Below are 114,118 nucleotides of genomic sequence, written 5' to 3'. Positions count from 1 at the left end.
CGCGCGGGCCCGTCCGACCCCCTCGCAGGTGAAAGAGGGCCTGCTCAGGTGGGCGGAACAAGGGGTTCATCCACCGATCGCGCGCAGGGCTCCGCCGGTCAGCGCAGCCCTCTCGCGGGGGTCCGCGACATGCTCCAGACCGAAGCCGAACAGCACCGTGTCGCGCGTCGTGACGGCCGCCGCGGACGGCACCGGCACCGCCTTTGCATCACGCTGCGTGACGACCGCGGGGGTGTAGGAGCCGGCCGCGGCACTGCGGAACTGCGGGAAGGTCTCCGGCGGCAGCTGCTCGGACAGCGGGCTGAAGGCACCGGCCCAGGCGAGCGGTCCGAGGTGCGCCGTGGTGCCCGCGAGCTCACCCGCACCGGTGAAACGGCCTGGCCGGGCCTGCGCGGTGTGCGAGCCGGCCCCCAGGTAGAAGCGGGCGAAGTCGTCGCTCTCCACACCGGCGACCCGGGTGCTGCTGCCCGCCCGGACGCCCGCGGTGATCAGCTTGCCGCCCTCGTTGAGGAAGTCGCGCACGGCCAGCAGGGTGGCCCCGTCGGGGCGGCCGGTGGCGTACCACAGGACGGTGTCGTAGTGGCCGAGGACGCCCAGCGCGGGCGGCGCGCCCTGGGTGGCGACGTCCCACACGGCCGCCTCGCGTCCGTTGTCGGCGAGCGCCTTCACGTACGTGGCGGTGTTGCGGGCCGCGGAGGTGCCGCCCTCGTCGGCGACGACCAGGGTGTCGGCGCGCGGCGCGGTGCGGGCCACGGTGAAGGTGAAGGGCTCGGCGGCCGCGGACCCGCCCTTGTGGGTACGGCCGGTGAACCACACGGTGACCTTCGCGCCCGGACGGGCGCCCTCGACGGTGGCGCGGTACTCGTCGAAGCGGATGTTGTCCTCACCACCGTAGCGGTCGCCGCCGTTCCAGGCGCGCAGCGGGGCGCTGCGCACGGGGCCGCCGTCGACGCGGTAGTTCAGGCGCGTGTCGGTCAGGCTCTTGCGGGCGGTGACGGCGACGGTCTGCCGGCCGTCGTGGGCGTAGGACGTGGTGAAGGCGTGCGGGGTGAAGTCGGGGGCGGCCAGGCCGACCGGGGAGGAGGGCCGGTCGGGGTGGGTGGCGCTCTCGGCGACGGCGAGGGCGAAGGGGAGGTTCTTGGTGAACTCCCGCTGGATCAGCTTCTCGTCGTCGGGGAAGTTGAACACCGACGGGCAGTCCTTGGGGTTCCAGCGGCCGGTGGTGTCGGCCTTCGAGGCGGTCGCGCAGGTCGACATCTCGGGGGTGAACATCATCGTGCCGTTGACGTTCGCCGCGTGGCCGTCGGCCTCGCCGTTGGTGGTGTAGAGCTCGGAGGACAGCTGCGGGTGGTATCCGGGGATCGCGGAGTTCCCCGGGGTGCCGGCCAGGGCCCGGTAGGCGACGTCGTCGGGGGTGGGGGTGGCCTCCTGCCAGCCGACGCCGTAGAGCAGCAGTTCGGCCGCGGAGTGGTAGTTGACGGCGTAGACGAAGTCGTGGCGCTTTTCGAAGGCGTCCAGTGCGCGGGTCTCGGGCTCGGAGGCCGGGGCCGGGCCCCGGTAGGTCTCGGAGGCCGGGCGCGGGGAGGAACCGTCGTTGTCGTAGCCCCACTTGTAAGGGAAGTTGCGGTTGAGGTCGACGCCGTCGCCGGGGGCGATCTTCCCGTCGCCGTCGTTGTCGCGCAGGTTCTTGCGCCACAGGCGGGTGGCGGGACCCTGGAAGGTGTAGTCGTAGCCGTCGGGGTTGGCGGACAGCAGGAACCACAGTTCGGTGCGATCGACGATGCGGGTGACGCGGGCGTCCTTGCCGTAGCGGTCGAGGACGTGGTGCAGCAGCCGCCGGTTGGTCTCCGGGGTGATCCACTCCCGGGCGTGCTGGTTGGACATGTACAGCACGGCGGGCCGGGCGCCGTCGGGGGTGCGGCCGGCGTCCTTGGAGACCTTGACGGCGAGGATGTCCTGGCCGCGCACCGTCCTGCCGATGCTGACGACCTTGGTGAGGGCCGGGTGGGCGCGGGCGGTGTCCCGGATCTCCTGCTGCAGGCCGTTCTTCCCGCTGTACGGGCGGAAGACGCCGTCCCCTTGCGCCGTCAGGCGCTTGCGGGCGGCGTCGGAGGTGCGCTTCTCCTTGACGCCGATGCCCTGCTGCCTCAGCTCGCGGGCCTGGGACGGGGTGAGGTAGAGCTCGACGGCCTTCGTCCCCCCGTCGGGGACGCGCTCGCCCAGCTCGTGGCCGTCGACGCCGGCGCGCAGCAGCAGCGGGACCTGTGCGGCGGTGACGTCGGCGGTCCACACCGCCAGGTTCCCGGCCGGGGTCTCGGCGGCCGCGCCGGGTGCGGCGCTGCGGGCGTGGGCCGAGGGTGTTGCCGTGAGGCCGCCGAATAACAGCGCGGCCACGGTGACGACCGTTCCGGTCGTGCGTCTCATGTGCCCCCCTTGTCGTTGTGGGCCACTGGGATTCGGGGGTCAGGCTCTTGGCGGTCTCATGATCATGTCAACGACGCCTTTTGCGCCCCTCCCCCGGTCCTCCGCGCACAACGCGACGCCCCCGTCACCACGGGGGTGACGGGGGCGCCCTACGGCGGTGCGATCAGCCGACCATGCCCTCGGCCATCTCCTCGGTCAGCTCGGCCAGGTTCGACTCGGTGCCGGGGATGCCCAGGTCCTGGGCGCGCTTGTCGGCCATGGCCAGCAGGCGGCGGATGCGGCCGGCGACGGCGTCCTTGGTCAGCGGCGGGTCGGCCAGGGCGCCCAGCTCCTCCAGGGAGGCCTGCTTGTGCTCCATGCGCAGCCGGCCCGCGGCGGCGAGGTGCTCGGGCACCTCCTCGCCGAGGATCTCCAGCGCACGCTGCACCCGGGCGCCCGCGGCCACGGCGGCCCGGGCCGAGCGGCGCAGGTTGGCGTCGTCGAAGTTGGCCAGGCGGTTGGCGGTCGCCCGCACCTCGCGGCGCATCCGCCGCTCCTCCCAGGCCAGCACCGACTCGTGCGCACCCAGGCGCGTCAGCAGGGCGCCGATCGCGTCACCGTCCCGGACGACGACACGGTCCACCCCGCGCACCTCGCGGGCCTTCGCGGCGATCTGCAGTCTGCGGGCCGCGCCGACCAGCGCCAGGGCCGCCTCCGGCCCGGGGCAGGTGACCTCCAGCGAGGAGGAGCGGCCCGGCTCGGTCAGCGAGCCGTGGGCCAGGAAGGCACCCCGCCAGGCCGCCTCCGCGTCGCAGGTGGCGCCGGAGACGACCTGCGGCGGCAGCCCGCGGATCGGCCGGCCGCGGCCGTCGACCAGGCCGGTCTGGCGGGCCAGCTGGTCACCGCCCGCCACCACCCGCACCACGTACCGGCTGCCCCGCCTCAGGCCGCCGGGTGCCATCACCACCAGGTCGGAGGAGTGCCCGAAGATCTCCAGGATGTCCTTGCGCAGCCGCCGGGCCGCGATCCCGGTGTCCAGCTCCGCCTCGATCACGATGCGGCCGCTGACCAGGTGCAGGCCGCCGGCGAAGCGCAGGATCGCCGAGACCTCCGCTTTCCGGCAGCAGGTGCGGGTGACGGGGAGCCGGGAGATCTCGTCCTTCACCGCAGCCGTCATCGCCATGGGCCGATCCTTCCATGCATCCGAAAAATACGGTCGTACGCGGCGGCCAACAGCTCCGGGTCGTGCGTCTGGCAGCTGTCGGGCGAGGCGACCGGCGCCAGCTCGACCGCAGCCCCGAGCCGCTTGGCGGCCTCGCCGAGGCTGTCCCGATCGGGCACGGCGGCCTCGTCGGCCAGCACCACGTCCAGGGCGAGTTTAGGGGCGTGTCGGGCCAAAACCTCCAAATGACGCTGCGGGGAGAAGCCATCGGTTTCGCCGGGTTGCGGCGCGAGGTTCAGCGAGAGCACCCGCCGGGCCCGGGTCTCCTGCAGCGCCTGCAGCAGCTCGGGCACCAGCAGGTGCGGGATCACCGAGGAGAACCAGGAGCCGGGACCGAGCACCACCCAGTCGGCGTCCAGCACGGCCTCCACCGCCTCCGGCACGGCCGGCGGGTCCTCCGGGACCAGGTGCACCGACTGCACCTCGCCCGGGGTCAGCGCCACGGTGGCCTGCCCGCACACGGTGGTGACCGCGTCGGGATCGGCCGGGTCGTGGCCGCGCACCAGCGCCTGCAGCTCCAGCGGGACGGCGGACATCGGCAGCACCCGGCCGTGCGCGCCCAGCAGCTTGCCGACCAGGTCCAGCGCCTGCACGTGGTCGCCCAGCTGCTCCCACAGGGCCACGATGAGCAGGTTGCCCACGGCGTGGCCGTGCAGCTCGCCCTCGCTGACGAAGCGGTGCTGGATCACCCGGGCCCAGGTCTGGCCCCAGTCGTCGTCCCCGCACAGGGCCGCCAGGGCCTTGCGCAGGTCGCCGGGGGGCAGCACGCCGAGCTCGTCGCGCAGCCGGCCGCTGGAGCCGCCGTCGTCGGCGACGGTCACCACAGCCGTCAGGTCGCCGGTGATGCGCCGCAGCGCGGCCAGCGAGGCCGACAGCCCGTGGCCGCCGCCCAGGGCGACGACCTTGGGCTGCGCGCCGCGGACGGGCCGGCGGTGGGCCCGCTGCCCGTCGCCGCGCGGCCGGCCCGCCACCAGGCGGCCGACGCGGCGCATGCGGAAGCTGCGTCCGGTCACTCGCGCCCCATGTCCCGGTGCACGACGACGGTCTCCACGCCCTCGGAGACCAGGCGGTGGGCGAGCTTCTCGGACATGGCGACCGAGCGGTGCTTGCCGCCGGTGCAGCCGACCGCGATGGTCACGTACCGCTTGCCCTCGCGGCGGTAGCCGGCGGCGATGAGCTGCAGCAGCTCGGTGTAGCGGTCGAGGAACTCCTTGGCGCCGGGCTGGTTGAAGACGTAGCCCGAGACCTCCTCGTTCAGGCCGGTGAAGGGCCGCAGCTCCGGGACCCAGTGCGGGTTGGGCAGGAAGCGGCAGTCGACGACGAGGTCGGCGTCGACGGGCAGACCGTACTTGTAGCCGAAGGACATGACGGTGGCCCGCAGCTCCGGCTCCTCCTCGCCCGCGAACTGGGCGTCCATCTTCGCCCGCAGCTCGTGGACGTTGAGGCTGGAGGTGTCGATGACCAGGTCGGCGTCCCCGCGCAGCTCGCGCAGCAGGTCGCGCTCGGCGGCGATGCCGTCGACGATGCGGCCCGAGCCCTGCAGCGGGTGCGGGCGGCGCACCGACTCGAAGCGGCGCACCAGGGCGTCGTCGGACGCCTCCAGGAAGATCACCCGCCGCTTGACCTTCTTGGCCGCCAGGTCCGCCAGCGACTCCCGCAGGTTGTCGAAGAAGCCGCGGCCGCGCACGTCCACGACCACGGCGATGCGCGCCACGTTGCCCTGGGAGCGGGCGCCGAGGTCCACCATGGTGGGGATCAGGGCGGGGGGCAGGTTGTCCACGACGAACCAGCCCAGGTCCTCCAGACACTTGGCGGCGGTGCTGCGGCCCGCCCCCGACATGCCGGAGATGATCACCAGCTCGGGGATGCCCGTCGTCTCCGCGGCCGTGTCCGCCGTCGTGCCCGTACTCACCGTTGCTCCGTCCCGCTCTGTTGCGTTCATGCTGCCTTCCCCCGTGTCCGCGGACGGCGCCCCCGCGCCGTCTCCTCTTCCATACTGCTGCTTCTCCGGGCTCCGGGCCCGGAGGGCAGGAGGTCCATCATTCCTCCGCGTCGTCGATGATCTCGCCGGTCGCCGTGTTGACGGCGGGTGCGGCGGGCGCCGCCGCGGCGAGCGTCGCGACGATGGTCTCGGCCGTCTTGCGGCCGATGCCCGGCGCCTCGCAGATCTGCTCGACCGTCGCGGCGCGCAGCCGCTTGAGGGAACCGAAGTGCTTCAGCAGTGCCTGCTTGCGGGTGCTGCCCAGGCCCGGCACCGCATCCAGGGGCCCGGCCTTCATGCTCTTGCCGCGCTTGCTGCGCTGGTAGGAGATCGCGAAACGGTGCGCCTCGTCGCGCACGCGCTGCAGCAGGTACAGCCCCTCGCTGGTGCGCGGCAGGACGACCGGGTCGTCCTCGCCGGGCAACCAGACCTCCTCCAGGCGCTTGGCCAGGCCGCAGACGGCCACATCGGTGACGCCGAGCTCCTCCAGCGCCCGGTGCGCCGCCATGACCTGCGGCTTGCCTCCGTCGACCACGACCAGCTGCGGCGGGTAGGCGAAGCGCTTGGGCCTGCCCTCGTCCGTCTCCGCCGGGACCTCGCCGTCGCCCTCCTCCGTCCACTCCCCCGTCTTCAGCTTCTCCTGCAGATAGCGACGGAAGCGCCGGGAGACGACCTCGTGCATGGACCGGACGTCGTCCTGGCCCTCGAAGGTTCTGATCTGGAAGCGGCGGTACTCGCTCTTGCGCGCCAGGCCGTCCTCGAAGACGACCATGGACGCCACCACGTCCTGCCCCTGCAGGTGGGAGATGTCGAAGCACTCGATGCGCAGGGGCGCGGAGTCCAGGGCGAGCGCCTCGGCGATCTCCTCCAGGGCCCGCGAGCGGGTGGTCAGGTCGGAGGCGCGCCTGGTCTTGTGCAGCACCAGCGCCTGCTGGGCGTTGCGCTGGACCGTGGCCATCAGGTCCTTCTTGTCGCCGCGCTGCGGGATGCGCAGGTCGACCCGGGAGCCGCGGCGCTCGCCCAGCCACTGGACGACCGGTTCGAGCGGGTCGGGCAGGGCGGGGACGAGGACCTCCTTGGGCACGGCGTCGCCGCTCTCCTCGCCGTACAGCTGCTGCAGGGCGTGCTCGACGAGACCGGCGGTGTCGACGGCCTCGACCTTGTCGGTGACCCAGCCGCGCTGGCCGCGCACGCGCCCACCGCGGACGTGGAAGATCTGCACGGCCGCTTCGAGCTCGTCCTCGGCGACCGCGATCAGGTCGGCGTCGGTGGCGTCGGCCAGGACGACGGCGTTCTTCTCCATGGCGCGCTTGAGCGCCTCTATGTCGTCGCGGAGCCTTGCCGCCCTCTCGTACTCCATGTCCTCGGCGGCATCGTGCATCTGCCGTTCCAAACGGCGGATGTACGCACCGGTACGGCCGGCCATGAAGTCGCAGAACTCCTCGGCCAGTTCGCGGTGCTCCTCGGGGCTGACACGGCCGACGCACGGAGCGGAGCACTTGCCGATGTAGCCGAGCAGGCAGGGGCGGCCGATCTGGTGGGAGCGCTTGAAGACGCCCGCGGAGCAGGTGCGGACGGGGAAGACCCGCAGCATCAGGTCGACGGTCTCGCGGATGGCCCAGGCGTGGGCGTAGGGGCCGAAGTAGCGCACGCCCTTCTTCTTGGGTCCGCGCATGACCTGGACCCGGGGGAACTCCTCGTTCAACGTGACGGCGAGCGAGGGATAGCTCTTGTCGTCGCGGTACTTCACGTTGAAGCGCGGGTCGTACTCCTTGATCCAGGAGTACTCCAGCTGGAGCGCCTCGACCTCGGTGGAGACCACCGTCCACTCCACGGAGGCCGCCGTGGTGACCATGGTGCGGGTGCGCGGGTGCAGGCCGGCGAGGTCCTGGAAGTACGACGAGAGGCGCTGGCGCAGGCTCTTCGCCTTCCCGACGTAGATCACCCGGCCGTGCTCGTCGCGGAACCTGTAGACCCCGGGCGAGTCGGGGATCTGTCCCGGCTTGGGTCGGTAGCTGCTGGGGTCGGCCATGCCACAACCCTACTTGCGGGCAGTGACAATCCGGGGCCCGGTCGGCCGCGGCGGCGGGGGACGGGTTCCGGCCCCGGCGGCCGGTGCCGCCGGGGCCGGAGGGCGACCGGAGCGGAACGTGGGGGGTGCTCCCGCCCGGCCCGCACGGCCGGGCGGGAGTCCGTCTCCGGTCAGCGGCGCCGCAGTCGCCCGCGGGCCGCCAGCGCGGCGAGTCCCAGGGCGGCGGCAGCACCCGCCCCGCCGGCCAGTACGGCCGGCGCCGGGGACCCTTGATCCTGCTGCGCCGCCGCCGTGGCCGGCCCGGCGGCGCCCGGTGCGGCGGCCTGCCCGCCGCCGGCCAGTCCGCGCCGGTCGTAGGCCGAGCCGGGCAGCTGGTCGCCGTACGCCCGGTGGACGCGGGCGCGGTAGGCGTCGACGGTGGTGCCGCGGGCGCCGATCGCGTGCTCGGCGTCCGGATCGAGCGGCAGGACGCGGTCGCCGCGCTGGACGTACCAGGCGTCGATCTGCGGTTCGCGGAAGACCGTGCCGCCCGCGAGCCTGCGCGCGCCCTCGGCGGCGTAGCGCGTCTCGTCGTCGCCGGTGGCGATGTTGACGACCTTCCAGCTGCCGCTCTTCCCGTTCATGTCCTTGGCGGTGAGGTCGGCCGGGACCGTCCACACCGACGCCTTGCGTCCGTCGGCCGAGACGGCCGCGCTCGCGAGGAACTCCAGCCGGGCGAGGGGCGCACCCTCCTTGCCCGCCACGAAGTCGGGCGACAACGTGTAGACGGGCACGGTCGCGCCGTCGATCCGGGGCTGCGCGTCCTGCCGGGCGGCGGTCCCGCGGCCTGCGCCGCGGGCTCCGTCGTGGGCACCGGAGTGGGCTCCGTCGCCGGCGAAGAAGCGCGCGAGCGTCTCCAGCGTCGCGGGGGCCTCGGCCGCCCGGTGGGCGGCGGTGACCGAGTCCGCGGGCGGTGCGAGGGGGGCGGCCGGTGCCGGGGCGGCGTGGGCGAGGGGCGCGAGGCCCAGTACCACGGCGGTCAGGGCGCCGGCGGCGGCCGTACGGGCCGCGGTGCGTGCGGTGGTGCGTGCGGTGGGGTGCGGCATCGCCCTCACGCTCCGATCCGGTAGAGCGAGTGGGTCCAGGAGAAGCGTTCGTTCCCGCTGCCGTCACCGCCGACGTACCAGCTGTGCGAGGCCCAGTTGTAGCGGGTGTTGGACGGCCACGGGTCGCCCCAGTAGACCAGGCTTTGGGCCTCGTCGTAGCCGTACAGGACGTGCATGTGGCCGCCGCCGGAGCTCCATTGGATGCGCGTTTCCACGGGCCGGCCTGCGTTGATCTCGCCCTGCACGGTCGAGTAGCGCAGCCAGCCGTTCACGTACAGGCCCTCGTTGATGCCCGCCCAGGCCAGGGCGTTCTGGACATTGCCCAGTGTCGCCTGGTTGTTGGGGCAGGTGGTGCCCTGTGAGCGGTTGAAGGCGGCGTTGCAGAACTGGTTCTGGCTGTAGGTGCGGCCGAACCAGGTGGCGATGGTGTTGCCGGAGGCCGCCCAGCACCAGTTGCTCTTCTCTTGTGCCTGCATGGTGATGTCGAGCTTTTTGGCCGCCGTCAGATCGGACCGGTCGCCGGTGGCCGCGCTCGCCGTGGTGGGGACGGCGAGCAGGACGGCGGCGACGAGCACGGCGAGGGAGAACCGTCTGCCGCGGGGGCGGGACTTCCTTGGAGTTGCCGATGCCGAAGCACGGGACATCTTCGCGTTCCTCCCGTGTTGGGGGGTGGGGTGGAGGAGCGCGTCCGGACGCGTGTGAGGAGCATCGGATGTTGTCGCGGACCGGTCAACCAGTTTCAATACGGCCTGAGGGCACGGTGTGAACGGTTCGACGGGAAAGTGAACGACCTGCGCCCCACCAAATGGTCCGTACCAATCCGACCAGGGCGGCAGCCCCCACCGATCGTGAATGTTCACATCGCGCCGGGGGCTTCCCAGGGGGACGAAGGAGCACGGCGATGGCACGCAGCACCCCCCGCGCCGACGGGACCGACCTGGAGCGGGCGCTGCGGACGGGCCCCTTCCATCTCGCCCTGCGCACCGCCCTGTCGGCCCGCGGCCTGGCCCTGCACCGGGTGCAGCACCGGCTCGCCCAGCGCGGGGTCAAGGTGGGCGTGACCAGCCTGAGCTACTGGCAGCAGGGCCTGCGCCGGCCCCGGCGCCCGGAGTCCCTGCGGGCCGTGCGGATGCTGGAGGAGGTCCTCGACCTGCCCGCCCATGCGCTGACCCGGCTGCTCGCCGAGCCCGCCGCCGCACGACCGGTCGCCGGCCGGCCCGCCACGCGCTCCTACCGCGCGCTGGTGGAGGAGGCCCGGGCCGTCGAACGGCTGCTGGCCGACCTGGAGGCCCCGCAGGACGGCGGCCTGCACACCGTCTGCCACCTCGAACGCGTCCGCATCGGGCCGGACCGCGTCCTGCACGGCCGCGACTCGCACCACGTGGTGCGGGCACACCGCGACGGCGTCGACCGCTACCTCGCCATCCACCACGGCGACCCGGGCTGCGACCCGGCCCGCGTGGTGGTGCGCGCCGAGGAGAACTGCAGGGTGGGCCGGGTGCGCTGGCACGCCGCCTCCGGCGTGCTCGTCGCCGAGCTCCTCTTCGACGCCCGGCTGCGCGCCGGGGACACCTACGTCTTCGGCTACGGCTTCGACGACGCGACGGGCGGCACGAGCCGGGAGTACGTGCGCGGCTTCAGCTTCGCCGGCGGGCAGTACGTCCTGCAGGTGCGCTTCGACGACGCGGCCCTGCCGGTGCGCTGCCGCCGCTTCCAGCAGGCCGGGGCCGGCGCCCCGCGCTGCGGCCAGCAGGAGCTGACGCTGTCGGGACGGCACCACGGAGTGCACCTGGTGGAGCAGGTGGTGCGCCCGGGGATCGTGGGGATCTCCTGGGACTGGTCGTAGGGCTTCTCCGGCGGATCTTCGTCACGCGCCACCACGGCGCCCCGTCAGGGGCGCGGGACGTTGTAAATCTGCGGCTGCCGCCGCGTGGGCGCGACAAGCCACCACGCGCCCGCAGACAGGGTGCTGTGCTTCGCCCGGGCCTCGGTGGCTTCGTCGGCTGCGGGCCGTCGGTGGCTGATCGCGCAGTTCCCCGCGCCCCTACGGGGCACTGCCTGATCCGCCGGGCACGCCCTGGCGCCTTCGGCGCCTTCGCGCCGTCGGCCTCAGGCCGCGGGGCCCGCCACGAGCCGGCCGCCCTCGGCCTTCACCGGGCACTCGGGCAGGGGCGCACCGGCCGGGCCGGCGAGCACCTTGCCGGTGGCGGCGTCGAACGCGCTGCCGTGGCAGGGGCAGCTGATCCGCCCCTTCTCGACCTTGTCGACGACGCAGCCGGCATGGGTGCACACCGCGCTGAACGCCTTGTACTGCCCCTCGCTGGGCTGCGAGACGACGAGCTTGTGGTCCCGGTAGAGCCGGGCACCGCCCACCGGCACCTCACTGGCCGCGCCCAGCTCGACCGGGGCGGTGGGCAGGGCGGCGCCCCGGCCGTCCGCCGACCCGCAGGCGGCGGCACAGAACCCGGCGACACCGGCGAGGGCCGCTCCGCGCAGCACGGTACGGCGAGCGGGGGAGGTCATGGGGACTCCAACGGGGAGGCGCGGTGGAACGCAGTGACAATAACCGACGTCCGTCTCCGTCCCGGAGGCACGGCCCCCGGGACGGAGAACACCGGCTACCGCCGCGCAGCGGCCCGCTTCGCGGTCCTGCGCCGCGGCGCCGGCGCGTCGCTGACGCGTTCGCCGAGCATGTCCCGCAGGAACTTGCCCGTGTGGCTCGCCGGCACCGCCGCGACCTCCTCCGGCGTGCCCTCGGCGACGACGAGGCCACCGCCGGAGCCGCCCTCGGGCCCCATGTCGACGACCCAGTCGGCGGTCTTGATCACGTCGAGGTTGTGCTCGATGACGATGACCGTGTTGCCCTTGTCGACCAGCCCGGACAGCACGGAGATCAGCTTGCTGATGTCCTCGAAGTGCAGACCGGTGGTCGGCTCGTCCAGGACGTACACCGTCCGTCCGGTCGAGCGCTTCTGCAGCTCGCTGGCGAGCTTGACGCGCTGGGCCTCGCCGCCGGAGAGCGTCGGCGCGGACTGGCCGAGCCGGACGTACCCGAGGCCGACCTCGTTGAGCGTGCGCAGGTGACGGGCGATGGTGGGCACCGCCTCGAAGAACTCCAGCGCCTCGTCGATGGGCATGTCCAGCACCTCGGCGATGGACTTGCCCTTGTAGTGCACTTCCAGCGTCTCGCGGTTGTAGCGCGCACCGTGGCAGACCTCGCACGGCACATAGACGTCGGGCAGGAAGTTCATCTCGATCTTGATGGTGCCGTCGCCCGCGCAGTTCTCGCAGCGGCCGCCCTTGACGTTGAAGGAGAAGCGACCGGGCAGGTAGCCGCGGACCTTGGCCTCCATCGTCTCCGCGAACAGCTTGCGGATGTGGTCGAAGACGCCGGTGTACGTGGCCGGGTTGGAGCGCGGCGTGCGGCCGATGGGCGACTGGTCGACGTGGACGACCTTGTCGACCAGGTCGTCGCCCTCCACGCGCGTGTGCCGGCCGGGCACCGCGCGGGCGGCGTTCAGCTCGCGCGCCAGGTGGGTGTACAGGATGTCGTTGACCAGCGTCGACTTGCCCGAACCCGACACGCCGGTGACGGCGGTGAGCACGCCGAGCGGGAAGGAGACGTCGATGTCGCGCAGGTTGTTCTCGCGGGCGCCACGTACGGTCAGCTTCCGCTGGGGGTCGACGGGGCGGCGCACGTCCGGCAGGGGGATGGACCGCTTGCCGGACAGGTACTGCCCGGTCATGGACGCCTCGGTCTTCAGCAGCTCCTTCAGCGGGCCGCTGTGCACGACCTTGCCACCGTGCTCGCCGGCGCCGGGGCCGATGTCCACGACCCAGTCGGCGACCTTGATGGTGTCCTCGTCGTGCTCGACGACGATGAGGGTGTTGCCCATGTCGCGCAGCCGCACCAGGGTCTCGATCAGGCGGTGGTTGTCGCGCTGGTGCAGACCGATGGAGGGCTCGTCCAGCACGTACAGCACGCCGACCAGGCCGGAGCCGATCTGGGTGGCGAGGCGGATGCGCTGGGCCTCGCCGCCGGAGAGGGTGCCGGCGGCGCGGTTGAGCGAGAGGTAGTCCAGGCCGACGTCGACGAGGAAGCGCAGGCGCTCGTTGACCTCCTTGAGCACCCGCTCGGCGATCTTCTTCTCGCGGCCGGTGAGCTTCATGCCGGACAGGAAGTCGGCGCACTCGCTGATGGACATCGCGGAGACCTCCGCGATGGAGCGGCCCTGCACGGTGACGGCGAGGACGATCGGCTTGAGGCGGGTGCCCTCGCAGGTGGGGCAGGGCACCTCGCGCATGTAGCCCTCGAAGCGCTCGCGGCTGGAGTCGGACTCCGCCTCGGAGTGGCGCCGCTTGACGAAGGGCACCGCGCCCTCGAAGGCCGTGGTGTACGCCCGCTCGCGCCCGTAGCGGTTGCGGTAGCGCACCTCGATCTGGGTGCGGTGGCCGTTGAGCAGGGCCTTCTTGGCCCGCACCGGCAGCCCCGACCAGGGGATGTCGGTGCGGAAGCCCAGCGCGTCGGCGAGGGCGCCGACCAGGCGGGTGAAGTAGTCCTTGGTGTGACCGTGCGACCAGGGGCTGATGGCGCCCTCGTCGAGGGACTTGTCCGGGTCGGGGACGACGAGCTCGGGGTCGACCTCCATGCGGCTGCCGATGCCGGTGCAGTCGGGGCAGGCGCCGAAGGGCGAGTTGAAGGAGAAGGAGCGCGGCTCCAGCTCCTCGAACGACAGGTCGTCGTACGGGCAGTACAGATGCTCCGAGAACATCCGCTCGCGCTCGGGGTCGTCCTCGGGCAGGTCGACGAAGTCGAGGACGACCATGCCGCCGGACAGGCCGAGCGCGGTCTCGACCGAGTCGGTCAGCCGGCGCTTGGCACTGTCCTTGACGGTCAGGCGGTCGACGACCACCTCGATGGTGTGCTTCTCCTGCTTCTTGAGCTTGGGCGGGTCGGTGAGCTGGACGGTCTGCCCGTCCACGCGCGCCCGGCTGTAGCCCTTGGTCTGCAGGTCGGCGAAGAGGTCGACGAACTCGCCCTTGCGCTCGCGCACCAGCGGCGAGAGCACCTGGAAGCGGCTGCCCTCGGGCAGCTCCAGCACCTTGTCGACGATGGCCTGCGGCGACTGCCGGGAGATCGGGCGGGCGCACTCGGGACAGTGCGGCTTGCCGATCCGGGCGAAGAGCAGGCGGAGGTAGTCGTAGACCTCGGTGATCGTGCCGACCGTCGAGCGCGGGTTGCGCGAGGTCGACTTCTGGTCGATCGACACGGCCGGGGACAGGCCCTCGATGAAGTCCACATCGGGCTTGTCCATCTGCCCGAGGAACTGCCGTGCGTAGGAGGAGAGCGACTCGACGTAGCGACGCTGCCCCTCGGCGAAGATCGTGTCGAACGCGAGGGAGGACTTGCCCGACCCCGAGAGCCCCGTGAAGACGATCAGGGAGTCGCGCGGGAGGTCGAGCGAGACGTTCTTGAGATTGTGCTCGCGAGCGCCACGGACGATGAGACGGTCAGCCACGCCGGTCGGCACCTTTCTTGAGAGTCGGCTCTGAAGAGCTGCAGAGGGTGGGCCGCACCCCCGATGCCACGCCCCCGATCCAGAGTACGGGGGGCCTGTGACAACGAGGGGGCCGCGCGGATGTCGTGCGGATGTCGTAAAGCGATGCCACCCCCGAGCGTATAGCACGCACATTCGATTTACGGGCGCGAGCCGATCCCTTCACCCGAAGGAGTGGCGGGAGCTAGGGTCGGCCCATGATTGATCATGTGCAGGACCTCGCTTCCCTGCGCGAGGCGACCGAGCGACTGGTATCCGCACTCGACGGCCTGGACGATCACGACGGCTCGGTCGTCACCGCGCCGTCCCGGCTGCCCGGCTGGAGCCGCGGGCATGTCCTGGCCCACCTGGCCCGCAACGCCGACGCCCTGGTCAACGTGCTCGAAGGCCGTCCGATGTACCCCAGTGCGCAGGCCCGCGAGGCCGACATCGAGCGCGGCGCCCCGCGCCCGCTCGCGGAGCAGCTGACCGACCTGCGCGAGAGCGCGGAGCACTTCTTCGCGGCCGCCGCCGCGCCGGCGGACTGGACGCGCACGGTCGAGCTGCGGGGCGGCGTCACCGACGTGGCCGCCCGTGTCCCCTTCCGCCGCCTGGTCGAGGTGGAGCTGCACCACGTCGACCTCGGCATCGGCTACGAGCTGGAGGACCTGCCCGCCGGCTTCACCGCGAACGAGATCGGCTTCCTCGCCGAGCGCTTCACCGGCAACCCCGACGTCCCCGCGCTGCGGCTGGAGGCGACCGGCGGCGGCCGGTGGAGCAGCGGCCGCGCCGAGGGCGATCCCCTGACGGTCACCGGCTCCGCCGCCGACCTGCTGGGCTGGCTGGCGGGCCGGCGCGACGGCGCGGGGCTGGAAGCAGGTGGCGTCAAGCTGCCCGTACTTCCCTCGCTATAGGGTGACTTCCATGACGTACACCGGAGTGGTAGAGGTCGGCGGACCCGCGGACGTGCACGAGTTGACCGATCTGATGATCTCCAAGGTCGCGGTCGGCCCGATGAACAACAACGCCTATCTGCTGCGGTGCCGCGCGACGGACGAGCAGCTGCTCATCGACGCCGCCGCCGAGCCGCACACCCTCCTCACCCTGATCGGTGACAGCGGCATCGCCTCGGTGGTCACCACCCACCGGCACCAGGACCACTGGGGCGCCCTGCAGGAGGTCGTGGAGGCCACCGGCGCCCGTACGTACGCCGGCCGTCACGACGCCGAGGGCATCCCGGTCGCCATTGACGTGCCGGTCGAGGACGGCGAGACCATCCGGGTCGGCCGCGTGGAACTGACGGCCCGCCACCTGGTCGGCCACACGCCGGGCAGCATCGCGCTGATCTACGACGACCCGCACGGCCACCCGCACGTCTTCACCGGCGACTGCCTCTTCCCGGGCGGCGTGGGCAACACCCACGACGACCCGGAGGCCTTCGCCAGCCTGCTCGGCGACGTGGAGACCAAGCTCTTCGGGCAGCTCCCGGACGAGACCTGGGTCTACCCCGGCCACGGCAACGACACCACGCTGGGCGCCGAGCGCCCGCACCTCGCGGAGTGGCGCGAGCGCGGCTGGTAGCAGCCGGCACAGGGGGAGCGCGTCGCCCGCCCAACAGGCGGACGACGCGATTCCGGTGCGCCCCCGGCAACGCTCCCCCGCGCCCCGTTTCCCGGGCGGCCCGGGGAAGTTGGGCAGTACATGAACCGGGACCCTTCACCGGCCATGCTCCGCCTCGCGGCGGCGTCCATGGCCGGCACCGCCATTGAGTTCTACGACTTCTTCACCTACGGAACCGCCGCCGCCCTCGTCCTGGGCCGGCTGTTCTTCCCCACCGCCTCCCCCCTCATGGGCACCCTCGCCGCCTTCGGCACCTTCGGCATCGGCTTCCTCGCCCGCCCCCTGGGCTCGATGCTCTTCGGGCACATCGGGGACCGGCTCGGCCGCCGCCCGGTCCTGATCTCCTCACTGCTGCTGACCGGCGCCGCCACCGTCGCCGTCGGCCTGCTGCCCACCTACCGCGACATCGGTCCCGCCGCCCCGCTGCTGCTGGTGGCCCTGCGCTTCCTGCAGGGCCTGGGGCTCGGTGGGGAATGGGGCGGCGCGATGCTCATCACCGCCGAGCACGCCCCTGCACACCGGCGCGCGCTGTGGTCCAGCTTCCCCCAGACCGGCCCGACCGTCGGCTTCCTGCTCGCCAACGGCATCGCCCTGGCCCTGTCGGTCACCCTCGACCAGGCGCAGTTCCTCGGCTGGGGCTGGCGCGTGCCGTTCTGGGTGGCCGGGCTGCTGGCGGCGGCCGGGCTGCTGCTGCGCAGCCGCTTGGAGGAGACCCCCGACTTCCGGGCGCTGGCCGCCGGCGAGGCCCGGGCGTCCCTGCCGCTGGCCGAGGTCGTGCGCAACCACTGGCGGCTGGTGCTGCTGACGGCCGGTGCGCTGTCCTTCGGCTACGCCGTCTTCTACACCGTCACCACCTGGTCCCTGGCCTACGGCAGCGAGCGCCTGGGGGTGGACCGCACCGTCCTGCTCGTCTGCATCATGGTCGCGGTCACCGCCTCGGGCATGGCCACCCCGCTGGTGGCGCTGGCCGCCGACCGCCTCGGCCGCCGGCCGCTGTGCCTGGCCGGCTGCGTGGCCGTGGCGCTGTGGATGTTCCCCCTGGTCGGCCTGCTGCACACCGGCCGGCCGGCCCTGATGCTGCTGGGCTTCGTCGTCGCCATGCTGGCCTTCGTCATCACCTTCGGCGTCGTCGGCGCCTACCTGCCGGAGCTGTACGAGGCCCGGGTGCGCTGCACGGGAGCCGCCGTCGGCTACAACCTGGCCGGCGTGCTGGGCGGGGCGGTCACCCCGCTCGTGGCCACCGCGGCGGCCCGGAGCGACGGCACGCCCTGGGGCGTGGCCGTCTACCTCACCGGCATGGCGCTGCTCAGCCTCGGCTGCTTCCTGCTGCTGCCCGAGACCCGGCCGGTGGTCGCCCGCCGGCCGGCCGTCGACCCCGCGCCGGCGTGAGTCAGCCGCGCGAGCCGGCCGGCACCGCCTCGGCCCGCTCCTTGCGGGCCGAGGCGCGCAGGGAGGTGACGGTGGTGACGACGAGCACGGCGCAGATGACGCCGAGCGAGACGGCGGTGCTGATCTCCGGGACCGCCGCACCGCCCTCGTGCAGCGCGTGCAGCACGAGCTTGACGCCGATGAAGCCGAGGATCACCGACAGGCCGTAGGACAGGTGCACCAGCTTCTGCAGCAGGCCGCCTATCAGGAAGTACAGCTGCCGCAGACCCATGAGTGCGAAGGCGTTGGCGGTGAAGACGATGTACGGGTCCTGGGTGAGGCCGAAGATCGCCGGTATGGAGTCCAGCGCGAAGAGCACGTCCGTCGTGCCGATCGCCAGCATCACGATCAGCATCGGCGTCATCAGCCGCTTGCCGTTCTCGACGACGAACAGCCGCGTGCCGTGGTAGCGGTCGGTGGAGGGGAAGCGGCGCTCGACCAGCTTCAGGAAGCGGTTCTCCTCGAACTCCTCCTCCTCCTGCTCGCCCGACCGGGCCTCCTGGATCAGCTTCCACGCCGTCCACACGAGGAAGGCGCCGAAGATGTAGAAGATCCACGAGAAGTTGGCGATGACGGCCGCGCCCGCGCCGATGAAGCCGGCCCGCAGCACCAGGGCTATGAGCACGCCGACCATCAGCACCCGCTGCTGGTAGATCGAGGGCACCGCGAACTTCGACATGATCAGCACGAAGACGAAGAGGTTGTCGACGCTCAGCGACTTCTCGGTGATGAAGCCGGCGAAGAACTCGCCGGCCGGCTGCCCACCCCCGAAGACGAGCAGGCCGAGCCCGAAGAGCCCGGCCAGGACCACCCAGACCACCGTCCAGGTGCCGGCCTCCTTCAAGGAGACCTCGTGCGGCTTGCGGCCTCCGATGAAGAAGTCGGCGGCGACGAGGGCACACAGACCGAGCACGGTCAGCACCCACAGCGTCAAGGTGACGTCCACTGTTCCTCCGGTGTGTCGTACGGGCGTACGGCAACTCCGAGAACAGTACAGGAAACCCCAAAGGAAAGTAAAGAGAAACCCAAAAGACCAGGTCGGGGCGTCAGATGCCGTACGCCCGGCGCGACTGGCCCACCTTCCGCAGCACGTCGCGGACCACGTCGCTGCCCGGCGGTACCACCGGCGGCTCGTACGTCCAGGCGTGCCCCACCCACGGGTCGGCCAGGTGGTCGTCCGGCACCGGGGTGAGCCTCAGCAGGGACCGCCACAGCGGATCGAGCACCGGCCCGTACGCCCGCGCGTCGTCCCGGTCGGCGACCAGCACCACGTGCACGCCCACCGACGGGCCCTCGTCCACCAGGTACCGCAGCTGGGTGACGGCCCGGTCGTCGAAACCGTGCGGGAAGTCGTTGACCAGCAGCACCTGCTCCCCGGTGTCGACGTCGTCGGGCAGCGAATCCAGCGCGCGGTTGCGCACGGCCATCTGCACCAGGTCGACGCGGCGCGTCAGCCGCTCCAGCGTCCCGCTCACACCCCGCGCCCCGGCCGCCGGCGCCTCGCGCAGCGCCCCCGACTCCAGCAGCGGGGCCAGCGCCGTACCGGCCGCGCCCGCCGGGTCGATGACGTGCAGCGCGCAGTCGCCGACGGGATGGACGGCCAGCAGCCGCACCGCGAGGTTCACCGCGCAGGCCGCGGCGGAGGCGCGCAGCTCCGCCGGGTCCCACAGGCCCGCCCCGGGGCCGCCGGCGGGCCGGCCGGCGTCCACCCACAGGCCCCGTTCCAGCGGCAGCCGCACCAGCAGCGGGATGCGCAGGTCCGTGCGTTCGGGCAGGTGGACGTCACCCAGCCGCAGCGCCAGCGGCCGCTCCAGCGGCACCTGGTAGCCCTGCCAGACGGGGTGGTCCCAGCGGGCGCACGACGGCGGCAGGGCGTGCTCGACGACCTCGGCCTCCTCGGCGAGCTGGGCGAGGTCCCGGTCGAGGACGGCCCTCGCCTGCTCGACCAGCTGCCGGTGCCGGTCGCGGGCCTCCTGCCGCGCCGCGTCGGCCGCCGGCCCGACCCGGGTGGCCGGATCCGTCAGCACCTGGTCCAGCTCCCGGTCCAGGCGCGACTCGGCGAAGTCGACCGCGCTGCGGTAGGCCGCGACGGCCCGGGCCAGGTCCTCGAACATGCCCCGGACCTGGTTGTAGAGCCGCTCGTCCATCGACCACCCGGTGGCGTCCCCGGCGACGGGACCGCTGCGCTCGGCGTGGCCGCCCTCGGGCACCGTCCCGGGCGGCAGTGCGGCGGACGGCGCGGCGGACGACGTTCCCGCCGTGGCGGCGGCCGCGGCGGACGTGCCGCGGCGACCCGGGTGCCGGTAACTGATGGGTCCCGAGGAAGCGCCCGAGGCGCCCTCGGCCGCTGCCTCGCGGCTGGTCGGGACGGTTGCAGCCGCCCCGTCACCGGCCGGCGCGGGGCCGGCCGCCTCCCGGACGGCGGGGCCGTCGGCCGCCCCCGCCGCGTCGGCCGCGGGCCCGGACGGCACGGCGGCCGTCGTCGCCTCCCGCTCACCCGCCGCGGACGGCACCGCCGCCGCGGCCTCCGCGGCCTCGGAGGGTCCCGCCAGCGCCCGCTCCGCGGCCGCCGCGGCCTCGGCGGCCCCGGGCAGGCCGTGGTCGCGCAGGAGGGCCGCCAGGCCCTCCGCGTAGCCCTGGCCCACCGCGCGCACCTTCCAGGCGCCCTGTCTGCGGTAGAGCTCCACGGCGACGACCGCCGTCTCGGCGTCCAGGCCGGTGACGGTGTAGCCGGCGATCTCCTCGCCGCCCTCGGTGGCGACGGCGACGTACGGCGCGGCCAGTGCGCCGAAGCGCGTGGGCCCGGCCGTCCGCGGGACGAGGGCCAGCAGCACGCCCAGCCGGTGCGCGGCCGCCGGGACGGCGTCCAGGTCGACCGTCAGCACGTGCTCGGCCGCGGCACGGCCGGGCACCTCGGCGCCGGGCAGGCGGGGCGATCCCGGGTGGGCGACCCACTCGGGGCCGGGCACCGTGCCGTCCTCGCCGGTGAGGGCCGCCGCGGCCATCACCGGGTGACCCGCCGAGATGCGGACCTGCAGTCGGCTCCCGGTCAGCGGGTGGTTCTGGCCCCGCACCAGCTCGGCCGTCATCGCCGCTCGTCCCCCTTGCGCGCCCGGCGCGCCTCGTCGTGCTTGCTTTCGTGCCCATGCCCGGGTCTGCGCCCGTGCATGATCGCGCCCATTGTGCGACGGGCCCGGCGGATGGCGCTCCGCCGGGCCCGGGTGCTTCTCGCCGTGCCGGCCCCGCGCCGCGGGGCCGGCCGGGGTGTCACAGGACGGCCTGGATCTCCGCGAGCAGGTCCTGGAAGGTGCGGCCGTTGGCCGGGGTGCCGATGGCGGTCATCTGCCAGCCGTTGCCGACCCGGTGGACCTTGGCCATGATCTGCGCCGTGTACGGGCCGCCGCCGTCGAGGGTGTAGCGGGCCAGCTCCTGGCCGGTGGTCTCGTCGACCAGCCGGCAGAAGGCGTTCTGGACCTCGGAGAAGGTCTGGCCGGTGAAGGAGTTCACCGTGAAGACGATCTGGTTGACGTGCACGGGGACGCGCTGCAGGTCGACGAGGATGGACTCGTCGTCGCCGCCCTGGCCCGCGCCGCCGACGAGGTTGTCGCCGGTGTGGCGCACCGAGCCGTCCTTGCTGACCAGCTGCTGGAAGAAGGCCACGTCGACCGGCTGCTTGTCGGCGAAGAGCACCGCCGAGGCGTCGAGGTCGATCTCGTTCGTCCGCCTACCGAACAGGCCACGGCGGGGGGCCGCCTGCCAGCCCAGCCCCATCCGCACCGCGGTCAGGGTGCCCCCGTCGGCCTTCTGCAGGCTGATGCCCTGGCCCTTGGACAAGTTGACCGTCACGCGCAGTCCCTCTCTCGTTCGTTCTTTCCCCCGTGACCGCACGTCCGCGCGGTCCTCGTGAACGACCCTACGCACAACCGGGGAGTGCTCCGACACCCCCCAGTGGGTTTGTGGCGGTCTTGCAACACGCGCCCGTGACGCGGGCCGGCCGCTCAGGCGATCCCGGCCTCCCGCATCTGCCGCAGCTCCTTCTTCAACTCGCCCACCTCGTCGCGCAGTCGTGCCGCGACCTCGAACTGCAGCTCCGCCGCCGCGGCCCGCATGCGGTCGGTCAGCTCCTCGATGGTCTGCGCGAGTTCGGCGGCGGGCCGGTCGGTGAGCACCTCCGCCTTGTCCTTGGCGCCGGCCTTCGCGGCGGCCTTGGCCCTGCCCTTGGCGGGGGTCGGGGCCTTGCCCTTGCCCTTGCCCGCGGGCGCCTGGCGGTAGCCGGTGTTCAGCAGCTCCTCGGTGTCGAGCTCCTCGCGCGCGAGGGTCGCCACGATGTCGCCGATCTTCTTGCGCAGCGGCTGCGGGTCGATGCCGTTGGCCTTGTTGTACGCGACCTGCTTCTCGCGGCGGCGGTTGGTCTCGTCGATGGCCTTCTCCATCGCCGGCGTGACCTTGTCCGCGTACATGTGCACCTGGCCCGAGACGTTGCGCGCCGCGCGGCCGATGGTCTGGATCAGGGAGGTGCCCGAGCGCAGGAAGCCCTCCTTGTCGGCGTCCAGGATGGCCACCAGCGACACCTCGGGCAGGTCGAGGCCCTCGCGCAGCAGGTTGATGCCGACGAGCACGTCGAACTCGCCGGCGCGCAGCTCGCGCAGCAGCTCGACCCGGCGCAGCGTGTCGACGTCGCTGTGCAGGTAGCGCACGGCGATGCCCAGCTCCAGGAAGTAGTCGGTGAGGTCCTCGGCCATCTTCTTGGTCAAGGTGGTCACCAGGACGCGCTCGTCGCGCTCGGTGCGCTTGCGGATCTCGTGAACCAGGTCGTCGATCTGGCCCTCGGTGGGCTTGACCACGACCTCCGGGTCGACCAGACCGGTGGGGCGGATGATCTGCTCCACGAACCCGTCGCCGCGCGAGAGCTCGTACGGCCCGGGGGTGGCCGACAGGTAGACTGTCTGCCCGATGCGCTCGGTGAACTCCTCCCACTTCAGTGGGCGGTTGTCCATCGCCGACGGCAGCCGGAAGCCGTGCTCGACGAGGGTGCGCTTGCGGGAGGCGTCGCCCTCGTACATGGCACCGATCTGCGGCACGGTGACGTGCGACTCGTCGATGACGAGGAGGAAGTCCTCGGGGAAGTAGTCGAGGAGGGTGTTCGGCGGGGAGCCCGGCTCCCGGTCGTCCATGTGCAGCGAGTAGTTCTCGATGCCGGAGCAGGAGCCGACCTGGCGCATCATCTCGATGTCGTAGGTGGTGCGCATGCGCAGCCGCTGGGCCTCCAGCAGCTTGCCCTGCTTCTCCAGCTGGGCCAGGCGTGCCTCCAGCTCCGCCTCGATGCCGGAGATCGCCTTCTCCATGCGCTCGGGGCCCGCGATGTAGTGGCTGGCGGGGAAGACGTACAGCTCCTGGTCGTCGGAGATGACCTCGCCGGTGAGCGGGTGCAGGGTCGACAGGGCCTCGATCTCGTCGCCGAACATCTCGATGCGGACGGCGAGCTCCTCGTAGACCGGGAAGATCTCGATGGTGTCGCCGCGCACCCGGAAGGTGCCGCGGGTGAAGGCGAGGTCGTTGCGCGTGTACTGGATCTCCACGAACCGCCGCAGCAGCTGGTCGCGGTCGATCTCCTGGCCGACCTTGAGCGGCACCATGCGGTCGACGTACTCCTGGGGCGTGCCCAGGCCGTAGATGCAGGACACCGACGCCACCACCACGACGTCGCGCCGGGTGAGCAGGGAATTCGTCGCGGAGTGCCGCAGCCGCTCGACCTCCTCGTTGATCGAGGAGTCCTTCTCGATGTAGGTGTCCGACTGCGGGACGTACGCCTCGGGCTGGTAGTAGTCGTAGTACGAGACGAAGTACTCGACGGCGTTGTTGGGCAGCAGCTCGCGGAACTCGTTGGCGAGCTGGGCCGCGAGCGTCTTGTTCGGTGCCATCACGAGCGTCGGCCGCTGCAGCTTCTCGATCATCCACGCCGTGGTCGCCGACTTGCCGGTGCCGGTCGCGCCGAGCAGGACGACGTCCTTCTCGCCGGCGCGGATGCGCCGCTCCAGCTCCGCGATGGCCGCCGGCTGGTCACCGCTGGGGCGGTAGGGGCTGACGACCTCGAAAGGCGCCACCTTGCGTTCGATCTGGGATACGGGCCGCATGAGACCACCGTACGGCCCACCACTGACAACGTGCTCGTCTCCCTCGCGCGGCCCGCCCCGCCACGGCCGTTCCCCGGCGAACACAGGGCGAAGAGACGGCAAAGGGTCACCGTTCCGGGGTGCCGGGACGGTCGCGATCACGTAGGTGTTGCGTGTACGACTTTCCGTGCACCCCGTACGACGTTCCGTACACGACCCCGGGTGCGTCACCGCCGCGCCCGGCCCGGACGCCGCAAGGAGCCCCCATGCGCATCCGTCCCCTCGCCGCCGTGACCGGCACGCTCGTCGGCCTGTCCCTCGCCGCGCTCGCCCCCGCCGCGACCTCCGCGGCCCCGGCCCCGGGCGCCGCCGGGCGCGCCCCGCTCCCCGTCGCCATCGGCCACCGCGGCGTACCGTCCGAGGCGCCCGAGAACACCCTGGCCTCCATCGACAGAGCCGCCGAACTGGGCACCGAGTGGGTGGAGAACGACGTCCAGCGCACCAAGGACGGCGCCCTGATCGTCCTGCACGACACCACCCTGGCCCGGACCACCGACGTCGAACAGCGCTACCCGGGGCGCGCTCCGTGGAAGGTCGCCGATTTCACGCTCGCCGAGATCGGCACGCTGGACGCCGGCAGCTGGTACGACCGCCGCTTCGCCGGCGAACGGGTGCCCACCCTCGCCGCCTACCTGCGGCGGGTCGACCACAACCGGCAGAAGCTGCTGCTGGAGGTCAAGGCCCCCGAGCTCTACCCGGGCATCGAACGGCAACTGACGAGCGAGCTGGACCGCGCGGGCTGGCTGGACGGCGACCACGTCGCCGACCGGCTCGTCGTCCAGAGCTTCAATGCGGCGTCCCTGAAGACGCTGCACGCGCTGCGACCCGACATCAAGAAGGGCTTCCTCGGTGCTCCCCAGGCCCCCGAGCTGCGCTCCTACGCCGCCTTCGCCGACCAGATCAACCCCGACCACGCCAAGGTCACCGCGGAGTGGGTACGAGCCGTGCACGCCCTGAAGGGCCCGCACGGGCGCCCGCTGGAGGTCTGCGCCTGGACCGTGGACGACGGCGACGACGCCGTCGCCCTCGCACGCCTGGGCGTGGACGGCATCATCAGCAACGCCGCCCACACGATCGCCGACGCCCTCGCCGACGAGGCGGACGACCCCTCGTTCCTGGCGGACCCGGCCACCTGAGCCGACACCCCCGGCCCTGCGGCGGGATCCTGGAACCGGGATCCCCGAGCCGGGAACCTGGAGTACGGGAGGTGACGCGCATGCGCAGCGGCAACGAACCCGTCACGGCGCGCAGCCCGCTGCGGCTGCGCCTGGGGCTGGCCGCCTTCGGGCTGGTGTGCACGGCGGCCGGTACCGCCGCCTTCGCGCTGGCCGGGCGAGTGGGCTGGGCGGTGGCCTGCGCGGTGGTGGCCGCGGTCAGCGTGGTGGACATCTGTGTGATCGTGCGGCACATCCGGCAGGGCCCGCACTACCAGCCGGGTCCGGACGTTCCGCCCTACGAACCGCCGCCCCGTTCCGGCGGCCCGTAAGGGGTGCCGCCCCCGGCGAGGTAGCGGCGGGCCTGCTCGGCGTGGGCTTCGCGCTCCTGCTCCGGCAGGCGTTCCCAGGCGGCCCTTGCCTGGACGAACCGCTCCATCAGGGCATCGGCGTACGCGCCGACCTGCAGGGCCTCGCGCAGCCCCGTACGGCCGGCGAGCACCTCGCGGGCCATCTCCTGCAGGACGTCGCCGGCACCGCCCGTCGCGAGCTGCCTGAGCGCGTCGTGGACCACGCGGGCGCGTGCCTTGTCGCGTCCGGGGGTGACGAACTCCTCCGGGGTGACGTCGCCTTCGGCCATGGTTGCCCCTGTTCTCCCGTGCGCCGTGTTCTCCCGTGCGCCGTCAGACCGCCGGGTGGTCGTATCCCGTGCGCGGCAGCGGGAAGGTGCCCAGCCGTGCCGCGATCTCACCGCCCGATCTGCCGATCACCGCGCAGCTGGTGTTCATGACCACTTGTGCGGCGTTGACCAGTGCGGTGATGCGCTCCCACTCCTTCAGCGCGACCCGGGCCTCGGCGGCCCCGAGCGCGTAGCCCATCGCGGCGCCCCAGCCGGTCCATCCCGAGACCGTGCCGACGGCTGCCGCGAGGGCGCCGGTGATCAGCGCGTCCATCAGCAGGGACAGGCCCTCGCCGACGGCCTGGCCGGTGGCGCAGACCGAGCGGGAGATGACGAGGTACTCCTCGCCCACGGCGTGCAGTTCGTCGCGGATCCCTTCGAGGTGGGTGCGCAGGACGGTGAAGTAGGTGCGCGCGGCATCGGCCGCGTTGCCCTCCCACACGCTCTCGCTGCCCGCGGTGCCGGAGCCGATGTTGCGGGCGAGGGCGTCGGTGGCCCGGGCGAGGTTGTGCCAGGTCTCGGCGCAGCGGGCGAAACTCTCCCAGTCCCCGGCCAGGTGCGCCTCCAGCCATTCGACGGGGTCCTCGCCGAGCACGAGTTCGGCGAGTTTGACGAGCCAGCCCGTGGGGCTGAGCACATCACCCACGGCGTTGACGGCGTGGAGCGGGTCGACGAACCCGGCGGGCTTGTGCGGCGGCGTCAGCGGGGCCGTGGGGGATGCGACGTCGTGGAAGCTCATCGGGCCGTCAGCGCCGTGCCGTGGCGTAGGAGGCGTCCATGTCGGCGGCGACGCCCGCGTCGGTCCGGCGGTAGTACGCGGCCGCGGCGTGCAGTTCCCGCGCGGATTCGCGCAGGACGACCTCCAGCCGCTGCAGCGCGCCGTGGACGGTGCCGCGCACGGTCTCGTGCCCTCCGGCGGCAATCGACAGCAGTCCGCCCTGGGGGCCGGTCAGGTGGCCGAACCGCGAGAGGTACTGCAGCATCGCGCCGGTGTCCTCCGCACCCCGCTGCACCTGCCCCGCGAACTCCGCCAGCTGCTGCGCGTCCACCTTCAGTCGCACGGACTCCCCCTCACTCATGGCACCACGCAGGCCAGCAGGAAGCACACCACCGCACCGGCGCCGCCCAGGCGCAGCAGCCAGATGACGGGGGCGGCCAGGACGGTCCCCCGCAGCCGCTCGCGGGCGGCGGTGCGCCGGCCGGAGTCCTTGGGGCTGAATCCGACCGCGGTCACCACGACGCCGTACGTGGCGATCAGCAGCAGGAGGAAGAAGAAGAACAGCCAGCCCCAGCAGGACCGCAGGCTCACGGGCGCGTAGCGGGCGTCGTCGCGGTAGACCTTGACGCGTTCGCCGGGCACGTACGAGCCGTTCAGCGCGGCGTCGACGCGGGCGGGTCCGCCGTCGGAGGGGTGGAAGACGCCCTCGCAGACGTTCTGCTCGTCACCGGAGTGCCCGGTGTGCTCGACGTGGCAGTGGCGGACCGTCAGCATGCCCTGGTGCTCGGCGTATCCGGCGGCCCACCAGGCGTTGGTGAGGGCGCCGTCCATGAGGTAGATCCCCAGCAGGACGACGCACACGCCGCCGAGGCGCGCCTTGAGGGTGCGCGCGGGCGGGGGCGCGAAGGGACCGGCCCCCAGCAGTTCCGGCGTGGCCATGGGCACTCCCCTCGAAGAACCGGCCGGTGGGCCGCTGTTGCCGTGCGAGGGGCGTCACGTTACCGAGGGGGAAGGGACGCGCACGGGCGCCACGACGGGCGCTGGGCCGCCCGTGGCGCTCGTCCGAGGCCGCCGGGATGCTTGTACGACAAGGCCTCGGCGGGGTGGGTCGGTGCCCGGCGGGTCACGGCGAGCACCACCCGATAGGACGAACCGATCAATCCTCGGTGCCGTGTGCGGCCTGCTCCCGCAACTGCTCCCACAGGGCCCGCACCTGGGGTTCGAGCGCGTCGAGAGGACCGTCGTTGGTGAGGACGACGTCGGCCACGGCCAGCCGCTGTGCGCGGGTGGCCTGGGCGGCCATGCGGGCGCGGGCCTCGTCGGGGGTCATGCCGCGCAGCCGCACCAGGCGCTCCAGCCGGGTGTCGGTGCTCGCGTCGACGACCACCACCAGGTCGTACAGCGGGGCCAGCCCGTTCTCGGCGAGCAGCGGCACGTCGTGGACGACGACGGCGTCCGGCCCGGCGGCGGCTTCGAGTTCGGCGGAGCGGGCCCTGACGAGGGGGTGCACGATCGCGTTCAGGGCGGCGAGCCGGTCGGGGTCGTTGAAGACGACGGCGCCGAGCCGGGGCCGGTCGAGGGCGCCCTCGGGGGTCAGGACGCCGGGGCCGAACTCGGCGGCGACGGCCGCCAGTCCGGGCGTCCCCGGCTCCACCACCTCCCGGGCGATCCTGTCGGAGTCGACGATCACCGCTCCGTACGCGGCGAGGAGCCGCGAGACCTCGCTCTTGCCGGCACCGATTCCGCCCGTCAGGCCCACTTTCAGCATGGGCCCACGCTATCGGGCGGGCGGTCAGTGGCCGCTGTCGCCCTCCCTGTCGGCCAGGAAGCGCTCGAACTCGGCGCCGATCTCCTCGGCGGAGGGCAGCTCGGCGGGTTCGGCGACGAGGTTGCCGCGGGTCTCGGCGCCGGCCACGGCGTCGTACTGGTGCTCAAGGCCGCGCACCAGGGAGACCAGCTCCTCGTCGCCCCGGGCGAGCTGGTGCTCGATCTCCTCCTGCGTGCGGTGGGCCGCGCTGCGCAGGGCGTGCGCGATGCCGGGCAGGACGAGCCCGGTGGCGGCCGTGACGGCCTCCAGCACGGTCAGCGCCGCGTCGGGGTAGGCGGAGCGGGCGACGTAGTGCGGCACGTGGGCGGCGACCCCGAGGACGTCGTGGCCGGCCTGGGCCAGCCGGTACTCCACGAGCGCCTCCGCGCTGCCGGGCACCTGGGCCTCGTCGAAGTAGCTGCGGTGGCCGGGCGTCAGGTCGGTGCGGTTGCCGTGCGGCGTGATGCCGACGGGGCGGGTGTGGGGGACGCCCATGGGGATGCCGTGGAAGTTGACGGCCAGGCGCACCCGCAGCCGCTCGACGATCTCGCGGACGGCGACGGCGAAGCGCTCCCACTCCACGTCCGGCTCGGGCCCGGCGAGCAGCAGGAACGGGGCGCCGGTGGCGTCCTGCACCAGGTGCAGTTCGAGCCGGGGCGTCTCGTACTCCGTCCAGCGGTCGCGCCGGAAGGTCAGCAGCGGGCGCCGGGCGCGGTAGTCGATGAGCCGGTCGTGGTCGAAGCGGGCGACGACCTGGTGCGGCAGGCCGTCGAGGAGGTGCCTGACGATCAGGTCACCGGTCTCCCCCGCGTCGATGTACCCGTCGAAGTGGTAGAGCATGACCAGACCGGCCGAGTCCTGGGCAAGGGCCAGGTCGGCCACGGCGAGCCCCTTGGGCTCCCATTCGTACAAACCCTGCGGATCCAACACAGTGACCGTTCCTCCTCATGTTCCGTACGGGGGAACGCATTTGACGACCCGGGGCATTCCCGGGCGGCCGCACAGGAGGGTTACGGATATGAGTAAGGCCCGCTCTCCAAGGAGAGCGGGCCTTACATCAGTCAGCTGCGGTCAGCTGCCTGCGGTGTCGAGCCTCAGCTCTGGCCGCCGGCGAGCTTCTCGCGGAGGGCGGCCAGCGCCTCGTCCGACGCCAGGGCACCGGAGGTGTCGGCCGACTCGGAGGAGTACGAGCCACCGGCCGGAGCGGCCTGGGCAGCGGCCTGGTCGCCGGCGGCGGCAGCCTCGGCGTCCGCCTCGCGGGACTTGATGACCTGCTGCTGGTGCTGCTCGAAGCGGGCCTGCGCCTCGGCGTACTGGCGCTCCCACTCCTCGCGCTGCTTCTCGTAGCCCGGCAGCCAGTCGTTGGCCTCGGGGTCGAAGCCCTCGGGGTAGATGTAGTTGCCCTGGTCGTCGTAGGACGCGGCCATGCCGTACAGGGTCGGGTCGAACTCGACCACGGACGGGTCGGCACCGAAGGACTCGTTGGCCTGCTTCAGCGAGAGGCTGATGCGACGGCGCTCGAGGTCGATGTCGATGACCTTGACGAAGATCTCGTCGTTGACCTGGACGACCTGCTCCGGGATCTCCACGTGGCGCTCGGCCAGCTCGGAGATGTGGACCAGGCCCTCGATGCCCTCGTCGACGCGGACGAACGCACCGAACGGAACGAGCTTGGTGACCTTACCCGGGACGACCTGACCGATCTGGTGGGTCCGGGCGAACTGCTGCCACGGGTCCTCCTGGGTCGCCTTGAGCGACAGGGAGACGCGCTCGCGGTCCATGTCGACGTCCAGGACCTCGACCGTGACCTCCTGGCCGACCTCGACAACCTCGGACGGGTGGTCGATGTGCTTCCAGGACAGCTCGGAGACGTGGACGAGACCGTCGACGCCACCCAGGTCCACGAAGGCACCGAAGTTGACGATGGAGGAGACGACGCCGGAGCGCACCTGACCCTTCTGCAGGGTGGTGAGGAAGGTCTGGCGGACCTCGCTCTGGGTCTGCTCCAGCCAGGCGCGGCGGGACAGGACCACGTTGTTGCGGTTCTTGTCCAGCTCGATGATCTTGGCCTCGAGCTCCTTGCCCACGTAGGGCTGGAGGTCGCGGACGCGACGCATCTCGACCAGGGAGGCCGGCAGGAAGCCACGGAGGCCGATGTCGAGGATGAGACCACCCTTGACGACCTCGATGACGGTACCGGTGACGATGCCGTCCTCTTCCTTGATCTTCTCGATGGTGCCCCAGGCACGCTCGTACTGGGCGCGCTTCTTCGAGAGGATCAGGCGGCCTTCCTTGTCCTCCTTCTGGAGAACCAGGGCCTCGATCTCGTCGCCGACCTTGACGACCTCGTTCGGGTCGACGTCGTGCTTGATCGAGAGCTCGCGCGAGGGAATGACACCCTCGGTCTTGTAACCGATGTCGAGCAGGACCTCGTCCCGGTCGACCTTCACGATGACGCCGTCGACGATGTCGCCGTCGTTGAAGTACTTGATCGTCTCGTCGATCGCGGCGAGGAAGGCTTCCTCGTTACCGATGTCGTTGACCGCAACCTGCGGAGTGGTGGCGGTGGTCTCGGTGCTGCTCGTCATGTGGGAAAGGGCTCCGGTACGGACATTGAAGTCGTAGGTACTGCTACGCCGAGAGCCCGTATCGCACTGCCGAAGCCGGACAGCTTTGGGAGGCGCACTCTCCGCAAAGAGCCCGAAGACCACCGGGAGCGCCTCGGAAAACCGAGGGGACATACAACAAGTGCGAGCGCGACCTGCTCCGTCTGAGGCGCGCAGGCCCGCAGCGCAACTTGTAGCATACGGGGGCAGCCGGACACGGTCAATGCGCGAAGGCGCCCACCCGGGATGAAACATCGTAAATCCGGCACAACTCGGGTTGTGCGAGGCCACGAGGGCCCCCCGGGACACGGGAACGCACCGCGCGCCGACTCCCTACCACCCCGTAGCGTCACGTTCGGGCACGAGCCTGCAAAGATCGAGCCGAGTACGACCATCCAGGGCAGGACCACCGCAGAGCATGCACAGCGACACAGCCGAGGCCGGGGACGCGACCACCGACATGATCCAAGAGTACGAGCCCGAGGCGACGCGCCGGGAGACGGGCGAGACCGAGAGCAGCCGGGCCAGCCGCGGCTGGTGGGACCGCAACGCCGACGAGTACCAGAGCGAGCACGGCGGCTTCCTGGGCGACGACCGCTTCGTGTGGGGCCCCGAGGGCCTGGACGAGGCCGACGCCCGCCTGCTCGGCCCCGCCGGCTCCCTCGCGGGCCGCGACGTGCTGGAGATCGGCGCCGGCGCCGCCCAGTGCTCGCGCTGGCTGGCCGCCGAGGGCGCCCGGCCCGTCGCCCTGGACCTCTCCCACCGCCAGCTCCAGCACGCCCTGGGCATCGGTGCGGACTTCCCGCTCGTCGAGGCCGACGCCGGCGCCCTGCCGTTCGCCGACGCCTCCTTCGACCTGGCCTGCTCCGCCTACGGGGCCGTGCCCTTCGTCGCCGACCCGGCGCGGGTCATGCGCGAGGTGCACCGCGTGCTGCGGCCCGGCGGACGCTGGGTCTTCAGCGTCACCCACCCCATCCGCTGGGCCTTCCCCGACGAGCCCGGGCCCGAGGGGCTGTCCGTGTCCGCCTCCTACTTCGACCGCACGCCCTACGTCGAACAGGACGAGGAGGGCCGGGCCGTCTACGTCGAGCACCACCGCACCCTCGGCGACCGGGTCCGCGACGTCGTCACCTCCGGCTTCCGTCTGCTGGACCTGGTCGAGCCGGAGTGGCCCGCCTGGAACCAGCAGGAGTGGGGCGGCTGGTCCCCGCTGCGCGGACACCTGATCCCCGGCACCGCCGTCTTCGTCTGCGCCCGCGACTGACCCGATGCGCGACGCCCTCCTGGACCTGCCCGTCCGCAGTGCCCTGCCGGCCCTGACGCGCGCCCTGGACGAGCACGGCACGGCCGTGCTGTGCGCGCCGCCCGGCACCGGCAAGACCACCCTCGTACCGCTGGTGCTCGCCGGCCTGGTGCCGGGCGGCGCGGCGCCGCGGCGCGTCGTCGTCGCCGAGCCCCGCCGCATCGCCGCCCGGGCCGCCGCCCGGCGCATGGCCTGGCTGCTGGGCGAGCCGGTGGGCGGGCGGATCGGCTTCACCGTCCGCGGCGAGCGGCGGGCCGGGCCCGCCACCGTCGTCGAGGTCGTCACCACCGGTGTGCTCCTGCAGCGCCTGCAGCGCGACCCCGAGCTCGCCGGCGCCGACGTCGTCGTCCTCGACGAATGCCACGAGCGGCACCTGGACGCGGACACCGCCGCCGCCTTCCTGCTGGACGTCCGGGCCGCCCTGCGCCCGGAACTGCGCCTGGTCGCGGCATCGGCCACCACCGACGCCGAGGGCTGGGCCCGGCTGCTGGGCGGCGCGCCCGTCGTCGAGGCGCATTCCATCACCCATCCGGTGGACGTCGTCTGGGCACCGCCGGAGCGGCCGGTGCGCCCGCCGCACGGCCTGCGGGTGGACCCGGTGCTGCTGGAGCACGTCGCCGACGTGGTGCGCCGCGCCCTGCGCGAGCGCACCGGCGACGTCCTGTGCTTCCTGCCGGGCGTCGGTGAGATCGGCCGCGTGGCCGGTCTGCTCGGCGGCCCGCGAGAGCTGGGCGCGGAGGTCCTCCAGGTCCACGGGCGGGCCCCGGCGGCGGTCCAGGACGCCGTCCTGGCCGGCGGCAGCGGCCCGCGCCGGGTGGTGCTGGCGACCGCGGTCGCCGAGTCGAGCCTGACGGTGCCGGGCGTGCGGGTCGTGGTGGACGCGGGGCTGGCCCGCGAGCCGCGCACGGACCACGCGCGGGGCCTGAGCGCCCTGACGACCGTACGGGCGTCCCGGGCGGCCGGCCGGCAGCGCGCGGGACGGGCGGGGCGCGAGGCGCCGGGCACGGTCTACCGCTGCTGGGCGGAGGCCGACGAGGGCCGGCTGCCGGCTTTCCCGCCGGCGGAGATCACGGTGGCCGACCTGACGGCGTTCGCGCTGCAGACGGCGTGCTGGGGCGACCCCGACGCGAGCGGCCTGGCCCTGCTCGACCCCCCACCGGCCGGCGCACTGGCCGCCGCGCGCGCCGTACTGCAGGCCACGGGCGCCGTGGACGAGGCGGGGCGCCCCACCGAACGCGGCCGGCGCATGGCGCGCCTGGGCGTGCACCCCCGCCTCGCGCGCGCCCTCCTGGACGGCGCCCGGGAGGTGGGCGCACGCCGCGCGGCGGAGGTGGTGGCGCTGCTGAGCGAGGAACCGCCCCGCGCGTACGGCGACGACCTCGCCGCGGCCTGGCGCACGGCGCGCCGCGCCACCGACGCCTACGCCACGCGCTGGCGCGCCGAGGCCGGCCGCCTGGAGAAGGCCCTGGCCGCGGTCACCGCCCCCGGCGAGCCGGCGACCGGCGCCCCGGAGCAGGGGCACTCCCCCACCGACGACGTCGTCGCCGGGCTCGTGGCCGCGCTCGCCTACCCCGAGCGGGTGGCGCACGCGCGCGGCGGCGGGTCGTACCTGATGGCCTCCGGCACCCGGGCCGAGCTCGGCGAGGGCTCCCGGCTGCGCAGTGCGCCGTGGCTCGCGGTGGCCGTCGCGGACCGGCCCGTCGCAGCCGCCTCCGCCCGGGTGCGGCTCGGCGCCGTGATCGACGAGGAGACGGCCCGTGCCGCCGCGGGGGCGCTGTTCCGCGAGGGCGAGGAGGTGCACTGGTCGCCCGAGCGGGGCGACGTGGTGGCGCGCCGCGTCGCGCGCCTGGGCGCCGTGGAGCTGGCCTCGGCCGCGCTGACCGCGCCGGACGCGGCCCTGGTACGGGCGGCGCTGCTGGAGGGGCTGCGCCGGGAGGGCCCGGGGCTGCTGCGCTGGAGCGCGGAGGGGACGGGACTGTGGCAGCGGCTGGCGTTCCTGCACCGGGTGCTGGGCGAGCCGTGGCCCGACGTGTCGGACGCGGCGCTGCTCGCGCGCGCCGAGGAATGGCTCGGCCCGGAGCTGGACCGGGCGCGCAGGCGCGCGGACCTGGAGCGGGTGGACGCCGGTGCGGCGCTGGAGCGGCTGCTGCCGTGGGCGGACGGGCAGGCCGTGCGCCTGGCCAAGCTGGCGCCGGAGCGCCTGGAGGTGCCCAGCGGCTCGCGGATCAGGGTCGACTACAGCGGTGAGCAGCCCGTGCTGGCCGTGAAGCTGCAGGAGATGTTCGGGCTGCAGGAGACGCCGCGGGTGGCGGACGGGCGGGTGCCGGTGCTCGTGCACCTGCTCTCGCCGGCGGGCCGGCCGGCGGCCGTCACGGCGGATCTGGCGTCGTTCTGGCGGGAGGGCTACCGGTCGGTGCGGGCCGAGCTGCGCGGCCGCTACCCCCGGCATCCGTGGCCGGAGGACCCGGCCGGAGCCCCGGCGACCCGCCGCACCAACGCGCGTCGCGCGTAGCGCGGCGCCCCGCAAAGGGCGCTGCGCCCCCTGGGGCGTGTCCGGCGGACTTCGTCCCGCGCCACCACGGCGCCCCGTAGGGGCGCGGGGCGGTGTCGATATGCGGCTGCGCCGCGTGGGCGCGATCAGCCGGCGACGGCCCGCAGCCGACACACCACCCCGGGATCCGGGCAATCTGCAGGCACGTCGTGGCTTGTCGCGCCCACGCGGCGGCAGCCGCAGATGGGTACTGCCCCGCGCCCCTACGGGGCACTGCACGATCCGTCGGACACACCTGGCCGTCGGTGGCCGGTCGCGCCCACGCGGCGGCAGCCGCAGATCGACACCGTCCCGCGCCCCTACCGGGCGCTGCGCGCCCTACGGCAGGTACCGCTCGACGGCGGCCGCTCCCTTCTCCTCGATCAGGCGCTTGGCCGCCTCGACGCGTTCGGGCGTCACGTCGTGCCCGGAGGCCATGACCAGGTCCTCCGGGTCGAAGGGGCGTTCTCCGCCGGTGTACAGCCGGCTCGGCCGGGACGTCGTGGACGTCTCCTCGGGGGTCTCCTTCACGGCGGGCCTCCTCTGCTCGGCGCCCCCTCGCCGGGGGTCGCCCGTTCGGGTTTCCTTCCATCGTGTGCCCTGTGTGTCGCGTGTGCACGCCGGTCACGCGCCTCCAGCACGAGCGAGGCGGTCAGCAGGGCTGCGGCCAGGGCGGCGAAGGTCCACGGGAGGTAGGTGGTCAGCAGCAGCACCAGCTGCCGCTGGGAGGCGACCAGGGTGACGGTGTGGTCGAGGTAGTCGGGCCGCATCGTCACGTGCCCGGCGAAGGCGGTGATGGGCTCCTTGCCCGGCTGTCCGGTCCAGCGCAGCTCCTCGCGGTGGTCCTCCTCGCCGTTGACGGGCGCGCCGGTGACGGGGTCGACCCAGAACATGCGCCGGGTGGTGTACCAGCGCTCCAGTCCCAGTTGCCGGACGGTGTCGGGGCTGATATCGAGCGGCAGCTTCCGCGGCAGCGGCACCTGGGTCCAGGGGACGGTCTGCTCGAAGAAGTAGACCTCCAGGCCGTGGAAGGTGCGGGTGCCGCGGTAGTGGATGGGTGCGGAGGTGCGGGTCATGAGGTCGAAGTAGCGGTAGTCGCGTTTCTCGACGCCGAAGGGCCACTTGAACTCGATGCCGTCGCGCCGTACCGGGGTGCCGTCGACATGCTCGCCGCCGGCGTGGACCGGCTGCTGGGTGTGGGCGTCGAAGACGTAGCGCTCGGGGATGCTGGAGACCACGGCGCCGTCGGGGCCGGCGGCGTGGGAGAGGGTGTCCCAGACGACGACGTCGCGGCCGGTGGCGTCCTTGATCCGCCGGGCCTCCTCGGCGTTGCCCTTGAGGGTCTGGGTGATGGTGACGCGGGAGACCTGCCGGGGGCGCAGGGTGCCGTAGTCGACGAGGGTGGCGTCCTTGGCCTCCATGACGATGCTCTGGTAGCGGCCGGTGGGGACCTCGGCGAGCCGGGGGTAGGCGTAGTACCGCAGCAGGGGCGCGAGGGCGGCGAAGAAGGCGGCGAGGCCGAGCAGGACCAGGCTCGCGGTGCGGCGCACGGCCGGCCTCCCCGCTCAGGGGTGGGCGGGTGCGGAGGTGAGCAGGGGCTCGGGCGAGGTGCCGCTGTCGGGCGGGCCGACGGCGGTGACGGCGAGGACGAGGGCGAGGGCGGCGGCCGCTCCCGCGGCCGCCGCGGCCAGTGCGCGCATGTGTCGGCCTCCCAGCAGGCACCTGACGAGGCGTCAGGTAGTGGGGCAGGGTAGCAACGCACACCGCGGATGAGAACCACGCTGCGAACGGCTGCGGCCTCCGTCCCCCCGGTAGGACCGGGAGGACGGAGGCCGCAGCGGGCATCACCACGGCACTCCGTCCGTGGGCGCGTCGCGGCTCGGTGCGCCCACGCGGCGGCAGCCGCACATCGGCAGTGCCCCGCCCCCTTGACGGGCCGGACACGCCCTGGCCCCTTGCAAGAGACTGCGCACCGCCTCAGTGCGCGGCGGACTCCCAGTCCTTGCCGACGCCCACCGACACGTCGAGCGGGGCGCTCAGGGCGACCGCGCCGGCCATCTCGCGGCGGACCAGCTCCTCGACCTTCTCCCGCTCGCCGGGGGCGATCTCCAGCACGATTTCGTCGTGCACCTGCAGCAGCATCCGGGAGGCGAGCTTCTCGGCCTCCAGGGCCTCGGCCACCCGCAGCATCGCGATCTTGACGATGTCGGCGGCGGTGCCCTGGATCGGCGCGTTCAGCGCCATCCGCTCGGCCATCTCGCGGCGCTGACGGTTGTCGCTGTTGAGGTCGGGCAGGTAGCGGCGGCGACCGAGCATGGTCTCGGTGTAGCCGGTGGCCCGCGCCTCCTCGACCACGCGCTGCAGGTAGTCGCGGACCCCGCCGAAGCGCTCGAAGAAGGTGTCCATCAGGCGACGGGCCTCGTCCGCCGCGATGTTCAGCTGCTGCGAGAGCCCGAACGCCGACAGACCGTACGCCAGGCCGTAGGACATGGCCTTGATCTTGCGGCGCATCTCCGGGTCGACCTCGCTCTTGGCGACGCCGAAGACCTGCGAGGCCACCGTGGTGTGCAGGTCCTCGCCGGAGGTGAACGCCTCGATCAGGCCCTCGTCCTCCGACAGGTGCGCCATCACGCGCAGCTCGATCTGGCTGTAGTCGGCGGTCATCAGCGACTCGAAGCCCTCGCCGACGACGAAGCCGCGCCGGATGGCCCGGCCCTCGTCGGTGCGCACCGGGATGTTCTGCAGGTTCGGGTCGGTGGAGGAGAGCCGGCCGGTGGCCGCCACCGTCTGGTTGAAGGTGGTGTGGATGCGGCCGTCGGGGGCGATGGCCTTGATCAGGCCCTCGACCGTGGAGCGCAGCTTGGACTGCTCCCGGTGCCGCAGCATGATCACCGGCAGTTCGTTGGTGGTCTGCGCCGCCAGCCAGGCCAGCGCGTCGGCGTCCGTGGTGTAGCCGGTCTTGGTCTTCTTCGTCTTCGGCAGGCCCAGCTCGCCGAAGAGGACCTCCTGCAGCTGCTTGGGCGAGCCCAGGTTGAACTCGCGCCCGGCGGCCTCGTGGGCCTCGCGCACCGCCTGCTGCACCGCGGCGGCGAACTGCTGCTCCATGCGCTCCAGCCAGGCGCGGTCGGCGGCGATGCCGGCCCGCTCCATGCCCGAGAGCACCGCGCTGGTCGGCAGCTCCACGTCGGTCAGCAGACCGGCGGCGCCCACCTCCGCGACCCGCCCGGCGAACGCCTCGCCCAGATCCAGCACCGTACGGGCGCGGCCCATCAGCGCCTCGGCCTCGGCCTGCTCGTCCGCGCCGAAGGCCAGCTGGCCGTCGCCGGCGGCGGCCGAGGCCAGCTCGCGGCCCAGGTACTCCACCGACAGGGTGTCCAGGGCGAAGGAGCGCCGGCCCGGCTTGACCAGGTACGCGGCCAGGGCGGTGTCCATGGTCACGCCCTCGACGGGCCAGCCGTGCTCGGCGAAGACCCGCATCACGGACTTGGCGTCGTGCATCACCTTCGGCCGCGCCCCGTCGGAGATCCAGGCGGCGAACGCCCGCTCGTCGGACTCGTCCAGCTCGGCCGGGTCGAACCACGCCGCCGGGCCCGCGGCGGTCGCCAGCGCGACCTCCACGGCGCGGCCGGACCCTTGCGCCCAGGCGTCGGTGACGGCCACGCCCAGCGGCCCGGTGCCGTGCTCGGCCAGCCAGGGGGCCACGTCGCCGGTGGCCAGCACCACGCCCTCGACCTCGGCGCCCGCCTCGGGGGCGGCCTCCTCGACCGACTCCGCGCCCGGGTCGGCGGCCAGCAGGCGGTCGCGCAGGCCGGGGTTGCGGATCTCCAGCCGCTCCAGGAACGTCGCCAGCGCGAGCCGGTCGTAGGCCTGGCGCGCCAGGTCGTCGGGGTGGGTGGCGAGCTCCACGTCGCGGACCATCTCGGTCAGGCGGCGGTTGAGCTTGACCGCCTCCAGGTGGTCGCGCAGGTTCTGCCCGGCCTTGCCCTTGACCTCCTCGACGCGCTCCACCAGCTCCGCGAAGGAACCGAACTGGTTGATCCACTTGGCGGCCGTCTTCTCGCCGACGCCGGGGATGCCGGGGAGGTTGTCCGACGGGTCGCCGCGCAGCGCCGCGAAGTCGGGGTACTGCCGGGGGGTCAGGCCGTACTTCTCCTGCACCTTCTCGGGCGTGAAGCGGGTGAGCTCCGAGACGCCCTTGGTGGGGTAGAGCACGGTGACGGCGTCGGTCACCAGCTGGAAGGAGTCCCGGTCGCCGGTGACGATCGCGACCTCGTAGCCCTCCTTCTCCGCCTCGGTGGCCAGCGTGGCGATCACGTCGTCGGCCTCGAAGCCGTCGACGGCGAACCGCGGCACGTTCATCGCGTCCAGCAGCTCACCGATCAGGGCGACCTGGCCCTTGAAGTCGTCCGGGGTCTTCGACCGCGTCGCCTTGTACTCCGGGAACTCCTCCGAGCGCCACGTCTTGCGCGAGACGTCGAAGGCCACCGCGAAGTGCGTGGGCTGCTCGTCACGCAGCGTGTTGGCGAGCATCGACGCGAAGCCGTACACCGCGTTCGTCGTCTGCCCGGCCGAGGTCGTGAAGTTCTCCGCGGGCAGCGCGAAGAACGCCCGGTACGCCATGGAGTGCCCGTCCATCAACAGCAGACGGCGCCGGCCTCCCTCCCCTGCCCCGGTTCCGGTCGTTTCGTTCGCTTCGTCCGCTTTGGGTGCGGTATTCGCTGCCTTTGCTGCCACGCACCCGATCCTGCCACGACCCACTGACAAACCCGACCGCCGAACCGACCGCGCCCACCACCGGCGTCACCCTCCCCGAGCCGCGCCCCACCCCCGTGACAGGATCGGCGCCGACGGGTACGAACCCCCGTACCCACCGAGCCGCTCAAGGGGGAGCGAGATGGCAGGCAAACCACCCACAGGCGATCCCGTACAGGACGCCCCCGAGGTCACCGCACCACAGCACGCCGCCGCCGGACTGCCCGCCATCGCCCACACCCTGCGCGTGGCCACCGACCAGATGGGCCTGCGCCGCACCGCCCTGACCCTCCTCAAGGTCAACCAGAAGGACGGCTTCGACTGCCCCGGCTGCGCCTGGCCCGAACCCGACAAGCGCCACGCCGCCGAATTCTGCGAGAACGGCGCCAAGGCCGTCGCCGAGGAAGCCACCCTGCGCCGCGTCGCACCCGCCTTCTTCGCCGCCCACCCCGTCGCCGAGCTCGCCACCCGCAGCGGCTACTGGCTCGGCCAGCAGGGCCGCCTCACCCACCCCATGTACCTCGCCGAGGGCGCCACCCACTACGAACCCGTCACATGGGAGCGCGCCTTCGACATCATCGCCGAGGAACTGGCCCCCCTCGACTCCCCCGACGAAGCCGTCTTCTACACCTCCGGGCGCACCAGCAACGAAGCCGCCTTCCTCTACCAGCTCTTCGCCCGCGAATACGGCACCAACAACCTGCCCGACTGCTCCAACATGTGTCACGAGTCCTCCGGCTCCGCACTGAGCGAGACCATCGGCATCGGCAAGGGCAGCGTCCTCCTCGACGATCTCCACCGGGCCGACCTGATCATCGTCGCCGGGCAGAACCCCGGCACCAACCACCCGCGCATGCTCAGCGCCCTGGAGACGGCCAAGCGCGGCGGCACCAAAATCATCACCGTCAACCCGCTGCCCGAAGCCGGCCTCGAACGGTTCAACAACCCCCAGAACGCCCGCGGCCTCGCCGGCCGCGGCACCCCCCTGACCGACCTCTTCCTGCAGATCCGCCTCGGCGGCGACCAGGCCCTCTTCCGCATGCTGGGCAAGCTCCTCCTCGACACTGAAGGCGCCCTCGACACCGCCTTCATCGAGGAGCACACCCACGGCTTCCAGGAGTACGCCGACGCCGCCCGCACCACCGACTGGGAGGAGACCCTCGCCGCCACCGGCCTGCGCCGCGAGGAGATCGAGCGCGCTCTGCGCATGATCCTCGCCTCCCGCCGCACCATCGTCTGCTGGGCCATGGGCCTGACCCAGCACAAGCACGCCGTCAACACCATCAAGGAAGTCGTCAACCTCCTGCTGCTGCGCGGCGACATCGGCCGCCCCGGCGCCGGCGTGTGCCCCGTGCGCGGCCACAGCAACGTCCAGGGCGACCGCACCATGGGCATCTTCGAACGCCCCGCCCCCGCCTTCCTCGACGCCCTGGAGAAGGAGTTCGGCTTCGCCCCGCCCCGCCACCACGGCCTCGACGTCGTCCGCGCCATCCGCGCCCTGCGCGACGGCGACGCAAAGGTCTTCTTCGCCATGGGCGGCAACTTCGTCGCCGCCACCCCCGACACCGACGTCACCGAGGCCGCGATCCGCCGCGCCCGCCTGACCGTGCACGTCTCCACCAAGCTCAACCGCTCGCACGTCATCACCGGCGCCCGCGCCCTGATCCTGCCCACCCTCGGCCGCACCGAGCGCGACCGGCAGGCCGGCGGCGAACAGTTCGTCACCGTCGAGGACTCCATGGGCATGGTCCACGCCTCCCGCGGCCGCCTCGCCCCCGCCAGCGAGCACCTGCTGTCGGAGCCGGCCATCGTCTGCCGGCTCGCCCGCCGCGTCCTGGGCCCCGCCAGCAGCACGCCCTGGGAGGAGTTCGAGAAGGACTACGCCACGATCCGCGACCGCATCGCCCGCGTGATCCCCGGCTTCGAGGACTTCAACACCCGCGTCGCCCGCCCCGGCGGCTTCACCCTGCCCCACGCGCCGCGCGACGCCCGCCGCTTCCCCACCGCCACCGGCAAGGCCAACTTCAGCGCCACCCCCGTCGAGCACCCCCACCTGCCCGAGGGCCGGCTGCTGCTGCAGACCCTGCGCTCGCACGACCAGTACAACACCACCATCTACGGCCTCGACGACCGCTACCGCGGCATCAAGAACGGCCGCCGCGTCGTCCTGCTGCACCCCGACGACGCCCGCGCCCACGGCCTGGCCGACGGCGCGTACGCCGACCTCGTCAGCGAGTGGACCGACGGCACCGAGCGCCGCGCACCCGGCTTCCGCGTCGTGCACTACCCCACCGCACGCGGCTGCGCGGCCGCCTACTACCCCGAGACCAACGTCCTGGTGCCGCTGGACCACACCGCCGACACCAGCAACACCCCGGCCAGCAAGTCCGTCGTCATCAGGCTCGAACCGGCAGCCGCAGCCGCAGGCACCGAGGGCAGTTGACGGCCGGACGGTCCGGCTGAAAAAACGTTCACATCACAATGACCACGGGCGATCGGAGCCGCAGCGCATGGGCGAGCACAGCAAGACCACGTTCCCGCAGGAGATCGTCGACCAGTGGGCCGACAGCGGGCTCGACCTCGGCGCCCTGTTCTCCGCGGGCCACCTCGGGGAGCGCATGAGCATCACCGTCGTGGAGGCGTCCCCCGAGCGCGTCGTGGGCACCATGCCGGTCGAGGGCAACACCCAGCCCTACGGCCTGCTGCACGGCGGCGCCTCCGCCGTACTCGCCGAGACCCTCGGCTCCGTCGGCGCCATGCTCCACGGCGGCCCCGGCCGCATCGCGGTGGGCGTCGACCTCAACTGCACCCACCACCGCGGGGTGCGCTCCGGCCTGGTCACCGGCGTCGCCACCCCCGTCCACCGCGGCCGGACCACGGCCACGTACGAGATCGTCGTCACCGACGAGCAGGACAAGCGCGTGTGCTCCGCCCGCCTCACCTGCCTCCTGCGCGACGCCCCGGGCGCCTGACGCCCACCCCCTCCCCCGACGGCCGGCCGCAGCACCCGCGGCCGGCCGTTCGCATGCGCCCCGCACTCCGCCCCAGGTCGCCGCACACCCACATGGAATGTGATCTTCGTCATAACAAGAGAGTCACATCGCCGTCGCCACCCTGCCCCCCGCGCTCCCCCAGCCCTTAAAGTCACGGCGCACCACACCCCGCCGGGCTGCCCGACCCAGCACCGCGCACCGCCGTCCCGCCCGGCGAGCGACACGGCACCTCAGCAGAGGCCGCCGCGCCAGGGAAAGGACTCACCGTGCGACACCGTTCCCTCCTCGCCCTCACCACCGCACTGACCACCGGCGCCCTCCTGTTGACCGCCTGCGGCTCCCGCGACAGCGGCAACAGCGGCAGCGGCGACGACGGCGGCGGCGGCAAGAGCACCGTCACCATCGGCATCACCGTCCCGCTGACCGGCTCGCTCTCCCCCTTCGGCCAGGGCATCAAGAACTCCGTCGACCTCGCCGTCAAAACCGCCAACAAGAACAACGAGGTCAAGGGCGTCACCTTCGCCATCACCGCCCTCGACGACCAGGCCCTGCCCGGCACCGGACAACAGAACGCCGCCAAACTCGCCGCCGACAAGAACGTCATCGGCGTCGTCGGCCCCGTCAACTCCGGCGTCGCCCAGTCCATGCAGGACGTCCTCGCCAAGGCCGACCTCACCCAGGTCTCCCCCGCCAACACCAACCCCGCCCTCAGCCAGGGCGACAACTGGGCCACCGGCGAGAAGAAACGCCCCTTCAAGACCTACTTCCGCACCGCCACCACCGACATCATCCAGGGCCGCTTCGCCGCCCAGTTCCTCTACAAGGACGCCGGCAAGCGCAAGGTCTTCGTCGCCGACGACAAACAGACCTACGGCGTCGGACTCGCCACCCTCTTCGCCCAGGAATTCAAACGCCTCGGCGGCGACGTCGTCGGCACCGACCACCTCACCGTCAAGGAGACCGACTTCTCCGCCACCGCCAACAAAATCAAGAACTCCGGCGCCGACGCCGTCTACTTCGGCGGCCAGTTCCCCGAAGCCGGCCTGCTCTCCGACCAGGTCAAGAAAGCCGGCGCCCGCATCCCCCTCATGGGCGGCGACGGCATGTACAACCCCGGCTTCATCACCGCCTCCGGCGAGAGCAACGACGGCGACCTCGCCACCTCCGTCGGCTACCCCGTCGAAGACCTCGACTCCGCCAAGAAATTCGTCACCGGATACAAGGACGCCGGCTACAAGGACCCCTACGCCACCTACGGCGGCTACGCCTACGACGGCGCCTGGGCCATCATCGAGGCAGTGAAGAAAGCCGTCGCGGACAACAACGGCAAACTCCCCGCCAACCCCCGCGCCAAGGTCCTCGACGCCATGAGCAGCGTCTCCTTCGACGGCGTCACCGGCAAGGTCTCCTTCGACCAGTACGGCGACACCACCAACAAACAGCTCACGGTCTACCAGGTCAAGAACAACGCCTGGACCACCCTCAAGAGCGCCACCTTCAAGGACTGACCCGTTCCGTCAAGGACCGGCCCCACCCCGCACCACCCTCGCTCCCACACCCGGCCCAGCCCCGCGCGCAACCCACCCGCGCGGGGCCGCGACCCACACCCAACGGGGAGGCACGTCGGTGCACGAACTGCCACAAACCCTGGTCAGCGGACTCGCCCTCGGTACCCTCTACGGCCTGATCGCCATCGGCTACACGATGGTCTACGGCATCGTCCAACTCATCAACTTCGCCCACGGCGAGATCGTCATGATCGGAGGCTTCGGCGCCCTCACCGTACGCCTGTGGCTCCCCGACACCGTCCCCCTCGCCGCCGCCCTCCCCCTCATGCTCCTCGGCGGCGCCCTCGCCTCCGTCGCCGTCGCCACCGCCGCTGAACGCTTCGCCTACCGGCCCCTGCGCGGCGCACCCCGCCTCGCCCCGCTCATCACCGCCATCGGACTGTCCATCACCCTCCAGCAACTCGTCTGGGCCTTCTACCCCGACGCCAAGAAATCCCGCAGCTTCCCCCAGTTCCACGGCGACGCCCTCGAAATCACCGCCAACCTCCACCTCCAGCGCGACGACCTCTTCGTCCTCGTCGCAGCCCCCCTGTGCATGCTCGCCCTCGGCCTCTTCGTCGCCCGCAGCCGCACCGGCCGCGCCATGCAGGCCACCGCCCAGGACCCCGACACCGCCAAACTCATGGGCATCAACACCGACCGCATCATCGTCCTGGCCTTCGCCATCGGCGGCGCCTTCGCCGCCGTCGCCGCCGTCGCCCAGGGACTGCGCGCCGGACAGATCAACTTCGAGATGGGCTTCATCCTCGGCCTCAAGGCCTTCACCGCCGCCGTCCTCGGCGGCATCGGCAACATCTACGGCGCCATGCTCGGCGGCGTCGTCCTCGGCATCGCCGAGGCCCTCTCCACCACCTACATCCAGCACATCCCCGGCATGCAGCAACTCGGCGGCGCAGGCTGGAAGGACGTCTGGGCCTTCGTCCTACTGATCGTCGTCCTCCTCGTCAGGCCCCAGGGCCTGCTCGGCGAACGCGTCGCGGATCGGGCGTGAGAGACATGACCAGGACCGAACACCCCACCACCGGGGAACACCACGCAGTGATCCCCCTCCCCCCGACCAGCGCCCGCCTGATCACCGCCGGCGGCGCCGGCCTCGCCCTCGTCTCCACCTTCCTCCCCTGGACCTGGACCACCGCCTTCCCCGGCAACCTCACCGTCACCGGCTACCCCGGCGGCCTCCAACTCCTCACCCTCACCGGCGCCCTCCTCACCCTCGCCCAACTCCTCGCCACCGCCGGCCTCCCCGGCCTCCGCTGGCTCAACCCCGCACACACCCACACCGCCACCCTCCACCTCACCCTCGGCACCCTCGCCACCACCTGGTACACCCTCATCACCATCGCCACCGACCTCGGCGGCCTCGTCAACCTCGAACCCGGCGGCTGGATCGCCGGCGCCGCCACCCTCCTCGGCACGATCGGCGCCCTCGCCCTGCCCGTACAACCAACCCCCGAGGACCACAGCACCCATACGCCCGGCCGGCTCCGCGCCACCGCCGACACGCTCCTGCACACCCTGCGCCCCGGACGGCCCTCTCTCACGCCGCCCCGGCCCCTGCCCACCTGGGCCGAAATCCTTCTCATCGCCGCCGCCTTCGGCCTCGGCCTGTACGTCCTCACCTACGGCATCGCCACCGCATACGGCGAACTCTTCACCGGCTTCCTGCTCCTCACCGGCTTCACCACCGCCGCCCTGGCCACCGCCGGCCTCGGCCGGCGCCTGCGGGCCCTCACCCGCAAACACCGCGGCATCACCCTCACCGCAGCCCTCGCCACCGCCGTGGCGTTCCCCCTCACCCAGAACACCGACGAATACACCCTCATCATCGTCAACATCCTGATCTTCTCCACCGTCGCCCTCGGCCTCAACGTCGTCGTCGGCCTCGCCGGCCTCCTCGACCTCGGCTACGTCGCCTTCCTCGGCGTCGGCGCCTACACCGCCGCCCTCGTCTCCGGCTCCACCGCCTCCACCCTCCACCTCCACTTCCCCTTCTGGGCCGCCGTCCTCACCGGCGCCGCCGCCTCCCTCGTCTTCGGCGTCGTCATCGGCGCCCCCACCCTCCGCCTGCGCGGCGACTACCTCGCCATCGTCACCCTCGGCTTCGGCGAAATCTTCCGCATCGCCGTCGGCAACCTCAACGGCGAATCCGGACCCTCACTCACCAACGGCCCCAACGGAATCCCCAACATCCCCGACCTCAACCTCTTCGGCTACGACTTCGGCAACACCCACACCCTCGCCGGAATCACCCTCACCCCCTTCGCCAACTACTACCTCCTCATGCTCCTCTTCACCGTCCTCGTCATCCTCATCTTCAGCCGCGCCGAAAACAGCCGCATCGGCCGCGCCTGGGTCGCCATCCGCGAGGACGAAACCGCCGCCACCGCCATGGGCATCAACGGATTCCGCCTCAAACTCATCGCCTTCGCCCTCGGCGCCACCCTCGCCGGACTCGCCGGCACCGTACAAGCCCACGTCTCCCGCACCGTCGTCCCCGAACTCTACGTATTCGCCGGCCCCGTACCCCCCAACTCCGCATTCCTCCTCGCCGCCGTCATCCTCGGCGGCATGGGCACCATCACCGGCCCCCTCCTCGGCGCCGCCCTCCTCTACCTCGTCCCCGCCAAACTCCAATTCCTCCAGGACTACCAACTCCTCGCCTTCGGAATCGCCCTCATCCTCCTCATGCGCTTCCGCCCCGAAGGCATCATCCCCAGCCGCCGACAACAACTCGAATTCCACGAGGACACCACGGTCGCCACGGCCACCACACTCACCAAGGCGGAAGCATGACCACCACCCCACCGCCCCCACCCCCCGTCCTGGCCGCCACCGGCGTCACCATGCGCTTCGGCGGCCTCACCGCCGTACGCGCCGTCGACCTCACCGTCCACCCCAGCCGAATCGTCGGCCTCATCGGCCCCAACGGCGCCGGAAAAACCACCCTCTTCAACTGCCTCACCGGCCTGTACGTCCCCACCGAAGGCACCGTCACCTACCAGGGCACCGTCCTCCCACCCAAACCCCACCTCGTCACCCAAGCCGGCATCGCCCGCACCTTCCAGAACATCCGCCTCTTCGCCAACATGACCGTCCTCGAAAACGTCCTCGTCGGCCGCCACACCCGCACCAAAGAAGGACTCCTCTCCGCCCTCCTCCGCGGCCCCCGATTCCGCCACGCCGAAAAAACCTCCGAACAACGCGCCATGGAACTCCTCGAATTCACCGGCCTCACCCCCAAACGCGACCACCTCGCCCGCAACCTCCCCTACGGCGAACAACGAAAACTCGAAATAGCCCGCGCCCTCGCCAGCGACCCCGGACTCCTCCTCCTCGACGAACCCACCGCCGGCATGAACCCCCAGGAAACCCGCGCCGCCGAACACCTCGTCCGCGCCATACGCGACCAAGGCACCGCCGTCCTCGTCATCGAGCACGACATGCGCTTCATCTTCAACCTCTGCGACCACGTCGCCGTCCTCGTCCACGGCGAAAAACTCGTCGAAGGCACCCCACAAACCGTCCAGAACGACGACCGCGTCATCGCCGCCTACCTCGGCACCCCCACCCCGGAGGAAACGGACCGATGACCGCACTCCTCGAAGTAAAAAACCTCCGCGTCGCCTACGGAAAAATCGAAGCCGTCAAAGGCATCACCTTCACCGTCCACACCGGCCAGGTCGTCACCCTCATCGGCACCAACGGCGCCGGAAAAACCACCACCCTGCGCACCCTCTCCGGCCTCCACCCACCCCTCGCCGGCACCATCCACTTCGACGGCCAACCCCTCACCGGCACCCCCGCCCACGACATCGTCGCCCGCGGCCTCGCCCACTCCCCCGAAGGCCGCCACATCTTCCCCCGCCTCACCATCGCCGAAAACCTCCAGCTCGGCGCCTTCCTCCGCAAGGACACAGCCGCAATAACGAAGGACACGGAACGGGTCTACGAACTCTTCCCCATCCTCGGCGAACGGCGAAGCCAAGCCGCAGGCACACTCTCGGGCGGCGAACAACAAATGCTCGCCATGGGCCGCGCTCTCATGTCCCGACCCAAACTCCTCATGCTCGACGAACCCTCCATGGGCCTCTCACCGATCATGATGCGCAAGATCATGGACACCATCGCCGAACTCAAAGCCACCGGCACCACCATCCTGCTCGTCGAACAGAACGCCCAGGCCGCACTGTCCCTCGCCGACCACGGCCACGTCATGGAAGTCGGAAAAATCGTCCTCTCCGGAACAGGGGCCGACCTGATGCACAACGAATCCGTCCGCAAGGCCTACCTCGGCGAAGACTGAAAAAGGCCCCGACCCGGCACCACCGCCAGATCAGGGCCCCTGCGAGCGAGAGATCGGCTACCCCCGCTGCGCCTTCTTCTCCTCCGCGTCCTGGATCACAGCCTCCGCCACCTGCTGCATCGACATCCGCCGATCCATCGACGTCTTCTGAATCCACCGGAACGCCGCCGGCTCCGTCAGCCCGTACTGCGTCTGCAGAATGCTCTTCGCCCGATCCACCAGCTTGCGCGTCTCCAGCCGCAGCGAAAGATCCGCGACCTCCTTCTCCAGCGCCCGCAACTCCGCGAACCGCGACACCGCCATCTCGATCGCCGGCACGACATCGCTCTTGCTGAACGGCTTCACGAGGTACGCCATGGCACCGGCATCCCGCGCCCGCTCCACCAGGTCGCGCTGCGAGAACGCGGTCAGCATCAGCACCGGCGCGATCGACTCCCCCGCAATCCGCTCGGCAGCGGAGATCCCATCGAGGACGGGCATCTTCACGTCCAAGATCACGAGGTCGGGCCGGTGCTCCCGGGCCAGCGCCACGGCGGTCTCACCGTCGCCCGCCTCACCGACGACGGAGTAGCCCTCTTCCTCGAGCATCTCCTTCAGATCGAGACGGATCAGCGCCTCATCCTCGGCGATCACGACACGGGTGGTCTGCGGAGGGGTGTGCTGCGGCTCGTCGTCGACAGGCGGCTGGGGCTCGGCGGCGCTCACGGGTCTCCTCGGTACGGGCAGGGGTACTGCCCCATGAGCCTACCTAGGTCCTGTATGTTTGAGACGGCGGGGGTTTCCACTAACCTTCGTTTTGCAGGGCGCCCCGGTAGCCCAGCGGAAGAGGCGATGGTCTCAAACACCATACAGCGTGGGTTCGAATCCCACTCGGGGCACTTTACCTAGGATTCCAAGGTCGCAAACCGAAGCACCACCATTGGCGATCTTCGCTCATCAGGGTGAACGGGTCTTCGAATCCCTGCCCTCCGCTCCGCCGCTCGGCGACGCTCGCAGGCATGTACGACCTCGAAACGCGCAATCGTGCCATCAGCCTCATGCGTGATGGCGTGCCCAACCGGTTAGTGGCGGCACAGCTCGGCGTCCCCCGGGGGACCGTCGGCTGGTGGCGCTCCGAAGATCGCAGACGCCGCGGCGAAGAGTTCGTGCGGCCGACCGACTGCCCGATCTGCACCGGCCGGGACTACGACCGCCAGGCCTATTCCTACCTACTCGGCCTCTACCTGGGTGACGGCCACATCGTGTCGAGGCGCAAGCAGCATCACCTGTCGGTGTTCTGCGGCGACGTCTGGCCTGGGCTCATCGACGCGGCAGAAGCGGCCATGCGCACTGTCATGCCCTTACCGCGCACGAGCAGGCGCCAACGACCGGGGTGCACGGAAGTGAAGTCCTACACGCAACACTGGACGTGCCTGTTCCCGCAACATGGTCCCGGCAAGAAGCACGAACGTCTCATCGCGTTGGAAGGCTGGCAGCAAGACATCGTGGATGCCTATCCCTGGGACTTCCTCCGGGGCCTCATCCACTCCGACGGCTGTCGCATCACCAACTGGACCACGCGGGTGGTGGGCGGCGTCCGCAAGCGCTACGAATACCCGCGGTACGTGTTCGCGAACAAGTCTGATGACATCCGGCAGTTGTACTGCGCCACCCTCACCAAGGTCGGTGTCGAGTGGACCACGATGGCCCGCGGCAGCGAGCCGTTCAACATCTCCGTCGCCCGCCGGGCCTCCGTAGCCCTCATGGACACCCACATCGGCCCCAAGTACTGACCAGGCAGCGCCGCGGTCAGGCCAGGGTCGAGATGCAGAACGGGTGGCCCGCCGGGTCCAGCAGGACGCGCCACCGGTCGGGGTCCGGCTGCTGCTCGGGCTTGGTGGCGCCCATCGCCAGCAGGTGCGCCTCGGCCGCGTCCAGGTCGTCGACGCCCACTTCGATGTGGGCCTGCTTCTCCTGCGTGGGGTCCGGCCAGGTGGGGCGGCGGTAGTCGGTCAGTCGGTTGAAGCCGAGGCCGGCCGCGCCCTCCTGGCCGAGCAGGACGAAGTGGTCGGTGGAGAAGACGACGGGCAGGCCGAGTATGTCGCCGTAGAAGCGGGCGAGTTCGGCGGGGTCGGCGCAGTCGAAGGTGACGGCGGCGTAGCGGAAGGTGGGGGTTGTGGTGTTCACGAGGAAGACGCTACGGCGTATCCAGGACAGATTCGGTCCTGGTCGTGTGGAAAACTCCGGCTCGTGATCACCGCGTCTGCTCGTCTGTTGCGCTTGGTGTCGTTGTTGGCTGCCCGGCCGTCGTGGACGTGTGGGGAGTTGGCTGTCCGGTTGGAGGTCAAGGAGAACGTTTAATTCTTGGGTGCGTCGTCCTCTCCGATGTGGTGGACGCGGACGAGGTTGGTCGTGCCGGGGGTTCCGGGGGGTGAGCCTGCGGTGATGATGACCATGTCGCCGCGTCGGCAGCGGCCGATCCGCAGCAGGTACTCGTCGACCTGGTTCACCATTTCGTCCGTCGTCTGGACCATCGGGCCGAGGAAGGCTTCGACGCCCCAGGTGAGGTTGAGTTGTGAGCGTGTTGCCGGTTCCGGTGTGAACGCCAGGAGCGGGATCGGTGAGCGGTAACGCGACAGGCGGCGTACGGTGTCGCCGGATTGGGTGAAGGCGACGAGGTATTTGGCGCCGAGGAAGTCGCCCATTTCGGCTGCGGCGCGGGCTACGGCGCCACCTTGGGTGCGGGGCTTGCTGCGTTCGGTGAGGGGTGGCAGGCCCTTGGCGAGGATGTCTTCTTCCGCGGCGGCGAGGATGCGGCTCATGGTGCGGACGGTTTCGACGGGGTGTTTGCCGATGCTGGTCTCGCCGCTGAGCATGACGGCGTCGGTGCCGTCGATGACGGCATTGGCGACGTCGGAGGCCTCGGCTCGGGTGGGGCGGGAGGCGTCGATCATCGAGTCGAGCATTTGTGTGGCGACGATGACGGGCTTGGCGTTGCGCTTGGCGAGTTTGATGGCGCGCTTTTGGACGATGGGGACGGTTTCGAGGGGCATTTCGACGCCGAGGTCGCCGCGGGCGACCATGATGCCGTCGAAGGCGGCGACGATGTCATTGAGGTTGTCGACAGCCTGGGGTTTTTCGATTTTGGCGATGACGGGGAGGCGGCGGCCTTCTTCGTTCATGACGCGGTGGGCGTCGTCGATGTCGTGGGCGTTGCGGACGAAGGAGAGGGCGATGATGTCGGCGCCGGTGCGGATGGCCCAGCGGAGGTCTTCGACGTCTTTTTCGGAGAGTGCCGGGACGGAGACGGCGACGCCGGGGAGGTTGAGGCCTTTGTGGTCGGAGACCATGCCGCCTTCGAGGACGAGGGTCTTGACGCGAGGGCCGTCGATTTCGATGACTTCGAGGGTGACGCGGCCGTCGTCGACGAGGATGCGTTCGCCTTTGGTGACGTCGGTGGCGAGGCCGGGGTAGGTGGTGCCGCAGTGGTGGCGGTCGCCCTGGGTTTCCTCGACGGTGATGGTGAAGGTGTCGCCGCGTTCAAGGAGTACGGGGCCTTCGTGGAAGCGGCCGAGGCGGATCTTCGGGCCTTGAAGGTCGGCGAGGATGCCGACGTTGCGGCCTGTTTCTTCGGCGGCCTTGCGTACGCGCTGGTACCGGGCCTCGTGGTCGGCGTGGGTGCCGTGGCTGAGGTTGAGGCGGGCGATGTCCATGCCGGCCTCGATCAGTGCCTTGATCTGCTCGTACGTGTCGGTGGCGGGGCCCAGGGTGCAGACGATTTTCGCTCGGCGCATGTCTCGACTCTAGGACCTACTGACCGGTAGAGAGTTCGCCCGCCATAACCTGCCAACGTCGTTTGTATGAACCGTTGTTGACACCTTGTGAAACGTGCAAGGGGGCGCTCTGATGAGCGCCCCTGAGTGTTCTCCGCCGGTGTTTTCAGAGCACTGGTCGGGTCATCGTAAAGCGGGCGTTGACGTGGGCGTGGACGGTCTGGCGGCGGGGTTCGAGGTCGAGTGCGGGGGCGGTGTCGGGGGCGCCGCCGTAGCCGGCGGAGCGCATGACGGCGCCGGGGGGTGCGGGCATGGGTCCGCGGGCGGGGGTGTTCTCGGCGCCGATGTCGGCGAGCTCGACGACGGCGACGAGTTCGGCGCCGAGGGCGGCGGCGTATTCGCGGGCGCGTTGGACGGCTTCCTGGACGGCGCGGCGGCGGGCTTCGCCGTGGACGGGTGAGTCGGGGCGCAGGGCCCACCAGGGTCCGTCGACGCGGGTGAGGTCGAGGTCGGCGAGGCGGGTGGCGAGTTCGCCGAGGGCGGTGAAGTCGGTGAGGGTGGTGGTGAGGTGGACGTGGCCGTGGTAGGCGCGGATGCGTTCGCCGCGGCCTTTGTCGTGGAGCTGGGGGGTGAGGGTGAAGGTGCCGGTTTCGGTTTTCTCGACGGCGTCGGCGTAGGTCTTGAGGAGTTCGAGGACGTGGTGGTTGCGGCGGGTGAGGTCCTCGAGGGTGGTGCGGCGGTCGGTGCCGCGGGCGGTGAGGGTGATGCCGAGGTGGGCGATGTCGGGGTCGGCGTCGATGCGGGCTTCGCCGCGCACGGCGATGCGGGGGGCGTCGGGGGTGCCGTAGGGCAGGGGTGCGGCTTCCGCTGCGGCGGTGGGCTGGGTGGTCATGGGGTCAGGGTTGCAGAGGTGTCGGTGCGGGGGGAGGCCGCAAATGTTTGGTGCTTCGTACGTGGTGCGGGGGGCGGTGGCTGGTTCAGAATCTACGCGCGAATCCACGCGAATCTACGCGCGTTGATCACTACTTGGGGAGAACAGCACACATGCCGCTCAACCGCAGGGACTTTCTGGGGCGTACGGCCGTCACGGGCGCCGGAGTGGCGCTCGCCGGGGCGGCGGGGGTGGCCCAGGCGGCTCCGGCCGCCGCCGGGGACCGGGGCCACGGCCGGCCGAAGAAGCGGTACGCGTTCACGGTGATGGGCACCACCGACCTGCACGGCAACGTCTTCAACTGGGACTACTTCACCGACGCGGAGTTCGACGACAAGGCGCACAACGACGTGGGCCTGGCGAAGATTTCGACCCTCGTGAACCAGGTGCGGGGCGAGAAGGGCCGTGGCAACACCCTGCTGATCGATGCGGGTGACACGATCCAGGGCACGCAGCTGTCGTACTACTACGCCCGGGTCGATCCGATCACCGGTGCGCACGGTCCGGTGCACCCGATGGCGCGGGCGATGAACGCGATGGGGTACGACGCGGCGGCGCTGGGCAATCACGAATTCAATTACGGCATTCCCACGCTGCGGAAGTTCGAGGAGCAGTGCCGTTTCCCGCTGCTCGGTGCGAACGCGCTGGACGCGAAGACGCTGAAGCCGGCGTTCCGTCCGTATGTGATGAAGCGGGTGTGCACGCCGCACGGGCGGGATGTGAAGGTGGCGATTCTGGGGCTGACGAATCCGGGCATCGCGATCTGGGACAAGGCGAATGTGCAGGGGAAGATGGTCTTCCCGGGTCTGGAGGAGCAGGCGGCGAAGTGGGTGCCGAAGCTGCGGTCCATGGGTGCGGACGTGGTGATCGTGGCGGCGCATTCGGGTTCCAGCGGTACGTCCTCGTACGGTGATGCGCTGCCGTATGTGGAGAACGCGGCGGCGCTGGTGGCCGAGCAGGTGCCGGGGATCGACGCGATCCTGGTGGGGCATGCCCACACGGAGATCCCGGAGTACCGGGTGGCGAACAAGAAGACGGGCAGGCAGGTGGTGCTCTCGGAGCCGCTGAAGTGGGGGCAGCGGCTGACGCTGTTCGACTTCTCCGTGGTGTGGGAGCGGGGTTCCTGGCAGGTGGAGTCGGTGTCGGCGAAGGTGCTGAACTCGAACACGGTCGCCGAGGACCCGAAGATCACGAAGCTGCTGGGTGCGGAGCACCGCAAGGTGGTGGCGTACGTCAATGAGGTGATCGGTTCCTCGACGGCGGCGATGAGCGCGGCGGAGGCGGCGTACAAGGACACGCCGATCATCGATTTCATCAACCACGTGCAGGTGGAGACGGTGCGGGCGGCGCTGGCGGGTACGCAGTACGCGGCGCTGCCGGTGCTGTCGCAGGCGTCGTGCTTCTCGCGGACGGCGGGGGTGCCGGCGGGGAAGGTGTCGATCCGGCAGGTGGCGGGTCTGTATCCGTTCGAGAACACGCTGGAGGCGCGGGTGATGACCGGTGCGCAGCTGCGGGACTACCTGGAGTTCTCGGCGCGGTACTACGTGCGGACGCCGTCCGGTGGGCCGGTGGATCCGGCGAAGCTGACGAATGCGGACGGCGTTCCGGATTACAACTACGACGTGGTGAGCGGCCTGTCGTACGAGATCGACATCGCGAAGGCGCCGGGGGCGCGGATCGTGAATGTCTCCTTCGACGGCAAGCCGCTCGACGACTCGGCGCAGTTCGTGCTGGCGGTGAACAATTACCGGGCCAGCGGTGGGGGCAATTTCCCGCATGTGGCGGGGGCGAAGCAGGTGTGGGCGAATTCGGAGGAGATCCGTAACACGATCATCGGCTGGGTGAAGGCGAAGGGCTCGATCGAGGTGGAGCGTTTTGCGTCAGTGGACTGGAAGCTGACGCGGGATGGTGTGCCGGTTTTCTGAGCCGGGGCCGCCGATGGCGTTCTGGGGTCGCGGTGCGGGCCGCGGCTCCAGGCCGAAGGTGGTGAAGGCGGTGCGGTCGGGCAGGGGGTAGACGGTCTTGCCGGCGAGGGCGTTGAGGATGACGGCGCTGCGCCAGGCGGCGAGTCCGAGGTCGGGGGTGCCGATGCCGTGGGTGTGGGATTCGGCGTTCTGGACGTGGATGGCGCCCTTGACGGAGGGGTCGAGGACGAGTCGGTGGTGTTCGTCGATGCGGGGGCGGCCGTTGGAGTCGCGGCGGATGTAGGGGTCGAGGGCGGCGAGGAGGGTGTCGACGCGGCGTTCGCGGTAGCCGGTGGCGAGGACGACGGCGTCGGTGGTGAGGCGGGAGCGGCTGCCCTGCTGGATGTGTTCGAGGTGGAGTTCGACGCGGGTGGTGCCGACGCGGCCGGCGGTGCGGACGAAGACGCCGGGGGTGAGGGTGACGTCGGGCCAGCCGCCGTGGAGGCTGCGGCGGTAGAGCTCGTCGTGGATGGCGGTGATGGTGTTGTTGTCGATGCCCTGGTGGAGCTGCCACTGCCGGGGCAGGACCTGGTCGCGCACGGGCTCGGGGAGCGTGCGGAAGTAGTGGGTGTAGTCGGGGGTGAAGTGCTCCAGGCCGAGCTTGCTGTACTCCATGGGGGCGAAGGCGGGGGTGCGGGCGAGCCAGTGGAGCTTCTCGCGGCCGGTGGGGCGGTTGCGCAGGAGGTCCAGGAGGACTTCGGCGCCGGACTGGCCGGAGCCGATGACGGTGATGTGTTCGGCGGCGAGCAGGGCGTCGCGGTGGTCGAGGTAGTCGGCGGAGTGCAGGACGGGGACGCCGGGGGCCTCGGCGAGGGGGCGCAGGGGTTCGGGGACGTAGGGGGCGGTGCCGACGCCGAGGACGAGGTTGCGGGCGTAGGCGCGGCCGAGGGCGTCGGCTTCGCCTTCGGGGTCGAGCTGGGTGTAGTCGATTTCGAACAGGATGCGTTCGGGGTTCCAGCGGACGGCGTCGATGTGGTGGTTGAAGTGCAGGCCGGTCAGCTGGCGGCTGACCCAGCGGCAGTAGGCGTCGTATTCGGCGCGGTGGATGTGCTGGCGCTCGGCGAAGTAGAAGGGGAAGAGGCGGTCGCGGCTTTTGAGGTAGTTGAGGAATGACCAGGGGCTGGTGGGGTCGACGAGGGTGACGAGGTCGGCGAGCCAGGGGACCTGGAGGGTGGTGTCGTCGATGAGCAGGCCGGGGTGCCAGTGGAAGGCGGGGTTCTGGTCGTAGAAGGCGATGCGCAGGTCGGCCAGGGGGTGGGCGAGGGCGGCGAGGGAGAGGTTGAAGGGGCCGATGCCGACGCCGACGAGGTCGAGGGGTTGGTCGGGGGCGGAGGTGGGGGGCTGCGGGGTCATCGGGTGGTGTGGCCTTCCACGAGTGTCAGCAGGTGTCGGAGGTCGTCGGGGCGGGTGTGGGGGTTGAGCAGGGTGGCCTTGAGCCAGAGGCCCTGGGGGGTGGTGGCGCGGCCGAGGACGGCGTGGCCGGTGTGCAGCAGGCGGCGCCGGGTGCGGGCGGTGGTGTGGGCATCGGCGCCGATGGGGCGGAAGAGGACGGTGCTGATGGTGGGGCGTGAGTGGAGTTCGAGGGCGGGGTGGGCCTCGATGAGGTCGGCGAGGTGCTGGGCGTTGGCGCAGACGTGTTCGACGAGGGCGGCGATGCCGCGGCGGCCGAGGGCGCGCAGGGTGACGGCGATCTTGACGATGTCGGGGCGGCGGGTGGTGCGCAGGGAGCGGTGCAGGAGGTCGGGCAGCCCGGCCTCGGTGTCGTCGGCGGGGTTGAGGTAGTCGGCGCGGTGCGCCAGGGGGCGCAGGTCGGCCGTGTCGGGGACGGCCAGGAGTCCGGCGGCGACGGGCTGCCAGCCGAGTTTGTGCAGGTCGAGGGCGACGGTGTGGGCGCGCTCGAGTCCGGTGAGGGCCGGTTTGAGGGTGTCGCTGAAGAGCAGGGGCCCGCCGTAGGCGGCGTCGACGTGCAGGCGGGCGCCGTGGGTGTCGCACAGGTCGGCGAGGGCGGGCAGGGGGTCGATGCGGCCGGTGTCGGTGGTGCCGGCGGTGGCGACGACGAGGGTGGGGCCGGGGTGGGGGCGGGCGAGGGCGGCGCGCAGGTCGTCGGGGTGCAGGACGCCGCTCGGCGTAGGCAGGACCTCGGGTGCGGGCAGGCCCAGCAGCCAGGCGGAGCGGTGGATGCTGTGGTGCGCGTTGGCCCCGCAGACGACCCGCAGCGCGGCCGCGGGCGCGGCGGGGGCGGGGGTCGCGGTGCGGGCCCGGGGCCCGGGGCCGCAGGGCCCGACGGGGGCGGCGCTGCCGCCGGTCGCCACGGGGGCGTTCCCGTGGGTGGCTTCGCGTGCGGCGGGGATGCCCGGTGGCGGCTCGTCGGCGGCGCCCGGGGTGCGTCCTTGGGGGGCTTCGCGGGCCAGGAGCAGCGCCAGTTGGTTGGACTCGGTGCCGCCGGTGGTGACGAGGGCGTCGGGTGCGGGGCGGGTGGGGTAGGCGAGGGCGGCGAGGGTGTGGGTGGTGAGGGCTTCGAGGGCGGTGGCGGACGGGGACTGGTCCCAGGAGTCGAGGGAGGGGTTGAGGGCGCTGACGGCGAGGTCGGCGGCTGCGGCGAGGGCGAGGGGCGGGCTGTGGAGGTGGGCGGCGCAGCGGGGGTCGGCGGGGTCGGCGGCGCCTTCGGCGAGGGCTTGCAGGAGGGTGTGGAGGGCTTCGTCGGCGCCGGTGCCGTCCTCGGGGAGGAGGGGGGTGGCGGTGGCGCGGATGCGGGCGGCGACGGTGTGGGGGCCGCCGGTGGGCAGGGGGCCGCCGCGGGCGGTGGCGCCGCGGGCGAGGGCGTTGAGGGCGATGTCGATGAGGGGGCGCAGGGCGTGGGTGCCTTGGGTGCCGCCCGCGAGGGGGGGTGCGGGGGTGAGGCGGGCCGGGGGCGGCGCGGGCATGGGGGTGCCCCTTCGGTCGGTGGTGCGGTGGTGCGGCGGACGGGTGGGGTGGGGGTCGTCCGGGCGGGGTGGTGGTGCAGGTGCGGCCCTTTCGGGTCGGGGCGGCCGCACCAGCCGCTGAAGGTACCGCTGTGTGTACGTTCGGTGACATGGGGTGGGGGAGGTTTCGCCCGATGGTGGGTATTGGGGCGGCGATGCCTTGTGGAGGGGGCGGGTTGGCCCCTTCGGTCGGGGTGGGTGGCGCCGGGCGGGGCGGGCGGCCCGGTATTGTGCACACCATGGCCATGACTTTTGCTCTCGACGTGGGGCCGCTGAAGCCCGACCTCGCACCGCTCGTTCTGGGTCTGGTGCTCTTCTTCCTCGTGTTCGCCGTGATGGCGAAGGGGATCCTGCCCCGGATCAACAAGGTGCTGGTCGAGCGTGAGCAGGCCACCGAGGGCCGGATGGACGAGGCGGAGGAGACGCGTGCCGAGGCGGCGCGCGTCCACGCCGAGTACCAGGAGCTGCTGGCCGAGGCCCGCCACGAGGCGGCGCGGCTGCGCCAGGAGTCGGTGGAGCAGGGTACGGCGATCATCGCCGAGCTGCGTGCCGAGGGTCAGCGCCAGCGGGACGAGATCATCTCTGCGGGTCATGCGGTGATCGACGCGGAGCGTGCGGTGGCCGAGGCGGAGCTGCGCGAGCAGGTCGGTGTGCTGGCGACGGAGCTGGCGGGCCGGATCGTGGGCGAGTCGATGGTGGAGTACGCGCAGCGCAGCGGCATCGTCGACCGTTACCTGGAGGAGCTGCGGACGGCGAAGGTGTCGGACGCGGCGGGCGAAGCCCGCGACTGATCAGCCGGCGAAGCCATAGGCCCGGGCTCCCCGCACCCGTCAGGGTGCGGGGAGCCTTGTCTTTTGTGGGTCGGTCAGGAGCGGGCGATGGTCTCGTGGTGGCGGATGACCTCGGCGATGATGAAGTTGAGGAACTTCTCCGCGAAGGCGGGGTCGAGCTTGGCGTTCTCGGCCAGCTGCCGCAGGCGCGCGATCTGACGCGCTTCGCGGGAGGGGTCGGCGGGCGGCATCCTGTGGGCCGCCTTGAGGTGCCCCACCTGCTGGGTGCACTTGAAGCGCTCGGCGAGCATGTGGATCACTGCGGCGTCGATGTTGTCGATGCTGTCCCGCAGCCGGACGAGTTCGGCCAGGACGGCCTCGTCGAGGGTGCCGGCGTCGGCGTCGGGGGCACGGTTGTTCTTGTCTTCCACGTCACCGACCCTATGCGGAAGTCGGCGGGGGGATGACCGGCGGGTGCTCCGGGGAGGGGACGCGGGCGTCGTGCCGGGCGCGGAAGCGCACGGGTGGGGTGCCGATGCGGCGGGTGAACAGGCGGCTGAAGTAGGCGGGGTCGGTGTAGCCGACGCGGCGGGCGACGGCGGCGACGGGCAGTTCGGTGGCGGTGAGGAGTTCCTTGGCGCGGCCGATGCGGATGCCGAGGAGGTAGTCCTTGGGGCTGCAGCCGGCGCCGCGTCGTACGGCCGAGCGCAGCTCGGTGGGGGTCATGCCGTGGCGGGCGGCGTGCTGGGCGACGGACAGGGGCAGGAAGGCGTCGCGGGCGAGGGCCTGCAGCAGGGGGTCGCTCGCGCGGGGGGCGTCGGCGCGGGCGCGGCGCAGGGCGACGAGGAGTTCGTGGACGGCGGCGGAGGTCTCGACTTCGAGCAGGGGGTTGCCGGGGCGGGCGGCGCGGGCGATGCGGGTGACGGCGGCGCGGGCGGTGGTGGTGTCGGTGAGGGGGACGAGAGGGCGGTCGGGGTCGATGCAGCCGAGTTCGGTGTAGGCGTCGACGGCGGGGCCGGTGAAGTCGACGTAGGCCTCGTCCCAGCCGGCGCCGCGGGATGCGCCGTAGTGGTGGGGGGTGCCGGGCAGCAGCCACAGCAGGCAGGGGGCGGTGACGGGACGGGTGCGGCCGTCGGGGGTGCGCAGCCAGCCGCTGCCGGCGCTGATGACAACGGCGGTGTGGTGGTCGGGGGTGCGGGGGCCGACGGGGGGCAGGGCGCCGTGCTGGAGGCCGACGCCGAGGCAGACCAGGCCGAGGCGGTGGTGGACGGGGCGGGGGGTGAAGGAGCGTGCCCAGGAGTGGTACATACCGCCCTCCGCCCGGTCGTCGGCGTCCCATCAGCGTCGATCTTCGTCCATGGTCCGCTCCCCCGCCAGAGGGCGACGGCGGGTGCCTTCGAGGAGTGGCGGCGCGGCTGCGGGGAAGCCGGTTCGTACCGGGGTCCGGGAACCGAGACCCGTCCCGCTGGTCACCGGCCGATGACGGTGACCAACGGGACGGAACCCCGTTGCCTGTCTATTGCCCGACGGTGGCGGCGGTGAAGCCATTTTTTTGTAAGGGTGCGGGGCAGGGTGTGGGACCGTAGGTTCATGATCGCGAAACTGCAGTGTCTCGTCGTCGACTGTCCCGATCCGCTGGCCCTCGCCAGGTTCTATGCGGCGATCCTCGGGTGGCGTGTCGAGGCCGACGAGGAGCCGGACTGGGTGTGGCTGAGCGAGCCGGGCACCGGGCGGCGCATCGCCTTCCAGAAGGTGAAGGGCGAGTACGTTCCTGCGCGCTGGCCCGATCCGGAGCATCCGCAGCAGATGCACCTGGACTTCGAGGTGCCGACGCGCAAGGACGTGGAGCGGGCCCGGGAGGAGGTCATCGCGCTGGGGGCGGTGTTCCTGCACGACAGCGGGGGCAAGGAGCGGGGGTTCGTCGTCTTCTCGGATCCCGCGGGGCATCCCTTCTGCCTGTGCTACGGGCAGGAGGGCTAGGCCGTCTCCGGCGGCTCTTCGTCGCGCGCCACCACGGCGCCCCGTAGGGGCGCGGGGAACTGCGCGATCAGCCGGCGACGGCCCGCAGCCGACACGCCACCCCGGGGGGCGGGCAATCTGCGGGCACGCCGTGGCTTGTCGCGCCCACGCGGCGGCAGCCGCACATCGACACAGCCCCGCGCCCCTACGGGGCGCCGTGGTGGCGCGTGACGAGGATGCGCCGGGCACGGCCTAGTCGTCCGTCGGTGTGCCGCGGTCCACGGGGAAGAGGGCGGTGACCTGCCAGCCGCCCTCGGGGGCGGGGCCGGCGGTCAGGCGGCCGCCCATGGCCTTGGCGCGTTCGGCCAGGCCCACGAGGCCGAAGCCGCCGCCGCGGGCGTTCTCGGCGAGCAGGGCGGCGTGCTTGCCGTCGTCGGCGATGCGCAGTTCGACGCCGGCGGGCACGCCGCGTACGCCGATGCGCACGGCGGTGGCGTCGGCGGCGTGCTTGCGGATGTTGGTGAGGGACTCGCGGACGACGCGGTGGACGCCGGCGGCGACTTCGCCGGGGATCCAGGTCTCCATGCCCTTTTCGATGTAGAGGGCGACGGGTGGGCCCGTCCGGGCGAATTCCTCGGTCAGGGCGCGGACCTCGGGCAGGCCGGCGACGGGTTCGGTCTCGGCCTCGCCGCTCTCGCGCAGGATGCGCACCAGGCGGCGCATGGCGCCGAGGGCCTCGCTCGCGGAGGTCTCGATGCGCTGGAAGGTGGCTGCGGCGTCGGGGCCGCTGAGGGCGGTGAAGCGGGCGGCCTGGGCCTGCACGGCGATGCCGGTGATGTGGTGGGCGACCAGGTCGTGCAGTTCGCGGGCGAGTTCGAGGCGTTCGGCGGAGCGGACGGCGGCCATGTCGCGCAGGCGCTGGGTGGCGTGGCCGCGCAGGAGCAGGGAGTAGGTGCCGACGACGACGAGCAGGACGCAGAACAGGGCGGTGAACCAGCCGGGGTTCAGATCGCGCAGGGGGACGGCGACGATGGCGACGGCGAGTGCCGGTCCGAGGAGGGCGGCGGTGCGGTCCGGGGAGCGGGTGAGGACGGCGCTGAGGAGCACCAGCAGGGCGATGTCCTCGCCCATGCCCCAGACGACGGTGGGGTGCTGCCCGGTCATCAGGACGCCGGAGGCGGTCCAGGAGACGGCGACGGCCGCGGCGGCGCGGGCGGGCAGCGGGAGCCAGGCGTAGGGGACGGCGCACAGGCACACCAGGACGCCGGTGGCCAGGACGACGGCGTGCGGCCGGCTGGGCTGGGTGGCCAGGGCGATGCCCTCGAAGGCGACGAGGAACAGCAGGGCCGCTGCGAGCACCGCCTTGGCGGCCGCCGCCCGGTGCGGGTGGCGGACGGCCCAGCCGGTCCATCTGCTCACGTGCTGCCCGTGGCCAGCCCGCTCTCCCAGGCCCAGGCGGCGATCTCGACGCGGTTGCGGGCGTCGAGCTTGAGCTGCACGTTGGCCAGGTGGGTCTTGACCGTGGACAGGGAGACGTACAGTTCGGCGGCGATCTCGGCGTTGGTGGCGCCGCGGGCCAGGCAGCGCACGACGTCGGCCTCGCGGTCGGTGAGCGGCTCGGTGGGCTGTTTGAGGGGGGCGCCCGTGGCGGCGGTGGTGGCGGGGGCCATGTCGCGCAGGAGGCGGACGGTGATCGCCGGGGAGATGAGGGAGTCGCCGACGGCGGCGGCCTGCACGGCCTCGACGAGCATGGCGGGGCTGGCGTCCTTCAGCAGGAAGCCCGAGGCGCCGTTGCGCAGTGCGGTGTGCACGTATTCGTCGAGGTCGAAGGTGGTGACGATGACGATGCGGGGGCGCTGGGCGCGCTCGGGCCGGGTGGCGGCGAGGGCGGACAGGCGGCGGGTGACCTCCAGGCCGTCGAGTTTGGGCATGCGGATGTCGAGGAGCAGGACGTCGGGGTCGTGGTGTTCGACGGCTTCCAGGGCGGCCTCGCCGTCGACGACGTCGGCGACGACCTCGATGTCGGGTTGGCTCTCCAGGATCATCCGGAACCCGGTGCGGACCATTTCCTGGTCGTCGGCGATGACCACGCTGATCGGCATGCTGTGCCCTAGTTCCTCGAACGCTTCTGTGGGGTGCGGATGCGGCCGGGCTCCTTACATGTCACCGGTGGTGCCCGGGTGCCGCAACCGCAGCGGCGTACGGTCGGGGGGCGGTCAGCCGGCGGTGCGGCCGCCACGCCGCAGCGCCACCCGTACGCCGTAGGCGCCGCCGGCGGCGAGCAGGGCGATGCCGCCGACGACGACGGGGGTGCCGACCTCGCCGGCGTCGTGGCTGGCCTTGATCACCTGGCCGGCCTCGACCACGCGCTTGACGGGGTTGCCGGAGGAGTCGTGGGGCGGCTTGCCGTGGTGGCCGGTGCTGCGGTGGCTGCCGGCGGCGGGCGTGTGCGGGGTGACGGTGACGGTGGTGGCGCCGCCCGTGGTGCCGGCGGCCAGGGTGCGGTGGTCCTTGGTGCGGGTCCTGGTGCCGGAGGCGGTGGCGGCCGGGCGGGCGGCCTCGCCGGCGTCGAGGGTGTGCCGGGTGGCTCCGGAGGCGAAGTCGTAGTAGGTGGGCAGCCGGCTGCCGTCGAGGCGGGCGCTGAGGGTGGGGCGGGTGGTGTTGCCGCCGAGGATGCGCAGGTGGAGGCGGTCGAGGTCGGTGGCGGGGCGGCCGGTGTCGAGGGTGCGGTGCTGGGTGCCGCGGGTGACGGTCACGCTGGTGCCGCCGCTGCCGGAGGTGAGCCGGGCGCGGCTGCCGTCGGGCAGCAGGACCTGCTGGACGGTGGTGGTGCCGGGGCCGCCGGGGCGGGTGTCGCGGTCGGTCTGCTGGGCCGCGAAGGCGGTCGCCGTCGGGTACACCACGGCGGCGACGGCGGCGGTGAGGACTGCGGCGGCTGCGACGCGGGGCGCGGCGGACGACGTGACGGACACGGAAGTGGGGCCTTTCCGTAACGGGCGGCTTCGGGGGCTCCGTCGGTCGGGCGGGGCCACCCCCTTACGTTACGGACGTATCGGCGCCGCACACCTCGACTGTCCGACCATTCCCGTGTCGGCCGAAAGGATGACGAGGGGGCCCGGGGTCATACCGCAGGCGGGTTCCGCAGGCCGCGTGCGGGCCCGTACCGGCCGGTGAGGCCGGTACGGGCGCGGGGCGAACGGGGTACGGGCGCGGCTCAGCCGCCCAGGCCGGCCGCGGCGGAGGCGATGTCGGAGGCGAAGGTGCTGACCTCGGTGTAGACGCCGGGGTAGCCGGGGCGTGCGCAGCCCTGGCCCCAGCTGGTGATGCCGACCTGGATCCAGTTGCCGGAGTCGTCCTTGCGGAACATGGGGCCGCCGGAGTCGCCCTGGCAGGTGTCCACGCCGCCGGTGTCGAGGAGGCCGGCGCAGATCTCCTCGCCGGGTATGAGGTTGCTGTAGGCGCCCTGGCAGGTGGCGTCGTCGACGAAGGGCACGTCGGCCTTCTGCAGGTAGCGCTGCTGGCCGCCGCCCTCGCTGGTGGCGCCCCAGCCGGCGACGGTGAAGGTGCCGTCGTTGTACGCGGGGGTGTCGGCGGTCCTGAGGGTGGGCAGGTCGATCGGCCTGGCGAGTTTGATCAGTGCCCAGTCCTTGCCGGAGCCGTTGTAGCCGGGGGCCTGCAGGACGCGGGTGGACCTGACCTTGATCGCCTTGGAGGAGTTGAGGTCGACGACGCCGGCGGTGGCGGTGATGGAGGTGTTGGCGCCGCTGCCGCTGACGCAGTGGGCGGCGGTGAGGACGATCTGGTGGGTGTACAGGGCGCCGCCGCAGCCCATGGACAGCCGCACCATCCACGGGAACTCGCCCTGTGCGGCCGGTACGCCGCCGACGACGCCGGGGCCGGGGGTGGGGGTGGGGGTGGGGGTGGGGCCGGGGTCCTGGGCGGCGGCGCCGCCGACCTGGAGGGAGAGGGCGGCGAGGGCGACGGTGCCGATGGCGGTGATTCTCCTGAGCGCCTGGGGGTGGTTGCGCAACGGACTTCCTTTCGTGGGAGGTTGTGCGCGTCGCACGCGTGGTGGGATGTGCGTGCTTGTTGGGCTCATGACAATGCGCGAGGCGATTATCGGGCCGCGCGGCACCCGCACCCCAGCCCCCTTTTCGGACAGTCGCCCGGACGTTCGTTCGGCCGCATGCAGGCACCCTGGCGGGCCGCGCGGACGCCCCTAGAGTGGAAGGGCACGGGCCGCCGGCCCGCTCCTGTCGTGCCCTTCCCCGAAGGGTGGTGCCGCGTGGCCCCGGACGTCGCGATCGAGCACGGCTTCCCGCACCTGGAGACCGTACGGGCGGCGATCCACGCCCTGTACAAGCGGCTCTCCTACGACGGGGTGCACTCCTTCGAGGCCAGCGTCCCGCCGGCCGACGTGGCCTTCCCCGACACCGACGACCTCTACCTCGGCGTCCAGCGCGTCGCCCGCGAGATGGTGCGGCACCTGCGACTGCCGGACGCCCGCATGATCGTCGCCTTCCGCGACATGCGGCACGCCGGCAACGTCGAACTCGCCGCCGGGCCCGAGTACTTCATCGAGCTCAACGCCCGCTTCAAGACCCACCGCAGGGACATCGGGGCCGCCCTCTCCCACGAGGTCATGCACGTCTACCTGCACCGGCTCGGCCTGGAGTTCGCCGGTACCCGGGACAACGAGATCCTCACCGACACCGCCGCGGCGTACCTCGGGGCCGGATGGCTGCTGCTCGACGCCTACCGGGAGTCGGAGGTCTCCACGCAGAAGCTGGGGTACCTCACGCCCGAGGAGTTCGGCTACGTGCTGGCCAAACGGGCGCAGGCCTTCGGCGAGGACCCCTCGCCGTGGTTCACCAGCCCCCAGGCCTACGACGCGTACGTCCGCGGCCGCGAGCGCGCCCGGCAGGACGGCCGCCGGCCGCCGCTGGCCGCCGCCGGACGGCTGGGACGCCACCGCTACGCCCGCGACCGGCGGGCGGGCGCGGCGGGGGTGGGCTACGCGTTCGAGGGGGCGCGGGTGACGTTCGCGTGCCCGGAGTGCGACCAGCAGCTGCGGGTGCCGGTGCGGGGGCGCTTCCGCGCGCGGTGCGGGTTGTGCCGGGCGGTGCTGGACTGCGACACGTGACCGCCTGCGGCGGGCCTGCCCCCGCCCCGGGTGCCCGCGGGGGCGGGGGCGCCCGTCACCCTCGCGACCACCAGCGGCGCAGCACTTTCTCCGCCGGTTTGCCGTGCGGGGTGTAGGCCAGTTTCTTCGCCGTCTCGCCGCTGTCGGGCCAGTCGTCCCACATCCACCAGCACACGCCCGCCCACCACGGCTTGCCGTCGAACGTCGCCAGGAGGGCCTCGTAGCCGGCCGCCTGTTCCGCGTCGCCGTCGCGCTTGCTGACGCTCCAGGAGTAGGGGGCCGTGGTGGAGCCGCGCTGGCTGACGTAGCCGGCCTCGGTGAAGAGGATCTTGCGCTTGGTGCGGGCGGAGAACGCGGCGAGTTCGTCCACGATGGGCTGCCACGCCTGCCGCAGCCGTGCCGTGTCCGTCGTCGGCTTGTCGCCGAGCGGCCAGTACGCGTCGATGCCGACGAGGTCGAGGTCCTTCCAGAAGGCGACCTTGCGGTACTCGTCGTAGTTGGCGGCGTAGGTCAGCGTGCCCTTGTAGCGCTCGCGCACGGCGGCCACGACGCGGCTCCAGTGCGCGCCGTCGCCGGAGGTGCCCGCCAGTTCCGTGCCCACCGCGAACTGCTCGACGCCCGCGTCGGCGGCCAGCTGCGCGTAGTGGGTGATGAAGCGCTCGTACGCCGTGAACCAGGCGTCGGTGTCGCCGGGGTGGATCTCCGCGCGGTCGCCGCCCTTGGTGAGGTCGACGTGCGGCTTGAGCATGGTCTTCAGGCCGGCGTCGTGGGCGAGGCGGATGATGTGGCGCAGGCTGGCGTCGCTGGCGGTCTCGTCCGTGGTGCGCATGGCCGCGTCGGTCACGGTGTCCTGGTACCAGGTGGGGGTGAAGGTGACCCATCGGGCGCCGGTGTCCGCTATCTGCCGAAGATACGTTCCGGCTTGCGGGCCGGCGTAGTCGTCGGTGTTCCACGAGGGGAGCGTGATGCCGCGCAAGCCGCTCACCTTCCTGCTCGACGAGGGATCGGGACTGTCGTCGGGTGCGTCGTCGCCGGAGGCGGAGCATCCGGCGACGAAGAGGACGGCCACCGCCGCGAGTGCGGCGGCCGTCCTCCTCATCACGTTCACTTCGACCGGACTCCTTGGGTCACTGGGCGAGGTCCGTCGGCCCGACGAAGGTGTAGCCGAGGGCCTTGATGCCGTCGATGGTCTGCTTCAGCGGGTCGACGGCGTAGTACGGGTGGTAGAAGAAGCTCGCCACGCCGTCGCGGACGGCCAGGTTGGCCTTGGCCGAGGCGATGAGGTCGGCGGGCAGGCGGGCCGGGTGGTTGTTGTAGGGCTGGGGCTCGTAGTTGCCGATGTTCTCCGGCAGCACGGTCGTACCGTAGACGTCCTTGACGCTGTACGGGAAGAACTGGCCGATGTAGCGCGAGGCGTTCACCGTGCCGCCGCCGAGCGTTCCGGCGAAGTACAAGGAACGCTCCAGCCGGTAGGTGTAGTTCAGCCCGAGGGTCTTGTAGTCGGTGGCGGAGGCCGCGTAGTGCGGCGTGGTCCAGATGGCCGGCTTGGGCAGCCCTGCGGCGGCGAAGCCGGCGAGCGCGGAGGTCACCCGGCCCTGGGCCCAGGCGGCGCTGTCCTCGGCGACGGGTCCGTCGTAGACGACGTTGTCGGAGGCGTCGACGTGGGCGCGGAAGAACTCGAAGTCGTCGCCCGTGACCCCGGTGTAGGGGTTGTTGACGTTGCTGTACTGGTGGGTGTAACCGTGGTTCATCAGCACCGCGCCGTGGGAGAGCATGTACTTCAGCGCGGAGACGACCTGCGGGGCCTGGGCGAGGGTGACGGTCTCGGCCTTGCCGCCGTTGTAGACACCCTTGGGGTCGGTGTAGACCGGGATGACGTTGATGCCGTACGGGATCTTCTGGCCGTACAGGTAGTCGGCCATGGCCCGCAGTTCGGTCGGGTCCGACTTGGGGCTGATGTCCTCCAGCCGGACGAAGGCCCGGTGGCGTTCGGCGGTGGCCGGGGCGAGGGCGTCGAAGAGGAGGTCCTCGAAGACGATCACGCGGTCCGACTCGGAGACGTAGGTGAAGGGGATCTCACCGAGGTAGGTGAGGTTGGCCGAGCGGATGGCCCACGGCGAGGTGGTGCCGCTGTTGGCATCGGTGGCGGTGGCCAGCGGGGTGACCGCGGGGTAGCCGGTGCCGGTGACGATGGCGGGGTGCAGTACGCCGCCGTCGAAGCCGGCCGGGATCTTCCGGGTCAGCTGCTGGTTCTTGTACGTGACCTCGGTGATGTTCCCGACGGTGCCGTTGCTCTCGTAGAACGAGTTGGTCGGGTCCCAGCCGTACTTCTGCTTGAACGCCTCGACGCCGATGGCGTTGGCCATGTTCCAGATGTTGTCGCCGACCCAGTCCACCGGCTTGGAGGTGTTCTTGACGTCCTGGTAGAACGCGGCCGGCACGGCGTCGGGGATCGTACCGCCGTAGTACGTCGAGCCGACGTAGACGGTGGCGCTGTAGTTCTCGACCATGCCCGCGGTGTAGGCGGAGACGGGCTTGGCGGTGACGGTGCCGAAGTGGCCCGCGAGGTTGGCGATCGCCATGGCGTACAGCTCGCCGAGGTAGCCGTACGGGCCGGTCGTGTCGTAGAGCACGAGGGCCGAGGTGCCCTGGGCGGCGGCCAGGGTCTGCAGCGGGGCCGAGGCGGTGGTCACCTTCGGGGCCGGGGCGGGGGTGATCCTCAGCGAGCGGGACGCGCGCTTGCGGTCGTTGGTCAGCTGGGTGGAGACCCAGGACTTCAGGTCGCCGGTGCCGGTCGGCGAGACGGAGGCGGGGCCGGTGCCCTGCAGGCTGTGCGACGGCCGGGGCTTGGTGCCGCCGTTGTCTATCGCCGCTTCCGCGCCCGCGGAAAGAGTTGCGCCGCCCAGCAGGGCGGCGATGACGGCCAGGACGATCGAGACCCGGGACATCCCTGATCTCGGCCGCATGTTCTTCATTTTGATTTCCCCCAGAATGTCGCGCGGTTGGTCGCGCAGTTGCCGATTCCTCCATCAATGACAGGCCGATGGTGTGGAGGTGCCGACAGTTGGCTGATTCTTGTGGGGTGGCGGATGGGTGTCAATAGACAACTTTGGTCCAACACGGGCAATGAGCGACAAGCCCATTGGACTGGACCGGAGATCACTTCTGTAACACCAAAGCCACCACCAGGCATAACTACCGGTTGGTCCACAGAATTCAGTGTTCCGATTCAACAACTCCCACCATCAACCTCTAAACGCACCGGCTGATCTGATACTTTCCCTGCGCACGCCTCAGGTGAGGGATTGAGGCGCAATCCGGGGGGAACTCATGTACGGAAAACCCGCTCTGGGGACAGTCCTGCCCTTGGCCGGGCTGACGGCGGCCCCAGAAGTCCTGCCGGGCATACCCTTTGCGAGGGGCCTGCAGGAAGCGGCCGGAGCCGGCTTTCTTCTCTACTGCGCGATAGCCGCCGTACTTCTTTCGGCGAAGCTGTGGTTCGTCCTCCGGGGTTCCGGCGGACATTCATGATCAACGAAATTCTGCTCTGGGCGAGCATCGCCATCATCGTGATGGCCGGCTGCTACAACACCACCCTTTTCGTCCTCTCCAGACTCCGCGTCCGCCGCGACCGCGGCCCGCGCGCCGAGCGCCTGTACGTCTTCCTCCTCGCCTGTCTGAACGAGGAGAAGGTGCTCGCGGAGAGCCTCGCCCGCATCACCGCCCTGCCGGCCGGGAATTTCCTGGCCCTCGTCATCGACGACGCCTCCGACGACCGCACCGCCGACATCGTCCGCTCCGTCGCCTCCGACCGCGTACGCCTGCTGCAGCGCACCCTGCCCAATGCGCGCAAGGGCAAGGGCGCGGCCCTGAACGCCGGCATCCGCCACCTTCGGGAGTCCGGCATCCTCGACGGACGCGACCCTGCCGACGTCATCGTCTGCGTCGTCGACGCCGACGGCCGGCTCGACCCGCACATCGTCCAGGCGGTCGACCCCTACTTCGACGACCCGCGCACCGGCGCCACCCAGGTCGGCGTGCGCATGTACAACCGCCACAAGGGCCTGCTCGCCCGGCTCCAGGACATGGAGTTCGTCATCTACGGCGACGTCTTCCAGTCCGCCCGGCGCTACTTCGGCAGCGTCGGCATGGGCGGCAACGGGCAGTTCATGCGGCTCTCCGCGCTCGACACCCTGAGCGCGGCGAGCGGCGGGCGCGGGCCGTGGAGCGACTCCCTGACCGAGGACCTCGACCTGGGCGTCCGGCTCATCGCCCGCGGCTGGATCAACCACCACTGCACCACCGCCGCCGTCTCCCAGCAGGCCGTCCTCGACGTGCGCCGGCTGGTGCGCCAGCGCTCCCGTTGGTTCCAGGGCCACCTGCAGTCGGCCAACCTCGTGCCGCTCATCCTGCGCGAGGTACCCGTACGGGCCGCCGTCGACCTGCTCTACCACCTCTCCAGCCCCGTGCTGATCCTTCTCACCTCGCTGCTCCCGCTGTCCTTCGTCATCGCCGTGGCCGGTGCCGTCATCGGATCCGTGCAGGCCGGGCACCCGCTGCTGTCGCCCATGTGGGTCGTCGGCCCGTACGTGCTGTCGTTCGCGGCGGCGTACGCCTATGGCTGGGTGTACCACCGGCGGGAGAAGGGCATCGGGCTCGTCCGTGCCGTCCTGTACTCCCACCTGTTCGTCTTCTACGGCTACATCTGGTTCGCCGCCGGGTGGTGGGGCCTGTGGCGCATGCTCACGGGCAAGCAGACCTGGCTGAAGACCGCACGCACCTGAGCGGCGCCGCAGCCTGCGGCGCCGCCGACCGCGCGGCACTCCTCCACCAAGTTCGAGCACGCACCTTCCTAGGGAGACCCATGTCCCCGAACGTCATCACCACGCCCGTGCGCGCCATGCTCGTCCTGGGCACCCGCCCCGAGGCGATCAAACTGGCGCCCGTGGCCCGCGCCATGGCCGCCTCGCCCCTGTTCGAACCGCTGGTCGTCACCACCGGCCAGCACCGCGAGATGCTCCACCAGATGCTGCAGATGCTGCAGATCCCGGCGAAGGTGGAGCTCGACGTGATGCGCGAGCGCCAGGAGCTGTCGACGCTGACGGCACGGCTGGTGGACGGCCTCGGCGAGGTCGTCCGCGCCGAGCGGCCCGACCTCGTCGTCGTCCAGGGCGACACCACCTCCGCCCTCACCGGCGCCCTCGCCGCCTTCTACGAACACGTGCCCGTCGCCCACGTCGAGGCCGGCCTGCGCACCGGCGTGCTGGACAACCCATTCCCCGAGGAGCTCAACCGGCGGCTCATCGGCCGCATCGCCCGCTGGCACTTCGCCCCCACGCCCCGGGCCGCCGGCCACCTGACGGCCGAGGGCATCGCCGAGGCCGAGGTCTTCGTCACCGGCAACACCGTCATCGACAATCTGCTGTGGATCCTCGAACAGGGCACCGGGCGCAGCGCCTTCCGCAGCGACCTGCGGCGCGTCCTGGTCACCTTGCACCGCCGGGAGAACCAGGGCGAGAAGATGCGGGCCATGGGCAAGGCACTGCGGCGCCTGGCCGACCGCGGCGACGTGGAGATCGTGCTGCCGCTGCACAAGAGCCCGGCCGTGCGCGAGGCCCTGCTGCCGGAGCTGACCGGTCACCCGCACGTGCGCATCGTCGAGCCGCTGGACTACGTGGACTTCTCCGCCACCCTCGCCGGCTGCGACCTGGTCCTCACCGACTCCGGCGGCATCCAGGAGGAGGCCCCGAGCCTGGGCAAGCCCGCGCTGGTGCTGCGCACCACCACCGAGCGGCCGGAGGCGGTGGAGGCGGGCGCCGCGCGGTTGGTGGGCACCGAGCCGCAGGTCATCCTGGAGGCGGCGATGCACCTGCTGGACGACGCGGAGACTTATGGGCGGATGGCGACGGCCGGCAATCCGTTCGGGGACGGACGGGCCACGCAGCGCATCGTGGCGCAGCTCGCCGAGGACTTCGGGGCGGACGCCGGAGCGCCTGCCGCGCCCGAGCCGCTGGTCGCCACGCAGCCCGACTGAGCGGGGCCATACTCGACGGCATGACCAGACGCCGGCTCCTCGTTCTCGTCCTGTTGGTGGTCGCCGCGGTGGCGGGTATCGCCATAGCCGTGAGCACCATCTGGGAGCACAGCGGGGAGCCGGAGCGGCCGTGGGCCGAGGGCTCGGTCCACGGCCCCTGGCGGTCGGTCTTCGACGGGCACGGGGAGAACATCGGCCGGCACGACGGCCTGGCCCTGTCCCCCAGGCCCTCGCGGGAGGCCGGCGAGACCCACGCCGGGCTCATCGTCTCCGTCCGCCGGTACGGGGACGTGGACTTCCGGGCCAGGATGCGCACGCTCGCCCAGCTGCGCACTCCCCGGCCGAACCCGTGGGAGGTGCCGTGGCTGGTGTGGGCGTACAGCGACCCGGAGCACTTCTACTACGTGACGCTCAAGCCGAACGGCTGGGAGCTGGGCAAGCGGGATCCGGCGTATCCGGGCGGCCAGCGGTTCCTGGCGACCGGATCCGAGCACTTCCCCGTCGGCCGGGCCTCCGACGTGCGCGTCGCGCAGCGCGGCGGGCGGATGGAGGTCAGCGTGGACGGCAAGGGGCTGGTGGCGTACGAGGACCACGAGCGGCCGTACACGAGCGGCAGCGTGGGGGTGTACACCGAGGACGCCCGGGTGCTGTTCACCGACATCTCGGTGCAGGAGCCGGAGCAGGAGTGACGGCGCCCGCCCCTCGGGCCGGGGACGGGCGGGCGCCGGGCTGGTGGGAACCGGTGGCCGTCAGACGGCCAGGGCCCGGTCGGTCGGCCGGATCGGGGCGGGCAGGGTGCTGGTGCCGGTCAGGTAGCGGTCGACGCCGCGGGCGGCGGAGCGGCCCTCGGCGATGGCCCAAACGATGAGCGACTGGCCGCGTCCGGCGTCGCCGGCGACGAAGACGCCGGGCACGTTGGTGGCGAAGTCGGCGTCGCGGGCGATGTTGCCGCGCTCGTCCAGCGCCAGGCCGAACTGCTCGACCAGGCCGTTGTTCCGGTCGGTGCCGGTGAAGCCCATCGCGAGGGTGACGAGCTGGGCGGGGATGCGCCGCTCGGTACCGGGCTTGTGCTCCGGCTTTCCGCCGGTGAACTCGACCTCCACCAGGTGCAGCCACTGGACGTTGCCGTCCTCGTCGCCTTCGAAGTGGGTGGTGGAGACGGAGTAGATGCGCTCGCCGCCCTCCTCGTGGGCCGAGGTGACCTTGTAGAGCATGGGGAAGGTGGGCCAGGGCTGGCCCGCGCTGCGCTCCTCCCCCGGCCGGGGCATGATCTCCAGCTGGGTGACGGAGGCCGCGCCCTGCCGGTGGGCGGTGCCGACGCAGTCGGCGCCGGTGTCGCCGCCGCCGATGACGACGACGTGCTTGCCCTCGGCGGTGATCGGGGAGACCGTCAGGTCGCCCTCCTGCACCTTGTTGGCGAGCGGCAGGTACTCCATCGCGAAGTGGATGCCCTTGAGCTCACGGCCGGGCACGGGCAGGTCGCGGGAGGTGGTGGCGCCGGCGGCGACGACGACGGCGTCGTAGCGCTTGCGGAGCGTGGCGGCGTCGATGTCCCGGCCGATCTCGACCTCGGTGCGGAACTTGGTGCCCTCCGCGCGCATCTGCTCGATGCGGCGGTTGATGTGCCGCTTCTCCATCTTGAACTCGGGGATGCCGTAGCGCAGCAGGCCGCCGATGCGGTCGGCGCGCTCGTAGACGGCGACCGTATGGCCGGCGCGGGTCAGCTGCTGGGCGGCGGCCAGGCCGGCGGGGCCGGAGCCGATGACGGCGACGGTCTTGCCGGAGAGGCGCTCGGGCGGCTGGGGGGTGACGTGGCCGGCCTCCCACGCCTTGTCGATGATGGTGACCTCGACGTTCTTGATGGTCACGGGCTGCTGGTTGATGCCCAGCACGCAGGCGGCCTCGCAGGGGGCGGGGCACAGCCGGCCGGTGAACTCGGGGAAGTTGTTGGTGGCGTGCAGGCGTTCGCCGGCGGCCCGCCAGTCGTCGCGGTAGGCGTAGTCGTTCCACTCGGGGATCAGATTTCCGAGCGGGCAGCCGTTGTGGCAGAAGGGGATGCCGCAGTCCATGCAGCGGCCGGCCTGCTTGCTGATGACGGGCAGGAGCGAGCCGGGGACGTACACCTCGTTCCAGTCGCGGACGCGCTCGGCGGCCGGGCGGGTGCGGGCGAGGACGCGGTCGGTGGTCAAAAAGCCCTTCGGGTCAGCCATGGGTCGCCGCCTCCATCATCTTCTCGTGGGTCTCGGTCTCGGTCAGACCGGCTCGCTCGGCGGCGTCCTTGGCGGCGAGCACTGCCTTGTAGGTGGCCGGCACGACCTTGCGGAAGCGGGTCGCTGCCGTGGTCCAGTCGGCGAGGAGGGCGGCCGCGACGGTGGAGCCGGTCTCCTCCTGATGGCGGCGCACGACGTCGTGCAGCCAGGTCCGGTCGGTGTCGTCGAGTTCCTCGACGGCCGCGGCCAGTTCCTTGTTGACGTTCTCGGGGGCGAGGTCGAGGACGAAGGCGACGCCGCCGGACATGCCGGCCGCGAAGTTGCGGCCGGTGGGGCCGAGGACGACGGCGCGGCCGCCGGTCATGTACTCGCAGCCGTGGTCGCCGACGCCTTCGGAGACGACGGTGGCACCGGAGTTGCGGACGCAGAAGCGCTCGCCGACGCTGCCGCGCAGGAACAGCTCGCCGCCGGTGGCGCCGTAGGCGAGGGTGTTGCCGGCGATGGTGGAGTACTCGGCGAGGTGGTCGGCGCCGCGGTCGGGGCGGACGACGATGCGGCCGCCGGAGAGGCCCTTGCCGACGTAGTCGTTGGCGTCGCCCTCCAGGCGCAGGGTGATGCCGCGCGGCAGGAAGGCGCCGAAGGACTGGCCCGCGGACCCGGTGAAGGTGATGTCGATGGTGTCGTCGGGCAGGCCCGCGCCGCCGTAGCGCTTGGTCACCTCGTGGCCGAGCATGGTGCCGACCGTGCGGTTGATGTTGCGGATGGGCAGCTGGGCGCGGACGGGCTGCGGCTCCTCGTCGCCGACGACGTCCAGGGCGTCGGCGGCGAGCTTGATGAGCTGGTTGTCCAGCGCCTTGGCCAGGCCGTGGTCCTGCTCGGCGATGCGGTGGCGGACGGCGCCGGCGGGCAGGTCGGGCACGTGCAGCAGCGGCTGCAGGTCCAGGCCCTGGGTCTTCCAGTGCCGCACGGCGCGGGTGACGTCGAGGAGCTCGGCGTGGCCGACGGCCTCCTCCAGGGTGCGGAAGCCCAGTTCGGCGAGGAGCTCGCGGACCTCCTCGGCGATGAACTCGAAGAAGTTGACGACGAAGTCGGCCTTGCCGGTGAAGCGTTCGCGCAGCACCGGGTTCTGGGTGGCGATGCCGACCGGGCAGGTGTCCAGGTGGCACACGCGCATCATGACGCAGCCGGAGACGACCAGGGGGGCGGTGGCGAAGCCGAACTCCTCGGCGCCGAGGAGGGCGGCGATCACCACGTCGCGGCCGGTCTTGAGCTGGCCGTCGGTCTGCACGACGATGCGGTCGCGCAGACCGTTGAGCAGCAGGGTCTGCTGGGTCTCGGCCAGGCCGAGCTCCCAGGGGCCGCCGGCGTGCTTGAGGGAGGTCAGCGGGGAGGCGCCGGTGCCGCCGTCGTGGCCGGAGATGAGCACGACGTCGGCGTGGGCCTTGGAGACGCCGGCGGCGACGGTGCCGACGCCGACCTCGGAGACCAGCTTGACGTGGATGCGGGCGGCCGGGTTGGCGTTCTTCAGGTCGTGGATGAGCTGGGCGAGGTCCTCGATGGAGTAGATGTCGTGGTGCGGGGGCGGGGAGATCAGGCCCACGCCGGGCGTGGAGTGCCGGGTCCTCGCCACCCACGGGTAGACCTTGTGGCCGGGCAGCTGGCCGCCCTCGCCGGGCTTGGCGCCCTGGGCCATCTTGATCTGGATGTCGTCGGCGTTGACGAGGTACTCGCTGGTGACGCCGAAGCGCCCGGAGGCCACCTGCTTGATCGCCGAGCGGCGGGCCGGGTCGTACAGGCGCTCGGGGTCCTCGCCGCCCTCGCCGGTGTTGGACTTCGCGCCCAGCCGGTTCATGGCGATGGCGAGGGTCTCGTGGGCCTCCTGGGAGATGGAGCCGTACGACATGGCGCCGGTGGAGAAGCGCTTGACGATCTCGCTGACAGGCTCGACCTCGTCGAGGGGGACGGGCGTGCGGCCGGAGGCGAAGGAGAACAGCCCGCGCAGGGTCATCAGCCGCTCGGACTGCTCGTTCACGCGCTGCGTGTACTGCTTGAAGATGTCGTAGCGGCGCTCGCGCGTGGAGTGCTGGAGGCGGAAGACCGTCTCGGGGTCGAACAGGTGCGGTTCGCCCTCGCGGCGCCACTGGTACTCGCCGCCGATCTCCAGCCGGCGGTGGCTGGCGGGGATGCCGGTGGCGGGGTACGCCTTGGCGTGCCGCTCGGCGACCTCGCGGGCGACGACGTCCAGGCCGACACCGCCGATCTTGGTGGCGGTGCCGTGGAAGTAGGTGTCGGTGAACGCCTCGTCCAGGCCGACGGCCTCGAAGACCTGGGCGCCGCGGTAGGAGGCGACGGTGGAGATGCCCATCTTCGACATCACCTTCAGCACGCCCTTGCCGAGCGCCTTGATGAGGTTGCCGATGGCCTCCTCGGGGGCGATGCCGGAGAGGAAGGTGCCGGCGCGCAGCAGGTCCTCGACGGACTCCATCGCCAGGTACGGGTTGACGGCCGCCGCGCCGTAGCCGATGAGCAGCGCGACGTGGTGGACCTCGCGGACGTCACCGGCCTCGACCAGCAGGCCCACCTGGGTGCGCTGCTTGGTGCGGATGAGGTGGTGGTGGATGGCGGAGGTCATCAGCAGGGACGGCACCGGCGCGTGCTCGGCGTCGGAGTGCCGGTCGGAGAGCACGATGAGCCGGGCGCCGTCGGCGATGGCGGCGTCCGCCTCGGCGCACATCGCCTCCAGGCGGGCGGCGAGGGCCTCGCCGCCGCCGGCGACGCGGTAGAGGCCGGAGAGGGTGACGGCCTTGAAGCCGGGCAGGTCGCCGTCGGCGTTGATGTGGATGAGCTTGGCGAGCTCGTCGTTGTCGATGACCGGGAAGGGCAGGGTGACGCTGCGGCAGGAGGCCGCGGTCGGCTCCAGCAGGTTGCGCTGGGGGCCGAGGGAGGAGATCAGCGAGGTGACGAGCTCCTCGCGGATGGCGTCCAGCGGCGGGTTGGTGACCTGCGCGAAGAGCTGGGTGAAGTAGTCGAAGAGCAGGCGCGGCCGGGCGGAGAGCGCGGCGATGGGCGAGTCGGTGCCCATCGAACCGATCGGCTCGGCGCCGGTCCTGGCCATGGGGGCGAGGATGACGCGCAGCTCCTCCTCGGTGTAGCCGAAGGTCTGCTGGCGGCGGCTGACCGAGGCGTGGGTGTGCACGATGTGCTCGCGCTCGGGCAGGTCGGCGAGCTCGACGAGCCCGGCCTGCAGCCACTCCTGGTAGGGCTGTTCGGCGGCGAGGGCTGCCTTGATCTCGTCGTCCTCGATGATGCGGCGGGCCTCGGTGTCGACGAGGAACATGCGGCCGGGCTGCAGCCGGCCCTTGCGCACGACCTTGGCGGGGTCGAGGTCGAGGACACCGACCTCGGAGGAGAGCACGACCAGGCCGTCGTCGGTGACCCAGTAGCGGCCGGGGCGCAGGCCGTTGCGGTCGAGGACGGCGCCGACGAGGGTGCCGTCGGTGAAGGTGACGCAGGCCGGGCCGTCCCAGGGCTCCATCAGGGTGGAGTGGTACTGGTAGAAGGCGCGGCGGGCGGGGTCCATGGAGGGGTGGTTCTCCCACGCCTCGGGGATCATCATCAGCACGCTGTGCGGCAGCGAGCGGCCGCCGAGGTGGAGCAGCTCCAGGACCTCGTCGAAGGAGGCGGAGTCGGAGGCGTCGGGCGTGCAGACGGGGAAGAGGCGCTGCAGGCTGTCGTTGTCGCCGAAGAGCCGGCTGGCCAGCTGCGACTCGCGGGCGCGCATCCAGTTGCGGTTGCCCTTGACCGTGTTGATCTCGCCGTTGTGGGCGACGAAGCGGTAGGGGTGGGCGAGCGGCCAGCTGGGGAAGGTGTTGGTGGAGAAGCGGGAGTGGACCAGTGCGATGGCGGTGGCGAACCGCCGGTCGGACAGGTCGGGGAAGAACGGCTCCAGCTGCCCGGTGGTGAGCATGCCCTTGTAGACGAGGGTGCGGGCGGAGAGCGAGGGGAAGTAGGTGTTGGCCTCGCGCTCGGCGCGCTTGCGCAGGGCGAAGGCCTTGCGGTCGAGCGCGAGTCCTTCCCTGACCCCGTCGGTGACGAACAGCTGCCGGAAGTCGGGCATGGTGGCCCGGGCGGCGGCGCCGAGGAGTTCGGGGGCGACGGGGACGGGGCGCCAGCCGAGGACGGTCAGTCCCTCCTCGGCGGCGATCGTCTCGATGTGCGAGACGGCCTCGGTCGCCTGCCGGTCGTCGGCGGGTAGGAAGGCGATGCCGACGGCGTACGTGCCGGGGGCGGGGAGGGTGAAGCCCTCGACGCAGCCGCGCAGGAAGGCGTCCGGGACCTGCGTGAGGATGCCGGCGCCGTCGCCGGAGTCCGGGTCGGAGCCGGTGGCGCCGCGGTGCTCCATGTTCCGCAGGACGGTGAGCGCCGCTTCCACGAGCTCGTGGCTCGCGTCGCCGGTGAGGGTCGCGACGAAGCCGACGCCACAGGCGTCGTGTTCGTTGCGGGGGTCGTACATCCCCTGCTGGGCGGGGTGGGATGCGTGGCGCATCGGCGCTCCCGTCGTCGTCTTGGCAGTCATGGCGTGATGCATGTGCCGAGGGACGACGCTGGCCCTCCGCGAAGAAGAATGTGCTGCGCGCTGAGAAATTTGATGCAGGTTACATGATGGGCCGCTTCCCGAAAAGTGGAAGCAACATTCCAGCATGTGGACAGCAGGCGTCCGGGCTTGCCGACAGCTGCAGCAGGGGGCGGGCGCTCCGAGGGCCCCGGGATCGCCGGGCCGGGCACCGCAGGGGACGGATCGCACAGCCACGGCGGCATTGCCCAACTGTGCTCACGGATTGTGCCCCGCCGCCGGGATGCCGAAACAATGCGGTAACCGGAAGCCACTGATTATGCGGCGGAGCGCATAGGATCACCCGACAGCGGTGCCGAAAGCAATACCCAGGAGGTACGTCACACCGGCGGCCGCGCCACCGAGCAGCAGCTGCCGCAGTCCGCTGTACCACCAGGTGCGCGCCGTCACACGGGCCACCACGGCCCCGCAGGCAAACAGACCCACCAGCGCCAGCAGCACCGCCGGCCACAGCTCGCTGGCGCCCAGCAGGTACGGCAGGACGGGCAGCAGCGCGCCGAGCGCGAACGAGCCGAACGAGGAGACGGCGGCCACGGCGGGCGAGGGCAGGTCGCCGGGGTCGATGCCGAGCTCCTCGCGGGCGTGGATCTCCAGCGCCTGCTCCGGGTCCTTCGACAGCTGCCGGGCCACCTCGCGGGCCAGCTTGGGCTCCACCCCGCGGGACTCGTACAGCGCCGCGAGCTCCTCCAGCTCGTCGGTGGGGTGCTTGCGCAGCTCGCGCCGCTCGACGTCCAGCTCGGCGAGGACCAGGTCGCGCTGCGAGGCCACGGAGGTGTACTCCCCCGCCGCCATCGAAAAGGCGCCGGCCGCCAGACCGGCGAGCCCCGCGATCACGATCGTGCCGGAGGAGGCACTGCCGCCGGCGACACCGGTCATCAGGGCGACGTTGGAGACGAGCCCGTCCATCGCCCCGAACACGGCGGGCCGCAGCCAGCCGCCGTTCACATCACGGTGCGTGTGATTGTCGCGGTGGGCTATGTGCGTGGCCGCGGCCGTATCGAGGACAGCCATTGCTCCGGGTGCTCCCTTGGATCCAGGGGGCGAAGACCCTGCGCCCCGCCCCTCTGGTGTCGACGGTAGGCACGCAAGGCCGTGATCCGCTAGCAAGGAAGGCCGAACTTACCTCGCTGACCTGCGGTTTTGCGGAGGGGGCGACGAAAAAGGCCCCCGTGGCGGAAGGTTCCGCCACGGGGGCACGGGAGCGCCGGGGGCGCGAGGTGTCAGAGCTTCTTGCTCTCGGGCGCGGGCTCGGCCGCGGTCTTGGTCCCGGGCTCGGCCTTGGTGAGGTCGGCCTTGGTCGGGGCCTGGGCGTCGGCGGGGGCACCGTCCTCGGGGGAGGCATCCTCGTCCTGCGCACCGGGCTCGACGACGGCTTCCCGCCCGGGGACGCGCTTGGTGGAGACGACGATGTAGGCGACGGCGGCGAGGAAGAGCAGGATCGCCGTCCAGCCGTTCAGGCGCAGGCCGAGCACGTGGTGGGCGTCGTCGACGCGCAGGTACTCGGTCCAGAAGCGGCCCACGGTGTACGCGGCGACGTACACCGCGAAGGCCCGGCCGTGCCCCAGCTTGAAGCGACGGTCGGCCCAGATCACCAGCGCGGCGACGCCGAGGCACCACAGCGACTCGTACAGGAACGTCGGGTGGTACGTGCCGCCCACGCGGCCGATCGCCGGATTGGGGTCGATCTTCAGCGCCCAGGGCACGTCGGTGGGCCGGCCGTAGAGCTCCTGGTTGAACCAGTTGCCCCAGCGTCCGATGGCCTGCGCGATCGCGATGCCGGGCGCGACGGCGTCGGCGTACGCGGGCAGCGGGATCCCGCGCCGGCGGCACCCGATCCAGGCACCCACGGCGCCGAGCGCGACGGCGCCCCAGATGCCGAGGCCGCCCTCCCAGACCTTGAAGGCGTCGACCCAGTTCCGACCGGAGCCGAAGTACAGCTCGTAGTCGGTGATCACGTGATAGAGCCGCCCGCCGACGAGCCCGAAGGGCACCGCCCACACGGCGATGTCCGCCACGGTCCCGGCCCGGCCACCGCGCGCGACCCACCGCTTGTTGCCGAGCCAGACGGCGACGAAGACACCGATGATGATGCAGAAGGCGTAGCCGCGCAGCGGGATCGGCCCGAGGTGGATCACGCCGGTCGAGGGGCTGGGGATGTATGCGAGTTCCATGACAGCTACGAACCTACCGTGTGCGGCGCCGGAGTCCCAGAGTGGGCTTCGGGGATGGTTACTCGTAGTAGCTACTCCTGACCCGACCGAAGCGGGCACAGGATGTCGGGTCCGGTGAGGTTGCCCCTTCGTAGCGTGACGGTCGTAAGGAAACGGAAGGGGGGGCCGGGAGTGCTCCAGGAGCTGAACCGGGCCATGGACCACATCGAGGAACACCTCGACGGGCCGCTCGACGTGGCGGATCTCGCACGGATCGCGATGACGTCGGAGTACCACTTCCGGCGGTTGTTCTCGGCGCTGGCGGGGTTGCCGCTGTCCGAGTACGTCCGCCGGCGGCGGCTGACGGTCGCGGGGGCGGAGGTGCTGGCGGGCGAGCGCACGCTGCTCGACGTCGCCGTCCGCTACGGCTACGGCTCCGCCGAGGCCTTCGCCCGTGCATTCCGCGGGATGCACGGCGTCGGCCCGGGCGAGGCCCGGCGCAACGGTGCGGCACTGCACTCCCAGCCCCGGATGTCCTTCCGCCTCATCGTCGAAGGGAACAGCAGCATGCGATACCGGATCGTGGAGAAGAACGAGTTCCAGGTGGTCGGCGCGAAGGCGCGCCTGCCGCTCGTACACCTGGGGCCGAACCCGGCGATGGTCACCGTCCTGCAGGGGATCGACCCGCAAACGCGGCAGCAGCTGGAGGAGCTCGCCGGCCGATCGCAGGAGGGGCCGGGCGGCCTGGTCAGTGTCTGCGACGACCTCGACCCGAGCCGTGCGGAGGGCACGGAGTTCGACTTCTACTTCGGTGCGGTGACGAACCCGGCGGACGACCACGGCATCTCCGGCACGGCCACCCTGACGGTCCCCGCCGGCACCTGGGCGGTCTTCGAGCACACGGGCCCGTACCCGGAGGCGCTCCAGTACCTGTGGCGCGACGTGTTCACCCAGTGGTTCCCCTCCAACCCCTACCTCAGCCGCCCGGGCCCGGAGATCCTGCGCACGGTGATATCCCCGGACAGCAAGGAGGCGGAGGCCGAGCTCTGGATCCCGGTGGAGCGCGCGCCGGCGGTGTGACGTCCGCCGGCGGTCCTCAGCCCTTCTGGGCCTCCGCCACCATGTCGCGGAGCTTCTGCGGGGTGAGGGGCTTGGTCGGGTCGCCGTAGATGGACTTGCCGTTGAGCAGGACCGTCGGGGTGGCGCGGTACTGGGACTTGCTGAAGGTCTCCTGGGACTTCTTCACCCAGCTGTCGTGGGTGCCGTTCTCCACGCACTGCTGGAACGTGGAGGTGTTCAGGCCCTCGACCTTGCCGGCCAGTTCCAGCAGGCGGGACTTCTTGCCGTAGGCGTCCTGCGTCTCGGGGGGCTGGTTCTTGTAGAGCTCGTCGTGGTAGGCGAGGAACTTGCCGGCGTCCTGGGCGCAGGCGGCGGCGTTGGCGGCGTTGACGGAGCCGGAGCCGCCGAGGTTCTTGTCGATGAGGGTGACGAGGTGGTACTCCGCCTTGAGTTGACCCTTGTTCTCCAGGTCGTGGACGGTGTCCCGGAAGCCGTTCTCGAACTGGCCGCAGCCCGGGCAGCGGAAGTCCTCGTAGACGGTGAGCGCGGCCTTGGCGCCGGGGGAGCCGACGGGGATGGCGAGGTTCTCGGCGCCGACGGCGCCCTGGGGGGCCAGCAGGGGGCCGGCGGTCTGCCGCTTGTTGTCCTTGGCGGAGTTGGAGCTGGCCACCAGCGCCGCGATGCCGCCCCCGGCGGCGAGGACGGCGACCACCACGGCGGCGGCGATCAGGGTCCGCTTGCGCTTCGCGCGGCTCTCCTCGAGCCGGCGCTGTTCCTGCAGCCGCTCGCGGGCGCTGCGCTTTCCGTCGCTGTTCTTCTGGCTCACATCCCCCTACAACGAACCAGGGGCGGCCTCATGGGCCGCCCCTGGTCGCTTTTCCTTCCAAAGAGTTACGCGCGCTTGCGCACGCCCTCGGCCAGGTCGCCCGCCAGGGCGCGGACGGCTGCGAGGCCGCTCTCCAGGTCGGGGGCGTCCAGCAGTCGCTTGACGAACGCGGAGCCGACGATGACGCCGTCGGCGAACTGGGCGACCTCGGCCGCCTGTTCGGCGGTGGAGACGCCCAGGCCCACGCACACCGGCAGTTCGGTGGTGGCGCGGGTGCGGCGCACCAGGTCCTGCGCCTCGCGGCCGACGGACTCGCGGGTGCCGGTGACGCCCATGAGGGAGGCGGCGTAGACGAATCCGGAGCCGGCGGCGGTGATCTTGGCGAGGCGTTCGTCGCGGCTGCTCGGCGCGACCACGAACACCGTGGCCAGGCCGTGCTCGTCGGCGGCCTTGCGCCAGGCGGTGGACTCCTCGACCGGCAGGTCCGGCAGGATGCAGCCGGCGCCGCCCGCGGCGGCCAGGTCGGCGGCGAAGCGCTCGGGGCCGTAGCGGTCGACCGGGTTCCAGTACGTCATGACCAGGACGGGGGCGCCGGTGAGCTCGTGCGCCTCCTTGACGGTGCGCAGCACGTCGGCGATCTTGACGCCGCCGCGCAGGGCGATGTCGTCGGCGGTCTGGATGACCGGGCCGTCCAGGACGGGGTCGCTGTGCGGCAGGCCGACCTCGACCACGTCGCAGCCGCCGTCGAGCATGGTGGTGATGGCCCGTACGCCGTCGGACACGGTCGGGAAGCCGGCCGGCAGGTAGCCGACGAGGGCGGCGCGGTTCTCCGCCCGGGCCGCCGCCAGGACGTCCCTGAGCAGATCGATGTTGCCTGCCATCACTTCTCCCCCGCCGCGTCGTCGTACAGCCCGAAGTAGCGGGCCGCCGTGTCCATGTCCTTGTCGCCGCGTCCGGAGAGGTTGACCAGCACCAGGCCGTCCTCGCCGAGCTCGCGGCCGACCTCCAGGGCGCCCGCCAGGGCGTGCGCGCTCTCGATGGCCGGGATGATGCCCTCGGTGCGCGAGAGCAGCCGCAGGGCCTCCATGGCCGCCTCGTCGGTGACGGCGCGGTACTCGGCGCGGCCGCTGTCCTTCAGGTACGAGTGCTCGGGGCCGATGCCCGGGTAGTCCAGGCCGGCGGAGATCGAGTACGGCTCGGTGATCTGGCCGTCCTCGTCCTGCAGCACGTACGAGCGGGAGCCGTGCAGGACGCCGGGCGTGCCCTCGGTGAGGGTGGCGGCGTGCTCGCCGCTCTCCACGCCGTGGCCGCCGGGCTCGCAGCCGATCAGGCGTACGCCCGCGTCGGGCAGGAAGGCGTGGAAGAGGCCGATGGCGTTGGAGCCGCCGCCGACGCAGGCGATGGCGGCATCCGGCAGCCGGCCGGTGCGCTCGAGGACCTGGCGGCGGGCCTCGACGCCGATGACGCGGTGGAAGTCGCGCACCAGGGCGGGGAAGGGGTGCGGGCCGGCCGCGGTGCCGAAGAGGTAGTGGGTGCGGTCGACGTTGGCGACCCAGTCGCGGAACGCCTCGTTGATGGCGTCCTTCAGGGTGCGGCTGCCGGACTTCACGGAGACGACCTCGGCGCCGAGCATGCGCATGCGGGCGACGTTCAGCGCCTGGCGCTGGGTGTCGACCTCGCCCATGTAGACGGTGCACTCCAGGCCGAACAGCGCGCAGGCGGTGGCCGTGGCGACGCCGTGCTGGCCGGCGCCGGTCTCGGCGATGACCCGGGTCTTGCCCATGCGCTTGGTGAGCAGGGCCTGGCCCAGCACGTTGTTGATCTTGTGGGAGCCGGTGTGGTTGAGGTCCTCGCGCTTGACGAAGACCCGGGCGCCGCCGGCGTGCTCGGCGAAGCGCGGCACCTCGGTCAGCGGGCTGGGCCGGCCGGCGTAGTTGACCATCAGGTCGCTGAGCTCGGCGGCGAACGCGGGGTCGGCCTTGGCCTTCTCGTACTCCGCGGCGACCTCGTCGACGGCCGCGACGAGGGCCTCGGGGATGAACTTGCCGCCGAAGGCGCCGAAGTAGCCCTCGGCGCTGGGCACCTGGCCGCCCGTGTCGGGGAAGAAGAAGGCCGAGGCGTCCGGGGAATCCGGCGATGCGGAAGATGCAGGTGTCACTGACGTACTCCTGGCAGGTGGGCGTTGGTGAAGGTACGGCTGCGGGCTCGGCTACTGCGAGCGGCCACCGCGCCATCGCCGCCCGTTGATCTGCCCCGGCTCGCAGCCGATGTGGTACCGCACGCGGCGGCCCAGCACCCGCCGCGCGGGCGCACGTGCGCCCCGGGGCCGGCAGCCCCGGGCCAGTCGCGCGTACGCCCGCATTCCGGTCATCGCCGGTTCAGCCCCGCCCGTGCCGCAGCGCCGGGTGGGCGCCGGCGGCGACCAGGTCGGCCACGGCCGCCTTGGGGTCGCGGCCGGTCACCAGCGACTCGCCGACGAGCACTGCGTCGGCGCCCTCGTTGGCGTAGGCGATCAGGTCGTGCGGGCCGCGCACGCCCGATTCGGCGATCTTGACGATGCCGTCGGGGATCTCGGGGGCGACGCGGGCGAAGGTGTCCCGGTCGACCTCCAGGGTCTTGAGGTTGCGGGCGTTGACGCCGATGATCCGCGCGCCGGCGTCGACCGCGCGCCGGACCTCCTCCTCGTCGTGCACCTCGACCAGCGGCGTCAGACCGATGGACTCGGCCCGCTCGATCAGGGAGACCAGGGCCTCCTGCTCCAGCGCGGCGACGATCAGCAGGGCGAGGTCGGCGCCATGGGCCCGGGCCTCCCACAGCTGGTAGGCGGTGACGATGAAGTCCTTGCGCAGCACCGGGATGTCCACCCGGGCGCGCACCGCCTCCAGGTCGGCCAGCGAGCCGCCGAAGCGGCGCTGCTCGGTCAGGACGCTGATCACGGCCGCGCCGCCCGCCTCGTAGTCGGCCGCGAGGCCGGCGGGGTCGGCGATGGCCGCGAGGGCGCCCTTGGACGGGCTGGAGCGCTTGACCTCGCAGATCACGCTGACGTTCTCGCCGCGCAGGGCGGCGGCCCCGTCCTTGGCCTGCGGGGCCCTGGCCGCTCGCTCCTTGAGCTCATCGAGGCCGACGCGCGCCTGCCGCTCCGCGAGGTCGGCTCGTACCCCGTCGATGATCTCGTCGAGCACACTCACGCGAGCGGCCCCCTTCCGGACTCGGCTGTCTGGGCTGGTGTCGTGATCCTTCGGATGCCACCGGGGCATCCTCCTCACTTCACCAGGCACTGCGATGGTACTTGCCGGAAGGCGAAGGTTTCGCATCCGGTTGACGCTTTGCCCACTGTGTGGACGCCCGTTCGGCGCGTCGGGCACATCCGGTGCATGCGGCGCGTCGGGCGCATCGGGCGCGTCCGGCGCTCAGGGCGCGAGCGCCGCGCCGAACGGAAGGTTGCGGACGACGGTGAAGGCCAGCAGCACGCCGGCCACCGCCCACGCGTGCCGCGCCCCCGGCCGCAGCGGCATGCCGCCGCCGCTGCGCGCCGCCCGCACCAGCCAGCGGGCCCACAGCAGGGCGAAGACCGCGTAGCCGGCGACGGCCAGGGCGTTCGCGCCCACAGCGGCGGCGAGGTCGCCGTGGACCAGGGCGTGCAGGCCCCGCAGGCCACCGCAGGCCGGGCAGTACAGGCCCGTCCACTGCAGCAGCGGGCAGACCGGGTAGCGACCGGGCACGCCCGGGTCCACCGCACCGACGCAGGCGCAGGCCGCGCCGAGGGCGGCGGCCACCCCCAGCGGCGGTGCCAGCCGTGCGCACAACGGGCTCCTCACACCGCCGAGTGTCCGCCGCACAGCACGAAGGCGCAGCCCGGGCGCCGCGTACGGACGGTCGGTCGGTACGGGCCGCCCCGGCCGCGCCTTTGCGCCGGGTGGTGCGGTGGGGGTGCGGGCCGGGGCCCGGCGGGCTCAGCCCTGGGACTGGGAGGCGCTCGCGCGCAGCACGGCGCCCTTGGGGTCCTGGCCGAGGCCCATCATGCGCATGATGCCGCCCACGACGGCGCCGAGCAGGGTCAGTGCGATGCCCACCCAGAAGCCGACCGGCTTCGCCATCACCACGAAGGCGGAGGCGACGCAGAAGCCGATGAAGGCGATGATGACGCCGGTCCAGGCGGCAGGGGTGTGCCCGTGGCTGTCGTGGTTGCTACCCGACATGAGTTGACTCCTCGTTGCTGTGGCGCGCCGGCGGGCGCAGTTGATCGCTGGGGTCATTCTCCCCGACCGGGCGAGCGGGATGGAGCTGGGGTGGGCGTGTCACCCCCGGTGACCCCCACCGGTGGGGTCCTCGCCCCGGTCCAGGGCCTTCCACAGCTCCTCCGGGCGCTCCGGGTCCGGCGCCGCCGCCCGGCGGGTGCGGCGGGCCTGCTGGGTTCCGGTGCGCTCGTAGCGGCCGGACATCGCGGGCCAGCCGCGGCCGTACCGCAGGGCCAGCAGCCCCGCCACGAGCAGCAGCACACCGCCCGCGACCGTCACCCACGGCCAGGCCGTATGGGTGACGTCCGCCACGGAGGCCCGGGTCAGGCCCGCGACCTTGGCCGCCTTCTCCTCCAGGGCGGCCGTGTCCGTGCGGCCGGCGACCGCGGCGGCGACGACGCCGGCGCCGCTCAGGGCGAGCAGCGCGGCGACGAGGACGCGGGCGACCCCGCGCACGGCGAAGACGGCCACCAGCGCGGCCAGGCCGACGATCGCCAGGGCGCCCGGCAGGGCGGTGACGTCCTGCCCGCTGGCCTGCTGGGCGACGCCGTCGTTCGCCACGGCGACGGCGGTGCCGCGGACCCAGGGGCGGCCGGCGGCCAGCAGGGTCACGGCCGCGCCGGCGGCGGCGAGGACGAGGGCGGCGGCGACGGTACGCCGTGCCGCGGTGGCGGGGGACGGTACGGGTGCTGCACTCACGCCTACCACTATCCCTGGTCGGCAGCCGAGGTCGTCGCCCGGGTGCGGGCCGGCGGGCGCACCGTCGGCGGCTACATCCTGTTCGCCGTGTGGACTGCCCTGAGGACTGCTGCGGCCTTGTTGCGGCATTCGGCGTCCTCGGCCGCCGGGTCGGAGTCGGCGACGACGCCGGCGCCCGCCTGGACGTAGGCGGTGCCCTCGCGCAGCAGGGCCGTGCGGATGGCGATGGCGGTGTCGGAGTCCCCGGCGAAGTCCAGGTAGCCGACGCAGCCCCCGTACAGCCCGCGGTGGGTGGGCTCCAGCTCCTCGATGATCTGCATCGCCCGCGGCTTGGGCGCGCCGGAGAGGGTGCCGGCCGGGAAGCAGGCGGTGAGCACGTCGAAGGCCGTGCGGTCGGGGGCGAGCCGGCCGGTGACGGTGGAGACGATGTGCATCACGTGGCTGTAGCGCTCGATCGACATGAAGTCGACGACCTCCACGCTGCCGGGCTCGCAGACCCGTCCCAGGTCGTTGCGGCCGAGGTCGACGAGCATCAGGTGCTCGGCGCGCTCCTTGGGGTCGGCCAGCAGTTCCTCGGCGAGCGCGGCGTCGGCCTGCGGGGTGGCGCCGCGCGGGCGGGTGCCGGCGATGGGGTGCACCAGCGCCTGGCCGTCCTCGACCTTGACCAGGGCCTCCGGGCTGGAGCCGACGACATCGAACCCGTCGAACCGCAGCAGGTACATGTACGGGCTGGGGTTGGTGGCCCGCAGCACGCGGTAGACGTCCAGGGCCGAGGCGGTGCAGGGCGTCTCGAAGCGCTGGGAGGGCACGACCTGGAAGGCCTCGCCCGCACGGATGCGCTCCTTGATGTCCTCGACGGCCGCCATGTAGTCGGCCCCGCCCCAGCGGGCGGTGTACTCGGGCAGCTCGGAGGCCGGCAGGGCGGTGGGGCCGGTCGGGGCGGGCCGGGCCAGGTCGGCCGTCATGGCGTCGAGGCGGGCCACGGCGTCGGCGTACGCCTCGTCCACACCGGTCTCGAGGTCGTTGTGGTTGATCGCGTTGGCGATCAGCAGGACGGTGCCGTTCCAGTGGTCGAGGACGGCGAGGTCGGAGGTGAGCAGCATGGTCAGCTCGGGCAGGCCCAGGGTGTCCTCGCCGTGCTCGCCGATCTTCTCCAGGCGGCGGACGACGTCGTAGCCCAGGTAGCCCACCATGCCGCCGGTGAAGGGCGGCAGCCCGGCACCCTCTATGAGGTCGCGGGGGGTGTGCAGGGTCTCCAGGGTGGCGCGCAGGGCGGCCAGCGGGTCGCCGTCGGTGGGCACGCCGACGGGCGGGGTGCCCAGCCAGTGCGCCTCGCCGTCGCGGACGGTGAGGGTGGCGGCGCTGCGGACGCCGACGAAGGAGTAGCGGGACCAGGTGCGGCCGTTCTCCGCGGACTCCAGCAGGAAGGTGCCCGGGCGTTCGGCGGCGAGCTTGCGGTACAGGCCCACGGGGGTGTCGCCGTCGGCGAGGAGGCGGCGGGTCACCGGGATGACGCGGCGGTCCTTCGCGAGCATGCGGAACGTCTCCGCGTCGGGGAGGACGTTCCCGCCGGCACCGCTCGGCGTGGCAGGGGCAGTTGCGGACGTGGCAGCCATGGCGCGGAGCCTACTGCCCCAGCGGCAGGTCGCCGGCATCGAAACAGGTGCGGGTGCCGGTGTGGCAGGCGGGGCCGACCTGGTCGACCTTCACCAGGATGGTGTCGGCGTCGCAGTCCAGGGCGACCGACTTCACGTGCTGGACGTGGCCGGAGGTGTCGCCCTTGACCCAGTACTCGCTGCGGCTGCGGCTCCAGTAGGTGCAGCGGCCGGTGGTCAGGGTGCGGTGCAGGGCCTCGTCGTCCATCCAGCCGAGCATGAGCACCTCACCGGTGTCGTACTGCTGCGCGATGGCGGGGACCAGGCCGTCGGCGCTGCGCTTGAGGCGGGCGGCGAGGGCGGGGTCGAGCGGGGAGGGCTGGGCGTTGCCGGTCATGCCCCCATTGTGCCCGTCCGCGGCGGCCCCGATCGGCGTCCGCGATGCGGGCGGGCGGGGCGGGGCCGGTCCGCCTGGCGGTACGCGGCGGGTGCGGGGCCGCGTTCGGACACGCCTGGGAACGAGGTGCCGTGGCCGCGGCGCCGCGGCCGCCGTAGGCTGACGCCATGTCGACCCACGCGCAGCGCGAACGTCTTCTTCTCGCCGACCTGTTGGAGACGGTCGGCCCCAACGCGCCCACGCTCTGTGCCGGCTGGCGCTCCCAGGACCTCGCCGCGCACGTCGTGGTGCGCGAGCGGCGCTCCGACGCGGCGGCCGGCGTCGTCTTCAAACCGCTGGCCGGGCGCCTGGAACGGGTGCAGGCGGAGTTCGCCGCCAAGCCGTACGAGGAGCTGATCCAGCTCATCCGCACCGGGCCGCCCCGGCTGTCGCCGTTCAGCCTCAAGCCGGTGGACGAGGCGGCCAACACCGTCGAGTTCTACATCCACACCGAGGACGTGCGCCGGGCGCAGCCGGAGTGGACGCCGCGCACGCTGGACCCCGTCTTCGCGGATGCGCTGTGGAGCCGCCTGGAGCGCACCGCGCGGCTGCTGGGCCGCAAGGCGCCGGTGGGCCTGGTGCTGCGGCGGCCGGACGGGCGTACGGCGGTGGCCCAGCGCGGCGCGCCCGTGGTGACGGCCACGGGGGAGCCCGGGGAGCTGCTGGTGTTCGCCTTCGGGCGGATGGACGCGGCGAAGGTGGAGCTGGAGGGCGAGCAGACGGCGATCGCCAAGCTGAAGGCCTCCTCGCTGGGCATCTAGGCCACCGCAGCGGGACACTGGGAGTGATGGACGGAAAGAAGGTGTCCGACCATGGCTCTCCGCTGGAGGGAGGGCTCCGCGCGCTCCCTTGAAGGCATCTCCCTCGGGCTCCTGCTGATCCGGATGATGCTGGGCATCATCATGATGGTGCACGGCACGCAGAAACTCTTCGGATGGTTCGAGGGGCCGGGGATCAACGGCACGGCGAAGTTCTTCGCCCAGGTCGGCTACCCCGCGCCGAAGACGATGGCGGTGGTGGCGGGGCTGAGCGAGGGGCTCGGCGGGGCAGGGATCTTCCTGGGCCTGCTGACCCCGCTGGCCGCGGCGGCCCTGCTCGGCACGATGATCAACGCGCTGGGGGTGACGTGGGACCGCGGCTTCCTGCTGCCGCAGGGGGTCGAGTACACGCTGCTGATCGCGCTGACGGCGGCGGGGCTGGCGCTGACGGGGCCGGGCGTGTATGCGGTGGACCGCTTCGTGCCGGGGTTGCGGCCGCCGCCGCGGGTGGCTGTGGGGGTGGCGGCGATTGCACTGGCGTGCGTGGCGGGGGCGGTGTTCCTGCTCATCCGCCGGTAGGCGGTGGCCCTGCGGGCGGCTTCTCCCCCAGCCCCGCCCTTTCTCCGTTTCCCGGGGGCTCCGCCCCCGGACCCCCGGTCCTCAATCGCCGGACGGGCTGTTCAGCCCGTCCGGCGATTGAGGACACCGGGCGCAGCCCGGTCCGGGGGTGCTAGGGGGCGCAGCCCCGCTAGGAGACGGGGAGAGGGCGGGGCTGGGGAGCAGCCCGCCGCAGGCGCAAGGGGCGCAGCGCTAGCGGACCGGGTGGCCCGCCTCGGAGAGGGCCCGCTTGACGTCCGGGATGCGCAGGTCGCCGAAGTGGAAGACCGACGCGGCCAGGACCGCGTCCGCGCCCGCCGCCACCGCCGGGGCGAAGTCCGCGAGCTTGCCGGCGCCGCCGCTGGCGATGACGGGGACGGTCACGTGGTGGCGCACCGCCGTGATCATCTGTGTGTCGTAGCCGTCCTTGGTGCCGTCGGCGTCCATGGAGTTCAGCAGGATCTCGCCGGCTCCCAGCTCCGCGGCCCGGTGGGCCCACTCGACGGCGTCGATGCCGGTGCCGCGGCGGCCGCCGTGGGTGGTGACCTCGAAGGAGCCGGAGGCGGTCCGGCGGGCGTCGACGGACAGGACGAGCACCTGGCGGCCGAAGCGTTCGGCGATCTCGCGGATGAGGTCGGGGCGCTCGATGGCCGCCGTGTTGACGCCGACCTTGTCGGCGCCGGCGCGCAGCAGCTTGTCGACGTCGTCGGCGGTGCGCACGCCGCCGCCGACGGTGAGGGGGATGAAGACCTGTTCGGCGGTGCGGCGCACGACGTCGTACGTGGTCTCGCGGTTGCCGGAGGAGGCGGTGATGTCGAGGAAGGTCAGCTCGTCGGCACCTTCGCGGCCGTAGAGCGCGGCCATCTCGACGGGATCGCCCGCGTCGCGCAGGTTCTGGAAATTGACGCCCTTGACGACCCGGCCGTTGTCGACGTCCAGGCAGGGGATGACTCGGACCGCGAGGGTCACGCCGTGCTCCTAAGCTCCTTCGAAGGCTTCATTGAAGGCTTCTACTTCCACTTCCACCAGTACCCGCGAGTCGACGAAGCCGGAGACCACGACGAGGGTCGAGGCCGGGCGGACGGCGTCGAACAGCTCCTTGTGGGCGCGGCCGACGGCCTCGACGTCGCGCAGGTGGGTGACGTACATGCGGGTGCGCACGACGGCCTCGGGGCCCAGGCCGAATTCCTTGAGGGCGTCCAGCGCGTTGCGGAAGGCGGCGCGCGTCTGCTCGTAGGGGTCGCCCTCGCCCTGCAGGACGCCGTCGACCAGGGGCATGGTGCCGGCGACGTGCACCCGGTCCCCGGCCGCCACGGCGCGTGCGAATCCGATCGTCTCTTCCCAGGGACTGTTCGTCTGTACGCGCCGTGCGGCCGGGGTCTCACTCATGCGGACACTGCCTCCAGGGCCTCTTCCAGGGTGAACGCCTTGGCGTAGAGGGCCTTGCCGACGATGGCGCCTTCCACGCCCTCCGGTACCAGGGTGGCAATTGCCCGCAGGTCGTCAAGGGAGGAAACGCCACCGGAGGCCACGACGGGCCTGTCGGTGACGGCGCAGACGTTCTTCAGCAGCTCCAGGTTGGGGCCGGTGAGGGTGCCGTCCTTGGCGATGTCGGTGACGACGTAGCGGGCGCAGCCCTCGGAGTCGAGGCGGGCGAGGGTCTCGTAGAGGTCGCCGCCGTCGCGGGTCCAGCCGCGGCCGCGCAGGGTGGTGCCGCGGACGTCGAGGCCGACGGCGATGCGGTCGCCGTGCTCGGCGATGACCTTGGCGACCCATTCGGGGCTCTCCAGGGCGGCGGTGCCGAGGTTGACGCGGGTGCAGCCGGTGGCGAGGGCGGCGGCGAGGGTGGCGTCGTCGCGGATGCCGCCGGAGAGCTCGACCTTGATGTCCATGGCGCGGACGACCTCGGCGATCTGCGCGCGGTTGTCGCCGGTGCCGAAGGCGGCGTCGAGGTCGACCAGGTGCAGCCATTCGGCGCCGGCGCGCTGCCAGGCGCGGGCGGCGGCGAGGGGGTCGCCGTAGGAGGTCTCGGAGCCGGATTCGCCGTGCACCAGGCGGACGGCCTGCCCGTCGCGGACGTCGACGGCGGGGAGGAGTTCAAGCGTGGGCATCAGAGCGTCTCGATCCAGTTGGTCAGCAGCTGGGCGCCGGCGTCGCCGGACTTCTCGGGGTGGAACTGGGTGGCCCACAGGGGTCCGTTCTCCACCGCGGCGACGAAGGGCTCGCCGTGGGTGGCCCAGGTGACCTTGGGGGCGTCGATGCGGGGGTTGCCGGTCTCGAAGTCCCAGGTGCGTACGGCGTAGGAGTGCACGAAGTAGTAGCGGGTGTCGGCGTCGAGGCCGGCGAAGAGCTGCGAGCCCTCGGCGGGGGTGACGGTGTTCCAGCCCATGTGGGGCACGACGTCGGCCTTGAGGGGTTCGACGGTGCCGGGCCACTCGTCGAGGCCGTCGGTCTCCACGCCGTGTTCGACGCCGCGTTCGAAGAGGACCTGCATGCCGACGCAGATGCCCATGACCGGGCGGCCGCCGGCGAGCCGGCGGCCGACGATCCAGTCGCCCCGGGCGGCGCGCAGGCCCTGCATGCAGGCGGCGAAGGCGCCGACGCCGGGCACGAGCAGGCCGTCGGCGTTCATGGCGGCGTCGAAGTCGCGGGTGATCTCCACGTCGGCGCCGACGTGGGCGAGGGCGCGCTCGGCGGAGCGCACGTTGCCGAAGCCGTAGTCGAGGACGACGACCTTCTTGCGGGAGGTGGCGGAGGAGCTCATGACCACAGCCCTTCGATACGCAGGACACCGGCGGTCAGGCACATGGCCGCGCCGATGCCGAGCAGCACGATCACGCCCTTGGGCATGCCCTGCTTGAGGAACGAGATGATGCCGCCGACCAGGAACAGTCCGACGAGGATCAGCGCAGTGGAGGTGCCGTTCACAGCGCGCCCTTCGTCGAGGGGATGATGCCGGCGGCCCGCTCGTCGCGCTCGCAGGCGTAGCGCAGGGCCCGGGCCAGCGCCTTGAACTGGCACTCCACGATGTGGTGGGCGTTGCGCCCGTAGGGGACGTGGACGTGCAGGGCGATCTGGGCCTGGGCGACGAAGGACTCCAGGACGTGCCGGGTCATCGTCGTGTCGTAGCTGCCGATCATCGGCGCCATGTTCTCGGGCTCGGTGTGCACGAGGTAGGGGCGGCCGGAGAGGTCGACGGTGACCTGGGCGAGGGCCTCGTCCAGGGGCACGGTGCAGTTGCCGAAGCGGTAGATGCCCACCTTGTCGCCGAGGGCCTGGCGGAAGGCGGCGCCGAGCGCGAGGGCGGTGTCCTCGATGGTGTGGTGGGTGTCGATGTGCAGGTCGCCGTCGGTCTTGACGGTGAGGTCGAACAGACCGTGCCGGCCGAGCTGGTCGAGCATGTGGTCGTAGAAGCCGACGCCGGTGGAGACGTCGACCTGTCCGGTGCCGTCGAGGTCTATTTCGACCAGGACGGAGGTTTCCTTGGTGGTGCGCTCGACGCGCCCAACGCGGTTCATCGGTTGTTCTCCTTCAGTACTGCACGCATCGCGTCGAGGAACGCGTCGTTCTCGGCGGGGGTGCCCGCGGTGACCCGCAGCCGGCCCGGTACGCCGTTGTCGCGCACGAGCACGCCGTGGTCGAGCAGCGCCTGCCAGGTGGCGTGGGCGTCGTCGAAGACGCCGAACTGGACGAAGTTGGCGTCGGAGTCGGTGACCTCGCAGCCCATGGCGCGCAGCTCGGTCACGAGGCGGTCGCGTTCGGTCTTGAGCTGCTCGACGTAGCCCAGGAGGGTGTCGGTGTGCTCCAGGGCCGCGAGGGCGGTGGCCTGGGTGACGGCGGAGAGGTGGTACGGCAGGCGGACCAGCTGGACGGCGTCGACGACGGCGGGGTCGGCGGCGAGGTAGCCCAGGCGCAGTCCGGCGGCGCCGAACGCCTTGGACATGGTGCGCGAGAGCACCAGGTGCGGCCGGCCCGCCAGCAGCGGCAGCAGCGAGGGGTGGTGGCTGAACTCGCCGTACGCCTCGTCGACGACGACCATCGACGGCTTGGCCGCCTGCGCGGCCTCGTACAGCCGCAGCACCGTTGCGGCGTCGACGGCGGTGCCGGTGGGGTTGTTGGGCGAGCAGATGAACACCACGTCCGGCTTGTGCTCGGCGATGGTGCGCTCGGCGGTCTCGACGTCGATGGTGAAGTCCGCCCGGCGGGGGCCGTGCAGCCAGCCGGTGCCGGTGCCGCGCGAGATGAGGGCGTGCATCGAGTACGAGGGCTCGAAGCCGAGGGCGGTGCGGCCGGGGCCGCCGAAGGTCTGCAGCAGCTGCTGGAGGACCTCGTTGGAGCCGTTGGCGGCCCACACGTGGGCGCGCGTCACCTCGTGGCCGGTGGTGCGGGTGAGGTACGCGGCCAGCTCGGTGCGCAGCTCGACCGCGTCGCGGTCGGGGTAGCGGTTGAGGTGGCGGGCGGCCTCGGCGACGCGCTCGGCGATGCGGGCGACCAGCGGCTCGGGCAGGGGGTAGGGGTTCTCGTTGGTGTTCAGCCGTACGGGCACGTCCAGCTGGGGGGCGCCGTACGGGGTCTTGCCGCGCAGCTCGTCCCGGAGGGGGAGCTCGTCGATCCGGGTCACTGGCCCTCCGGAACCTTCCACTCGAACCTTGCCCTGATCGCCGCGCCGTGCGCCGGCAGGTCCTCGGCCTCGGCGAGCGTCACCACGTGACCGGCGACCTCGGCGAGTGCCTCGCGGGTGTAGTCGACGACGTGGATGCCGCGCAGGAAGCTCTGCACGGACAGGCCCGAGGAGTGGCAGGCGCAGCCGCCGGTGGGCAGGACGTGGTTGGAGCCGGCGGCGTAGTCGCCGAGGGAGACCGGGGCCCAGGCGCCGACGAAGATCGCGCCGGCGTTGCGGACGCGGGCGGCGACGGCGGCCGCGTCGGCGGTCTGGATCTCCAGGTGCTCGGCGGCGTAGGCGTCGACGACCTCCAAGCCGCGCTCGATGTCGTCGACGAGGACGATGCCGGACTGCCGGCCGCCGAGGGCGGGCAGGATGCGGTCCTCGACGTGGCGGGTGGCGGCGACCTGGGTCTGAAGCTCCTTCTCGACGGCGTCCGCGAGGTCCTCGGAGTCGGTGACCAGCACGGCGGCGGCCAGCGGGTCGTGCTCGGCCTGGCTGATGAGGTCGGCGGCGACGTGCGCGGGGTCGGCGCCGGCGTCGGCGAGGATCGCGATCTCGGTGGGGCCGGCCTCGGCGTCGATGCCGATGCGGCCCTTGAGCAGCCGCTTGGCGGCGGCGACCCAGATGTTGCCGGGGCCGGTGACCATGTTGACCGGGCGGCACTCCTCGGTGCCGTAGGCGAACATGGCGACGGCCTGGGCGCCACCGGCCGCGTACACCTCGTCGACGCCCAGCAGGGCGCAGGCGGCGAGGATGGTGGGGTGCGGCAGCCCGTCGAAGCCGGCCTGCGGCGGGGAGGCGACGGCCATGGAGCCGACGCCGGCCTCCTGGGCGGGGACGACGTTCATCACGACGGACGAGGGGTAGACCGAGCGGCCGCCCGGTACGTACAGCCCGACGCGCTCGACGGGGACCCAGCGCTCGGTGACCGTGCCGCCGGGCACGACCTGGACGGTGACGTCGGTGCGGCGCTGCTCGCGGTGGACGATGCGGGCGCGCCGGATGGACTCCTCCAGGGCGGCGCGCACGGCGGGGTCGAGCTCGTCGAGGGCCTTGGTGATCGCCTCGGCGGGCACCCGCACGCGGTCGATGCGCACTCCGTCGAAGCGCTCCGCGTAGTCGATCAGGGCCGCGGTGCCGCGATGATGCACGTCGTCGCAGATGGGCCGCACCTTTTCCAGGGCGGCCGCGACGTCGAGCTCGGCACGGGGCAGCATGTCGCGGTCGATGCCCCCGGTGGGGAAGGCGTCACCGCGCAGATCGATTCGGGAGATCACACGCCCAATTGTCGCAGACCCGTCCCGCCCCACGGCTCCCCGTACCACCGACTGATACGCCGACCGGTGGCCGCGGGCGTGCCGCCAAAGAGTTGATCTTTGCCTGACCGCGGACGGACAATCGGCTCCCACGGCGGGTGTCCGGTCGCTCACCCGGCGGGAAGGTGGCCCGTACGGGGGTCCGTGAGAAGGGGGACAGTCGTGTCCGAGCCTGCCGACGGCGCGCCGCCCAGCGGCCTGGAGCTCACCGTCACCGAGCGGGACATGTGGGAGGCGTTCCGCACCGGCACCACCCTCGACCGGCGCAGCCCCGAGCCCGGCCGCAACGACCCCGCCGGCGCCGACACCTGGGGGCCCGAGCGCAGCGTGCGCGCCCGGGTCGTGGCGCTGCTGCTGCTCAGCGGCCCGCCGGCCCGCCCGGGCCGGGTCGCCGCGCTCAAGCTCAACGGGCTGCAGATCACTGGCACCCTCGACCTGTCGGGGGGAACCGTCTCCCCGTACGTGGAGATGCACAACTGCCGCTTCGAGCAGCAGCTGCTGCTGCCGGAGAGCGCCTTCTCCACGCTGCGCCTGGTGGGCTGCGCGATACCGCGCGTGGAGGCGGCCCGCATCCGCACCGAGGGCGATCTGCACTTACCCCGCTGCCAGGTCCAGCACGGCATCCGGCTGACCGACGCGCACATCGGCACCGACCTGCTGCTCAACCAGCTGGTGGTGCGCCGGGACCGGCGCGGGCTGTCGATCGCCGCCGACGGGATGACCGTGGGCCAGGACCTGCAGGCGGAGATGATGCGCTCGCACGGCGAGCTGAGCATGCGCGGGGCGACGATAGGGGCCTCGCTGAGCCTGCGCGGCTCCACCTTGAACAACCCCTACGGCCGGCGCGCCCTGAACGCCCCGCAGCTGACCGTGGAGCGCACCGTGTACCTGACGTCGGCGGGCCTGGGCTACGCCCGCTACGCCTCCGGCGCCACTCCCCCGTACGGCATCACCACCGGCACCCAGGGCTCGGCGCGGATGCGGCGCTTCGAGTGCCTGGGCGGGGCGCGGCTGGACGACGGGCGGTTCGGCGACGCGGTCGACCTCAGCGAGGCCCGCTTCGTGATGGAGGCCGACCAGGAGCTGTCGCTGCGCCGGGTGCAGACGCCCGAGCTGCGCTTCCTGGGCGAGCGGCAGCAGAGCGGGCGGGTGGTGCTCTCCGGGGCGCGCGTGGTCAACCTGGTCGACCGCTACGACAGCTGGCCGGGTCCGGGCGGGCTGGCGATGGCCGGCTTCTCCTACGAGAACCTGATCCCGCTCGGCCCCTTCCCGCTCGCCCGCCGCCTGGACTGGGTGGCGGCGGCCACGCCCGAGTACGCGCCGGAGCCGTACGAGCGCCTGGCGAGCGCCCTGCGCGCCAGCGGCGAGGACGCCGAGGCCCGCCAGGTGCTGCTGGCCAAGCAGCGCAGACGGCGCGAGACGCTGCCGCCGGCCGGCAAGGCGTGGGGCTACCTGCAGGACTGGACGGTGGCCTACGGCTACCGTCCGGGCCGGGCGGCGGTGTGGATGGCGGTGCTGTGGGCGCTGGGCGCCGTGTACTTCTCCCTGCACCCGCTGCCGCCGATCAAGGAGGGCGAGGGGCCGGTGTGGAGCCCGGAGCTGTACACCCTCGACCTGCTGCTGCCGGTGATCGACCTGGGGCAGGGCGGTGCCTGGCGGCCGGGCGGGGCGACCCAGTGGGTGGTGGCGGTGCTCACCCTGCTGGGCTGGATCCTGGCGACCACCGTCGCGGCGGGCGCCTCACGGCTGCTGCGGCGCCAGTGACGTGCGACGTCGGGGCGGAGGCTGCGATACCGGGGCACCACCGTGGCGGGGGCGATTAGGCTTACCGGCCGTGACCACCGCGCGCCTTCCCCTCTTCCCGCTGAACTCGGTGCTGTTCCCGGGCCTCGTGCTCCCGCTGAACGTCTTCGAGCAGCGGTACCGCGCGCTGATGCGCGACCTCGCCGCCCTGCCGGACGACGGCCCGCGCCGCTTCGGGGTGGTGGCCATCCGCGACGGGCACGAGGTGGCACCCAGCGCCCCCGGCCTGCCCGAGGGCATGCGCCCGGAGCCGGGGCCGGCCTCCGGCTTCGGCCCCGACCCGATGCGCGCCTTCTACGCGGTGGGCTGCGTGGCCGACCTCACCTCCGTGCGGGCGCGCCCGGACGGCACGTACGAGGTGCTGGCCACCGGCACCACCCGCTTCCGGCTGCGCTCGGTGGACGCCTCGGGCGCGTACCTGACGGGCGAGTGCGAGCACATCGAGGAGGAGCAGGGCGAGGGCGCGGGCGTGCTGGCCTCCGGCGTCGTGCGGGCCTTCCGTGCGTACCAGAAGCGGCTGGCGGGGGCGAACGAGTCGTCGCTGGCCGGGCAGTCGGAGCTGCCGGGCGAGCCGAGGGTGCTGTCCTACCTGGTCGCCGCGGCGGCCGTGCTGGACACCCCGGCCAAGCAGCGGCTGCTGCAGGCGTCCGACACCGCCTCCCGGCTGGCGGACGAGCTGCGGCTGCTGCGCGCGGAGACCGCGGTGATCAGCAAGCTGCCGTCGCTGCCGGCCGTCGCGCTGACCCAGCGCCCCACCAGCCCCAACTGAGGGCGCCCGGGGGCACGGGCGTGCGCGACGCCTGGACAGCGGCCCGGTCCTCGACTAGGACCGGTTGCGGCGGGCCGCCGCCCGGGCGGCCCACCTGCCGGGGAGGGACGATGTCCAAGCGCACCCGCAAGCGTCGCTGGCGGCTGAAGAAGTCCCGCGCCAACCACGGCCGCCGCCCGGCGTAGGCGACGGCCGCTGCGGTACGAGGGCGCTCAGCGCACCGGTGCGTCGACCCGCTCCACGCGCTGGGTGCCCGAGGCGGTGCGGTAGGAGCGCGCCCAGGAGGCACCGGCCTTCGCGTCGCGCTTGTCGGAGAGCACGTAGTAGTCCATCTGCGCCCGCTCGGCGGTCACGTCCAGCACGCCGTACCCGTGCGAGTCCATGTCCAGCCACTTCACGTGCCGGTTGGAGGCCTTGATGGCGGCCGCGGCGGGGACGGAGACGGTGTGCGCGGGGACGTGCAGGAGGTCGTCGAGGTTGTCGGAGGTGACGGAGGTGACGACGAACTCGGTGGCGGCCGAGGGCGACAGCGGGTAGGTGGCGGCCTTGACGGGCACGTCGTTGGCCCAGGCCATGTGGATGTCGCCGGTCAGGAAGACGGTGTTGCGGATCGCCCGGTCGGTGAGGTGGGCCAGCAGTTCGCGGCGGTCGTCGGTGTAGCCGTCCCACTGGTCGGTGTTGGCGGCCAGGCCCTCCTTGGGCAGCCCGAGCAGCTGGGCGAGCGGCTCCAGCAGGTAGGAGGGCAGGGAGCCGAAGGCGACGGGCGAGATCATCACCGGGTTGCCCACCAGCCGCCAGGTGGTGTCGGAGGCCGCGAGGCCCTCCTTGAGCCAGTCGAGCTGGGCGCGACCGGTGATGGTGCGCTCGGGGTCGTCGACCTTTCCGCTGCCGGGCTTGACCTGCTGGGAGCGGAAGGATCTGAGGTCCAGCAGGTGCAGGTCGGCCAGGCGGCCGAAGCGCAGTCTGCGGTAGGTGGTGCCCTCGATGGAGGGGCGCACCGGCATCCACTCGAAGTAGGCCTGCTTGGCGGCGGCCACGCGGGCGGCCCAGTCGCCCTCGGTGCCGGGGGTGTGGTTCTCCGCGCCGCCGCTCCAGGCGTCGTTGGCGAACTCGTGGTCGTCCCAGATGGCGACGATCGGGTGGGCGTGGTGCACGGCCTGCAGGTCGGGGTCGGTGCGGTAGTGGCCGTGGCGGGTGCGGTAGTCGGCGAGGGTGAGGATCTCGTGCGCCGGCTCGTGCTTGCGCACGACGTACTTGGGCGTGGGGTACTGCCCGGTGCCGTATTCGTAGATGTAGTCGCCCAGGTGCAGCACGGCGTCCAGGTCGGTGCGGGCGGCCAGGTGCCGGTAGGCGGCGAAGTAGCCCGACTCCCAGTTGGCGCAGGAGACCACGCCCAGGCGCAGGCCGTCGACGGCGGCGTCGTGGGCGGGGGCGGTGCGGGTGCGGGCGGTGGGCGAGGTGACCGTGGCCCCGTCCGCGGTGGCGGTGAAGCGGAACCAGTAGGCGGTGGCCGGGCGCAGGCCGCGCACGTCCGCCTTGACCGTGTGGTCGCTCGCGGCGGTGGCGGTGACGGTGCCGCGGGCGACGACACGGGTGAAGCCGGCGTCCTCGGCGACCTGCCAGGCGACCTCGACGGCCGGGCCCAGGCCCGAGCCGGGGACGGCCTCGGGACCGGGGGTGACCCGGGTCCACAGCAGGATCCCGTCGGGCAGCGGGTCGCCGGAGGCGACGCCGTGCAGGAAGACGGGGGCGGTGCGGGTGTCCGCGGCGGACGCGGCGGCCCGGGGGCCGGCGGTGCCGGTGGCGGCCTGTGCGGCGCCCGGCAACAGGGCGGCCGTCGCGCCTGCGGCGACGGCCGTGACGGCAGTGCGGCGGGATATGTCGTGGGAGGTCACGGGCCGTCACTTTACTGCCGAGTAGCACCGGCGGTAAGGCCCGGGACGGGCCGGTCACCGACTGTTCGCCCGCCCTTCGCCGTTTCTCTCCTTACCGCGGGTACGTCGATTCGCCCCCGTACCCGGCTACTTGGCGAGGTTCTCGTCGACCAGGGCGGTGAACGCCGGTACGGCCTGGGGGGTCTGGCCCTGGGCGTTGGCGAGCACCTTGCCGTTGAGCTTCAGGCCCGGGGTGCCCTTGAGGGGCTTGTCGACGCCGACGTACTTGTCGAAGTCGGCGGACATGGCCAGCGCCCACTGGTCGTAGGTGCCGTCCTTGACGGCCTTCTCGAAGGCCGCGTTGCCCTTGAGCGCGGGCACCTGCTCGGCGACCTTCAGCAGGCGCTCGTCGTCGGAGAAGGCGTCGTCCTGCTCGTCGGGGTGGTTCTTGGCGGCGTACAGGGCCTCCTTGTACGCCAGGAAGGCGTCGGGGCCGACATTGAGGGCGGCGCCGAGTGCGCTGAGGGCGTTCTTCGACCCCGAGCCCTTGATCATCGGGTTGCGGTCGAGGAAGGTGCCGACTCTGAACTGGGCCTTGTACTTGCCGTCCTTGATGTCCTTCTGCAGGGTCTGCCCGACGTTCTGCTCGAAGCCGGCGCACATGGGGCAGCGCATGTCCTCGAAGACTTCGAGGGTGTTCTTGGCGTCGGGCTTGCCGATGACGACGGTGGTGCCCTTCTCGCCGGTGGTGTTGGCGGGCTGCTTGAAGGCGTGGTTCTTCGCCTCCGCCTCCCAGTCGGCGCTGGAGACCTTGGTGTTCTTGCTGCCGCTGGTCGCGTTCGCCACGACGACGCCGATGCCGGCCGCGGCGGCGAGGACGGCGACGACGGCACCGCCCACCTTCAGCTTGCGGCGGGTGGCGTCCCGCTTGGCCTGCTTCTCGCGCTCGGCGCGCAGCCGCTCGCGCGCGGCCGACTTGTTCGGGGAGGAGTTGCGGGTGCTCATGGTTGTCTGCTCCGTCGGTGCGAAGGTACGGGTGGAGGACCTGGGGCGGTCGGATGCGCTCAGGCGAACGCCGGGCGCACCGGGGGTCCCCGCCGGACGACGGAGTGGACGAGCAGGGGCAGGGCCCGGGCCGGCAGGGTGTCCCGCACGGGGCGGGGGTGCGCGGCGCCGGGGTCGCGGCGGACCGCGAGGGCGGCGGCCGGCAGCAGCAGGCGCAGGGCGGGGGCGGCGAGGGCACGCAGCAGGCCGGCCAGGGCGGCCTCGCCGCGGCGCAGCCAGGCGGCGGCGAGCAGGCCGGCGGCGAGGTGTGCGGCGAGCAGCAGCCAGGGTGCGGCCGTGCCGGGGAGGGCGGCGCCGGCGGGGGCGGGGGTGCCCACCTCCCCGCCGCGGCAGACGAGGTCGACGCCCATGGAGTGCAGGGGTCCGGTGACCGGTCCGCCGGCGGGGCCGTAACAGGTGTGCTGGCCGCTGGTGAGGACGGTGTCGGCGGCCAGTTCCAGGGGGACGAGCAGGGCGGCGATGGCCCCGTAGCCGCGTTCGCGGCCGGCCAGGGCCCAGGCCACGGCGAAGTAGGCGGCCGCGACCACGGTGACGGTGGTCAGCGGCAGCGGCAGCCGGGAGAGCAGGACGTGGGAGGTGACGGAGAGGGTCAGGCACAGGGCGGTGAACACCCCCGCGCGCACCCCTCGCAGCACCCCGCCCGTCCCCTCCATGCGGGCGAGTGTGCCACGGCGGCCACGGGCTGTCCCGGGCCGCCGTGTCACGTTCCGGCATCGATGGCCGTGGGGGTTGCGCACGGCCGGCCGGGGGCTACTTCTTGATCTGTTCGGCGACCAGGGAGCTGAACTGGGCGGGGGTGTTGGGGGCGCCGTCGCCGTAAGGCGTCTTCACCGTCAGCTTCTTGCCGTCGAGCTTGAGCGTGGGGGTGCCGGTGACGTCCTTGTGCTTGTCGAACTCGTCGGAGACGGTCAGCGCCCACTTGTCGTAGGTGCCGTCCTTGACGTCCTTCTCGAAGGCGGCGTTGCCCTTCAGGGCGGGGACCTGCCGGGCGACCTTCAGCAGGACGTCGTCCTTGGAGAAGTCGTCCTTGGTCTCCTCGGGGTGGTTGGCCTTGGCGTACAGGGCCTTGTTGTAGGCGCTGAAGGCCTCGGGGCTCACGTTGAGGGCGGCACCGAGGGCGCTGAGGGCGTTCTTCGAACCGGTGCCGCTGATCTGCGGGTTGCGGTCGAGGAAGGTGCCGATGTGGTACGAGACCTTGTAGGTGCCGGCCTTGACGTCCTTGTCGATGGTGTCGCCGACGTTCTGCTCGAAGGTGGAGCAGATCGGGCAGCGCATGTCCTGGTAGATCTCCAGGGTGTGCCCGGCGTCCTTCTTGCCGATGACGATCTCGGTGCCGTTGTCGCCGGCGGTGTTCGCGGGCTTGACCAGGGTCTTCTTGGCGGCCGCGGCCCATTCGCCGCTGCTGCTGCCGCCGCTGCCGTCGGAGGACTTGGCGACGAAGACGCCGATGCCGGCGGCTATGGCGAGGACGCCGACGACGGCGCCGCCGACGAGGAGCTGGCGGCGGGTCTTGTCCTTCTTCGCCTGCCGCTCGCGTTCGGCGCGCAGCCGCTCGCGGGCGGTCTGCTTGTTCTCCCAGCTGTTGCGGTTGCTCATGATGCTGCTTCTCCTGGTGCGGGTGCGTGTGGTGGTCCGTCCGGTAGCGCCCGGGGCGTGGGTCAGCCGAGGGCGGGCAGGGCCGGCGGACCACGCCGGGAAGCACCGTGCAGGAGGGGCAGGAGCCGCAGCCGCCGCGGCTCGGGGCGGCGGCTGCCGCGTACGGCCGGCCGGGCGCGCAGCCAGGCGGCCGCGGCGGCGGTGACCGCGACGGCCAGCAGCAGCGGGCGGAAGGCGGCGGCCGCGGCGGCGCGCAGCAGCCGGGCGACGGCCGCCTCGCCGCGCCGCAGCCACAGGGCGGCGAGCAGGCCGATGGCGACGTGCCCGGCCAGGACCAGCCAGGGGCCGGTGCCGGGGGCGGCGAGGCCGGCCAGCGGGCCGCCCATGCTGCCGCTGCACAGCCAGGTCAGCGCGCCGGGCCCGGCGTGCCCGGGGCGGCCGTAGCAGGTGTCCTGGCCGGCGGTGAACAGCGCGGCGGAGGCCAGCTGCAGCGGGACGAGCAGGGCCGCGATGCGCCAGTAGCCGCGCTCGGCGCCCGCCAGGGCGTAGGCGAGCGCGAAGACGCCGGCGAAGGCACCGGCGAGGGCGGCCGGCGGCAGGGCACGGCCGGACAGCAGCACGTGGGAGGCGGCGGACAGCATGACGCACAGCGCTGTGAACAGCGCCGCACGCAGTGCCCGCGGCCGTGCCGCCGATATGTCCATGGTGCGAGAGTCTGTCATGCCCCGCGGCCGGCCCCAAAGCCCCCGGTTACAGGCCCGGGATCCGGCCGTTGCGGAAGAGATCCACGAAGATCTGGTGGTCCTCGCGGGCCCGGGCGCCGTAGGTGTGGGCGAAGTCGCTGAGCAGCTCCGCGAAGCCGGCCTCGTCGGCGGCGATGACGGCGTCGATGGCGCGCTCGGTGGAGAAGGGCACCAGCGAGTGGCCGCTGGTGTCGTCCGCGGCGGCGTGCATGGTGGCGGTGGCGCGGCCGAGGTCGGCGACCACGGCGGCCATCTGCGCGGGGTCGTCGATGTCCGACCAGTCGAGGTCGACGGCGTAGGGCGAGATCTCGGCGACCAGCTGACCTGCGCCGTCCAGCTCCGTCCAGCCCAGCCACGGGTCGGCGTGGGCCTGCAGGGCCCGCTGGGAGATCACGGTGCGGTGGCCCTCGTGCTCGAAGTAGGCGCGCACGGCGGGGTCGGTGATGTGCCGGGAGACCGCGGGGGTCTGCGCCTGCTTCATGTAGATGACGACGTCGTTCTCCAGGGCGTCGCTGTTGCCCTCCAGAAGGATGTTGTACGAGGGCAGGCCGGCGCTGCCGATGCCGATGCCGCGGCGGCCGACGACGTCCTTGACGCGGTAGGAGTCGGGGCGGGCCAGGCTGGTGCCGGGGAGGGTCTCCAGGTAGCCGTCGAAGGCGGCGAGGATCTTGTAGCGGGTGGCGGCGTCGAGCGCTATGGAGCCGTCGCCGTCGAGGAAGCGGCGGTCGTGCTCGCGGATCTCGGTCATGCTCGCCAGCAGCCCGAAGCGGGTGCGGGCGCGGGCCTCGCGCAGGGCGGTCAGCAGGGGGCCCTCGGCGGTGTCGAGGGTGAAGGGCGGGATCTCGTCATCCTTGGCGCCGGTGGCCAGGGCGTGGATGCGCTCGCGGTAGGCGGCGGCGTAGATCCGTACCAGCTCGGTGATGGTGTCGTCACTGAGCGCCTTGGCGTGGCCGAGCAGGGCGACGGAGGCGGCGAAGCGCTTGAGGTCCCAGGTGAAGGGGCCGACGTAGGCCTCGTCGAAGTCGTTGACGTTGAAGACGAGGCGGCCGTTGGCGTCCATGTAGGTGCCGAAGTTCTCGGCGTGGAGGTCGCCGTGGATCCACACACGGGAGGTGCGGTCGTCCAGGTAGGGGCCGGCGTCCCGCTCGGGGGCGAGGTCGTTGTAGAAGAGGCAGGCCGTGCCCCGGTAGAAGGCGAAGGCGGAGGCGGCCATCTTCCGGAACTTGACGCGGAAGGCGGCCGGGTCGGCCGCCAGCAGTTCTCCGAACGCGGTGTCGAAGACGGCGAGGATCTCCTCGCCCCGCCGGGCGGCCCGGTCGTGCTCGAGCGCCATCGCTGGTCCTCCTGGTGCGGGTACCCCGGCGGGGGCCGGGGAGGGGCATGGGGCGGACGCATGTGCGCCCGCCGTTCAACGCGTGAGGCTACCGTCGCGTGCCCGCGGCTGTCGGTGGGGGCCGGTAACCTTCGAAGCTGTCCCGCCCGCTGCCTGCTCCCGCCGGAGGTCCTCCACCGTGGCCGACAAGCCGCCCTTCACGCACCTGCACGTCCACACCCAGTACTCCCTGCTGGACGGTGCTGCGCGGCTCAAGGACATGTTCAATGCCTGCAATGAGATGGGCATGACACACATCGCCATGTCCGACCACGGCAACCTCCACGGCGCGTACGACTTCTTCCACTCCGCCCAGAAGGCCGGGATCACCCCGATCATCGGCATCGAGGCATATGTCGCCCCCGAGTCCCGGCGCAACAAGCGCCGCATCCAGTGGGGCCAGCCGCACCAGAAGCGCGACGACGTCTCCGGTTCGGGTGGTTACACCCACAAGACGATCTGGGCGGCCAACGCCACCGGCCTGCACAACCTCTTCCGGCTGTCCTCGGACGCCTACAAGGAGGGCTGGCTGACGAAGTGGCCCCGTATGGACAAGGAGACCATCAGCCAGTGGTCCGAGGGGCTGATCGCCTCCACCGGCTGCCCCTCCGGCGAGCTGCAGACCCGGCTGCGCCTCGGCCAGTTCGACGAGGCCCTGAAGTCCGCCTCCGAGTACCAGGACATCTTCGGCAAGGACCGCTACTTCCTGGAGCTGATGGACCACGGCATCGAGATCGAGCGCCGCGTCCGCGACGGCCTGCTGGAGATCGGCAAGAAGCTCGGCATCCCGCCCCTGGTCACCAACGACTCGCACTACACCTACGCGCACGAGGCCGAGGCCCACGACGCCCTGCTGTGCATCCAGACCGGCAAGAACCTCTCCGACCCGGACCGCTTCCGCTTCGACGGCTCGGGCTACTACCTGAAGTCCACGGAGGAGATGTACGCCATCGACTCCTCGGACGCCTGGCAGGAGGGCTGCGCCAACACCCGGCTGATCGCCGAGCAGGTCAGCACCGAGGGCATGTTCCAGTTCCGGAACCTGATGCCCAAGTTCGACATCCCCGAGGGCTACACCGAGGTCACCTGGTTCCGCGAGGAGACCATGCGGGGCATGCACCGCCGCTTCCCCGGCGGCATCCCCGAGGACCGCATGAAGCAGGTCGAGTACGAGATGGACACGATCATCTCGATGGGCTTCCCGGGCTACTTCCTCGTGGTCGCCGACTTCATCATGTGGGCCAAGAACCAGGGCATCGCCGTCGGCCCCGGCCGTGGCTCCGCGGCCGGCTCGATCGTCGCGTACGCCCTCGGCATCACCGACCTCGACCCCATCCCGCACGGTCTGATCTTCGAGCGGTTCCTCAACCCCGAGCGCATCTCGATGCCCGATGTCGACATCGACTTCGACGAGCGCCGGCGCGCCGAGGTGATCCGGTACGTCACCGAGAAGTACGGCCAGGACAAGGTCGCCATGATCGGCACCTACGGCACCATCAAGGCCAAGAACGCCATCAAGGACTCGGCCCGCGTCCTCGGCTACCCCTACGCCATGGGCGACCGCATCACCAAGGCGATGCCGGCCGACGTCCTCGGCAAGGGCATCCCGCTCTCCGGCATCCTGGACCCCCAGCACCCGCGCTACAGCGAGGCCGGCGAGGTCCGTGCGATGTACGAGAACGAGCCGGACGTCAAGAAGGTCATCGACACCGCACGCGGCGTCGAGGGCCTGGTGCGGCAGATGGGTGTGCACGCGGCCGGCGTGATCATGTCCAGCGAGACGATCACCGACCACGTCCCCGTCTGGGTCCGGCACACCGACGGCGTGACCATCACGCAGTGGGACTACCCCAGCTGTGAAGCGCTCGGCCTGCTGAAGATGGACTTCCTGGGCCTGCGCAACCTGACGATCATGGACGACGCCGTCAAGATGGTGAAGGCCAACAAGGGCGTCGAGATCGACCTCCTGAGCCTGCCGCTCGACGACCCCACGACCTTCGAGCTGCTCCAGCGCGGCGACACCCTTGGCGTCTTCCAGTTCGACGGCGGCCCCATGCGGTCCCTGCTGCGGCTGATGAAGCCCGACAACTTCGAAGACATCTCCGCCGTGTCCGCGCTGTACCGCCCGGGCCCGATGGGCATGAACTCGCACACCAACTACGCCCTGCGCAAGAACGGCCAGCAGGAGATCACCCCGATCCATCCGGAGCTGGAGGAGCCGCTCAAGGAGGTCCTGGACGTCACCTACGGCCTGATCGTCTACCAGGAGCAGGTGCAGAAGGCCGCCCAGATCATCGCCGGCTACTCGCTCGGCGAGGCCGACATCCTCCGCCGCGTCATGGGCAAGAAGAAGCCCGACGAGCTGGCGAAGAACTTCACCATCTTCCAGGCCGGCGCCCAGAAGAACGGCTACTCCGACGAGGCCATCCAGGCCCTGTGGGACGTGCTGGTGCCCTTCGCCGGCTACGCCTTCAACAAGGCCCACTCCGCCGCGTACGGCCTGGTCTCCTACTGGACCGCCTACCTCAAGGCGAACTACCCCGCCGAGTACATGTCGGCCCTGCTCACCTCGGTGCGCGACGACAAGGACAAGTCGGCGGTCTACCTCAACGAGTGCCGGCGCATGGGCATCAAGGTGCTGCCGCCCAACGTCAACGAGTCCGAGGCCAACTTCGCGGCCCAGGGCGACGACGTGATCCTCTTCGGCCTGACCGCCGTGCGCAACGTCGGCACCAACGTCGTCGACTCGATCATCCGCTGCCGCAAGTCCAAGGGGAAGTACGTCTCCTTCCCCGACTTCCTCGACAAGGTCGAGGCCGTCGTCTGCAACAAGCGCACCGTCGAATCGCTGATCAAGGCCGGCGCCTTCGACACCATGGGCCACACCCGCAAGGGCCTGACCGCGCACTACGAGCAGATGATCGACAACGTGGTGCAGGTCAAGCGCAAGGAGGCCGAGGGACAGTTCGACCTCTTCGGCGGCATGGGCGACGAGGGCGCCGACGAGGGCGTGGGCTTCGGGCTGGACGTGGAGTTCTCCGACGTCGAGTGGGAGAAGGCCTACCTGCTCGCCCAGGAGCGGGAAATGCTCGGCCTCTACGTCTCCGACCACCCCCTCTTCGGCATCGAGCACGTCCTCAACGACAAGGCCGACGCCGCCATCGCCCAGCTCACCGGCGGCGAGCACGCCGACGGCGCGATCGTGACGATCGGCGGCATCATCTCCGGCCTGCAGCGCAAGATGACCAAGCAGGGCAACGCCTGGGCCATCGCCACCGTCGAGGACCTGGCGGGCTCCATCGACTGCATGTTCTTCCCCGCCACCTACCAGCTGGTCTCCACCCAGCTCGTCGAGGACGCCGTCGTCTTCGTCAAGGGCCGGCTCGACAAGCGCGAGGACATCCCCCGCCTGGTCGCCATGGAGCTGATGGTCCCCGACCTGTCCAACGCCGGCAGCAACGCGCCGGTGATCATCACCATCCCCACGGTCAAGGTCACCCCGCCGCTGGTGGAGCGGCTCGGCCAGGTGCTCACCCACCACAAGGGCTCCACCGAGGTGCGCATCAAGCTGCAGGGCGCCCGCAAGACCACCCTGCTGCGCCTGGACCGGCACCGGGTCACCCCCGACCCGGCGCTCTTCGGCGACCTCAAGCAGCTGCTCGGCCCGTCCTGCCTGGCCGGCTGAGCCGCACCCCGACGCCATGAGGGGCGCGCCCGTACGACACGGGCGCGCCCCTTCGGCGCTTCCAAGCGCCTGTCAGTTGTGACCGAACCGCTTCTGCTTGCCCTTCCGGGCCAGGTCCGCGGGGGTGACCTGGGACGCCCGGTGCTCGGACTGCGACTCGATCGAGGAGCTCCTGGCCTGCTGCGAGCCGCGCTCGGCCGCGCTCGATCGCTGCTGGCTCCGGTCCTGCTTCCTGTTCTTGGCCATGCCGCTCTGCCTCCGGATCACGGGTGACGCCCCCTCGCGCCCACCCTCGCACGCACCGCCGAACGGCGCATTTCGGGCAATAACCGTGAGTGACCGGCGCGTCCGTCACCCCCTGCGCGTATCCGCCACGCCGAAGATCCAGTTCGGGCTGATAACCCCCGCGCGGTCGGGCAGACTCCTGGGAAAGCCAGGAGGCCGGGGCACGACGGTGCCGGGGGGCGACCGCACTTCTGAACTCGAATGCCGCAAGGAAAGAGGGTGGAACGTGGACCGCTGCGTCGTCCTGGTGGACGCCGGGTATCTGCTGGGCGCCGCCGCGAGCCTGCTGGCCGGCGAACCCGCGCGCTCCCGCATCACCGTCGACCACACGACCCTCGTCCAGGGCCTGCGCGAGCGCGCCGAGGCCGACACCCAGCGGCCGCTGCTGCGCATCTACTGGTTCGACGGCGCCCCCGACCGCGTCCCCCAACCCGAGCACCGCCGGCTGCGGGTGATGTCCCGGGTCACCGTGCGGCTGGGCGCCCTGACCCGCAGCGACGGCCGCTGGGCGCAGAAGGGCGTCGACGCGGCCATGCACGCCGAGCTCACCGAGCTCGCCCGCAACCGCGCCTGCTCCGACATCGTCCTGGTCACCGGCGACGGCGACCTGCTGCCGGGGCTGATGGCCGCCAAGGAACACGGCGTCGCCGTCCACCTGTGGGCCGTCCAGGCCGCCGACGGCGACTACAACCAGTCCGAGGACCTGGTCGCCGAGGCCGACGAGCGGCGGGTGCTCGACCGCACCTGGATCACCCGGGCCGTCCGCCCCAAGGAGCTGACCGGTCCCTGCGCGCCGCCGCCCGTGCCGCGTCCGGAGATCGCGGCGATCCTCGCCGCGCCGCTGCCCGAGACCGCCTCCTCCTCGTCCCCGCCGGACGACACCGCCGAGAACGATCGGCCGACCGCCGAGCGCAACGGCTCGCGCCCGGCCGCCACGCCAGCCGCCGCACGCGGGGTGCCCACGCCCAAGGACCTCGCGGGCCTCGGCCGCGGCCCGGCGAACGGCAACGGCAACGGCGGTACGAACGGCAGCACTCCGGTGGTGACCCCCACCGCCACCCTGCGCTGGTCCTCCGACAAGGGGCTTGTCGACCGCGGCGGCAACGGCCAGGCCGAGTCCCCCGAGACCGCCGCCCTGCCGACCCTGGCCCTGCTCACCAGCGCCGAGCAGCGGTGGGCGGACCGCGAGGAGGACATCACCACCGTCGGCGGCGACCCCTTCGAAGTCGGCCAGGTCTTCGCTCGGCGGTGGGCGGAGCGGCTGACGGACCCCGTGCACCTGCAGCACCTGTCCACCGAGTACCCGCGCATCCCGCACCGCATCGACGGCGAGCTGCTGCGCTACGCGGCGCGGTTCGGGCTGCTGGCGCACAAGGACGACCAGATCGACGAGCGCGACCGCTACGCGATCCGCGCCGGCTTCTGGCGCGAGATCGACACCCGCACCGCGGCGGAGCACGTGCCGGCGGGCGACTGAAGCCCTGCGCGGGCGCGCCACCACGGCGCCCCGTAGGGGCGCGGGGCGGTGTCGATGTGCGGCTGCTGCCGCGTGGGCGCGTTCATCTGCGGGCGCGCCGTGGCTTGTCGCGCAGTTCGCCGCGCCCCTACGGGGCGCCGTGGTGGCGCGTGACGACAATCCACCGGGCAGGCGCTAACCGCCCCTGCGGCGAGTCGGCGCCGGTGGGGCGCGTACCCTCATTGGTCGTGAGAACGGAGCGAGCCGCAGGCGACCTGGCGTGCACCGTACGCGGCCTCGTCAAGACGTACCCCACCGCGCGCGGCGGCAGCCGCGTACGCGCCACCGACGGCGTCGACCTCGACGTTTGCCGTGGTGAGATCTTCGGGCTGCTGGGCCCCAACGGCGCCGGCAAGACCACGCTGGTGCGCCAGCTGACCGGCCTGCTGCGCCCCGACGAGGGGACGATCGACCTCCTGGGGCACGACCTGGTGCGCCACCCCGAGCGGGCGGCGCGCCTGATCGGGTACCTGGGGCAGTCCTCCACCGCCCTGGACGAGCTGACCGTCGCGCTGGCCGCCGAGACCACGGGCCGGCTGCGCGGGCTGTCGCTGCGCGCCGCCCGTGCCGAGCGCGACGAGGTCCTCGACGAGCTGGGGCTGGCCGCGATCGCCACCCGGCCGCTGAAGAAGCTCTCCGGGGGGCAGCGGCGCCTGGCCTGTTTCGCGGCGGCCCTGGTCGGTGAGCGCCCGCTGCTCGTCCTGGACGAGCCCACCACCGGCATGGACCCGGTGGCCCGCCGCGCGGTGTGGTCGGCCGTGGACCGGCGGCGCGCCGAGCGCGGCACCACGGTGCTGCTGGTGACCCACAACGTGATCGAGGCGGAGACGGTCCTCGACCGTGTCGCCGTGCTGGACGAGGGGCGCATCATCGCCTGCGACACCCCGGCCGGGCTCAAGCAACTGGTCGGCGACGAGGTCCGGGTGGACCTGGTCTGGCGGGCCGAGCCCCCGCTGGAGGTGCCGGAGGTGGCGGCGCTGCGCGAGACGGCGCAGGAGACCGGCCGCCGCTGGTCGCTGCGGCTGGCCCCGGCGGACGCCCGGGCGGCCGTGGCCGCGGTCACCGGTGGCCCGGCCTTCGCGGCGCTGGACGACTTCACGCTCGCCACGCCGAGCCTGGAGGACGTCTACCTGGCGCTGGGCGGCGACCGTTCGCAGGGGCTGGTGAAGGGATGAAGAGGAGCTGTCGCCGTTGAGTGCCGTGTCCGCCGAGGCGGTGTCCGGTCGGGTCCGGGTCCAGGACGGGGGCCGGCCGCGGCCCGGGGGCGAGGCCGCCTTCCCGCTGGCGCCCGCCGCGCGCCTGCTGCCGGCGCTGGCCGCGGTCTACCGCGCCCAGCTCTCGCGGGCCCGGGTCGCCCGGATCCCGCTGCTGTTCGTGGCGACCTTCCAGTCGGTCGGGATCATGGTCCTGATGCGCGGGGTCGTCGACGGCGGCGACGCGGCGCGGGCGGTGGTGGCCGGCTCCAGCGTGCTGGTCGTGGCGTTCGTGGCGCTGAACCTGCTCGCCCAGTACTTCGGCCAGCTGCGCGCGAGCGGCGGCCTGGACCACTATGCGACGCTGCCGGTGCCACCCGCCGCGGTGGTGCTGGGCGCGGCGGGCGCGTACGCGTCGTTCACCGTGCCCGGCACGGTGGTGACGGCGGTGGTGGGCAGCGTGCTGTTCGGGCTGCCGCTGGGGCACCTGTGGGTGCTGGCTGCGGTGGTCCCGCTGTCGGGCGCGGCCCTGTCCGGACTGGGCGCGACCCTGGGCCTGCTGGCGCCGCGCCAGGAGCTGGCGACGCTGTGCGGCCAGCTGGGCATGTCGGCGGCGCTGCTGCTGGGCGTGCTGCCGGCCGCCCACCTGCCGGCCCCCATCGCGTACGCCCGTGACCTGCTGCCGTCCACGTACGGCGTGGAGGCGCTGGCGCACAGCTTCGACGCGCGCCCCGACTGGCTGCTGATCGCCGTCGACCTGGGGGTGTGCGCGGGCGTCGGCGTGCTGTCGCTGGCCGTGGCCACCTGGGCCTACCGGCGGGCGGCGGTGCGGTGACGCGCCGCGAGGACCCTCCTGCCGGTTCAGCCCGGGCCGCGGCCTGGCACGATGGCCGTGTGAGCGCACCACTGACCCCTCCGGGCGACCCCTCCGCCGGTCACGACCGGGCACCGGAGCCCGCCCCCGCGTCCCCGCCGGCCCCGCACGACGACGCCGCCCGCGAGGCCGCCCGGGCCGAGGCCCGGGCCGAGCTGCGGACGGCGGCGGTCGTGCTGGCGGCGGTGACGGTCTGCGGTGTGCTGCTGGGCCTGCTGTGGGTGTGGCTGGCGCCCCGCGTGCCGCTGATCTCCGACGGCAAGGCCGTGTACCTGAGGAACACCGAGGGCGAGCAGGCGATCGGCGCGGACGGCTGGTTCGGGCTGCTCGGCGTGGGCTTCGGCGCGCTCAGCGCCGCAGCGGTGGTGTGGGTGCGGCGGGTGGGCGGCATCGCGGTCGTCGTCGCGCTCGCGGCCGGCTCGCTGCTGGCGTCGCTGATCGGCTGGCGGCTGGGCGTGTGGCTGGGCCCCGCGCAGGACGTGGTCGCCCACGCGAGGGCCGTGGGCAAGGGCGTGGTCTTCGACGCCCCGCTGAAACTGGCCGCCAAGGGCATGCTGCTGGCCTGGCCGCTGGCGGCGATGGCCGTGCACCTGGGACTGACGGCGCTGTTCGCGCCGAAGGACCCGGAGCCGAACGAGCTCCCGCTCGCCCCGCACTAGGTGTGTTGTCCCGGCAGGTTGGTGACACGGCTGGCGGGTGTTTGGCCTGCGATGCCGGTGTGGGGTCGGTGGTAGTTGTACCAGTCCAGCC

Annotated in this window: 98 protein-coding genes, 1 tRNA gene and 2 pseudogenes; 35 read left to right on the top strand and 66 right to left on the bottom strand. The window is 72.1% G+C overall.

The window, feature by feature from the left end; all coding sequences use genetic code 11:
- Positions 1 to 234: 234 nt before the first annotated feature.
- The 7 genes and pseudogenes from AB0K17_RS20415 to AB0K17_RS20385 form a co-directional block, all read right to left on the bottom strand.
- Positions 235 to 2,424: pseudogene (locus tag AB0K17_RS20415) on the bottom strand (M14 family metallopeptidase); the annotation flags it as partial.
- Between the two features lie 163 nt (positions 2,425 to 2,587).
- Complete coding sequence (whiA, locus tag AB0K17_RS20410) at positions 2,588 to 3,586, bottom strand: DNA-binding protein WhiA (protein ID WP_344437033.1); 999 nt, start codon at positions 3,584 to 3,586, stop codon at positions 2,588 to 2,590.
- On the bottom strand, positions 3,577 to 4,638 hold the full coding sequence (yvcK, locus tag AB0K17_RS20405; RefSeq protein WP_365964842.1) for a uridine diphosphate-N-acetylglucosamine-binding protein YvcK: 1,062 nt from the start codon (positions 4,636 to 4,638) through the stop codon (positions 3,577 to 3,579). Before yvcK ends, whiA begins: the two co-directional genes overlap by 10 nt.
- Positions 4,635 to 5,567: an RNase adapter RapZ gene (gene rapZ, locus AB0K17_RS20400; protein WP_344437036.1), complete on the bottom strand. Its 933-nt coding sequence runs from the start codon at positions 5,565 to 5,567 to the stop codon at positions 4,635 to 4,637. Before rapZ ends, yvcK begins: the two co-directional genes overlap by 4 nt.
- A gap of 97 nt (positions 5,568 to 5,664) precedes the next feature.
- Positions 5,665 to 7,638, bottom strand: a complete 1,974-nt coding sequence (gene uvrC / locus AB0K17_RS20395) for an excinuclease ABC subunit UvrC (RefSeq protein WP_365964843.1) — start codon at positions 7,636 to 7,638, stop codon at positions 5,665 to 5,667.
- A gap of 170 nt (positions 7,639 to 7,808) precedes the next feature.
- Complete coding sequence (locus tag AB0K17_RS20390) at positions 7,809 to 8,723, bottom strand: hypothetical protein (RefSeq protein ID WP_365983748.1); 915 nt, start codon at positions 8,721 to 8,723, stop codon at positions 7,809 to 7,811.
- A 5-nt stretch (positions 8,724 to 8,728) separates the two neighbouring features.
- Entirely contained in the window at positions 8,729 to 9,367 is a 639-nt protein-coding gene (locus AB0K17_RS20385; RefSeq protein WP_365983747.1) for a papain-like cysteine protease family protein, read from the bottom strand.
- Between the two features lie 257 nt (positions 9,368 to 9,624).
- Here AB0K17_RS20385 and AB0K17_RS20380 point away from each other — a divergent pair, with 257 nt between their 5' ends.
- A complete protein-coding gene (locus tag AB0K17_RS20380) occupies positions 9,625 to 10,569 on the top strand; it encodes a hypothetical protein (protein WP_365983746.1) in 945 nt (314 codons plus the stop codon).
- A gap of 263 nt (positions 10,570 to 10,832) precedes the next feature.
- Here the strand turns inward: AB0K17_RS20380 and AB0K17_RS20375 are convergent, their stop codons facing one another.
- Complete coding sequence (locus AB0K17_RS20375; RefSeq protein WP_365983745.1) at positions 10,833 to 11,246, bottom strand: Rieske (2Fe-2S) protein; 414 nt, start codon at positions 11,244 to 11,246, stop codon at positions 10,833 to 10,835.
- Positions 11,247 to 11,341: 95 nt separating this feature from the next.
- A complete protein-coding gene (gene uvrA / locus AB0K17_RS20370; protein WP_365964849.1) occupies positions 11,342 to 14,242 on the bottom strand; it encodes an excinuclease ABC subunit UvrA in 2,901 nt (966 codons plus the stop codon).
- A 236-nt stretch (positions 14,243 to 14,478) separates the two neighbouring features.
- On the opposite strand from uvrA, the gene AB0K17_RS20365 reads away from it, so the two are divergent.
- The 3 genes from AB0K17_RS20365 to AB0K17_RS20355 all read left to right on the top strand — a co-directional run bounded on the left by AB0K17_RS20365 (position 14,479) and on the right by AB0K17_RS20355 (position 17,269).
- Positions 14,479 to 15,174: a maleylpyruvate isomerase family mycothiol-dependent enzyme gene (locus AB0K17_RS20365; protein WP_365983744.1), complete on the top strand. Its 696-nt coding sequence runs from the start codon at positions 14,479 to 14,481 to the stop codon at positions 15,172 to 15,174.
- A 10-nt stretch (positions 15,175 to 15,184) separates the two neighbouring features.
- Positions 15,185 to 15,841 carry an MBL fold metallo-hydrolase gene (locus AB0K17_RS20360; RefSeq protein WP_365983743.1) on the top strand — a complete coding sequence of 219 codons (657 nt, stop codon included), beginning with the start codon at positions 15,185 to 15,187 and terminating at the stop codon, positions 15,839 to 15,841.
- A 144-nt stretch (positions 15,842 to 15,985) separates the two neighbouring features.
- Positions 15,986 to 17,269, top strand: a complete 1,284-nt coding sequence (locus AB0K17_RS20355; protein ID WP_365983755.1) for an MFS transporter — start codon at positions 15,986 to 15,988, stop codon at positions 17,267 to 17,269.
- Position 17,270: 1 nt separating this feature from the next.
- Here the strand turns inward: AB0K17_RS20355 and AB0K17_RS20350 are convergent, their stop codons facing one another.
- The 4 genes from AB0K17_RS20350 to uvrB form a co-directional block, all read right to left on the bottom strand.
- Positions 17,271 to 18,254 carry a TerC family protein gene (locus AB0K17_RS20350; protein ID WP_365983742.1) on the bottom strand — a complete coding sequence of 328 codons (984 nt, stop codon included), beginning with the start codon at positions 18,252 to 18,254 and terminating at the stop codon, positions 17,271 to 17,273.
- Between the two features lie 100 nt (positions 18,255 to 18,354).
- Complete coding sequence (locus AB0K17_RS20345; protein WP_365983741.1) at positions 18,355 to 20,397, bottom strand: TerD family protein; 2,043 nt, start codon at positions 20,395 to 20,397, stop codon at positions 18,355 to 18,357.
- A gap of 178 nt (positions 20,398 to 20,575) precedes the next feature.
- Entirely contained in the window at positions 20,576 to 21,154 is a 579-nt protein-coding gene (locus AB0K17_RS20340; protein WP_365964855.1) for a TerD family protein, read from the bottom strand.
- Between the two features lie 152 nt (positions 21,155 to 21,306).
- Entirely contained in the window at positions 21,307 to 23,442 is a 2,136-nt protein-coding gene (gene uvrB, locus AB0K17_RS20335) for an excinuclease ABC subunit UvrB (protein ID WP_365964856.1), read from the bottom strand.
- Positions 23,443 to 23,687: 245 nt separating this feature from the next.
- Between uvrB and AB0K17_RS20330 the strand changes: the two genes are divergently transcribed.
- Entirely contained in the window at positions 23,688 to 24,617 is a 930-nt protein-coding gene (locus tag AB0K17_RS20330; protein ID WP_365983740.1) for a glycerophosphodiester phosphodiesterase family protein, read from the top strand.
- 80 nt (positions 24,618 to 24,697) lie between these two features.
- Positions 24,698 to 24,967: a DUF6343 family protein gene (locus tag AB0K17_RS20325; RefSeq protein ID WP_365964858.1), complete on the top strand. Its 270-nt coding sequence runs from the start codon at positions 24,698 to 24,700 to the stop codon at positions 24,965 to 24,967.
- On the opposite strand, the gene AB0K17_RS20320 is transcribed toward AB0K17_RS20325, so the two are convergent.
- The 7 genes from AB0K17_RS20320 to rpsA all read right to left on the bottom strand — a co-directional run bounded on the left by AB0K17_RS20320 (position 24,934) and on the right by rpsA (position 30,427).
- On the bottom strand, positions 24,934 to 25,275 hold the full coding sequence (locus AB0K17_RS20320; protein WP_365983739.1) for a hypothetical protein: 342 nt from the start codon (positions 25,273 to 25,275) through the stop codon (positions 24,934 to 24,936). The two genes, AB0K17_RS20325 and AB0K17_RS20320, sit on opposite strands and share 34 nt — an antisense overlap.
- A 43-nt stretch (positions 25,276 to 25,318) precedes the next feature.
- Positions 25,319 to 26,053 carry a hypothetical protein gene (locus tag AB0K17_RS20315; protein ID WP_365983738.1) on the bottom strand — a complete coding sequence of 245 codons (735 nt, stop codon included), beginning with the start codon at positions 26,051 to 26,053 and terminating at the stop codon, positions 25,319 to 25,321.
- A gap of 7 nt (positions 26,054 to 26,060) precedes the next feature.
- Positions 26,061 to 26,375: a type VII secretion target gene (locus tag AB0K17_RS20310; protein ID WP_365983737.1), complete on the bottom strand. Its 315-nt coding sequence runs from the start codon at positions 26,373 to 26,375 to the stop codon at positions 26,061 to 26,063.
- A 14-nt stretch (positions 26,376 to 26,389) separates the two neighbouring features.
- Entirely contained in the window at positions 26,390 to 26,971 is a 582-nt protein-coding gene (locus tag AB0K17_RS20305) for a hypothetical protein (protein WP_365964862.1), read from the bottom strand.
- Between the two features lie 217 nt (positions 26,972 to 27,188).
- Positions 27,189 to 27,800: a dephospho-CoA kinase gene (gene coaE, locus AB0K17_RS20300; RefSeq protein ID WP_365983736.1), complete on the bottom strand. Its 612-nt coding sequence runs from the start codon at positions 27,798 to 27,800 to the stop codon at positions 27,189 to 27,191.
- A gap of 24 nt (positions 27,801 to 27,824) precedes the next feature.
- Entirely contained in the window at positions 27,825 to 28,769 is a 945-nt protein-coding gene (locus AB0K17_RS20295; protein ID WP_365964864.1) for a PAC2 family protein, read from the bottom strand.
- 164 nt (positions 28,770 to 28,933) lie between these two features.
- Positions 28,934 to 30,427: a 30S ribosomal protein S1 gene (gene rpsA / locus AB0K17_RS20290; RefSeq protein WP_344437057.1), complete on the bottom strand. Its 1,494-nt coding sequence runs from the start codon at positions 30,425 to 30,427 to the stop codon at positions 28,934 to 28,936.
- A 478-nt stretch (positions 30,428 to 30,905) separates the two neighbouring features.
- On the opposite strand from rpsA, the gene AB0K17_RS20285 reads away from it, so the two are divergent.
- Positions 30,906 to 31,709 carry a class I SAM-dependent methyltransferase gene (locus AB0K17_RS20285; protein WP_365983754.1) on the top strand — a complete coding sequence of 268 codons (804 nt, stop codon included), beginning with the start codon at positions 30,906 to 30,908 and terminating at the stop codon, positions 31,707 to 31,709.
- Between the two features lie 4 nt (positions 31,710 to 31,713).
- Positions 31,714 to 34,260 carry an ATP-dependent helicase HrpB gene (gene hrpB, locus AB0K17_RS20280; RefSeq protein ID WP_365983735.1) on the top strand — a complete coding sequence of 849 codons (2,547 nt, stop codon included), beginning with the start codon at positions 31,714 to 31,716 and terminating at the stop codon, positions 34,258 to 34,260.
- A gap of 357 nt (positions 34,261 to 34,617) precedes the next feature.
- Here hrpB and AB0K17_RS20275 read toward each other — a convergent pair whose 3' ends face one another.
- The 4 genes from AB0K17_RS20275 to polA all read right to left on the bottom strand — a co-directional run bounded on the left by AB0K17_RS20275 (position 34,618) and on the right by polA (position 38,913).
- On the bottom strand, positions 34,618 to 34,809 hold the full coding sequence (locus AB0K17_RS20275) for a hypothetical protein (protein WP_365964866.1): 192 nt from the start codon (positions 34,807 to 34,809) through the stop codon (positions 34,618 to 34,620).
- Positions 34,806 to 35,828 carry a DUF3068 domain-containing protein gene (locus AB0K17_RS20270; protein ID WP_365983734.1) on the bottom strand — a complete coding sequence of 341 codons (1,023 nt, stop codon included), beginning with the start codon at positions 35,826 to 35,828 and terminating at the stop codon, positions 34,806 to 34,808. Before AB0K17_RS20270 ends, AB0K17_RS20275 begins: the two co-directional genes overlap by 4 nt.
- A gap of 15 nt (positions 35,829 to 35,843) precedes the next feature.
- The gene (locus tag AB0K17_RS20265; RefSeq protein ID WP_344437062.1) at positions 35,844 to 35,978 is read right to left on the bottom strand and encodes an SPW_0924 family protein; all 135 of its coding nucleotides are present in this window, start codon (positions 35,976 to 35,978) and stop codon (positions 35,844 to 35,846) included.
- 277 nt (positions 35,979 to 36,255) lie between these two features.
- Positions 36,256 to 38,913, bottom strand: coding sequence for a DNA polymerase I (gene polA / locus AB0K17_RS20260; RefSeq protein WP_365964868.1), 2,658 nt, complete (start codon positions 38,911 to 38,913; stop codon positions 36,256 to 36,258).
- A gap of 259 nt (positions 38,914 to 39,172) precedes the next feature.
- On the opposite strand from polA, the gene AB0K17_RS20255 reads away from it, so the two are divergent.
- The 7 genes from AB0K17_RS20255 (at position 39,173) to AB0K17_RS20225 (ending at position 47,894) form a co-directional block, all read left to right on the top strand.
- Entirely contained in the window at positions 39,173 to 41,473 is a 2,301-nt protein-coding gene (locus AB0K17_RS20255) for an FdhF/YdeP family oxidoreductase (protein ID WP_365983733.1), read from the top strand.
- A gap of 67 nt (positions 41,474 to 41,540) precedes the next feature.
- On the top strand, positions 41,541 to 42,002 hold the full coding sequence (locus AB0K17_RS20250; protein ID WP_365964870.1) for a PaaI family thioesterase: 462 nt from the start codon (positions 41,541 to 41,543) through the stop codon (positions 42,000 to 42,002).
- Between the two features lie 287 nt (positions 42,003 to 42,289).
- Positions 42,290 to 43,531, top strand: a complete 1,242-nt coding sequence (locus tag AB0K17_RS20245; RefSeq protein WP_365983732.1) for a branched-chain amino acid ABC transporter substrate-binding protein — start codon at positions 42,290 to 42,292, stop codon at positions 43,529 to 43,531.
- A gap of 118 nt (positions 43,532 to 43,649) precedes the next feature.
- A complete protein-coding gene (locus tag AB0K17_RS20240; protein ID WP_365964872.1) occupies positions 43,650 to 44,582 on the top strand; it encodes a branched-chain amino acid ABC transporter permease in 933 nt (310 codons plus the stop codon).
- A gap of 5 nt (positions 44,583 to 44,587) precedes the next feature.
- The gene (locus AB0K17_RS20235) at positions 44,588 to 46,384 is read left to right on the top strand and encodes a branched-chain amino acid ABC transporter permease (RefSeq protein WP_365983731.1); all 1,797 of its coding nucleotides are present in this window, start codon (positions 44,588 to 44,590) and stop codon (positions 46,382 to 46,384) included.
- Entirely contained in the window at positions 46,381 to 47,181 is an 801-nt protein-coding gene (locus AB0K17_RS20230; protein WP_365983730.1) for an ABC transporter ATP-binding protein, read from the top strand. Before AB0K17_RS20235 ends, AB0K17_RS20230 begins: the two co-directional genes overlap by 4 nt.
- Positions 47,178 to 47,894 (top strand): ABC transporter ATP-binding protein, encoded by a 717-nt coding sequence (locus AB0K17_RS20225; protein WP_365983729.1) that lies wholly within the window; start codon positions 47,178 to 47,180, stop codon positions 47,892 to 47,894. The genes AB0K17_RS20230 and AB0K17_RS20225 overlap by 4 nt, the downstream gene beginning before the upstream one ends.
- Positions 47,895 to 47,951: 57 nt before the next feature.
- Here AB0K17_RS20225 and AB0K17_RS20220 read toward each other — a convergent pair whose 3' ends face one another.
- Positions 47,952 to 48,599, bottom strand: a complete 648-nt coding sequence (locus tag AB0K17_RS20220; protein ID WP_365964876.1) for a response regulator — start codon at positions 48,597 to 48,599, stop codon at positions 47,952 to 47,954.
- Between the two features lie 100 nt (positions 48,600 to 48,699).
- Here AB0K17_RS20220 and AB0K17_RS20215 point away from each other — a divergent pair.
- Together AB0K17_RS20215 and AB0K17_RS20210 are read left to right on the top strand one after the other, a co-directional pair.
- Positions 48,700 to 48,772: transfer RNA gene (locus tag AB0K17_RS20215), tRNA-Leu, on the top strand.
- A 120-nt stretch (positions 48,773 to 48,892) separates the two neighbouring features.
- A complete protein-coding gene (locus AB0K17_RS20210; protein ID WP_365983728.1) occupies positions 48,893 to 49,666 on the top strand; it encodes a helix-turn-helix domain-containing protein in 774 nt (257 codons plus the stop codon).
- A 16-nt stretch (positions 49,667 to 49,682) separates the two neighbouring features.
- Here AB0K17_RS20210 and AB0K17_RS20205 read toward each other — a convergent pair whose 3' ends face one another.
- Positions 49,683 to 50,060 carry a VOC family protein gene (locus AB0K17_RS20205; protein WP_365983727.1) on the bottom strand — a complete coding sequence of 126 codons (378 nt, stop codon included), beginning with the start codon at positions 50,058 to 50,060 and terminating at the stop codon, positions 49,683 to 49,685.
- Positions 50,061 to 50,123: 63 nt separating this feature from the next.
- Between AB0K17_RS20205 and AB0K17_RS20200 the strand changes: the two are divergent.
- A pseudogene (locus tag AB0K17_RS20200) lies at positions 50,124 to 50,225 on the top strand (transcriptional regulator); the annotation flags it as partial.
- Between the two features lie 5 nt (positions 50,226 to 50,230).
- Here the strand turns inward: AB0K17_RS20200 and pyk are convergent.
- Complete coding sequence (gene pyk, locus AB0K17_RS20195) at positions 50,231 to 51,667, bottom strand: pyruvate kinase (protein ID WP_365983726.1); 1,437 nt, start codon at positions 51,665 to 51,667, stop codon at positions 50,231 to 50,233.
- 145 nt (positions 51,668 to 51,812) lie between these two features.
- The gene (locus AB0K17_RS20190; protein ID WP_365983725.1) at positions 51,813 to 52,538 is read right to left on the bottom strand and encodes an SIMPL domain-containing protein; all 726 of its coding nucleotides are present in this window, start codon (positions 52,536 to 52,538) and stop codon (positions 51,813 to 51,815) included.
- A 152-nt stretch (positions 52,539 to 52,690) separates the two neighbouring features.
- On the opposite strand from AB0K17_RS20190, the gene AB0K17_RS20185 reads away from it, so the two are divergent.
- Positions 52,691 to 54,502, top strand: a complete 1,812-nt coding sequence (locus AB0K17_RS20185) for a 5'-nucleotidase C-terminal domain-containing protein (protein ID WP_365983724.1) — start codon at positions 52,691 to 52,693, stop codon at positions 54,500 to 54,502.
- Here the strand turns inward: AB0K17_RS20185 and AB0K17_RS20180 are convergent.
- A complete protein-coding gene (locus AB0K17_RS20180) occupies positions 54,458 to 55,894 on the bottom strand; it encodes a SidA/IucD/PvdA family monooxygenase (RefSeq protein ID WP_365964883.1) in 1,437 nt (478 codons plus the stop codon). The genes AB0K17_RS20185 and AB0K17_RS20180 overlap by 45 nt on opposite strands.
- Positions 55,891 to 57,465 carry a pyridoxal-dependent decarboxylase gene (locus AB0K17_RS20175; protein ID WP_365983723.1) on the bottom strand — a complete coding sequence of 525 codons (1,575 nt, stop codon included), beginning with the start codon at positions 57,463 to 57,465 and terminating at the stop codon, positions 55,891 to 55,893. The genes AB0K17_RS20180 and AB0K17_RS20175 overlap by 4 nt, the downstream gene beginning before the upstream one ends.
- A 278-nt stretch (positions 57,466 to 57,743) precedes the next feature.
- Between AB0K17_RS20175 and atpF the strand changes: the two genes are divergently transcribed.
- Complete coding sequence (gene atpF, locus AB0K17_RS20170; protein ID WP_365964885.1) at positions 57,744 to 58,295, top strand: F0F1 ATP synthase subunit B; 552 nt, start codon at positions 57,744 to 57,746, stop codon at positions 58,293 to 58,295.
- Positions 58,296 to 58,369: 74 nt separating this feature from the next.
- Here the strand turns inward: atpF and AB0K17_RS20165 are convergent, their stop codons facing one another.
- The gene (locus AB0K17_RS20165) at positions 58,370 to 58,705 is read right to left on the bottom strand and encodes a chorismate mutase (protein ID WP_365964886.1); all 336 of its coding nucleotides are present in this window, start codon (positions 58,703 to 58,705) and stop codon (positions 58,370 to 58,372) included.
- A gap of 10 nt (positions 58,706 to 58,715) precedes the next feature.
- Positions 58,716 to 59,582: an AraC family transcriptional regulator gene (locus AB0K17_RS20160; protein ID WP_365983722.1), complete on the bottom strand. Its 867-nt coding sequence runs from the start codon at positions 59,580 to 59,582 to the stop codon at positions 58,716 to 58,718.
- 282 nt (positions 59,583 to 59,864) lie between these two features.
- Here AB0K17_RS20160 and AB0K17_RS20155 point away from each other — a divergent pair, with 282 nt between their 5' ends.
- Positions 59,865 to 60,254 carry a VOC family protein gene (locus AB0K17_RS20155; RefSeq protein WP_365964888.1) on the top strand — a complete coding sequence of 130 codons (390 nt, stop codon included), beginning with the start codon at positions 59,865 to 59,867 and terminating at the stop codon, positions 60,252 to 60,254.
- Positions 60,255 to 60,485: 231 nt separating this feature from the next.
- On the opposite strand, the gene AB0K17_RS20150 is transcribed toward AB0K17_RS20155, so the two are convergent.
- The 4 genes from AB0K17_RS20150 to AB0K17_RS20135 all read right to left on the bottom strand — a co-directional run bounded on the left by AB0K17_RS20150 (position 60,486) and on the right by AB0K17_RS20135 (position 64,263).
- A complete protein-coding gene (locus tag AB0K17_RS20150) occupies positions 60,486 to 61,652 on the bottom strand; it encodes a histidine kinase (protein WP_365983721.1) in 1,167 nt (388 codons plus the stop codon).
- Complete coding sequence (locus AB0K17_RS20145) at positions 61,649 to 62,335, bottom strand: response regulator transcription factor (protein WP_365983720.1); 687 nt, start codon at positions 62,333 to 62,335, stop codon at positions 61,649 to 61,651. The genes AB0K17_RS20150 and AB0K17_RS20145 overlap by 4 nt, the downstream gene beginning before the upstream one ends.
- A 114-nt stretch (positions 62,336 to 62,449) precedes the next feature.
- Positions 62,450 to 63,205, bottom strand: coding sequence for a hypothetical protein (locus AB0K17_RS20140; RefSeq protein WP_365983719.1), 756 nt, complete (start codon positions 63,203 to 63,205; stop codon positions 62,450 to 62,452).
- Between the two features lie 242 nt (positions 63,206 to 63,447).
- Positions 63,448 to 64,263 carry a serine protease gene (locus AB0K17_RS20135; protein WP_365983718.1) on the bottom strand — a complete coding sequence of 272 codons (816 nt, stop codon included), beginning with the start codon at positions 64,261 to 64,263 and terminating at the stop codon, positions 63,448 to 63,450.
- 255 nt (positions 64,264 to 64,518) lie between these two features.
- On the opposite strand from AB0K17_RS20135, the gene AB0K17_RS20130 reads away from it, so the two are divergent.
- Positions 64,519 to 65,376 (top strand): hypothetical protein, encoded by an 858-nt coding sequence (locus tag AB0K17_RS20130; protein ID WP_365964893.1) that lies wholly within the window; start codon positions 64,519 to 64,521, stop codon positions 65,374 to 65,376.
- Between the two features lie 55 nt (positions 65,377 to 65,431).
- Here AB0K17_RS20130 and AB0K17_RS20125 read toward each other — a convergent pair whose 3' ends face one another.
- Positions 65,432 to 66,475, bottom strand: a complete 1,044-nt coding sequence (locus AB0K17_RS20125; RefSeq protein WP_365983753.1) for a glycoside hydrolase TIM-barrel-like domain-containing protein — start codon at positions 66,473 to 66,475, stop codon at positions 65,432 to 65,434.
- Between the two features lie 28 nt (positions 66,476 to 66,503).
- Complete coding sequence (locus AB0K17_RS20120; RefSeq protein ID WP_365983717.1) at positions 66,504 to 68,342, bottom strand: polysaccharide deacetylase family protein; 1,839 nt, start codon at positions 68,340 to 68,342, stop codon at positions 66,504 to 66,506.
- Between the two features lie 561 nt (positions 68,343 to 68,903).
- On the opposite strand from AB0K17_RS20120, the gene AB0K17_RS20115 reads away from it, so the two are divergent.
- From AB0K17_RS20115 to AB0K17_RS20105, 3 genes are all read left to right on the top strand, one after another.
- Positions 68,904 to 70,160 (top strand): glycosyltransferase, encoded by a 1,257-nt coding sequence (locus tag AB0K17_RS20115; RefSeq protein ID WP_365964895.1) that lies wholly within the window; start codon positions 68,904 to 68,906, stop codon positions 70,158 to 70,160.
- Between the two features lie 80 nt (positions 70,161 to 70,240).
- A complete protein-coding gene (gene wecB / locus AB0K17_RS20110; RefSeq protein ID WP_365964896.1) occupies positions 70,241 to 71,410 on the top strand; it encodes a UDP-N-acetylglucosamine 2-epimerase (non-hydrolyzing) in 1,170 nt (389 codons plus the stop codon).
- A gap of 20 nt (positions 71,411 to 71,430) precedes the next feature.
- On the top strand, positions 71,431 to 72,099 hold the full coding sequence (locus tag AB0K17_RS20105; protein WP_365983716.1) for a calcium-binding protein: 669 nt from the start codon (positions 71,431 to 71,433) through the stop codon (positions 72,097 to 72,099).
- Between the two features lie 60 nt (positions 72,100 to 72,159).
- On the opposite strand, the gene AB0K17_RS20100 is transcribed toward AB0K17_RS20105, so the two are convergent.
- The 4 genes from AB0K17_RS20100 to lgt all read right to left on the bottom strand — a co-directional run bounded on the left by AB0K17_RS20100 (position 72,160) and on the right by lgt (position 80,424).
- On the bottom strand, positions 72,160 to 73,620 hold the full coding sequence (locus AB0K17_RS20100; protein WP_365964898.1) for a glutamate synthase subunit beta: 1,461 nt from the start codon (positions 73,618 to 73,620) through the stop codon (positions 72,160 to 72,162).
- Positions 73,613 to 78,166 (bottom strand): glutamate synthase large subunit, encoded by a 4,554-nt coding sequence (gltB, locus tag AB0K17_RS20095; RefSeq protein ID WP_365983715.1) that lies wholly within the window; start codon positions 78,164 to 78,166, stop codon positions 73,613 to 73,615. The genes AB0K17_RS20100 and gltB overlap by 8 nt, the downstream gene beginning before the upstream one ends.
- A 366-nt stretch (positions 78,167 to 78,532) precedes the next feature.
- A complete protein-coding gene (locus AB0K17_RS20090; protein ID WP_365964900.1) occupies positions 78,533 to 79,264 on the bottom strand; it encodes a VIT1/CCC1 transporter family protein in 732 nt (243 codons plus the stop codon).
- Positions 79,265 to 79,473: 209 nt separating this feature from the next.
- Positions 79,474 to 80,424: a prolipoprotein diacylglyceryl transferase gene (lgt, locus tag AB0K17_RS20085; RefSeq protein WP_365983714.1), complete on the bottom strand. Its 951-nt coding sequence runs from the start codon at positions 80,422 to 80,424 to the stop codon at positions 79,474 to 79,476.
- Between the two features lie 171 nt (positions 80,425 to 80,595).
- Between lgt and AB0K17_RS20080 the strand changes: the two genes are divergently transcribed.
- Positions 80,596 to 81,483, top strand: a complete 888-nt coding sequence (locus AB0K17_RS20080) for an AraC family transcriptional regulator (RefSeq protein WP_365983713.1) — start codon at positions 80,596 to 80,598, stop codon at positions 81,481 to 81,483.
- 16 nt (positions 81,484 to 81,499) lie between these two features.
- On the opposite strand, the gene AB0K17_RS20075 is transcribed toward AB0K17_RS20080, so the two are convergent.
- From AB0K17_RS20075 to hisI, 9 genes are all read right to left on the bottom strand, one after another.
- Positions 81,500 to 82,288 (bottom strand): thioredoxin domain-containing protein, encoded by a 789-nt coding sequence (locus AB0K17_RS20075; RefSeq protein WP_365983712.1) that lies wholly within the window; start codon positions 82,286 to 82,288, stop codon positions 81,500 to 81,502.
- 65 nt (positions 82,289 to 82,353) lie between these two features.
- The gene (trpA, locus tag AB0K17_RS20070) at positions 82,354 to 83,169 is read right to left on the bottom strand and encodes a tryptophan synthase subunit alpha (RefSeq protein ID WP_365964904.1); all 816 of its coding nucleotides are present in this window, start codon (positions 83,167 to 83,169) and stop codon (positions 82,354 to 82,356) included.
- The gene (gene trpB, locus AB0K17_RS20065) at positions 83,169 to 84,446 is read right to left on the bottom strand and encodes a tryptophan synthase subunit beta (protein WP_365964905.1); all 1,278 of its coding nucleotides are present in this window, start codon (positions 84,444 to 84,446) and stop codon (positions 83,169 to 83,171) included. Before trpB ends, trpA begins: the two co-directional genes overlap by 1 nt.
- 220 nt (positions 84,447 to 84,666) lie before the next feature.
- Positions 84,667 to 85,476, bottom strand: coding sequence for an indole-3-glycerol phosphate synthase TrpC (gene trpC, locus AB0K17_RS20060; protein WP_365964906.1), 810 nt, complete (start codon positions 85,474 to 85,476; stop codon positions 84,667 to 84,669).
- 222 nt (positions 85,477 to 85,698) lie between these two features.
- On the bottom strand, positions 85,699 to 86,142 hold the full coding sequence (locus AB0K17_RS20055; protein WP_365964941.1) for a DUF2752 domain-containing protein: 444 nt from the start codon (positions 86,140 to 86,142) through the stop codon (positions 85,699 to 85,701).
- 99 nt (positions 86,143 to 86,241) lie between these two features.
- Positions 86,242 to 86,487, bottom strand: coding sequence for an HGxxPAAW family protein (locus AB0K17_RS20050; protein WP_365964907.1), 246 nt, complete (start codon positions 86,485 to 86,487; stop codon positions 86,242 to 86,244).
- Between the two features lie 99 nt (positions 86,488 to 86,586).
- Complete coding sequence (locus AB0K17_RS20045) at positions 86,587 to 87,225, bottom strand: TIGR02234 family membrane protein (protein ID WP_365983711.1); 639 nt, start codon at positions 87,223 to 87,225, stop codon at positions 86,587 to 86,589.
- A gap of 71 nt (positions 87,226 to 87,296) precedes the next feature.
- Complete coding sequence (locus AB0K17_RS20040) at positions 87,297 to 88,841, bottom strand: anthranilate synthase component I (protein WP_365964909.1); 1,545 nt, start codon at positions 88,839 to 88,841, stop codon at positions 87,297 to 87,299.
- A gap of 10 nt (positions 88,842 to 88,851) precedes the next feature.
- Positions 88,852 to 89,217 (bottom strand): phosphoribosyl-AMP cyclohydrolase, encoded by a 366-nt coding sequence (hisI, locus tag AB0K17_RS20035; protein ID WP_365964910.1) that lies wholly within the window; start codon positions 89,215 to 89,217, stop codon positions 88,852 to 88,854.
- 167 nt (positions 89,218 to 89,384) lie between these two features.
- Between hisI and AB0K17_RS20030 the strand changes: the two genes are divergently transcribed.
- Positions 89,385 to 90,017 carry a TIGR03085 family metal-binding protein gene (locus AB0K17_RS20030; RefSeq protein ID WP_365964911.1) on the top strand — a complete coding sequence of 211 codons (633 nt, stop codon included), beginning with the start codon at positions 89,385 to 89,387 and terminating at the stop codon, positions 90,015 to 90,017.
- A 51-nt stretch (positions 90,018 to 90,068) separates the two neighbouring features.
- Entirely contained in the window at positions 90,069 to 90,593 is a 525-nt protein-coding gene (locus AB0K17_RS20025) for a DoxX family protein (protein WP_365964912.1), read from the top strand.
- Between the two features lie 231 nt (positions 90,594 to 90,824).
- Here the strand turns inward: AB0K17_RS20025 and hisF are convergent, their stop codons facing one another.
- From hisF to hisD, 8 genes are read right to left on the bottom strand one after another with little or no spacing between them, the layout of a single operon-like run.
- On the bottom strand, positions 90,825 to 91,580 hold the full coding sequence (gene hisF / locus AB0K17_RS20020; protein WP_365964913.1) for an imidazole glycerol phosphate synthase subunit HisF: 756 nt from the start codon (positions 91,578 to 91,580) through the stop codon (positions 90,825 to 90,827).
- Positions 91,581 to 91,589: 9 nt separating this feature from the next.
- Positions 91,590 to 92,000: a RidA family protein gene (locus AB0K17_RS20015; protein WP_344439199.1), complete on the bottom strand. Its 411-nt coding sequence runs from the start codon at positions 91,998 to 92,000 to the stop codon at positions 91,590 to 91,592.
- The gene (priA, locus tag AB0K17_RS20010; protein WP_365983710.1) at positions 91,997 to 92,722 is read right to left on the bottom strand and encodes a bifunctional 1-(5-phosphoribosyl)-5-((5-phosphoribosylamino)methylideneamino)imidazole-4-carboxamide isomerase/phosphoribosylanthranilate isomerase PriA; all 726 of its coding nucleotides are present in this window, start codon (positions 92,720 to 92,722) and stop codon (positions 91,997 to 91,999) included. Before priA ends, AB0K17_RS20015 begins: the two co-directional genes overlap by 4 nt.
- Positions 92,722 to 93,375 (bottom strand): imidazole glycerol phosphate synthase subunit HisH, encoded by a 654-nt coding sequence (gene hisH, locus AB0K17_RS20005; RefSeq protein WP_365964915.1) that lies wholly within the window; start codon positions 93,373 to 93,375, stop codon positions 92,722 to 92,724. Before hisH ends, priA begins: the two co-directional genes overlap by 1 nt.
- Positions 93,372 to 93,539: a hypothetical protein gene (locus AB0K17_RS20000; protein ID WP_344439203.1), complete on the bottom strand. Its 168-nt coding sequence runs from the start codon at positions 93,537 to 93,539 to the stop codon at positions 93,372 to 93,374. Before AB0K17_RS20000 ends, hisH begins: the two co-directional genes overlap by 4 nt.
- Positions 93,536 to 94,129, bottom strand: a complete 594-nt coding sequence (gene hisB, locus AB0K17_RS19995; protein WP_344439204.1) for an imidazoleglycerol-phosphate dehydratase HisB — start codon at positions 94,127 to 94,129, stop codon at positions 93,536 to 93,538. Before hisB ends, AB0K17_RS20000 begins: the two co-directional genes overlap by 4 nt.
- Positions 94,126 to 95,232, bottom strand: coding sequence for a histidinol-phosphate transaminase (locus AB0K17_RS19990; protein WP_365964916.1), 1,107 nt, complete (start codon positions 95,230 to 95,232; stop codon positions 94,126 to 94,128). The genes hisB and AB0K17_RS19990 overlap by 4 nt, the downstream gene beginning before the upstream one ends.
- A complete protein-coding gene (hisD, locus tag AB0K17_RS19985) occupies positions 95,229 to 96,554 on the bottom strand; it encodes a histidinol dehydrogenase (RefSeq protein ID WP_365964917.1) in 1,326 nt (441 codons plus the stop codon). Before hisD ends, AB0K17_RS19990 begins: the two co-directional genes overlap by 4 nt.
- Positions 96,555 to 96,755: 201 nt before the next feature.
- Here hisD and AB0K17_RS19980 point away from each other — a divergent pair, with 201 nt between their 5' ends.
- Positions 96,756 to 98,357: an oxidoreductase gene (locus AB0K17_RS19980; RefSeq protein ID WP_365983709.1), complete on the top strand. Its 1,602-nt coding sequence runs from the start codon at positions 96,756 to 96,758 to the stop codon at positions 98,355 to 98,357.
- A gap of 70 nt (positions 98,358 to 98,427) precedes the next feature.
- The gene (locus AB0K17_RS19975; RefSeq protein WP_365983708.1) at positions 98,428 to 99,165 is read left to right on the top strand and encodes an LON peptidase substrate-binding domain-containing protein; all 738 of its coding nucleotides are present in this window, start codon (positions 98,428 to 98,430) and stop codon (positions 99,163 to 99,165) included.
- 212 nt (positions 99,166 to 99,377) lie between these two features.
- On the opposite strand, the gene AB0K17_RS19970 is transcribed toward AB0K17_RS19975, so the two are convergent.
- From AB0K17_RS19970 to AB0K17_RS19945, 6 genes are all read right to left on the bottom strand, one after another.
- Positions 99,378 to 100,994 carry an alkaline phosphatase D family protein gene (locus tag AB0K17_RS19970; protein ID WP_365964942.1) on the bottom strand — a complete coding sequence of 539 codons (1,617 nt, stop codon included), beginning with the start codon at positions 100,992 to 100,994 and terminating at the stop codon, positions 99,378 to 99,380.
- Between the two features lie 192 nt (positions 100,995 to 101,186).
- Complete coding sequence (locus AB0K17_RS19965; RefSeq protein ID WP_365983707.1) at positions 101,187 to 102,044, bottom strand: thioredoxin domain-containing protein; 858 nt, start codon at positions 102,042 to 102,044, stop codon at positions 101,187 to 101,189.
- Between the two features lie 59 nt (positions 102,045 to 102,103).
- Positions 102,104 to 102,757, bottom strand: a complete 654-nt coding sequence (locus AB0K17_RS19960; protein WP_365983705.1) for a hypothetical protein — start codon at positions 102,755 to 102,757, stop codon at positions 102,104 to 102,106.
- Positions 102,758 to 102,854: 97 nt separating this feature from the next.
- Positions 102,855 to 103,700 (bottom strand): thioredoxin domain-containing protein, encoded by an 846-nt coding sequence (locus AB0K17_RS19955; RefSeq protein ID WP_365964922.1) that lies wholly within the window; start codon positions 103,698 to 103,700, stop codon positions 102,855 to 102,857.
- Positions 103,701 to 103,762: 62 nt separating this feature from the next.
- Complete coding sequence (locus AB0K17_RS19950) at positions 103,763 to 104,404, bottom strand: hypothetical protein (protein ID WP_365964923.1); 642 nt, start codon at positions 104,402 to 104,404, stop codon at positions 103,763 to 103,765.
- Between the two features lie 46 nt (positions 104,405 to 104,450).
- Positions 104,451 to 105,776, bottom strand: a complete 1,326-nt coding sequence (locus AB0K17_RS19945; RefSeq protein WP_365964924.1) for a DUF2252 domain-containing protein — start codon at positions 105,774 to 105,776, stop codon at positions 104,451 to 104,453.
- 178 nt (positions 105,777 to 105,954) lie between these two features.
- On the opposite strand from AB0K17_RS19945, the gene dnaE reads away from it, so the two are divergent.
- Positions 105,955 to 109,500, top strand: coding sequence for a DNA polymerase III subunit alpha (gene dnaE, locus AB0K17_RS19940; protein ID WP_365964925.1), 3,546 nt, complete (start codon positions 105,955 to 105,957; stop codon positions 109,498 to 109,500).
- 72 nt (positions 109,501 to 109,572) lie between these two features.
- Here dnaE and AB0K17_RS19935 read toward each other — a convergent pair whose 3' ends face one another.
- Positions 109,573 to 109,746 (bottom strand): hypothetical protein, encoded by a 174-nt coding sequence (locus tag AB0K17_RS19935; RefSeq protein WP_365964927.1) that lies wholly within the window; start codon positions 109,744 to 109,746, stop codon positions 109,573 to 109,575.
- A gap of 265 nt (positions 109,747 to 110,011) precedes the next feature.
- On the opposite strand from AB0K17_RS19935, the gene AB0K17_RS19930 reads away from it, so the two are divergent.
- The 4 genes from AB0K17_RS19930 (at position 110,012) to AB0K17_RS19915 (ending at position 114,027) form a co-directional block, all read left to right on the top strand.
- Positions 110,012 to 111,262, top strand: a complete 1,251-nt coding sequence (locus AB0K17_RS19930) for an NYN domain-containing protein (RefSeq protein ID WP_365983703.1) — start codon at positions 110,012 to 110,014, stop codon at positions 111,260 to 111,262.
- Positions 111,263 to 111,516: 254 nt separating this feature from the next.
- Entirely contained in the window at positions 111,517 to 112,476 is a 960-nt protein-coding gene (locus AB0K17_RS19925; protein ID WP_365983752.1) for an ABC transporter ATP-binding protein, read from the top strand.
- A 16-nt stretch (positions 112,477 to 112,492) separates the two neighbouring features.
- Entirely contained in the window at positions 112,493 to 113,329 is an 837-nt protein-coding gene (locus AB0K17_RS19920; RefSeq protein ID WP_365983702.1) for an ABC transporter permease, read from the top strand.
- Between the two features lie 59 nt (positions 113,330 to 113,388).
- Positions 113,389 to 114,027 carry a hypothetical protein gene (locus tag AB0K17_RS19915; protein WP_365983701.1) on the top strand — a complete coding sequence of 213 codons (639 nt, stop codon included), beginning with the start codon at positions 113,389 to 113,391 and terminating at the stop codon, positions 114,025 to 114,027.
- Positions 114,028 to 114,118 lie beyond the last annotated feature (91 nt).

The sequence above is a fragment of the Streptomyces sp. NPDC049585 genome (assembly GCF_040675615.1).
In the GTDB taxonomy this organism is placed as follows: Bacteria; Actinomycetota; Actinomycetes; order Streptomycetales; family Streptomycetaceae; genus Streptomyces; species Streptomyces luteosporeus.
The sequence above is the reverse complement of the archived record's forward strand: the minus strand, read 5'-3'. Positions and strand labels throughout refer to the sequence as shown.

Excerpts from the sequence above, each read along its gene's own strand:
- AB0K17_RS20115 (WP_365964895.1), top strand. The coding sequence starts at position 68,904 with ATGATCAACGAAATTCTGCTCTGGGCGAGCATCGCCATCATCGTGATG.
- AB0K17_RS19950 (WP_365964923.1), bottom strand. The coding sequence starts at position 104,404 with ATGGACATATCGGCGGCACGGCCGCGGGCACTGCGTGCGGCGCTGTTC.
- rapZ (WP_344437036.1), bottom strand. The coding sequence starts at position 5,567 with ATGAACGCAACAGAGCGGGACGGAGCAACGGTGAGTACGGGCACGACG.
- AB0K17_RS19965 (WP_365983707.1), bottom strand. The coding sequence starts at position 102,044 with ATGAGCACCCGCAACTCCTCCCCGAACAAGTCGGCCGCGCGCGAGCGG.
- AB0K17_RS20040 (WP_365964909.1), bottom strand. The coding sequence starts at position 88,841 with ATGGCTGCCACGTCCGCAACTGCCCCTGCCACGCCGAGCGGTGCCGGC.
- hisB (WP_344439204.1), bottom strand. The coding sequence starts at position 94,129 with ATGAACCGCGTTGGGCGCGTCGAGCGCACCACCAAGGAAACCTCCGTC.
- uvrB (WP_365964856.1), bottom strand. The coding sequence starts at position 23,442 with ATGCGGCCCGTATCCCAGATCGAACGCAAGGTGGCGCCTTTCGAGGTC.
- AB0K17_RS19960 (WP_365983705.1), bottom strand. The coding sequence starts at position 102,757 with ATGGAGGGGACGGGCGGGGTGCTGCGAGGGGTGCGCGCGGGGGTGTTC.
- AB0K17_RS19935 (WP_365964927.1), bottom strand. The coding sequence starts at position 109,746 with ATGGCCAAGAACAGGAAGCAGGACCGGAGCCAGCAGCGATCGAGCGCG.
- trpA (WP_365964904.1), bottom strand. The coding sequence starts at position 83,169 with ATGGCAGGCAACATCGATCTGCTCAGGGACGTCCTGGCGGCGGCCCGG.
- AB0K17_RS20385 (WP_365983747.1), bottom strand. The coding sequence starts at position 9,367 with ATGTCCCGTGCTTCGGCATCGGCAACTCCAAGGAAGTCCCGCCCCCGC.
- AB0K17_RS20015 (WP_344439199.1), bottom strand. The coding sequence starts at position 92,000 with ATGAGTGAGACCCCGGCCGCACGGCGCGTACAGACGAACAGTCCCTGG.
- AB0K17_RS20160 (WP_365983722.1), bottom strand. The coding sequence starts at position 59,582 with ATGTACCACTCCTGGGCACGCTCCTTCACCCCCCGCCCCGTCCACCAC.
- AB0K17_RS20025 (WP_365964912.1), top strand. The coding sequence starts at position 90,069 with ATGGCTCTCCGCTGGAGGGAGGGCTCCGCGCGCTCCCTTGAAGGCATC.
- AB0K17_RS20320 (WP_365983739.1), bottom strand. The coding sequence starts at position 25,275 with ATGGCCGAAGGCGACGTCACCCCGGAGGAGTTCGTCACCCCCGGACGC.
- lgt (WP_365983714.1), bottom strand. The coding sequence starts at position 80,424 with ATGGAACTCGCATACATCCCCAGCCCCTCGACCGGCGTGATCCACCTC.
- AB0K17_RS20255 (WP_365983733.1), top strand. The coding sequence starts at position 39,173 with ATGGCAGGCAAACCACCCACAGGCGATCCCGTACAGGACGCCCCCGAG.
- AB0K17_RS20190 (WP_365983725.1), bottom strand. The coding sequence starts at position 52,538 with ATGACCACCCAGCCCACCGCCGCAGCGGAAGCCGCACCCCTGCCCTAC.
- AB0K17_RS20305 (WP_365964862.1), bottom strand. The coding sequence starts at position 26,971 with ATGGCCACGCCGGAACTGCTGGGGGCCGGTCCCTTCGCGCCCCCGCCC.
- gltB (WP_365983715.1), bottom strand. The coding sequence starts at position 78,166 with ATGCGCCACGCATCCCACCCCGCCCAGCAGGGGATGTACGACCCCCGC.
- AB0K17_RS20050 (WP_365964907.1), bottom strand. The coding sequence starts at position 86,487 with ATGTCGGGTAGCAACCACGACAGCCACGGGCACACCCCTGCCGCCTGG.
- AB0K17_RS20210 (WP_365983728.1), top strand. The coding sequence starts at position 48,893 with ATGTACGACCTCGAAACGCGCAATCGTGCCATCAGCCTCATGCGTGAT.
- AB0K17_RS20390 (WP_365983748.1), bottom strand. The coding sequence starts at position 8,723 with ATGCCGCACCCCACCGCACGCACCACCGCACGCACCGCGGCCCGTACG.
- AB0K17_RS20355 (WP_365983755.1), top strand. The coding sequence starts at position 15,986 with ATGCTCCGCCTCGCGGCGGCGTCCATGGCCGGCACCGCCATTGAGTTC.
- AB0K17_RS20330 (WP_365983740.1), top strand. The coding sequence starts at position 23,688 with ATGCGCATCCGTCCCCTCGCCGCCGTGACCGGCACGCTCGTCGGCCTG.
- AB0K17_RS20100 (WP_365964898.1), bottom strand. The coding sequence starts at position 73,620 with ATGGCTGACCCGAAGGGCTTTTTGACCACCGACCGCGTCCTCGCCCGC.
- hrpB (WP_365983735.1), top strand. The coding sequence starts at position 31,714 with ATGCGCGACGCCCTCCTGGACCTGCCCGTCCGCAGTGCCCTGCCGGCC.
- AB0K17_RS20360 (WP_365983743.1), top strand. The coding sequence starts at position 15,185 with ATGACGTACACCGGAGTGGTAGAGGTCGGCGGACCCGCGGACGTGCAC.
- coaE (WP_365983736.1), bottom strand. The coding sequence starts at position 27,800 with ATGCTGAAAGTGGGCCTGACGGGCGGAATCGGTGCCGGCAAGAGCGAG.
- hisI (WP_365964910.1), bottom strand. The coding sequence starts at position 89,217 with ATGACCGGCAACGCCCAGCCCTCCCCGCTCGACCCCGCCCTCGCCGCC.
- priA (WP_365983710.1), bottom strand. The coding sequence starts at position 92,722 with ATGCCCACGCTTGAACTCCTCCCCGCCGTCGACGTCCGCGACGGGCAG.
- AB0K17_RS20380 (WP_365983746.1), top strand. The coding sequence starts at position 9,625 with ATGGCACGCAGCACCCCCCGCGCCGACGGGACCGACCTGGAGCGGGCG.
- AB0K17_RS20105 (WP_365983716.1), top strand. The coding sequence starts at position 71,431 with ATGACCAGACGCCGGCTCCTCGTTCTCGTCCTGTTGGTGGTCGCCGCG.
- AB0K17_RS20230 (WP_365983730.1), top strand. The coding sequence starts at position 46,381 with ATGACCACCACCCCACCGCCCCCACCCCCCGTCCTGGCCGCCACCGGC.
- AB0K17_RS20120 (WP_365983717.1), bottom strand. The coding sequence starts at position 68,342 with ATGCGGCCGAGATCAGGGATGTCCCGGGTCTCGATCGTCCTGGCCGTC.
- uvrC (WP_365964843.1), bottom strand. The coding sequence starts at position 7,638 with ATGGCCGACCCCAGCAGCTACCGACCCAAGCCGGGACAGATCCCCGAC.
- AB0K17_RS20175 (WP_365983723.1), bottom strand. The coding sequence starts at position 57,465 with ATGCCCGCGCCGCCCCCGGCCCGCCTCACCCCCGCACCCCCCCTCGCG.
- AB0K17_RS20235 (WP_365983731.1), top strand. The coding sequence starts at position 44,588 with ATGACCAGGACCGAACACCCCACCACCGGGGAACACCACGCAGTGATC.
- pyk (WP_365983726.1), bottom strand. The coding sequence starts at position 51,667 with ATGCGCCGAGCGAAAATCGTCTGCACCCTGGGCCCCGCCACCGACACG.
- AB0K17_RS20090 (WP_365964900.1), bottom strand. The coding sequence starts at position 79,264 with ATGGCTGTCCTCGATACGGCCGCGGCCACGCACATAGCCCACCGCGAC.
- AB0K17_RS20125 (WP_365983753.1), bottom strand. The coding sequence starts at position 66,475 with ATGAGGAGGACGGCCGCCGCACTCGCGGCGGTGGCCGTCCTCTTCGTC.
- polA (WP_365964868.1), bottom strand. The coding sequence starts at position 38,913 with ATGGACGGGCACTCCATGGCGTACCGGGCGTTCTTCGCGCTGCCCGCG.
- AB0K17_RS20180 (WP_365964883.1), bottom strand. The coding sequence starts at position 55,894 with ATGACCCCGCAGCCCCCCACCTCCGCCCCCGACCAACCCCTCGACCTC.
- rpsA (WP_344437057.1), bottom strand. The coding sequence starts at position 30,427 with ATGACGAGCAGCACCGAGACCACCGCCACCACTCCGCAGGTTGCGGTC.
- AB0K17_RS20155 (WP_365964888.1), top strand. The coding sequence starts at position 59,865 with ATGATCGCGAAACTGCAGTGTCTCGTCGTCGACTGTCCCGATCCGCTG.
- AB0K17_RS20265 (WP_344437062.1), bottom strand. The coding sequence starts at position 35,978 with ATGCGCGCACTGGCCGCGGCGGCCGCGGGAGCGGCCGCCGCCCTCGCC.
- AB0K17_RS20030 (WP_365964911.1), top strand. The coding sequence starts at position 89,385 with ATGTCGACCCACGCGCAGCGCGAACGTCTTCTTCTCGCCGACCTGTTG.
- wecB (WP_365964896.1), top strand. The coding sequence starts at position 70,241 with ATGTCCCCGAACGTCATCACCACGCCCGTGCGCGCCATGCTCGTCCTG.
- hisH (WP_365964915.1), bottom strand. The coding sequence starts at position 93,375 with ATGAGCTCCTCCGCCACCTCCCGCAAGAAGGTCGTCGTCCTCGACTAC.
- AB0K17_RS20225 (WP_365983729.1), top strand. The coding sequence starts at position 47,178 with ATGACCGCACTCCTCGAAGTAAAAAACCTCCGCGTCGCCTACGGAAAA.
- whiA (WP_344437033.1), bottom strand. The coding sequence starts at position 3,586 with ATGGCGATGACGGCTGCGGTGAAGGACGAGATCTCCCGGCTCCCCGTC.
- AB0K17_RS20145 (WP_365983720.1), bottom strand. The coding sequence starts at position 62,335 with ATGCCGATCAGCGTGGTCATCGCCGACGACCAGGAAATGGTCCGCACC.
- atpF (WP_365964885.1), top strand. The coding sequence starts at position 57,744 with ATGGCCATGACTTTTGCTCTCGACGTGGGGCCGCTGAAGCCCGACCTC.
- AB0K17_RS20375 (WP_365983745.1), bottom strand. The coding sequence starts at position 11,246 with ATGACCTCCCCCGCTCGCCGTACCGTGCTGCGCGGAGCGGCCCTCGCC.
- AB0K17_RS19945 (WP_365964924.1), bottom strand. The coding sequence starts at position 105,776 with ATGGCGCTCGAGCACGACCGGGCCGCCCGGCGGGGCGAGGAGATCCTC.
- AB0K17_RS19955 (WP_365964922.1), bottom strand. The coding sequence starts at position 103,700 with ATGAGCAACCGCAACAGCTGGGAGAACAAGCAGACCGCCCGCGAGCGG.
- AB0K17_RS20250 (WP_365964870.1), top strand. The coding sequence starts at position 41,541 with ATGGGCGAGCACAGCAAGACCACGTTCCCGCAGGAGATCGTCGACCAG.
- AB0K17_RS20365 (WP_365983744.1), top strand. The coding sequence starts at position 14,479 with ATGATTGATCATGTGCAGGACCTCGCTTCCCTGCGCGAGGCGACCGAG.
- AB0K17_RS20345 (WP_365983741.1), bottom strand. The coding sequence starts at position 20,397 with ATGACGGCCGAGCTGGTGCGGGGCCAGAACCACCCGCTGACCGGGAGC.
- AB0K17_RS20185 (WP_365983724.1), top strand. The coding sequence starts at position 52,691 with ATGCCGCTCAACCGCAGGGACTTTCTGGGGCGTACGGCCGTCACGGGC.
- AB0K17_RS20325 (WP_365964858.1), top strand. The coding sequence starts at position 24,698 with ATGCGCAGCGGCAACGAACCCGTCACGGCGCGCAGCCCGCTGCGGCTG.
- AB0K17_RS20285 (WP_365983754.1), top strand. The coding sequence starts at position 30,906 with ATGATCCAAGAGTACGAGCCCGAGGCGACGCGCCGGGAGACGGGCGAG.
- AB0K17_RS20315 (WP_365983738.1), bottom strand. The coding sequence starts at position 26,053 with ATGAGCTTCCACGACGTCGCATCCCCCACGGCCCCGCTGACGCCGCCG.